Origin of the sequence: Polaromonas sp. LjRoot131 (genome assembly GCF_964252805.1) — a bacterium.
Classification (GTDB): domain Bacteria; phylum Pseudomonadota; class Gammaproteobacteria; order Burkholderiales; family Burkholderiaceae_C; genus Polaromonas.
The window spans coordinates 1,904,242-2,019,584 of sequence record NZ_CAXUPF020000001.1; the positions used below are offsets into that span (position 1 = coordinate 1,904,242).

The following is a 115,343-nucleotide window of genomic DNA, read 5'->3' on the forward strand; positions in this document are numbered from 1 at the left end:
AAGGGCGACACTGACGGCCTGTTCAAGCCCATCAAATCGCCGGCCCTCGAAGCCGCGATCCCCGCCAAGCTGCGCGCCAAGGAAACCGCCGAAGGCACGACCTGGTTCGGTTTCTCGACCCGCGCCCGCGTCGTGGTGTTCGACAAGCTCAAGGTCAAAAAAGCCGACGTGGACACCTACGAAAAGCTGGCCGACCCGAAGAACAAGGGCCTGCTGTGCACCCGCTCGGGCGCCCATCCCTACAACCTCTCGCTCTTCGGTGCGGTGACCGAGCACATCGGTGAAGCCAAGGCCGAGCAATGGCTCAAGGGCCTGGTGGCCAACATGGCGCGCGACCCCAAGGGCGGCGACAGCGACCAGATCAAGGCCGTGGCCAGCGGCGAATGCGGCATCGCGTTGACCAACACCTACTATCTGGCGCGCATCATGCGTTCCAATGCGCCGGATGACAAAGTGGTGGCCGATCGCGTCGGCGTGGTCTTCCCCAACCAGGACAGCTGGGGCACGCATGTGAACATCGCCGGCGCGGCCGTCGCCAAGAACGCCAAGAACACGGCCAACGCCGTCAAGTTCATGGAATACCTGGCCAGCCCGAGCGCGCAGGAATACTTCGCCAACGGCAACAACGAGTGGGCCGCGGTACCGGGCCTGGGCGTCAGCAACCCGGCGCTGAAGGCCATGAGCCCTTCGGGCAACGGCAGCTTCAAGTCCGAAACCATCCCGATCAGCGCCGTGGGCAACAACCAGCTCAAGGTACAGCAGATGCTGGACCGCGTCGGCTACAAGTAAGCCAGCGCCCTTCTTTTGCGAAAGCCCGCCGCCGAAAGGCGCCGGGCTTTTTTCATGCCCCACGTATGCGCCATAATTGACGTTTACGTTAACGTCATGTCGCCTCCACCTGGAATTGGAATCTGGCGCCGGCACTTACACGAACCCTTTTTTATCTCTCCCACTCTTCATCAAGGAACACTATGGATATCGCAGGCAAAGTATTTATCGTCACCGGCGGCGCATCGGGCCTGGGTGAAGGCACGGCGCGCATGCTGGTGGCCAACGGCGCCAAGGTCGTCATCGCCGACATGCAAGCCGACAAGGGCGAAGCCATCGCCAAGGAACTGGGCGCCGACAAGGCCGCCTTCGTCAAATGCGACGTGAGCCAGGAAGCCGACGGCCAGGCCGTGGTGGCCAAGGCGGTCGCCATGGGCAAGCTGATGGGCCTGGTGAACTGCGCCGGCATCGCACCCGCCGAAAAAACCGTGGGCAAAAACGGCGCGCACAGCCTGGCCGTGTTCAGCAAGACCATCACAGTCAACCTGGTCGGCAGCTTCAACATGATCCGCCTGGCGGCCGACGCGATGTGCAAGAACGAACCCGAAGCCACCGGCGAGCGCGGCGTGCTGATTTCCACCGCCTCCGTGGCGGCCTACGACGGCCAGATCGGCCAGGCCGCCTACAGCGCCTCCAAGGGCGGCATCGTCGGCATGACCCTGCCGATTGCCCGCGACCTGGCGCGCAACGGCATCCGCAACATGACGATTGCTCCCGGCATTTTCGGCACGCCCATGCTCTTCGGCATGCCGCAGGAAGTGCAGGACTCGCTGGCCGCCGGCGTCCCTTTCCCCTCCCGCCTGGGCACGCCGCAAGACTATGCGCGCCTGGCCAAACACATCATCGAAAACGACATGCTCAACGGCGAAGTGATTCGCCTGGACGGCGCGATCCGTCTCGCGCCGCGCTGAGTTTGTTCAGGCCGCGGACGGGTGCAGCGCGGCGAGCCGTTCAGTCAGCAGCGCCGACAGCCGGTCTATCACCTCGTTGACGCGGGCCGGCACATAACGCCGGCTCGGCACCACGGCGTAGAGCGGCGCGGGTTCGCCCAGGTGGCCCGCAAACAGGCGCACCAGCTTGCCGCCGGCCAGCGAGGCCATGAGGTCGATCTCGGACTGGTAGACGATGCCCCGCCCTTCCAGCGCCCACTGCAGCGCGATCGAAGCGTCGTTGCAAGCCAGCGGCCCGGCCACACGCACCTGGAAAGGCGCGCTGGCTTCCCCTTGCAGCTCGAACTGCCACTGGTCCTGCCGGCGCTCGCGCACGTGGCAAACCAGGCAGTCGTGCTGCGCGAGCTCACAGGGCTCAAGCGGCGTGCCGCGGCGCGCCAGGTAGTCGGGGCTGGCGCAGGCCACGCGCCGTGCCGGCGCCAGCAGGCGCGCCGAGTGCGTGGAATCCATCAGCGGGCCGTTGCGCAGGGCCACGTCTATGCCTTCGCGCACCAGGTCCACACGCGCATCGCTGATCTGCAGGTCGATCTCAATGCCGGGATGAAGGGTGGCGAATTCCGCCAGCCAGTAGGCGAGCATCTCGCGCGCCAGCATGGCCGTGGCGGTGATGCGTATGCTGCCCGTGAGGCCGAAGGTGCCGGCGCGCACCTTGGCCTGGCCTTCGGACACCAGCTCGAGGGCGCGGCGCGCATGGTCGACCATGACCGCGCCTTCGGCCGTGGGCCGCACGGCGCGCGTGGTGCGCTCGAAGAGCCGCACGCCCAATGAGGTTTCCAGCCGCTTGATCGCCGCGCTGACGGCCGCGGTGGACAGCCGGCAGCGCTTGCCCGCCCCCGTGAGGCTGCCGGTCTCCGCGGTGGCCAGCAGCACGCGCAGGGCATCGAGATTGTCAAATTCCATGGAAGACTGATTTCTCCGAAACGCCATTGTGGGGCGCGGGACCGCTCGATATATTTGCCAGCGGGCAGGAGATGTTCCCAGGCCCCGCGACAAGCAACAACTACGACATTCAAGGATATCCCATGAGACACGCCTTCCCGGCACTGGCGGCGACCGCGCTGCTGGCCGCCTGCGCCAGCAGCCCCTCCTCCTTCACCTACCAGGTCCCGGCCGACGAAGTCGCGCGCGGCGCCAAGTACATGCAGCCCGAAGGTTCTTCGGGCTTCACGCCCAAGCCGGGCTGGGCCACGAAAAAATTCGCCGTGGCCGCCGCCAACCCGCTGGCCACCGACGCCGGCTACCAGGTGCTCAAGGCTGGCGGCTCGGCCATAGATGCAGCGATCGCCGTGCAGATGGTGCTCACGCTGGTGGAGCCGCAGTCCAGCGGCATAGGCGGCGGCGCATTTTTGCTGCACGCCAGCGGCGGCAAGGTTGAGGCCTTTGACGGCCGCGAAACCGCTCCTGCGGCCGCTGATGAAAAACTCTTTATCGGTGCCGACGGCAAGCCCATGGCGTTTTACGACGGGGTGGTCGGCGGCCGCTCCGTCGGCACGCCCGGCACGGTGCGCATGCTCGAGATGGCGCACAAGCAGTACGGCCGGCTTCCCTGGGGCCAGCTGTTCGCGCCGGCCATCCAGCTGGCCGAAGGCGGCTTCAAGGTCAGCCCGCGCCTGAACACCCTGCTCAAGGGTGAAGTGCACCTGAAAAAAGACGCGACGGCCGCCGCCTACTTCTACAAGCCTGACGGCAGCCCTGTGGACGTAGGCACGACCTTGCGCAACCCGGCCCTGGCCGAGGTGCTGCGCCGGATCGCGGCCAACGGATCGAGCGCGCTGCTCGAAGGCCAGGTCGCGCAGGCCATCGTTGCCAAAGTGCAAGGCCACGCCACCAACCCCGGCAAGCTGGCCCTGGCCGACCTGGCCGGCTACCGGCCCAAAAAACGCGACCCGATCTGCAGCGACTACAGCGCCGCCGGCAAGGCCTACCGCCTGTGCGGCATGCCGCCGCCCAGTTCCGGCGCAATTGCCGTCGGGCAGATCCTCGGCATCCTGAACAACACGCCGGCCGCCACCCTGGGCCTGGTCAGCGGCAGCGGCGGCGTTCCCGGCACGGTCTCGCCCACGCCCTCGGCCGACTGGCTGCACCTGTACACCGAGGCCTCACGCCTGGCCTTCGCCGACCGCGGCCAGTACCTCGGCGACCCGGACTTCGTGCAGCCGCCCGGCGGCAACTGGATAAGCCTGCTGGCCCCGGCTTATCTGGCAGAGCGCGCCAAGCTGATACAGCCCACCGGCCCCAGCATGAAGACCGCCAAACCCGGCGTGCCGGGCGCCGTCAAGACGGCTTACGCGCCCATGCCCGACCAGCCCGAGTACGGCACCTCGCACATCAGCATCGTCGACGGCTACGGCAACGCGATCGCCATGACCACCACGATTGAAGACCAGTTCGGCTCGCGCCTGATGACCGACGGCGGCACCGGCAAGGCCGGCGGCTTTTTGCTCAACAACGAGCTCACCGACTTCAGCTTCGCGCCGGCGGATGCCGAAGGCAAGCCCGTGGCCAATCGGGTTCAGCCGGGCAAGCGCCCGCGCTCGTCCATGGCACCCACGCTGGTGTTCGACAAGAACTCGGGCCAGCTCGTCATGAGCGGCGGCAGCCCCGGCGGCGCGCTCATCATCCATTTCACGGCCAAGACGCTTTACGGCACGCTCAATTGGGGCCTGAACGCCCAGCAGGCCATCGACCTGCCCAATTTCGGTTCGCTCAACGGCCCCAGCATCCTGGAAGAAAAACGCTTCTCGCCGGCCACCGTCGAGGCGCTGCGCAGCCGCGGCGCCGAGGTGCGCGAGCAGACCATGACCAGCGGCCTGCAAGCCATCCAGAAAACGCCCGAGGGCTTCTTCGGCGGCGCCGACCCGCGGCGCGAAGGGCTGGTGCTGGGCGATTAATCCAGGCGCATCGGCTTGGCGGGCTGGTCCTGCCGGGCCGTGCCCAGGCGTTCGTACTCCGAGATCACCTGCGCGCCCAGCAGCAGCAAGGCGGCCGCAACTTCCAGGCTCAGCAGCACCACGATGGCGGTGGTCAGCGAGCCGTACACCAGGCCGACCTGCGACAGCGTGGCGAAGTACCACACCAGGAGGTGGCGCGTCAGCTCCCACAGCAGCGCGGCGGTCACGCCGCCCAGCAGCGCATGCCGCCATTGCAGCCGGCCCACCGGCATCACCATGTACAGCGAGGTCAGCAGCAGGATTTCGCCCGCCAGGCCCAGCAAATACAGCAGCACGCCTGAAAACCCGCTGAGCGACCATTCCAGCCCCAGGAAGTCCAGGCTTTTTTCACCGAGCGCCTGCAGGCCGCCCGACACCAGCGTCACCAGCAGCAGGCCCAGGCCCACAAACACGATGTAGCAGTACGGCAGGATGGCCGACACCAGCAGGTGGCGGCGGCGGATCGCCACGCGGTGCAGAAAGATCACCGACATCGCGTTCTCCAGCACCGTGAAGGCCAGCGAACTGAAAAACAGCATGGTGGCCAGCAGGACCCAGCCCAGCAGCTCCCGATGCGCCAGGAAGTTGGCCAGCTCGGCCGTGATGTAGCCGCCCTGGCCGGGCGCCAGCCAGCCGATGTAGCGCCCCAGCGCCCGCAGCAAGGCTTGCTGGTCCACCACATGCGACAGCGCGATCGCCACCAGGATCAGCAGCGGAACGACGGACAGCAGCGCGTAATAGGCCACCGCCCCCGCCAGCAGCAAGCCCTGGTTGGCGCGAAAACCCTTGAGCACCCGCAGCGCGAAGGCGCCGGGATGGCTGGCAACATAGGCAAGATTGGGGGAAAGCGTCATGGAAAGGCCCCGCTCCCGGGGCGGCTGGGAAAAGTCCATTGTGGGAGCTGCCGAGGGCGCCCGGCTGCCGCCGGATGCCGCCAATACGTGTCAGCCCAGCGCCCATCCCCCTCCAGGGCCATGGGACACCCGGCCTCCCCCGCCGGGACGCGTGTGCTAAATTGACCCCCCTCTCCCCCATGGCCATCCCACAAACATTCATCCAGGAACTGCTCGCGCGCGCCGACGTGGTGGACATCGTGGGCCGCTACGTGCAGCTCAAAAAGGGCGGCGCCAACTTCATGGGGCTGTGCCCTTTCCACGGCGAGAAGTCGCCCTCCTTCAGTGTCAGCCCCTCCAAGCAGTTCTACCACTGCTTCGGCTGCGGCAAGAACGGCAACGCCATCAGCTTTCTGATGGAGCACGGCGGCATGAACTTCGTCGAGGCCGTGAAAGACCTGGCGCAGCAGTACGGCCTGCAGGTCCCCGAAGACGACGTCTCGCCGCAGGACCGCGCACGGGCCGCGCAGATGCGCGAGCAGCAGGCCACCCTCACCAGCGTGCTCGAAAAGGCCGGCATCGCCTACATCAAGGCCCTGCGCAACTCCGAGCGCGCCATCGACTACTTCAAGGGCCGCGGCGTCTCGGGCGAAGTCGCCAAGACCTTCGGCCTGGGCTACGCGCCCGAAGGCTGGCGCAGCCTGGCCAGCGTGTTTCCCGACTACAACGACCCGCTGCTGGTCGAAAGCGGGCTGGTCATCACCGGCGAACCCGGTGAGGAAAACCAGGCCGGCGAGGCCAAGCGCTATGACCGCTTTCGCGACCGGGTCATGTTCCCCATCCGCAACGTCAAGGGCGAATGCATAGGCTTTGGCGGCCGCGTGCTCGGCGACGACAAGCCCAAATACCTCAATTCGCCCGAAACCCCGGTCTTCAGCAAGGGGCGCGAGCTTTACGGCCTGTTCGAGGCCCGCAGCGCCCTGCGCGAACACGGCTACGCGCTGGTCACCGAGGGCTATATGGACGTGGTGGCGCTGGCCCAGCTGGGTTTTGCCAACGCGGTGGCCACGCTAGGCACCGCCTGCACCGCCGACCACGTGCAAAAGCTGTTCCGCTTCACCGATTCGGTGGTCTTCAGCTTCGACGGCGACAGCGCCGGCCGCCGCGCCGCCCGCAAGGCGCTGGATGCAGCCCTGCCCTTTGCCACCGACGTGCGCACCGTCAAATTCCTCTTCCTGCCGGCCGAACACGACCCCGACAGCTACATCCGCGAGCACGGCAAGGAAGGCTTCGCCGCCTATGTCAGCAAGGCCGTGCCGCTAAGCCGCTTCCTGCTTGAAGCCGCCGCCGAGGGCTGCGACCTGGACACCGCCGAGGGCCGCGCCCACATGGCCAGCAATGCCCGGCCGCTGTGGAATCTCATGCCCGACGGCGCCCTCAAGCGCCAGTTGCTGGCCGAGATCGCCGACAAGGTGCTGATCGACAGCCGCGAGCTGCTGCAGCTGTGGCAGCCGGCGGCCACGGGCTACAAATCAGGCAACAAGGGCAGCGGCGGGCCGCGCGGATCCGGCAAGGGCCACAGGCAGGACGGCGCGCCAGCCCCCGTGCACCACGCGGACATGCCCGACCCCGGAGGCTACCCGCCCGATTACCCCGAAGAGCGCGACTACAGCGCCTCCGAGCCCTCCGGTTATTACCCGCCCCCGTCAGCCCCGGGGCGCAGTTTTGGTGAGCGCAGCGGCAGCACCCGGGCGCCGCGCCGCGTGGCCGGGCGCATCCTGCCGGCCAGCCGCGAAGACCGCGTGCTCAGGCTGCTGCTGACCGAAGCCCAGACCTGGGACCGGCTCAGCACCGAGGAGCACCATTTGCTGGTCGAACTGCCCGAGCCCCACGGCCCGCTGTTCGTCTGGCTGGAGAGCCAGCTCCACGAACACGGGCCCCAGCCCTGGGCGGCCCTGCGCGAAGGCCTGCGCGGCCATGCTTATGAAAGACATGCCACGACGCAGATCGCGCAAATCCCCGAAGGCATAGAAAGCGACTGGACCGAGGTCCGCAGCATCCTGGACCAGCTGCTGCGCCTGCGCCACCAGCAGGAAATGAGCGAACTGGCCGCCCGCGCCGCCACCGACCCGGCCGCCCGCCAGCGCTACATGGAGCTGGCCGCCAGCCTGAAAGCCGCGTCCGAACCAGCCCGCTGAGCCCGTCCGCACAGGGAAAATACCTGTTTTTGGGGTACGAAAAACCGCCCAAAAAACAGGCAGCAGGGTATAATCCGATTTTCGACGGCAAGCGCGACAGCAACACCTCCGGCCCGGCCACCCCGAAACTTCGGGGAACTCACAGATGAGACGGCCACTTCCCCCAGGGAATCCCGCAAGGACTGCACACCAAATGTTCGCCCAAACAGCTTGCCCGGAAAAATAAACCGCAACGTGCCTCTGGCGCGGCCCGGCCTTTTTTTCCGCTCTCCCGTTCCTGACCTTGAATCCTTGTCACCGTGCCTGTGCTCTGCACAGGCGCCAAGGCGCATTTTTGTTTACTGGTAGCTGATAGATATTTAAAACAATTTCCCGATAACTGGAGGTCCCATGCCTACTGCCAAGCCGACAAAGCCGAGCACGTCCAAGAAGCCGCAAGGCGCGCAGCCCAAAGCCGCCGCCAAGCCCAAAGCCAAGGCAGCGCCCAAAGCCGCTGCCCGGCCCGCAGGCAAGCCTCCAGCCAAGCCTGCCGCCAAAAACGGCAAGGTTGAAAAACCGGGAAAAACCGCCATCTCTGTCAAACCCAGCAAACCCAATGCCCTGGTGAGCAAAGCCCCCCTGAAAACCGCGAAATCCGCGATTTCCGATTTGCCCCTGAAGAAAGCTCCTGCCGTGCCGACCAAGTCCAGCCCTGAATCCAAGCCCCTCGCCGCCCCTGCTGACGTGCCCGTGAAAAAGAAACCCGGCCGCCCGCCCAAGAACCCGGCGGCCGACGGCAGCACGCCTGCCGCCACCACCGGTGCCAAGCGCGGCCGCAAGCCCAAGAACGCCACCGCCGCGCCCAAGGACGGCGAAGACCTCGACCTGTCCGACATTGAAGACGACCTGGTCGGCGAGCCCGTCGCGGAAACGACCGAGAAGGTCAAGCCGCTGCGCATGAAGATCAGCAAGGCGAAGGAACGCGCCCTGATGAAGGAATTCGGCCTGGACGAAACCGTCCTCTCCGAAGAAGACATGCTCAAGCGCCGCCTGCGCCTGAAGACCCTGATCAAGCTCGGCAAGACGCGCGGCTACCTCACGCACGGCGAAATCTCCGACCACCTGCCCGACAAGCTGGTCGATGCTGAAACCCTGGAAGTCGTGGTCAACATGCTCAACGACATGGGCGTGGCCGTGTACGAACAGGCGCCCGACGCCGAAACCCTGCTGCTGAACAACACCGGCCCCACGGTCGCGACCGAAGAGGAAGCCGAAGAAGAAGCCGAAGCGGCGCTGTCCACCGTCGACAGCGAATTCGGCCGCACCACCGACCCGGTCCGCATGTACATGCGTGAAATGGGCACGGTCGAGCTGCTCACGCGCGAAGGCGAAATCGAAATCGCCAAGCGCATCGAGGGCGGCCTCATGAAGATGATGGAAGCCATTTCGGAAAGCCCGGCCACCATCGCTGAAATCATGCGCCTGGGCGAAGAAATCCGCGAAGGCAAGATCGTCATCTCCACCGTGGTCGACGGCTTCTCCAACCCCAACGAGGCCGACGACTACGTGGCCGAAGAAGACTTCGACGAGTTCGACGAGGAAGACGACGACGACGGCAAGGGCGGCTCCAAGGCCCTGACCAAAAAGCTCGAGGAACTCAAGAAAGAAGCGCTCAGCCGCTTCGACAAGATCGCCACCCTGTTCGAGAAGGTCCACAAAACCTACGACAAGGAAGGCTACGGCACGCCCACCTACGTGAAGGCACAAAAAGCCCTGAGCGACGAGCTGATGACCGTGCGCTTCACCGCCAAGACCATTGAAAAGCTCTGCGACATGCTGCGCGGCCAGGTGCTGGACGTGCGCAAGAAGGAGCGCGAACTGCGCCGCATCATCGTCGAGAAGTGCGGCATGCCCCAGGAAATCTTCATCAAAGATTTCCCGCCCAACCTGCTGAACCTGAAATGGGTTGAAAAGCAGGTCGCGTCCGGCAAGCCCTGGTCGGTGGTGATGGCCCGCAACGTGCCGCCCATCCAGGAACTGCAGACCAAGCTGGGCGAACTGCAAGCCCGCGTGGTGGTGCCGCTGGCCCAGCTCAAGGACATCAACAAGCGCATGAACGAAGGCGAGTCCAACTCGCGCGACGCCAAGAAAGAGATGATCGAGGCCAATTTGCGCCTGGTGATCTCGATCGCCAAGAAGTACACCAACCGCGGACTGCAGTTCCTGGATCTGATCCAGGAAGGCAACATCGGCCTGATGAAGGCCGTCGACAAATTCGAATACCGCCGCGGCTACAAGTTCTCGACCTACGCCACCTGGTGGATCCGCCAGGCGATCACGCGCTCCATCGCCGACCAGGCGCGGACCATCCGCATCCCGGTGCACATGATCGAGACCATCAACAAGATGAACCGCCTGTCGCGCCAGCACTTGCAGGAATTCGGCTTCGAGCCGGACGCCAGCATCCTGGCCGCCAAGATGGAGATTCCGGAAGACAAGATCCGCAAGATCATGAAGATCGCCAAAGAGCCGATCTCCATGGAAACGCCGATCGGCGACGACGACGATTCGCACCTGGGCGACTTCATCGAGGACAGCGCCAACACTGCGCCGCTGGAAGCCGCGATGCAGGCCGGCCTGCGCGACGTGGTCAAGGACATCCTCGACAGCCTGACGCCGCGCGAAGCCAAGGTGCTGCGCATGCGCTTCGGCATCGAAATGTCCACCGACCACACGCTGGAAGAAGTCGGCAAGCAGTTCGACGTGACGCGCGAGCGCATCCGCCAGATCGAAGCCAAGGCACTGCGCAAGCTCAAGCACCCTTCGCGTTCGGACAAGCTGCGCAGCTTTATCGACACGCTGTAAGCGCGCTGTTCAACTCAAAAGCCCGGCCCCGCAAGGCGCCGGGCTTTTTTACGCCTGGAGGAAACTCAAGGAGCGGTCAGGCCCACCTTGCGCACAAAAGCATCCAACGGCACCAACCACATTTTTGCGCCGTAGGTCAGCAGCGAATGCCCGTCATGCCCCTGCACCGGCCCGGTCTGGATGAACTCCGTGTCGCTGCCACCGGCCTTGAAGGCCTCGTGCCACTGGCGCGGCGCTTCGGCTCCCCAGTACTGATCGTTCTCCGCATACAGCCACAGGTTGGGCACCTTGACCAGCTTGCCGAGCTCGCCATAGGTCTTGCGCAGGCTTCCAGGCTCGCAGCTTTTGGCCGGCGATGACTCGGGGTTGCCGCCCGAGCCGCCCGCGAAATTGACGGCGCCGACGACCCCCGGCAGGTTGAGCGCGGCCACCGACACCGTGGTCATGCCGCCCACCGACTGCCCTTCGAGCAGCAACCTGTCCTTGCGCACCCAGGGTTGCTGCAGCGCCCACTGGTGCAGCGCGACGACTGTCTGGCCGGCCCGGCTGGCCACGCGCGCGAAGTCGGGCTCGCCGCTGCAGACATTGCCGCTCCAGCGCGCGCCTGAATCTTCCCGGTCCAGGCCGCCGGTGTCGCCGTACCCCGGCCGCACCGGGGCAATCACCGCAACGCCCTTGTGAAGCCAGTAATTGGCATGCCCCACCAGCACCGGGTATTCGAGCCTGGCCCTGTCGACGCGCGACGGGGCCCGCCCATGGGAGAAGATCACCAGCGGAAACGGGCCTTCGCCCGGGGGCTTGTAGACATGGGTGACGACCTCAAACTGCTTGCCGTCGACCAGCAGGGGCAGCTTGACCACCTGCGGCGGTACACGCTGCTCGGACTGCTGAGCCCAGGCGGGCCCGCCGGTGACCTGCGCCAGCCACATCATCCCCAGCAAGCATCCCAGTTTCCACCCTTGCATGTCCCGCTCCTTGTGATTGACGGAGCATTCTGACATGCGCAAGCTTTTCAGGAGGTGCTGAAGCGGTACAGCGTGCGCCCCTGGCGGCCCTGCCCCGGTGCGTGGACGGCCGAGGGAAAGGCCGCGATGTTGGGCGCGTTCGGGTAGCCCTGCGGCTCAAAGCACAGGCTTTGCTGCTGCACATAGCGCCTGCCGCCCTTGCCCGGACCGCCGGCCAGCGCTTCCCCGGCCACCATGCCGGTGTAGAACTGCATCGTGGGTTCGGTGGACCAGACCTCCATCACGCGGCCGCCGGCCGGCGCGCGCACACGCGCGCACAGCGCCAGTTCACCGGCGGTGCTGCGGTCTATCGCGAAGCAGTCGTCGTAGCCCAGAACCCCGCCCGCCGCTTGCGGACTGTGCACGCGCGTATCCAGCACCGCCGGCTGGCGGAAATCAAACGGCGTGCCCTGCACCGGGAGCAGCTCGCCCGTGGCGATCAGCTCAGGCGTCATCCCGAAATAGCGGCTCGCGTTGATCATGACTTCATGCCCCAGCGCGCTGTTGCTTTTCGTGCTGTTCAGGCCTTCGAGGTTGAAGAAGGCATGTGTGGTGAAGTTGGCCACGGTGGGCGCATCCAGCGCCACCGCCTCGTAATCGAGCACCAGTTCATTCTCATCCGTCACGCTGTACGTCAGATTCAAGGCCAGTGTTCCGGGAAAACCTTCCTCGCCGTCAGCGAACACATAACGCATCTCCACGCTGGAAGGGTTGTGTTGCACCGCGTCGAAGACCTGGAAGCGCGAGCCGCGCAGGCCGCCATGCAGGCAGTGCGGGCCGTTGTTGGCGGCTAGCTGGTGCTCCTGGCCGCCCAGCTTGAAACGTGCGTTCTCTATGCGCCCGGCATAACGCCCGACAAAGGCACCCACGGAGGGCGAGCCGCCCACCACGCCTTCGATGCTGTCGTAACCCAGCACCACGTCGTCAAAACGGCCCTCGCGGTCTGGCACCAGCAGCTGTTCGATCTTGGCGCCGTAATTGGTCACGCACACCACCATACCGCTGCGGTTGCTCAGCGTGAACAGCCTGACGGGCTTGCCGTCGATCTCGCGCGCGAAGCGCGCGGCATCGAGCAACAGGGGAAAGTCCGCGCCGCTCACTTGGCAATGATGGTCAGCAGTTCTTCACGCGTGGTCGGGTCGGCCATGTACTTGCCGTACAGCGGCCCCATCCGCCTGACCATGGGCGAGGCATCCCTGACCTTGACGAACTGCGAACCCTGCTTTGTGGTGGTCTCCAGCGCCGCGGCGACACGCTTGTTCCACAACTCGCGCATCAGGATGGCGGATTTGGCGCCGGCCTCGGTGAACGCGGCCTTGTCTTCCTTGCTGAGCTTGTCCCAGAGTTTGGTCGATACCACCAGTGCCTCGGGAGAGATCACGTGGTTGGTCATGTAGACGTTTTTGGCCACCTTGTAGTGCCCCGTGGATTCATACGAAGGCAGGTTGTTCTCGGCGCAATCGACCTTTCCCTGCTCCAGCGCGCCCAGCACGTCCTTGAAGGGCAAGGCCACCGGTTTGGCTTCCATCAGCTTGACCATCTCGATGTAGATTTCGGACTGCTGCACCCGGATGTTCATGCCGGCCAGGTCACGAATGTTATTGACGGGTTTAACGCAGTAAAAAGAACGGCCGCCGCCGTCATACCAGCCCAGCACCACGAAGCCGGCGGCCTTCAGGTTGGCGGAAAAGCGTTCGCCCAGCTTGCCGTCCAGGTGGCGGAACATGTGGGCCGAATCGGTGAACAGGAAAGGCAGGTTCAGCACCTTGATGCCCGGCACGGCATCCGACAGAGGTCCGGAGCTGAACTCGGCGACGTCGATCTCGCCGCTCTTGAGCATCTGCACCGCCTTGGGCTGGTCGCCCAGCGAGCCGTTGTTGAAGAGCTCGATGTTGTAGCGGCCGCCGGTGCTCTTGCCGACCTGTTCCACAAAACTCTTCAGGGCTTCCGAGACCGGGTAGCCGTCGGGATGGATGTTCCAGGCCCGCAGCTTGGTCTGGGCCATCGCGGCGCTCGCGCACAGCGCGAAAGAGAGGCATAAAAGCCCCTTGGAAGAAATACGCATTTTTTTGTCTCCTGGATAAGGCTAAACGGCCGCCTCTGACGGGCCAGCTCGTATTTTTTTCAGTGTTTAAATCCCTGTACGGATGTTCACACAGATGACTCGCCGCCGCCGAAAGACGGGCGGCGATATCACCACTAATTCACGCAAACGCTCTTCAGTCGAGTTTGATGTTGGCTTCCGCCACAACCTTGGCCCAGCGGCTGCGCTCCTGGTTGAAGTAGCCGTCCTGCTGTGCCGGGGTCATGGTCACGACCTCGGCGCCCTGCCCCGCCAGCTTGGCGCGTATGTCGGGGCTGCGGATGATCTTGATCAGCTCGGCGTTGAGGCGGTTGATGACCGCCGCCGGCGTGCCGTTAGCCACCAGCAGGCCTTGCCAGGTGCCGGATTCGAAGTTGGTCAGGCCCTGCTCCGCCAGCGTCGGCACATTGCCGATCAGCGGCATGCGCGTGCTCTTGGAGACGCCCAGGATTTTGAGCTTGCCGCTTTGCACGTGCGGCAGGGTCGCCAGCATGCCGTTCATCAGGATCTGGGTTTGCCCGGCGATGGTGTCGCTGACGGCCTGCGAGCCGCCCTTGTAGGGGATGTACTGCCACTTGGCCTTGCTGGCCCGCTCGACCGCCACGCCGGCCAGGTGCGGCGCGCTGCCCATGGCCGTCACCGCGAAGTTCAGGTCTGACTTGTGCGACAGCGCCACGAGTTCCTTGAGGTTGCTGGCGGGCACCGAGGGATGGACCACCAGCAGGTGCGGTGAATACGCGAGCATGGTGACGCCGCGCAAATCCTTGGACGGGTCGAAGCTCAGCTTGGGATAGACCGAAGGGCTGATGGCCAGCGCGCCGGTGTCGCACAGCAGCAGCGTGTAGCCGTCGGGCGCGGACTTGGCCACGATGTCGGCGCCCAGGTTGCCGTTGGCGCCCGCCTTGTTGTCCACCACGACGGGTTGTTTGAGCGCCTCCGACAAAGGCTGCGCGATGGCGCGGGCAATGATGTCCGAAGAGCCGCCCGGTGGGTAAGGCACCACCAGGCGTATCGGTTTGGACGGCCATCCGGCCTGGGCGTTGGCGGCGCCGGCCCCGGCGCCCACACCCACGACCAGTGAAGCCGCAATAAGTTCTCGTCGATTGATAGCCATGCTTGTCTCCTGAATGTTCACAAAAGCGGTTACCCCTCCGCCGCGCCGGAAGCCTCTCTCGGGCTTCTCGTACGCACCTTTTCAACTGTGGCTCAAGAGCCGCTCACAAAACCCAGCGAAGCGGTCCTGGCTAGGCGCGTCGCCGCAGACAGTGCACCAGCACGGCAAGGCGGCGCAACAACGCCAGGAGGGTTTTGTGGGTGGTCTAAGCGACTTCGTGGTTGCCGAGCAATTCCAGCGCCCGCACCAGTGCGGAGTGGTCCAGGTCCTGCATGCCGTTGGCGGCGCAGGCCTGCATCAGTTGGGCGGCGCCCGCCGTTTGCGGCAGAGCCAGGCCCAGGGTGCGCGCACCGCTGAGCGCCAGGTTCAAGTCCTTCTGGTGCAGGCCGATACGGAAACCGGGTGCGAAGGTGCGCTTGATCATGCGCTCACCGTGCACTTCCAGGATGCGCGAGGAGGCAAAGCCGCCCATCAGCGCCTGGCGCACCTTGGCCGGGTCGGCGCCGGCCTTGCTGGCGAACAGCAGGGCTTCGCCGACGGCCGCGATGTTCAGCGCCACGATGATCTGGTTGGCCACCTTGCAGGTCTGGCCGTCGCCGTTGCCGCCCACCAGCGTGATGTTCTTGCCCATCAGCTCGAACAGCGGCTTGACGAGGTCGAAGGCCGCTTGCGGGCCGCCCACCATGATGGTGAGGCTGGCCGCCTTGGCGCCGACTTCGCCGCCCGACACCGGGGCGTCAAGGTAGTCGCAGCCCAGGGCATTGATCTTCTTGGCGAACTCTTTCGTGTCCATCGGCGAGATGGAGCTCATGTCGACGACGGTCTTGCCCTTGGTCAGCGCGCCGGCCACGCCGCCTTCGCCGAACAGCACCTTGGCCACGTCGGGGGTATCAGGCAGCATCAGGAAGATGATGTCCGCCTGCTTTACCACGTCGGTGATGGAATCGCAGGCCTTGCCCTTGCCCGTCAACAGTTCCGCGGGCACCTTGCCCAGCGTGGTCATGAAAACTTCGTGCCCCGCGGCGATCAGGTGTGCCGCCATCGGGTTGCCCATAATGCCGAGGCCGATAAATCCAAGCTTGCTCATTTCAAAATACTCCAGTCAAAAATTCAGTCGGAAACGATGGCGCCCTCAGGCGCGGTAACGGTCGTGCAGGGCCTGCGTCGCGGAGCGGAACACACCGAGGTCGCTGCCCACGGCCACAAAGGTGGCGCCCATCTCCATGTAGCGCCGCGCGTCGGCTTCCACCGGCGCCAGGATACCCGTGGGCTTGCCGCAGGCTTTGGCGTTCGCAAACACGGCGGCAATGGCTTTCTGCACATCGGGATGGCCCGAGTTGCCCAGGTGGCCCAGGCCGGCCGCCAGGTCGGAGGGGCCGACAAAAATGCAGTCCACGCCTTCGACCTCGGCAATCGCGCGCGAAGCCGCGACACCGGCGCTGCTTTCGATCTGCACCGCGACGCAGATCTGGTCGTTGATGCCCTTGAAATACTCGGGCACCGTGCCGTAGCGGTTGCTGCGCTGGGACACCGAAACGCCGCGTATACCCTGTGGCGGATAGCGCGTGGCGGCGACAGCCTGCCTCGCTTCATCGGCGCTCTCGATAAAAGGAACCAGGAAGTTGTAAAACCCCGCATCGAGCAAGCGTTTGATTTCCACTGAGTTGTTGCTGGTGGGCCGCACAAAGGGCGCGCTGGGGCTGTCCTTGAGCGCCATCAGTTGGGGGATGAAGGTGCCCACGTCGTTGGGCGAATGTTCGCCGTCAAGGAGGATCCAGTCGAAACCGGCCACACCCAGCACCTCGGTGGTGATGGCGTTGGCCAGCGACGACCAGCAGCCGATCAGCTTCTTGCCGGCCAGCAGGTCGCGTTTAAAGCTGTTGGGAAAGGACTGGTAGGGCGTGGTTTGTGTCATGGTGGTGTGCGGTTGTTTCTCAAAAATGGGGCCGGCTTATTCGGCCTTGATGTTGGCGGCCTTGATGACCTTGGCCCACTTGTCGACCTCGGCCTTCTGGTAGGCGAGCAGCTGCGCCGGCGTCATGTTCGACGGCTCCATGCCGAATACCTTGAGCTTCGCCTGAACCTCGGGCTGGGCCAGCACCTTCATCACTTCGGCATGCAGGCGGTCGACCACGGGCTGCGGCGTGTTCGCGGGGACAAACATGGCCTGCCAGGACACCATGTCGAAGCCCTTCTGGCCGCTCTCGGCGATGGTCGGCACCTCGGGAAAGCCAGGTACGCGCTGGCTGCCGGTGACGGCAATCGGGCGGAGCTTGCCGCTCTGGATGTGCGGGCCCACGATCAGGCTGGTGTCGAACATCATGTCGAGCTGGCCCCCTATCAGGTCCTGCACCGCGGGCGCCGAACCCTTGTACGGCGCATGCGTGAATTTGACGCCCGACTGGCTGGACAGCAGCTCCAGCGCCATGTGCGGCGAGGTGCCGATGCCCGGCGAGCCGGAACTCAGGCCGCCGTTCTTGGCGCGGGCGGCTTTGAGCACATCGTCCAGGGTGCGCAGCGGGCTGCTGGCGGGCACCACCAGCAGCAGCGGGCTCACGCCCAGCATGGCGACCGGGGCGAAGGATTTGACAGGGTCGTAGCCGATGTTGCTGGTGTAGAGGCTGATGTTGATCGAGTGTGAGCTGATGGTGCCGCCCAGCAGCGTGTAGCCGTCGGCCGGTGCGCGCGACGCGATGGCCGAACCCACGCTGCCACCGGCGCCGCCCTTGTTGTCGATGACAATGGGCGTGCCCAGCGCGGTGGACAGCGGCTGCGCGATCAGGCGGGCCAGCGTGTCGGTGTTGCCGCCGGGCGGGAACGGCACAACATAGGTGATGGCCTTGCCGGTGGGCCAGGCGCCTTGCGCAAATGCGGAGAGGGCCGACAGGCCGCCGGCGGCTGCGGCGATGGCAGTGTGAATCAGGGTACGGCGTTGCATGGTGATGTCTCCTTGTGTTTGAATGAAAAAATCAGGTCACGGGTGCGGGGTTGAACAGCACCAGCGCGTTGTGCAGCTTCCAGTGTTCGGCCCAGGTCTTCTTGCGGCCGCTGGCCACTTCGAGCATGAGGTGGAACATCTCCCAGCCCACGTCTTCAATGCTGGCTTCGCCGTCGGCAATGCGGCCGGCGTTGATGTCCATCAGGTCGTGCCAGCGGCGCGCCAGGTCGCTGCGGGTGGCGACCTTGATCACCGGGCATTCGGCCAGGCCGTAAGGTGTGCCGCGGCCGGTGGTGAACACGTGCAAATTCATGCCGGCGGCGAGCTGCAAGGTGCCGCAGATGAAGTCGCTGGCAGGCGTGGCGGTGTAGGTCAGTCCTTTGTGCTTGAGCTTTTCACCGGGCGCCAACACACCGCTGATGGGCGAACTGCCGGACTTGACGATGGAGCCCATGGCTTTTTCGACGATGTTGGACAGGCCGCCCTTCTTGTTGCCGGGCGTGGTGTTGGCGCTGCGGTCGACCAGTCCTTTTTGCAGGTAGGCGTCGTACCAAGCCATCTCGCGGATCATGGCCTGTGCCACTTCCGGCGTGGTCGCGCGCGAGGTGAGTTGGTCGATGCCGTCGCGGACCTCGGTGGTTTCGGAAAACATCACGCTGGCACCGGCGCGCACCAGCAGGTCGGTGCAAAAGCCGACCGCCGGGTTGGCGGTGACACCGGAGAAGGCATCGCTGCCGCCGCACTGCACACCGACCACCAGTTCGCTGGCGGGCACGGTCTCGCGGCGGCGCGCATCGAGCTTTTCCAGGTGCAGCACGGCCGCCTGCATGATGGAATCAATCATGGACATGAAGCCGACATGGTTCTCGGACTGCAGGCAGACCACATCGAGCGGCGCTTCGGCGTTGACACCGACGTCGGCCACGCTGCGTTCGTCGACGATCTGGATGGTGCCGGGCGGCATCAGGCGCTCGGGCTGGAGCTTCTCGCAGCCCAGGCTCACCACCATGACCTCGCCGCCGAAGTTGGGGTTCAGGCTGATGTTGCGCAGGGTACGGATCGGGATGATGGCGTCGGGCGCGTCGATGGCCACGCCGCAGCCGTAGGTATGCTCCAGCCCCACCACGTCGTCGACGTTGGGAAACTTCGGCAGCAACTCGTCCTTGATGCGCCTGACGGCGAAGTCCACCACGCCAGCCACACACTGCACCGTGGTGGTGATGGCCAGAATGTTGCGGGTGCCGACGGAACCGTCGGCATTGCGGTAACCCTCGAAGGTGTAGCCCTCCAGCGGGGCCTGTGCCGGCGGCTTGACGGTGGCGATCGGCAGGCCGTCGAGGCCGCGCGCGTCGGGCATGGCGAGCAGGCGCTCGTGCACCCAGCTGCCGGCGGGAATGTCTTTCAGCGCATAACCGATGGGCACGTTGTAGCGCAGCACCGCGGCGCCCTTGGGCAAATCGACCAGCGCCACCTTGTGGCCTTGCGGCACACGTTCGACCAGCGCCAGGCCGTCGGCAAACACCACGCCCGGCGCCAGGCCGCCGTCGTTGGCAACGATGGCGACGTTGTCCGCATCGTGCATGCGGATGTACAGTGGTGGACGGACGGCGGGTGCGTTCATCAGAAGTCCACGATCTCGACCCAGTTCGGGTTCTTGCCGGCAGGCTGGCTCTTGCCCGCGCCCGGCAGGCCGGTGGCAGGGTCGATGGCATGCAGCGACACGCCGTGAGAGTCCTGGCCGGTGGCGATCAGGAAGCGGCCGGTCGAGTCCACCGCGAAGCCGCGCGGTGTCTTCTCGGTCGGTGTCTGGCCGACCACCGCGATCCGGCCCGTAGCAGGGTCGACCTTGAAGGTGGTCAGCGTGCTCGACGTGCGCTCGGAGCCGTAAAGGAATTTCCCGTCCGGCGAAATCTGCAGATCGGCGGCCCAGACCTTGCCGGCAAAGCCCGGTGGCACGACGGTGCTGCGCTGCAGATGGCTCATCGCGCCCCTTCCGGCGTCATAGCTGAACACGTCCACGCCACCGTCCAGCTCGTTGAGCAGGTAAACGTATTTTTGCGGCTTGTCCCACACGAAGTGCCGCGGGCCGGTCTTGGCCGGGGCGACGTTGATGAGCGCAGGTTCGTTGGCCGAAAGCGCGCCGGTTGCCGGATCGAACTTCCAACTCGAGAGGTTGTCACCGCCCAGGCTGGTGGCGAAAACGTACTTGCCTGAAGCGTCGGCATGGATGGCATGCGCATTGGGCGCGGTCCTCACGATTTGCTGCACCGCACCCACGACGCCGTCGGTGCCTATGCTGTTCACGGTGATCTTGTTCCCGCCGTACGAGGCGCCGAACAGCCACTTGCCGGTCGCGTCGAGGTCGATGTTGGCCATGCTGTCGGCCAGAGTGGATTCGCCCAGCTTCTTCAAGCCGCCCGTGGCCCCGTCGATGGCAAAAGTCACGACACGAAACGGCTGCGAGCGCAGCGCCACGTAGAGGAATTTTTTGTCACGGCTCACCACCATGGGCATGGCCGTGCCGCCCACGGGTACGCTGGCCACCGGCTTGAGGGCACCCGCCGCGCGGTCCAGCTGCATCACAGAGATGTCCTGGCTGTCGGCGTTGGCAACGTACACCCAGGTGGCCGCGCCGGCGGCACTGGAGGCAGCGATCAGTCCCGCGCCGGCGAGCAGCAGAAACGAAGTGCGCAACGAGGCAGGAAGCATGGCAAGTCCTTGTTTCATGATTGAAGTCCTCTTAAGGATGGGCGTCATTCAGTAGCGGGGTTGCGTGCCGGTGAACACGGGGTCGTATTTGCGCATCTGTGCCAGATCGTCGCGGTTGCGGATGCCGCAGTTCAGGTAGTTGTCGTGCAGCCGGGCCAGGGCCGTGCGGTCCAGCGTCACGCCCAGGCCGGGTGTGGTCGGCACACGCAGGCTGCCGCCCTCGAAGCGCAGGCGGCCGCCCTCCACCACTTCTTCGTCCTGCCAGGGGTAGTGAGTGTCGCAGGCGTAAGTCAGCAGCGGCACGCTGGCGCACAGGTGGGTCATGGCCATCAGGCTGATGCCGAGATGCGAATTGCTGTGCATTGACAGGCCCAGGCCAAAGGTGCTGCACAGCCGGGACAGCTGCTGCGTGACGCGCAGGCCGCCCCAGTAGTGGTGGTCGCTCAGCACAATCTTGACCGGGCAACCCATCTCGGCGTTGCGGCGGAACTCAGCGAAATCGGTCACCACCATATTGGTGGCCAAGGGCACGTCACATTCACGTGCCACGGCCGCCATGCCCTCCAGGCCGGGCGCAGGGTCTTCGTAGTACTCGAGCACGCCGCGCAGCTTTTCCACGATCTTCAGGCTGGTCGCCACGCTCCAGTTGGCATTGGGGTCGATACGCAGCGGCAAGCCGGGAAAAGCTGCTGCAAGCGCAAGCAGGCCTGCAGCTTCCTGATCGGGCTCAAGCGCACCGGCCTTGAGTTTGATGCTTTTAAAGCCGTACTGATCGATCATCCGGCGAGCTTGGGCCACCAATTGGGGCGGTGTGAGCGCCTCGCCCCAGGGGTCGGGCGGATATCCGGAAGAAGCGGGTTTGTCGATGTGCTCTGCGTATTTGTAGAACAGGTAAGCCGAAAACGGCACGCGGTCACGCGCCGCGCCGCCCAGCAGGTCCACCACCGGCGCGCCGGCCAGTTGGCCCTGCAGGTCCAGCATGGCAACCTCGAAAGCGCTGATGACCTTGGCCACGGTTTTGGACACATGAGTTCCGGGAGCCAGTGACACCTGCTGGCCGAGAAACTCCGAGGCGGTCTGCTTCGGCGGCGTGACCTGCGCGGCCACGCGCGCCTCCATGCCGGCCAGCGACCAGGGCGACAGGCCCACAAGCGTAGGCGCAACCTTGGCCATCGCCTCGAGCATGGGCAGATCGCCGTAACTTTCGTTGATGCCAACCAGGCCCGTGCTGGTTTCCAGCTCGATGATGGACCGCAGCGCCCAGGGCTCGTGAATACCGGCCGCGTTCAGGAGCGGCGGGTCGCGAAAGGCAATGGGCGTGATGCGGACCGCGGTGATCTTCAATGCGGACATGACTTACTTGAGCAGCAGGTTGGGCAGCCACAACGACAGCGCCGGCACGTAGGTGACCAGGAAGAGCACAAGGAGCAGCGCGCCAAAGAAGGGGTACAGCGCCCGCACTACCTTTTCGATGGGAAGTTTTGCTACCGCCGCGCCGACAAACAGCACCCCGCCGACCGGCGGCGTGATCAGGCCCATGCCGAGGTTGACCATCATGATCATGCCAAAATGCACCGGGTCAACGCCGAGCTGTTTGACCACAGGCAGCAGGATGGGCGTCATGATCAGGATCAGCGGCGCCATGTCCATCAGCGTGCCCAGGATCAACAACAGCACGTTGATCATCAGCAGCACCACGTACTTGTTGCTGGAGAGGCTGGTGAACAAGCTGGTGATCTGCTGCGGGATCTGCATCAGCGTCATGATGTAGCCGAAGCTCGCGGCAAATGCGATCAGGATCATCACGATGGACAGGGTCTTGACCGTGCGATGCACCAGCTTGGGCAGCTCACGCCACTTGTAGTCGCGGTAGATGCACATGGTGACGAAGAAGGCCCAGATCACCGCAATGGCCGCCGACTCGGTGGCAGTAAAAATACCCGACAGGATGCCGCCCAGAATGATCACCATGGTCATCAGGCCCCACAGCGCGTCCACGCAAATCTTGAGTGCCTCGCGCATCGGAATGACGCGGCCCTTGGGAAAGTCGCGCTTCCTGGCGATGAACAGGCACATGATGGCCAGCGTAAGCCCAAGCAGCAGACCCGGCAGCACTCCTGCAAGAAACAGTGCCGCAATCGACACACCGCCGCCGGCGGCCAGCGAATAGATCACCGCGTTATGGCTGGGCGGAATCAGGATGGCCTGCACCGAGCCGCTGACCGTAACGGCCGTGGCGAAGTCGCGTGGGTAGCCCTTCTTCTCCATTTCGGGAATCAGCACCGAACCGATGGAAGCGGTATCGGCCATCGACGAGCCGGAAATCGCGCCGAAGAAGGTCGAGGCCAGGATATTGACCAGCGACAGTCCGCCACGCACAAAACCGACCAACACCTCGGCAAAAGCCACCAGCCGCCGGGACATGCCGCCCTCGGCCATGATGGCGCCGGCCAGCACAAAAAACGGAATGGCGAGCAAGGAGAACTTGTTGACGCCGCTGGAGATAGCGATCATCACCGCGTCGAGCGGAATGTCTATCCACCAGGCGCCTATCAGCGCAGAAAGGCCCAGGGCGTAAGCCACCGGCAGGCCGAGAACCATGAGCAGGAGAAAAGACCCCAGCAGAACAAACGCATCCATCAGAGTGCCTCGCCTTCAATTTTTTCGTGGTCGTAGGTGACCACTTCGCGGCCGCCCTGGTGGCCCAGCGCCATGCGTTCAAGCACGAAGATGAGCGTGATCACACCACCCAGAGGCAGTGGAAGATAGGTGGCGCCTACCGGCATCCACGGGATTTCGCCGATGTGCTGGCCCCAGGTCTCCATGCAGAGTTTGGCGCCGTAATAGGCCATGAATACGGAAACTGCGGCCATCAGGATGTCCATCATCCAGGCGACGACGCTGCGCATTTGTTCGGGCATGCGGTCTGTAACCATAGCCACGGAGATGTGGGCGTTGGCGCGGTAGCCGGCAGCGGCGCCGAAGAAGGTGAAGATCACCATCAACAAAATTGAAATGGGCTCAGGCCACTGCGAACCGGTGCCGAGCACGTAACGCGTGAAGATTCCCCAGGGAATGATCAGCGACATGGCAAAGATCGACATTCCCGAGATCCAGATGCACGCAAGGTACAGCCAGTCGTTGAAGCGAAGGGTGTGTTGTTTCATGTTATTTCCGCAATACGGGAGGATGGACCGGGCGTGCTGCGTCGGCAGCACGCCCAGCCCGGTAGCAACGCTTATTTGGTCGCGTCGATGCGCTTCATCAGGTCAGCAAACTTCACGCCGTACTTGGCGCGCACGGGCGCCGTAGCGTCAAAGAACAGCTTCTGGTCCACCGGTACAAACTCGACACCGGCGGCCTTCAGTTTGGCCGAGTATTCCTCGACGCTCTTGTCCCACAACACACGCTGTTCCAGCTGTGCCTCACGGCCCAGCTTCTTGACCAGGGCCTGGTCGGCCGGCGTCAGCTTGTCCCATGTCACCTTGGACATCACCAGCAGTTCCGGAATGATCAGGTGATTGGTTTGCGCGTAGTACTTGGCACCGGCGGTGTAATGGTTGGACGTGAACATGCTGGGCGGGTTGTTTTCCGCACCGTCGATCACGCCGGTCTGCAGTGCGCTGAACACTTCGCCGTAGGCCATGGAAATGCCATTGCCGCCCATGGCATTCATGGTGTCGACAAACAGCGGATTGCCCATCATGCGGACCTTCACACCCTTGAGGTCGGCGGGGGACTTGACCAGCTTCTTGGTGTACAGGCTGCGTGCGCCGCCGTCCATCCATCCGAGGGCAACCAGGCGCGCCGGGCTGGCAGTGACCTTGGCCAGCAGTTCGTCGCCGATCGGGCCGTCGATTACTTTGCGCATGTGCGGGATGTCGCGGAAAACGAAAGGCATGTTGAACACGTCAACTTCCGGCACGATGGGGCCGATCACGCCCAGCGAAATGCGGTTGATTTGCAAGGCGCCGAGCTGGGTCTGCTCGACGGTTTCCTTTTCCTGGCCCAGCACCGCGCCGGGGAACATCTGCATCTTGATGCGGCCGTTGGTCTGGGCCTCAAGCTTCTTGCCCATGTTCTCGACGGCGACAACCGTCGGATAACCCGCCGGGTGCGTGTCAGATGCCTTGAGCACGATGTTCTGCGCCGAGGCGGTGAACGATGCGGACAATGCAACAGCCGCAACAGCTGCGGCAATAAATTTTCTGCGGAAAGTCATGGTTGTCTCCTTCATTTTCAGGTTGGTGGTGAGAAATTTTTTAATACAGGCACGCGGTTTCGGGCAGTCCGCGCACGCCGGGGCGCAGCGCGAACACACCGCCGGCCAGCGGCTGGTCAGATAGATCGACACCTTCAGGGCGTATCGATGTCACGAACAGGGTGTCAAGCCCTGCGCCGCCGAAGGCGCACATGGCGGGCTTCTTCACGGGCACGGCCAGCGAGCGGTCCAGCTTGCCGGCGGGCGTGAAGCGGTGGACCAGCCCGGCGTCGTTGCCGCAGATCCAGTAGCAGCCGTCGGCGTCGACGGCCGCGCCGTCGGGCCGGCCGGGCAGCGGGTTCATGTCGATGAAGAGGCGGCGGTTCGACGGGATGCCGGTGTGGGTGTCGTAATCGAAGGCCCAGACCGACTGCACCGAAGGGTGCGAGTCCGACAGGTACATGGTGCGGCCGTCCGGGCTGAAGGCCATGCCGTTGGGCGTGATGAAACCTTCGAGCAGCACCTTGAGGCCGCTGCCCTGGTAGCTGTAGATGCTGCCGACGCGCGCGCCTGCCGCCATGTTCATCTGCATGGTGCCGGCCAGGAAACGCCCCTGCCGGTCGCAGCGGCCGTCGTTAAAGCGCATGCCGGCCTGGGCATGGGTCACGCCGGCGAGCCGGTCAAAGCCAAGTTCGCCGCCGGCCTTCGGGCTGATACGGAACACGCCGCTCTCGGCGCCGGCGATCCAGTCCTTCGCACCCAGGCGGCCTATGCAGGCCAGCATTTCAGGCGCCAGCCATTCGGTCAGCGCGGCATCGGCCACGCTCCAGCGGCACAGCCGGCGCGCGGGGATGTCGACCCAATACAGCGCCTGTTCGGCCGCGTCCCAGACGGGGCTTTCGCCCACGCCGTTGCGCGCATCCAGGACCAGTTCGGCTTGAGCTTCACTCATATATATAGATGCTCAGTCGCCGAAGGGGCCGGCCACGACAAAACCGCCGCCCTGGTACTGCGCGACAGGGTCTTTGAGGTCGGGCGCGGGGGTACGGGCATAGACCGCCTCGCGGAAGATGTCGGAGCTGTCTTTGGGCACGTAGCCGATGTGGCGCGCGCGGCTGTTGTCCCACCAGGTCACGGCGTTGTCGGACATGCCGAAGACGATGCTGTGGCCCAGCACCGGCGTCGTCAGGCAGGCGGTGATCAGGCGGTGCAGGTCGTCAAAACTGAGCCAGGTGGCCAGCATGCGGCGGTCCTTGGGCTCGGCAAACGAGGAGCCAATGCGCACGCAGGCGGTTTCAATGCCGTAGCGGTCGAAATAAAGGCGCGAGAGGTCTTCACCGAAGGCCTTGGAGAGGCCGTACAGGCCGTCGGGGCGCGGCGGGTGGTCGGCGTTGATGGTCTGGTCCTGGCGATAAAAGCCGGTGACGTGGTTGGAACTGGCGAAGACGATGCGCTTGACACCGTTCTTGCGCGCCGCTTCATACAAGTTATAGGCACCCAGGATGTTGGCCTGCAGGATGGGGCCGAAAGGCCCTTCCACCGAGACGCCGCCCAGGTGGACGATGGCGTCCACGCCCTGGACCATGGTGTGCACCGCGGCGGAGTCGGCCAGGTCGGCCAGAACGACTTCCTCGCCGGCCGCGGCGGCGCCAAAAGCCTGCACGTCGGACAGGCGGAGCACGGAGCAATTGGCCTTCAGGCGCTCGCGCAAGGCCTTGCCCAAACCGCCGGCCGCGCCGGTCAGCAACAGTTTTTCATGAACTTTGATGGTCATTTTTTACGTCTGGGCCCGGTGTCGCCATAAACGCCGACAAACACTGGACTTTTTTTTGGAGTTTGTTAAAGTCAACCTACAAATGCATCAGTCATAGGTTGTCTGATGACTTAGAATTCTCGGTTTCGCCCCCTAGCTTGTCAATGGTTTTTTAATGGACTCAAGGAAAACCCCTAGTCGCCCGGAAGCAGTCCTTACGCCTGCCTTTCACGAGGAGCTGCCGCGTCTGCGCCGGCCCCGCGGACTGGTGGGCGAGATCGTCGAAAGCCTGGCCACCAGCATCCGCGAAGGCCGCCTGCAGCCCGGCGAAAAACTGCCCACAGAGGCGGAAATCATGGCCCGCTTCGACGTCAGCCGCACTGTCGTGCGCGAGTCGCTGTCCAAGCTGCAGGCCTCGGGCCTGGTGGAAACCCGGCACGGCATCGGCACTTTTGTGCTACAGCCGCAAAGCGCCGGCAACTTCAAGATCACGGCCGAGGACTTCGCCACCGTGGCCGACGTGATCTCGGTGCTGGAGCTGCGCATCAGCCTGGAAACCGAGGCCGCGGGCCTGGCCGCCCAGAGGCGGACGCCGGAAAACCTCAAGGCCATGGAAAACGCCCTGCGCGCCTTCCACGACTCCATCAGCCTGGACTCGGACGCGGTGCCGCCGGACTTCCAGTTCCACATGGAAGTGGCCCGCTCCACCGGCAACCGCCACTTCGCCGACCTGATGACCTACCTGGGCACCATGATCATTCCGCGCACCCGCGTGAACACGGCGCACAGCGCGCCCGAGGGGCGCTTCAACTACCTGCAGCGCGTCAACAGCGAGCACGAAAGCATTTACAACGCCATCCGCAACCAGGACGCCGAGGCCGCGCGCGCCGCCATGCGCACCCACCTGTCCAACAGCCGCGAACGGCTGCGCCGGGGCAATAACGCGCACACCATGCAGCCGCCCGGAGAGCCCGCGCAAGCGCCGCTAGCCCATCCCCTGGGTACAAATCTGGTTGCATAAAGAATCGACGAGTTGTACGATAACTGATAAATCGACTTTATCAACCCTCTACAACACGCCCGGTATGCCAGCCTCCCAAGCCTCTTCTGTTTCCCCACCCGCCGCTTCGCAAACGCCCCGCATCACCCGCGTCCAGGTGATTCCCGTGGCCGGCCAGGACAGCATGCTGCTGAACCTGAGCGGCGCGCACGGCCCCTTCTTCACCCGCAACATCCTGATCCTGACCGACAGCTCGGGCCGCACGGGCGTGGGCGAGGTGCCGGGCGGCGAGAAGATCCGCAACACCCTGAAAGATGCGACGCCCCTCATCGAAGGCCAATCGATAGGCGCGTGGAACCAGATCCTCAACACCCTGCGCACCGCCTTCGCCGACCGCGACAGCGGCGGCCGCGGCAACCAGACCTTTGACCTGCGTGTGGCGATCCACGCCGTGACCGCCGTGGAAAGCGCCCTGCTCGACCTGCTGGGCCAGTTCCTGGGCGTGCCGGTGGCGGCCTTGCTGGGCGACGGCCAGCAGCGCGATTCGGTGGCCATGCTGGGTTACCTGTTTTACGTCGCGGACCGCAAGCAGACCGGCCTGCCCTATGCATCGGAGCCCGACGCGCAAGACGACTGGCTGCGCCTGCGCCATGAAGCCGCGATGGACGCCGACGGCATCGTGGCGCTGGCCGAAGCGGCCTACAAGCGCTACGGCTTCAAGGACTTCAAGCTCAAGGGCGGCGTGCTGCGCGGCGAGGAAGAGATGGAAGCCATCACCGCGCTGTCCGAGCGTTTCCCCGAGGCGCGCATCACGCTGGACCCGAACGGCGGCTGGCTGCTCAAGGACGCCATCCGCATCTGCCAGGGCCGCGGCGACGTGCTGGCTTACGCCGAAGACCCCTGCGGCGCCGAAGGCGTGTTCTCGGGTCGCGAGGTGATGGCGGAGTTCCGCCGCGCCACCGGCCTGCCGACCGCCACCAACATGATCGCCACCGACTGGCGCGAGCTGTCGCACACCATCCACCTGCAGTCGGTGGACATCCCGCTGGCCGACCCGCACTTCTGGACCATGCAGGGTTCGGTGCGCGTGGCGCAGATCTGCCAGACCTGGGGCCTGACCTGGGGTTCGCATTCGAACAACCACTTCGACATTTCCCTGGCCATGTTCACGCACGTGGCCGCCGCCGCGCCGGGCAAGGTCACGGCGATCGACACGCACTGGATCTGGCAGGACGGCCAGCGCCTGACCAAGGCGCCGCTGCAGATCGTCGGCGGTGAAGTCGCCGTGCCCAAGCAGCCCGGCCTGGGCGTGGAGCTGGACATGGACGAGGTGGAAAAAGCCCATCAGCTCTACCTCAAGCACGGCCTGGGCGCGCGCGACGACGCCGTGGCCATGCAATACCTGATCCCCGGCTGGACCTTCAACAACAAGATGCCCTGCATGGTCCGGTAAAGCCGGCAGCTCCCCGGGATTTAGAGGCTCCCGGAGGCTTTTTGCTTTTTGTCATGGGGCGCGTCGGCGGCCCAGCAGGCGACTAGGGGCGGTATACCCAGGCGCTTTTTCCACCCGCGATACCCGTTCACCACTACTACAAACATCTGGAGACAAGACATGAAACGCAGAACCCTTTGCAGCCTTGCGGGCGCAACGCTCCTGGCGCTGGCCGGCACGCTGGGCGCGGGCGGCGCCGCTGCCCAGACCAAACTCAAATGGGCGCACGTCTACGAGACGTCGGAGTCCTTTCACAAGCAGGCCGTCTGGGCCGCCGATGAAATCAAGAAGAAGACCAACGGCCGCTACATCGTCGAAGTCTTCCCGGCTTCATCGCTGGGCAAGGAAACCGAAATCAACCAGGGCCTGACCCTGGGCACCGTGGACATCATCTACACCGGCGCCGCCTTTGCCGGCCGCGCCTATCCGCCGCTGTCCATCGCCGCCGCGCCTTTTGTGTTCCGCGATTACAACCACTTCCAGGCCTTCCGCAACGGACCCATCTTCCAGGAACTGGCCCAGGGTTATGCGGGCAAGACCGGCGGCCAGCACATCGCGGGCTACACCTATTACGGCCTGCGCCACATGACCTCGAACAAGGCCATCTTCAAGCCCGAGGACATGAAGGGGCTCAAGCTGCGCGTGCCCGATGCGCCGCTGTTCGTGATGTTCCCCAAGGCAGTGGGCGCCAACCCGACGCCCATCGCGTTTGCCGAGGTCTACCTGGCGCTGCAGAACGGCACGGTCGACGCGCAGGAAAACCCGCTGCCCACCATCGAGGCCAAGAAGTTCTACGAAGTGCAGAAATACATCACGCTGACGGGCCACATCACCGAATCGCTGGTCACCGCCGTATCGGGCTCGGTCTGGTCCAAGCTCAGCGACGCCGACAAGAAAATCTTCGACCAGGTGCTGTGGGAAGCCTCCAGCCGCGCCAGCCAGGACATCGTCGATGCGGAAAACCGCCTGGTCGCCGAGTTCGAGAAAAAGGGCAAGACCGTCAACAAGGTCGACCGCGCGCCTTTCGCCGCAGCCGTGCTGCCCTCGCTGACCGCCGCCGATGCGCCCTGGCCCAAGAGCCTGTACGAGCGCATCCAGGCCATCAAGTAAGCGCAAGCGAACAAGCGAGAGGACGGCGCCAGCTGCCCTGCCCGCCCTTGCATCCGTCCTTATTTCCGTATCGCGTTCAGGAGACACCATGAAACGCCGTTCCCTCCTCCAGTCAGCGCTTGCCGTCGCCGCCCTGCCGCTGCTGTCACTTCAAGCACTGCCCGCCTGGGCACAAGGCGCCTGGCCTTCGGCCAGGCCCGTGACCATCGTCGTGCCCTTTCCCGCGGGCGGCTCCACCGACATGGTGGCGCGCGCACTGGCGCTGCAGCTGCAGACAAGGCTGGGCGGCAGCTTTGTGGTCGACAACCGCCCCGGCGCCACCGGCACCATAGGCACGGGCCAGGTCAAGCGCGCGCCCGCCGACGGCTACACCTTGCTGGTGTCCTCGCTGGGCGCGTTTGTCGTCACGCCGCACCTGCTCAAGGGCGTGCCCTATGACGCCACCAAAGACTTCGACTACATCAGCGTGCCGGTGCAAGCGCCCAACGTGCTGGTCGCCAACGTCGCGCGGCCCGAGCGCACGGTGGACGAGGTGCTGGCGCTGCTGCGCAAGACGCCGGGCAAGGTCTCGTTTGCCAGTTCAGGCAACGGCTCGTCCGACCACCTCTCGGCCGAGCTGTTCTGGCAGCAGTCGAAAACCGAAGGTGTGCACGTGCCCTACAAGGGCGGCGCGCCGGCGGTCAACGACCTGCTGGGCAACCAGGTCGATTTCTCGTTCCAGAACGTCAATGCCGTGCTGCCGCACATCCGCGCCGGCAAGCTGCGCGCCATCGCCGTCACCGGCGACAAACGCTCGCCCGTGCTGCCCGAGGTGCCGACGCTGGCCGAGGCCGGCGTGAAAGGCGCCGAGGTCTACTCGTGGCAAGGCATGGCCGCGCCCAAGGGATTGCCGCCCGCCACGAAGAAGGCACTCAGCGATGCGGTGATCGCCGCGATGCAAGATCCTGAGTTGAGGAAACGCATGCTCGACCAGGGCCTGGAGATCGTCGCCAGCACGCCGGAGGAATTCACGGCCTTCCAGCTGCGCGAGTGGACGCGCTGGAAAACCTTGATAGACACCCGCCGCATCACCGCCGATTGAGCGTGCGGTAGAACTCAACAAGTCCGCTCCAAATCCGTTAGCGGCCGCGCGCTTGCGGCCGGCACCCACCCTCTCGAACAAAACATGCCTCCACTTCAATCCCAGCGGCTGCGCATCGCCGTCATAGGCGCGGGCCTCGGGTCCGCACCCCATTTCAGCAGCCTGCAGGACCTGGCCGGCGAGGCCGAACTCGTGTACGTCTACGGCCGCAGCGCCGAGCGGCTGGCGGGTGTAAAGACGCCGGCCGGCGCAAAGAAGACCACGCGGCTGGAAGACATCCTCGAAGATGCGAGCATCCAGGCCGTGCTGGTGCTGACACCGCCCAACACGCACCTCGAGCTCGTGCAGCGCGCCGCGCGCGCGGGCAAACACGTGCTGGTTGAAAAGCCGCTGGAGACAGACCTGAACCGCGCCAACGCGCTGGTGGAGGCTTGTGAGCAGGCCGGCGTCACGCTGGCCGTCATGCTGCAGCACCGCCTGCGCGAAGCGGCGGTCGCCTTGCGCGCATTGATGGCGTCGGGTGAGCTGGGACAGCTGGTGAGCGCCACCGCCGCCGTACGCTGGTGGCGGCCGCAGAGTTATTACGACGAGCCCGGGCGCGGCACCCTGGCGCGGGACGGCGGCGGCGTGCTGATCACGCAGGCCATCCACACCCTGGACCTGCTGCTGAGCCTCATCGGCATGCCGGCGCGCGTGACGGGCGTCGCGAGTACCAGCGCGGTGCACCGCATGGAAGGCGAAGACACCGCGGCCGCGCTGCTGCACTATGACAGCGGGGCGGTAGCCGTGGTGCAGGCCACGACGGCCGCCTACCCGGGCTTTCCGGAGCGCATCGAACTCAACTTCACGCGCGGCACCGCGACGCTGGAAGGCGGCGAGATGCGGGCGGCTTTCCAGGACGGCCGAACCTTGAACGCCGGCGCGCGCCAGGCCTCAGGCGGCGGCGCGGACCCCATGGCCTTCGACCACGCGGCCCACAGGACGGTGCTGCAGGATTTCATACGCGCGCTGAAGAACGGCACGGCGCCTGCCGTCACGGGGCGCTCGGCACTGGGCGTGCAGCAGGTGATAGAAGCCGTCATGGCATCGTCACAGTCGGGCGGCACGGTGCCCCTGCATCCGCCGGCACTGCTTCCTGTGATGTAAGGGGATAGTCCCTCGTCCAGACGTGGCGGGCATGTTCAGCTATAAAACTCGTAGCAGCCAGGAAATTGCGTTATATTTGGTTCCCGCCGATAGAGCTTTTTGCTTAATAACCACCTGTGACCGGACTGTGACCGAGGAGACGAGCTGATGAGTGCCAAAGAAAATGCAGCGGTAGGTCAACTACTTGAACTGCTGGAAGCACGCTATGCATTGCGCGTGCTGTGGGCGCTGAAAGACGGCCATCCCCAGACCTTTCGCCTGCTACAAGACAGCGTCGGCAACATCACGCCCAACACCCTCAACACCCGCATCAAGGAATTGCGCGCTGCCGGCCTGATCGGCCATGGCAGCGACGGCTACATCGTCACCACGCTGGGCGCCGACCTGCTCAAGCGCCTGAACGACCTGCAGGCCTTCGCCGGCAAATGGGTGATCAGCCAGACGAAAAAACCCAAGCCCTGAGAAACGGATAGGCCGGTCACCGGTTCAAAAAAAAGCGACCGCCTCGGTCGCTTTTTTTATGGCCCGACCCGGCGCCCTAGTCCACCGCGGCGCCCGAACGCTTCACCGCATCACCCCACAGCGTCATGTTGCTCGCGATGTGCCTGGCGAGTTCTTCCGGCGTGCCGGGCGCGGCCTCGGCGCCGCGCGACTGCAGCTGCGCGCGCAACTCCGGATCGGCCAGCGCCTTGTGGATTGCTTCGTTAAGCCGGTTGACGATGGGGCGCGGTGTTCCGGCGGGCACAAAGATCGCATCCCACGCGCTGACGTCGAATCCGGCCAGGCCCGATTCGGCGATGGTGGGCAGGTCGGGCCAGCCCGCGACCCGCGTGGCTGTCGTCACCGCCAGCGGCTTGACGCGGCCGCCCTTGGCCTGAGGCGCGGCATTGGGCATCACCTCGATCATCATGTCGATCTGGCCGCCCATCAGGTCGGTCATGGCCTGCGCGCCGCCGCGGTAGGGAATGTGCACCACCGCCAGGCCCGCGCGCGATTTGTAGATCTCGCCGGCCAGGTGCGAGGTCGTGCCGTTGCCGGCCGAGCCGAAGGTGTACTTGCCCGGATTCGCCTTGAGCAGTTTGGTGAGTTCGGCCATGGAATTGACCTGCAGCGTGGGCCGCACCACCACCATGGCCGCGATGCGCGTGAGCTGGGTCACCGGCTCGAAGTCGCGCACGCTGAAACCCGGCGATTTGTAGATCGCATGGTTGATGGCATGCGTGCCGTTGGTGCCGTAGAGCACGGTGTAGCCGTCGGCCGGCGACTTGGCTGCGGCCGCGCTGCCCACATTGCCGCCTGCACCGCCCAGGTTTTCCACCACCATGGGCTGGCCCAGTTCTTTGGCCGCGCGCAGCATGACCAGGCGCGCCAGCGTGTCACCGCCGCCGCCGGCCGGAAAAGGCACGATCAGCTTGATGGGCTTGTTGGGATAGGCCGCCGCCGGCTGGCCGTGGGCGACAGGGGCGATCAGGGCCAGCCCCGCGGCGCAGGCCAGCAACAGGCGGCGCAGGGGGAAAGCCACTGAGGGCGGGTAATGGGAAAAAGGTAAATTCATCGTGTCTCCTGGGGAAATGCGCACCACCGTGAACGCTCGTCGAAGCTTCAGTTCCGGCCAGGCCGGTAGCGCCTAAAATTCTTAGTGATCTTATTTTATTGCACGCAATAGTCTCAACAATCCTCTAGTTAACCCTTATTAACCAGAATATTGCATGCAATAATCAGCCAACTTTACATCCACCGCATGTCCTCACAGATCGACTACACCACGAACGAATTGAGGCGAAGAATCCTCAGCGGCCAGGCGGCGCCCGGCGAGCGCATGGTGGAGCTGGAGCTTTCGGCCCAGCTGGCCGTGTCGCGCACGCCCATACGCATCGCGCTCGGCGAGCTCGAAAAAGAAGGCCTGCTGGAGCGCCTGCCGACGCGCGGCTTTCGCGTGCGCCAGTTCAGCGTGGACGAAATCGCCAATGCGGTCGACGTGCGCGGCGTGCTCGAAGGCATGGCGGCGCGGCAGGCGGCCGAGCGCGGCCTCGGCCCCGACACCCGGGCCGGACTGCAAGCCTGCATTGAGGAAGGCCGCTTGCTGCTGGAGAAAGCCGAGGCCGCCGGCCACGTGATCGACGCGGCCCGCTGGGTGCCCATGAACGCGCGTTTTCACGCCGCGCTGGTGGAAGCCGCCGGCAACAGCACGCTGGCATCGGCGCTGGCGCATGTCAGCAAGACCCCGATGGCCGGCGCCGGTGCGCTGAGCCTGAACGGCGCCTTGCCGCTGCTGGAGTTCGGCTACATCCAGCGCGCCCAGAGCGACCATGAAGACGTGCTGGCCGCGCTGCTGGCCGGTGAAGGCGCGCGCGCCGAAGCGCTGATGCGTGAGCACGCCCATCGAAGCCGCGACAACAAGCGCGAGCTGATGGCGCGCATGCAAAAGCTCGCCGCGGCCTGAGCTTTTTGATCAACGCGCCCAGCGCGCCGCCCAGGGCTCCAGCGGCACGCGGGCCGCATTGCACACATAGCTGATCGCGTGGTACCAGCCGGCCAGCATCAGCAACTCGATCAGTTGCGGCGCCGGCCAGAGCCCGGCCAGTTCCTGCCACAGCGCATCACTCACCGTGCTGCTGTCGTGCAGCTCATCGACCAGCCGCAGCAACAGGCCGTCGCGCTGCGCCAGGCCCTGCCCGTCCGAGGCCGGGTCGGCAATCGCGGCGTTGTCGGCGTCGCTGAAACCCGCGGCCCGGCCGAAGGCGGCAACGTGCACACCCCATTCATACTCCGCCCCGCAGCGCGCGCAGACGCGGTTGATCACCACCTCGCGGTCGCGCAGTGACAGGCTGGCGCTGGAGCCCAGCAGGTAACCGCCCCACGAGGGCATGCGCTCCAGCAGCTTGGGATTGACGGCCAGCACGCGAAAAAGCGCCAGCACATCCGGCGCAGCGGGCGGCGTGATCTTCTGGAGGAGCGCGTCCTGTTCGGGTGGGTAAGGCGGCTGCAGCGGCGCGATGCGGGGAAGAGGTGCCACGGTGTTGGTCATGGTCAAGGCTTTCTATGGGGTTGGGTTGAGGGGACGCCAATCGCTACGGATTTCGTAGCGATAGCCCACTATATCGCTACGCATTCCGTAGCAACCGTCGCCGACACGACAGGCGCAGCCCCTACAATCCGGGGCATGACGTCCACCCTCCCCCTTCCCGGCAAACCGGTTCGCGGCTCCGCCACGGGCCGGCCCGTGATGGCCTTGCTGGACCTGCTGGGCCGGCGCGGCACGCTGCGCCTGCTGTGGGAACTGCGCGATGGGCAGCCGCAAAGTTTCCGGCAATTGGCAGCAAATGCCGGAAACATGTCGCCTTCGGTCATGAACGACCGGCTCAAGGATTTGCGCGAGGCGCGGCTTGTGGAACTCGCAAGCGCCGGCTACGTCCTCACCGCCACCGGCAGCGGACTGCTGCACAAGCTCAAACCGCTCCACCAGTGGGCAGAAGAATGGGCCGCCCAGGACGCATAAGCCGATCCCGCCGCCGTACCCGCGCTGCCAAAAATTTCATAATCCAAATCGAAGCCCTTGTCTTGAAAAGGGCTTTGCCATCCCCAGTTGGGAACCTTACCAACACCAACCCTGTTGCTTCGCATGTCTGAAAACAAACAACCCGAACAAAATCAACCCCTTAGCGGCGAACCCAGCCCCGAGGAACTCGAAGCGGCGCAAGCCGCCAACGAGTTTGACGCGCTGACCGTGGCGCAGGCCGAAGTCGCCACGCTGCAGGCCAAGAACACCGAACTGGCCGACAGCTACCTGCGCGCCAAGGCCGAGACCGAAAACGCCCGTCGCCGCGCCGACGAAGACGTCGCCAAGGCCCGCAAGTTCGCGCTCGAAAGCTTCGCCGAAAGCCTGCTGCCGGTGGCCGACAGCCTGGAAGCCGGCCTGGCCATCAAGGACGCCTCGCCCGAGCAGATCCGTGAAGGCGCCGAAGCCACGCTCAAGCAGCTCAAGAGCGCGCTCGAGCGCAACAAGGTGGTGGCAATCGACCCCGCCGCCGGCACCAAATTCGACCCCGCCCAGCACCAGGCCATCAGCATGGTGCCGGCCGACCAGGAAGCCAACACCGTGGTCAGCGTGCTGCAAAAAGGCTACCTGATCGCCGAGCGCGTGCTGCGCCCCGCCCTGGTGACGGTGGCAGCCCCCAAATAACACAACAAACCGAACACAAAACCATGTTGAGGCCCTTGAAGCCCATCAACTTACCCACAAGTTATCAACATAGTCGTTCACAGCGGCCAGAGGCTTAAACCCCCGGCCACCCCACTTTCAATCTTTCACGAATCAAAAAAGCAGGAGTAAATCATCATGGGAAGAATCATCGGCATTGACCTGGGCACCACCAACAGCTGCGTGTCCATCATGGAGGGCAACACGCCCCGCGTCATCGAGAACTCGGAAGGCGTGCGCACCACCCCTTCCATCGTCGCCTACCAGGAAGACGGCGAAGTGCTGGTCGGCGCGTCCGCCAAGCGCCAGGCCGTGACCAACCCCAAGAACACGCTCTACGCCGTCAAGCGCCTGATCGGCCGCAAGTTCAGCGAAAAAGAAGTCCAGAAGGACATCGCGCTGATGCCCTACGCCATCGTGGCCGCCGACAACGGCGACGCCTGGGTTGAAGTGCGCGGCAAGAAAATCTCGGCCCAGCAAGTCAGCGCCGACATCCTGCGCAAGATGAAGAAGACCGCCGAAGACTATCTCGGCGAGCCCGTCACCGACGCCGTGATCACCGTGCCCGCGTACTTCAACGACGCGCAGCGCCAGGCCACCAAGGACGCCGGCCGCATCGCCGGCCTGGAAGTCAAGCGCATCATCAACGAGCCCACCGCGGCGGCCCTGGCCTTCGGCCTGGACAAGCAGGAAAAGGGCGACCGCAAGATCGCCGTGTATGACCTGGGCGGCGGCACCTTCGACATCTCCATCATCGAGATCGCCGATGTCGACGGCGAAAAGCAGTTTGAAGTGCTGTCCACCAACGGCGACACCTTCCTGGGCGGCGAAGACTTCGACCAGCGCGTCATCGACTACATCGTGGCCGAGTTCAAGAAAGACAGCGGCATCGACCTGTCCAAAGACGTGGTCGCCCTGCAGCGCCTGAAAGACTCCGCCGAGAAGGCCAAGATCGAACTGTCCAACAGCCCTCAGACCGAAGTCAACATTCCCTACATCGCGCACGACCCCGCGACCGGTCCCAAGCACCTGCTGGTCAAGCTGACCCGCGCCAAGCTCGAAAGCCTGGTCGACGAACTGATCGAGCGCACCATGGCCCCTTGCCGCGTCGCCATGAAGGACGCCGGCGTCAGCGCGGCCGACATCCATGACGTGATCCTGGTCGGCGGCCAGACCCGCATGCCCAAGGTGCAGGAAAAGGTCAAGGAGCTGTTCGGCAAGGAGCCGCGCAAGGACGTGAACCCCGACGAAGCCGTCGCCGTGGGCGCCGCCATCCAGGGCCAGGTCCTGTCCGGCGACCGCACCGACGTGCTGCTGCTCGACGTCACCCCGCTGTCCCTGGGTATCGAAACCATGGGCGGCGTGATGACCAAGATGATCAAGAAGAACACGACCATCCCGACCAAGTTCGCGCAAACCTTCTCGACCGCCGAAGACAACCAGCCGGCCGTGACCATCAAGGTGTTCCAGGGCGAACGCGAAATCGCCTCGGGCAACAAGGCGCTGGGCGAGTTCAACCTCGAGGGCATTCCGCCCGCATCGCGCGGCACGCCGCAGATCGAAGTGTCCTTCGACATCGACGCCAACGGCATCCTGCACGTGGGCGCCAAGGACAAGGGCACCGGCAAGGAAAACAAGATCACCATCAAGGCCAACTCCGGTTTGTCCGAAGCTGAAATCCAGCAGATGGTGAAAGACGCCGAGCTGAACGCCGAAGAAGACAAGAAGAAGGTCGAGTTCGTGACCGCCAAGAACAACGCCGAAGCCATGGTGCACAGCGTGAAGAAATCGCTGGGCGAGTACGGCGACAAGCTCGAAGCCGGCGAGAAGGAAAAGATCGAGACCGCCATCAAGGACATGGAAGAGGCGCTCAAGGGCGACGACAAGGCCGCCATCGACGCCAAGAACACGGCCCTGATGGAAGCCAGCCAGAAGCTCGGCGAAAAAATGTACGCCGACATGCAGGCTTCGCAGGCGGCAGCCGGCGGTGACGCGGGCGCCGCGGGTGCCGCGCAGGCCGAGGCCAAGCCGGCAGACGACAATGTCGTGGACGCTGAGGTCAAGGAAGTCAAGAAGGGCTAAGCGCCTGAAGGCAAGAAGCCCGCATTGGCGCGATAACTGCATGCAGAGGCAGTTGGCACAGGCGGACGCAGAAGGCGGAAACCAGGAGCAATCCCGGCTTTCCGCTTTTGTGTATCTGCCGGTGCCCGCGAATGCCCGGGATTGACCGCCTGCCCGCTGACTGACCCGACGATCCGATCAACGAAGACCTGAGCTCTCATGGCCACCAAAAAAGACTATTACGACACGCTGGGCGTACCCAAGAACGCCAGTGACGAGGACATCAAAAAAGCCTATCGCAAGCTCGCGATGAAGCACCACCCCGACCGCAACCAGGGGGACGCGTCCAAGGTTGCCGAGGAAAAATTCAAGGAGGCCAAAGAGGCCTACGAGATGCTCTCGGACGAGAACAAGCGCGCCGCCTACGACCAGTACGGCCACGCGGGCGTGGACCCCAACATGCGCGGCGGTCCCGGCGCGGAAGGTTTCGGCGGATTTGCCGAGGCCTTCGGTGACATCTTCGGCGACGTGTTCGGCGGCCAGCGCGGCGGCCAGCAGCGCGGCGGCCGCCAGGTCTACCGCGGTGGCGACCTCAGCTACGCCATGGAGATCACGCTCGAGGAAGCGGCCCACGGCAAGGAAGCGCAGATCCGCATCCCGAGCTGGGACGACTGCAACACCTGCCACGGCAGCGGCGCCAAGCCCGGCACCAAGGTGGTGACCTGCACCACCTGCCACGGCCACGGCGTGGTGCAGATGCGCCAGGGCTTTTTCAGCGTGCAGCAGACCTGCCCGCAGTGCAAGGGCACCGGCAAGCTGATCCCCGAACCCTGCGTGACCTGCCACGGCGTGGGCAAGACCAAGAACAACAAGACGCTGGAAGTGAAGATTCCCGCGGGCATCGACGACGGCATGCGCATACGCTCCACCGGCAACGGCGAGCCCGGCACCAACGGCGGCCCGCCCGGCGACCTCTACATCGAGATCCGCCTGAAGAAGCACGACATCTTCGAGCGCGACGGCGACGACCTGCACTGCGTCGTGCCCATCAGCTTCACCACGGCCGCGCTGGGCGGTGAAATTGAAGTGCCGACACTCGCCGGCAAGGCCGCCATCGACATCCCAGAAGGCACACAGGCCGCCAAGCAGTTCCGCCTGCGCGGCAAGGGCATCAAGGGCGTGCGCTCCAGCTACCCCGGCGACCTGTATTGCCACATCACGGTGGAAACGCCGGTCAAGCTCACCGAACACCAGCGCAAGCTGCTCAAGGAGCTTGACGAGTCGCTGAAAAAAGGCGGCGCCAAACATTCGCCGACTGAAGAAGGCTGGGCCGACAAGCTTAAGAGTTTCTTCAGCGCCTGATGGCCTGATCCTTCCAACCCCAAAATGCCGGACTTGTTCCGGCATTTTTTTTGCCGGATGAAGCAAGGCCCGGCGTTGTTTTGCCAACAACGCCGCACACACTGTCACAGGCCTGTCGTCATCGCATGCCTACGATCAGCCTTTTAACTCAGGGAAGCACCCATGACCGTATCGACCCGCAAGGCCTTCAACTTCAAGCAAGGCGCCTTGCTCGCCCTCGTCTGCAGCAGCGTGCTGCTGGCCGCCTGCTCCTCTTCGGGCACGCCATCACAAGCCGGCCTCTCCACGCTCGACGGCAAGGCGCCCCTGGTCATCGCCCACCGCGGCGCTTCCGGTTACATCCCCGAAGAAACGCTGGAAGCTTATGTGCGCGCCATTGAACTCGGCGCCGACGTGATCGAGATGGACCTGATCGTCTCCAAGGACGGCGTGTTGATGACGCGCCACGACCCCAACCTGGCCTTCAGCACCGACGTGGCCAAACACCCTGAATTCGCCTCGCGCAAAAAGACCATCCAGGTCGACGGCGAGACGCAGACCGGCTGGTTCAGCGACGACTTCACGCTGGCCGAAATCCGCACCCTGGGCGCCATCTCGACCGATGCCGAGCGCCCGCAGCAGTTCAACGGCCAGTACAAGGTGCCGACCTTCCAGGAAGTCGTGGACCTGGCCAAGGCCCAGTCCGCCAGGACCGGCCGCAGCATCGCGATCTACCCCGAGACCAAGAACCCGACCTACTTCCGCGAACGCGGCCTGCCGATGGAAGACAAGCTGATCGCCATCATCAACGCCGCCGGCTGGAACAGCAAGACCGCGCCCATCTACGTGCAGTCCTTCGAACCCGGCAGCCTCAAGTACATGAAGAGCAAGGGCCTGAACACGCGCCTGATCCAGCTCATCGACGGCGACGGCATAGACCCCAAGACCGGCCGCGTCACCTTTGCCGTGCCCAGCGACCGTCCCTATGACTGGACCAAGGCCGGCGACAAGCGTTTCTTCGACGCCATGGTCACGCCCGCGGGCCTGGCCGAGATCAAGACCTATGCCGACGGCATAGGCCCGTGGAAGCGCTACATCATCAGCACCAAGGGCACCCTGGGCACCGACGGCAAGCAGGTCGACATCAACCGCGACGGCAAGCTCAACGATGCGGACTCCAACTCGCAGCCCGCCACCAGCCTGGTGGCCGACGCGCACAAGGTCGGCCTCTTCGTGCACCCCTTCACCTTCCGCAACGAGTCGCGCCGCCTGGCCGCCGACTACCAGGGCGACCCCAAGGCCGAGTACCTGGCCTTCTACCGCGCCGGCGTGGACGGCGTGTTCACCGACTTCACCGACACCGCTGTCGCCGCGCGCACGCAGTACCTGAAAGAAGCCGGCCGCTAAAGCCCGTCGCGCTTTCAATCAGCGCCAGCCGCCTGAGCTCCTTTTCCGGGAGCCAGGCGGCTTTTTCTTTGGGACCGGCGCCACCCGGGGTTTTCTCAAAATGAAACATCTTGCGGGCCGCAGGCGAAGCGACTGGCTTATAGTGCCTTACGCAGCGCAACGCCCTTTCGCCCACCCCTAACGCAAGCACCCGCACCATGAAAACCAAAGCCGCCGTCGCCTGGAAATCAGGCCAGCCCCTGACCATTGAAACCGTGGACCTGCAAGGCCCGAAATTCGGCGAGGTGCTCGTCGAGATCAAGGCCACCGGCATCTGCCACACCGACTACTACACGCTCTCGGGCGCCGACCCGGAAGGCATCTTCCCGGCCATCCTGGGCCATGAAGGCGCGGGCATCGTGGTCGACGTCGGCCCCGGCGTGACCACGCTCAAGAAGGGCGACCACGTCATCCCGCTCTACACGCCTGAATGCCGGCAATGCAAGTTCTGCCTCTCGCGCAAGACCAATTTGTGCCAGCTGATACGCGGCACGCAGGGCAAGGGCCTGATGCCCGACGCCACCAGCCGCTTCAGCCTGGACGGCAAGCCCATCTTCCATTACATGGGCACCTCGACCTTCAGCAACTACACCGTCGCGCCTGAAATCTCGCTGGCGAAAATCCGTGAAGACGCGCCTTTCGACAAGGTCTGCTACATCGGCTGCGGCGTGACCACCGGCATAGGCGCGGTGCTCTTCACCGCCAAGGTGGAAGCCGGCGCCAACGTCGTGGTCTTCGGCCTGGGCGGCATCGGCCTCAACGTCATCCAGGGCGCGAAGATGGTGGGCGCCGACAAGATCATCGGCGTCGACATCAACCCCGCGCGCCAGGAAATGGCGCGCAAGTTCGGCATGACACATTTCATCAACCCCAAGGACACCGAGAACGTGGTCGACGCCATCGTGCAGCTGACCGACGGCGGTGCCGACTACAGCTTTGAATGCATAGGCAACACCAAGGTGATGCGCCAGGCGCTGGAATGCACGCACAAGGGCTGGGGCCGCAGCATCATCATCGGCGTGGCCGAAGCCGGCGCCGAAATCAGCACCCGGCCCTTCCAGCTGGTCACCGGCCGCAAATGGGAAGGCTCGGCCTTCGGCGGCGCGCGCGGCCGCACCGACGTGCCCAAAATCGTCGACTGGTACATGGAAGGCAAGATCAACATCGACGACCTGATCACGCACACCATGCCGCTGGAAGATATCAACAAGGGCTTCGATTTAATGAAAAGCGGCGAGTCGATTCGCGGCGTAGTGTTGTATTGAGCGGCATGGCGAGCACTCCTGAACTCCTCAGCGAACACGGCTGCTTCGGCGGCCTGCAGCGCTTTTACCAACACGATTCGCGCGAGATCGGCCTGCCCATGCGCTTCTCGGTCTACCTGCCGCCGCAGGCTGCGGCCGGCAACAAAGTCCCGGCCCTGGTGTATCTCGCGGGCCTGACCTGCAATGAAGAAACCTTCATGGTCAAAGCCGGCGCGCAGCGCCTGGCGGCCGAGCTGGGCCTGGCCCTGGTCGCGCCCGACACCAGCCCGCGCGGGGCAGGCATTGCCGGCGAGGCCGACAGCTGGGACTTCGGCGTAGGCGCCGGCTTCTATCTTGATGCCACGCAGACCCCGTGGGCGCCGCACTACCGCATGGAAAGCTATATCACTGCGGAGTTGCTGCCGCTGCTGGCGGACGCGCTGCCGATCGATACAGGGCGCATCGGCATCTTCGGGCACTCGATGGGCGGCCATGGGGCGCTGACACTCGCGCTCAGGCATCCGGATCTTTTCAGGTCGGTTTCGGCCTTTGCGCCCATTTGCGCGCCCAGCCAATGTCCCTGGGGACGCAAGGCGTTCACGGGCTACCTGGGAAGCGATGAGTCAGGATGGGTTGAACACGACGCCACCGCCTTGATGAGCCTCATGCCCGCGGCACCCTACCCCGGCGGCATACGCATAGACCAGGGCCTGGCCGACAAATTCCTCGCCGAGCAGCTGCACCCCGAGCTGTTCGAGGTCGCCTGCGCCAGGGCCGGCCAGCCGCTGGCGCTGCATCGCCATGCGGGTTATGACCACGGCTATTACTTCATCGCGAGCTTCATGGCCGAACACCTGACCCACCATGCACGGCAACTCGGTTTGCCCGTGAACGCCTGAAGCGGCCCTAAGCTCGCCATAAGGCACGGCCAATACAATTCAGCGCTATGCCGCTGCAACCCAAGCCCGAGGCCGCCAGCCTTTCCCCTCCTTCCGATCAACAGCTCGGCGGCATGCGCCCGCTGTGGCTGGTGGTGCTGGCCAGTATCTGGATCGCCACGGTGTGCAACGTCGCGCTGTGGCGCGAGCTGTCCCGTCTGCCCGATCTCAGCGGCGGCCAGGTCGCCGTCATCAGCGTTGCCCTGGTGCTGGTGATCACGCTGGCCACCACGGCCCTGCTGAGCCTGCTGGCCTGGCACTGGACGCTCAAGCCGGCCATCACGATCTTCCTGCTCTCGGCGGCCTTCGGCGCCTACTTCATGATGGCCTACGGCGTGGTCATCGACAAGACCATGATGGTCAACACCCTACAGACCGACGTGCGCGAAACCCGCGACCTGCTGAACTGGCGCCTGCTGGCCACGGTGCTGGTGCTGGCGGTGCTGCCGCTGGTCTTGCTGTGGCGGCAGAAAGTCAGGCGGGCCGGCGCCGCGCGGCAGCTGCTCGGCAATTTCGCCACGCTGGCCGGCACCTCCGTGCTGCTGGTGTTGGTAGTGTTCCTGTTCTTCCAGAGCATCGCCTCGGTCATGCGCAACTACACCCATGTGCGCTACCTGATCAACCCGTTGAACTCTTTTTACGCGCTGAGCGCCATCGCGGCCAAGCCCTTCCAGCGCGACGAATCCGTCGTGCTGCCGCTGGGCGAAGACGCGAAACTGGGCGCCAGCTACACCGCGCAGAACAAACCACCGCTGCTGCTGCTGGTGCTGGGCGAGACGGCGCGCAGCGGCAACTTCTCGCTCAACGGCTACGGCCGGCCCACCAACCCGCTGCTCGCCAAAGAAAACGTCGCCAGCCAGCGCAACGCCTGGTCCTGCGGCACCAGCACGGCGGCCTCGGTGCCCTGCATGTTCTCCAACTTCGGGCGCGAGGCCTACGACGCGCGGCCCGCCAACTACGAGGGCTTGCTCGACGTGCTGCAGCGCGCCGGCCTGGCCGTGCTCTGGATAGACAACCAGTCGGGCTGCAAGGGCGTGTGCGACCGCGTGCCCAACGTCAACACGGTGCAGCTCAAAGTGCCCGGCCTGTGCGACAGCGGTGAATGTTTTGACGAAGTGATGCTGCACGGCCTCGATGAGCGCATCGCCGCGCTGCCGGCCGAGCGGCGCGCCAAAGGCGTGGTGGTGGTGATGCACCAGATGGGCGGCCACGGCCCGGCCTATTTCAAACGCTCACCGCAAGCCTTCAAAAAGTTTTTGCCCGAGTGCACAGACAACGCGCTGCAAAGCTGCAGCCGTGAAGGCCTGCTCAATGCCTATGACAACAGCATCGTCTACACCGACCAGTTGCTGGCTTCCTCCATCCAGTGGCTCAAGGCGCAGGAAGCGCACAGCGCACCCGCCCTGCTCTACCTGGCCGACCACGGAGAATCACTGGGCGAGAACAACCTCTACCTGCACGGCATGCCCTACGGCATCGCACCCGACGTGCAGAAACGCGTGCCCTGGATCACCTGGCTGTCGCCCGGCTTCGAGCAGCGCGGCAAGCTGACGACAGCCTGCCTCAAGCAGCAACTCGATGCACCCGTGAGCCATGACAACTACTTTCACTCGGTGCTGGGCCTGATGAATGTGCAGACCGCCGTCTACAAGCCCGCGCTCGACATCTACGCCCATTGCGCCAAGCCCTGAGAGCCTCGCTCCAGCATCCGGATTTCCTGTAGGGCCTTTTTGGGGCGGCATGCACCAGCATGGCGAACGGATTTAATATTCAACCTGCATCTCAATAACAACTCTCTTATGCAAGGGCTGAATATGAATATCCGCAAGGCTCTGGCCTCCACGCTCCTTTTCACACTCGCTTTCAGCGCCGGCGCCGCCGACCTGCTGGACACCGTCAAGCAGCGCGGCACGCTCAAGGTGGCGCTCGAAGGCACCTACCCTCCGTTCAACTACAAGGAAGGCGGCCAGCTCGCCGGCTTTGAAGTGGAACTGGCCAATGCCCTGGCACAAAAGCTCGGCGTGAAGGCCGAGTTTTCGACCAGCGAGTGGAGCGCCATCCTGGCCGGCCTGCAGGCCGGCAAATACGACGTGGTGATCAACCAGGTCGGCATCACCGACAAACGCAAGGAGACCTTTGATTTCTCCGAGCCCTACACCATCTCGGCCCCGCAGCTGATCATCCGCAAGGATGAAAAGCGCGAGTTCAAGACATTGGCCGACCTCAAGGGCAAAAAGCTGGGCCTGGGCCAGGGCACCAACTACGCCGACATCGCCAAAAAAGTGGGCGGCATCGACGTCAAGACCTATCCCGGCGCGCAAGAGTACCTGCAGGACCTGGCCCTGGGCCGTATCGATGCGGCGCTCAATGACAGCCTGCTGATTCCCTACATCGTCAAGCAAACCAAGCTGCCGCTCAAACCCGGCGCGCCTGTCGGCGAGCTCGAAAAATCCGGCATCCCCTTTGTCAAGAACAACCCCAAGTTCAAGGCCGCCCTCGACAAGGCGCTGGCCGACCTGCAGGCCGACGGCAGCTTCGCGAAAATCTCCACCAAGTGGTTTGACCGCGACGTGAGCAAGCCGCCCGTGGCGAAGTAACATCGATCCAGCCGCGCGCCGCTTTCGGCAGGCGCCTGACACCCCGGCTCGCAGCCGGGGTTTTTATTTGTGGAGACCCTTATGGACCTGTCCGGCTTGACCTCCCTGCTGCGCGACGCCCTGCCGCTGATGCTCAAAGGTGCGGCGTGGACGCTGCTGCTCGCGGTGGCGTCTGTCTTCTTCGGCGCCATCATAGGCACTGTTGTGGCCGTCACGCGGCTGGCCAAGGTGCCCGGGCTGTCGCAGTTCGCGGCGCTGTACGTCAGCTGCATGCGCGGCACGCCGCTGCTGGTGCAGCTCTTTGTCATCTACTTCGGCCTGCCCAGCATAGGCATACAGTTCGACCCGATCAGCGCCGGCATCCTGGGCTTGAGCCTCAACGTCGGCGCCTACCTGTCGGAAACGATTCGCGGCGCCATCAACGGCGTGGAGCACGGCCAATGGAACGCGGCCCGCAGCCTGGGCCTCACGCAGGCGCAGACCCTGCGCTACGTGATCGGCCCGCAAGCCCTGAGGCTGGCCGTGCCCAGCCTGTCCAACAGCCTGATCAGCCTGATCAAGGACACCTCGCTGGTCTCGGTGATCGCCGTCGGCGAACTGATGCTGGCCACCAAGGAAGTGATCGCCACCACCTTCCAGCCCTTCCCGCTCTACCTGGCGGCCGCGGGGATTTACTGGGCCATGAGCGCGTCGTTTGAGACGCTGCAGAAGAAGCTTGAAGTGCGGCTCAATCGCAGCTATTTACGCTAGGGTGAAGCCGGCGGTCGCGCGTTTATTCCCTCTCCCCGGTTTGTCCCCTCTCCCCCTGGGAGAGGGTTAGGGTGAGGGCCAGCGGCTTCAAAATAAACCAACGAGTATCCAGCGCCGACGGCCCTCATCCCCGCCTTCTCCCAGAGGGAGAAGGAGCAAAACCAATTCAGTCGCCGCCGACCAACCCGTTCTGCATCGCCTGCTCCTGGTTCGCAAAAATCGCCATCGCGGTCAGCATGCGCCGAAAGCCCAGCTTGCGGTAAAACGGCTCCTTGCCGGCCACCGCATACAGGATGATCTTCTTGTGCCCCCTGGACAGGTCGACCAGCTTGGCCACAATGTCCTTGCCCAGGCCCACGCCCTGGTGATCCGGGTGCACCGCGATGTCGCAGATGTAAGAACAGTCCATGCCATCGGCCAGTGCCCGGCCGGCGCCAATCAACTGGCCGCCCTCATACACAAAACACTTGAACAGGCTGTTGGAGAAAACGACTTTGAGGTCGGCCGGTTTCTTCTCGCCCAGCGGCGCGATCCGGTACAAATTCGACAACGCGTCCCAATCCACATCGTCCGATGAATGTTTCCAGTCGAATGCCACGCTGAACTCCTTGTAGAACACGGCTTGCACTATACGTTCAGAACAGGTTTCCCTGCCCCGCGGCACCCGGCGGCCTGAAGCGGCTCAAATCGAGCTCGACGCGCTCGCGGTTAAAGCCCAGGCGATTGCAGGCCTTCTCAAAGCGCTGCTTGATCAGGTCGGACCACAGGCCGTAGCCTTTCATGCGCGAGGCGAAATCGCTGTCGTAGTCCTTGCCGCCGCGCATCTCCTGGATGCGCGCCATGATGCGCGCCGCGCGCTGCGGGTAGTGCAGCTCCAGCCACTCCTTGAAGATGGGTGCCACTTCCCAGGGCAGCCGAATCACGGTGTAAAACGCCGATCGCGCGCCGGCCTCCCAGGCGGCCTCCAGCACCTGCTCCATATCCTCGTTCACAAAGGGGATCTGCGGTGCCACGCTCACGCCCACAGGCACGCCGTGCTCGGCCATGGCCCGTATGGTGCGCAGGCGGCGGTGCGGCGCCGCGGCGCGCGGCTCCAGCTTGCGCGCGAGTTCACCGTCCAGCGTGGTGATGGTGACGTAAACCGCCGCCAATTTGTCAGCCGCCAGCGTGGCGATCAGGTCCAGGTCGCGCTCCACGCCGCTGGACTTGGTGATCAAGGAAAAGGGATGATGGGTGTCCCGCATCACCTCGATCACGCCACGCGTCAGCCGCAGTTCGCGTTCGGCGGGCTGGTAGCAATCGGTGGCGGAGCCTATATTGAGCAGCTGCGGCACATAGCTGCGCTTGGCCAGGTCGGCGCGCAACACCTCGGCGATGTTGCGCTTGGCGATGATCCTGGTTTCAAAGTCCAGGCCCGGCGAAAGATTGAGGTAGCTGTGTGTGGGCCGCGCATAGCAATAAACGCAGCCATGCTCGCAGCCCCGGTAGGGATTGATGCTGTAGTCAAAAAAGATGTCCGGCGAATCGTTGCGCACGATGGCGCTGCGCGCATCCTCCATCGTCACCGTGGTCTCCAGCCGCGGCGCCTCGCCGGCCGCGCTTTCTTCCAGCGTGCCCCAGCCATCGTCCCAGGCCGCACGCACGTCTTTCTCAAAGCGGTGCGGCATGCGCGTGGCGGTGCCGCGGCCCTTGATGGCATGGAGGGGGATGATGGCGTCGGACATGCTGTTCCATTGAAATTGGGCATCGAATATATACTGTATTTTTATACAGTATATTCAAGCAAAACCCTTTTTGCAAACCCCCTCAAGCGGAGCCCGCAATAATGGATTCAACGCCGAGACAAGGGGAGACATTCCATGGCACACATACTCGCAAAACTCACAGGCGCCCCGCTGGGCACCGTCAAGCAGGAGCTGGAGCACGATGCCGCCGGGCACGCCGAACAAGGCATGTACCTCGAACACCTGTGGCAGAACGCGGACAAGCCGGACGAGGTGCTGTTTCTTTTCCAGGTCAAGGATCTGGCCCATTGCAAGCAGCGCATGCGCGAGGTGCACGCGAAGGCTAGAGCCGAAAATCCCGATGTACCCCTGCCCGAGATGACTTTTCTCGACGGCTTCTAGACTGCCATCGCTTTAATCCTCAAACTCCATGCCCGATACCATCCAGCGCCCCGAAAACGTTTACGCCCGCTACCATGCCCACCTCTATTTCGGCCCCGACACCGTCGAGCAGGCGCGCGCGCTGGCCACGCGGGCCGGTGAGTTGTTCCATGTCGGCGTGGGCCGCGTGCATGAGCGCGAAGTCGGGCCGCACCCGCGCTGGAGCTGCCAGCTGTCGTTTGACAGCGCGGAGTTCGAACGCATCATTCCCTGGCTGGAGAGCGAGCGCAAAGGCCTGGATGTGTTTGTGCACGGCGTGACAGGCGACGACCTGGCGGACCACACCACACACGCCTCCTGGCTGGGGGAGCCGGCGGAGCTGAAGCTGGAGATGTTCAGGCGCTGATGAGTTTGCGCGCCGGCTGCGTCAGCGGCTGAACAAGCGTCGAAAGCGTCCCGGCACGAAAAGCGCGGGCGCGGATTCCACCCACCGATACAGCGCCTGCCCCGCGAGCAGCGACAGCGCAAAGGCCAGCAGCATACCCAGCGCATTCATAGCCGGCTGCGTAGGCCAGAAGTGGCTGACCACGGCATTGACCAGCAGGCAGACCGGGAAGTGGATCAGGAACACCGAGTACGAGATACGGCCCAAATGCTGGAGCGGGCGTTGCTGCAGCCCGCGCAGCAGCCAGTGGCCTTGCGCAAGGCCTGCCAGCCACACCAGGCCGAAGGCACTCGCCAAAGCCACCACAAGCCGGCCTCTGAAATCCAGCGCCAGGGCCAGCGCGCCCAGCACCGCCATGGCGGCGAGCCAGAATCCGCGTTGCGCACCTGCTGCGCGCGAGGCCCAGAAGGCCAGCATGCCCAGTGCATAGGCGCCGAAAAAATACAGGGCGCTGATGTCAAACAACGGGTCCCGGTTGAACACCCCCAAGGAGAGCAGCGCGATCAGCAGGACCGTCATGGCACCCGCCGATACCGCCATGCTGCCACGCATCGGCCGCGCGGCGGCAAACACCAGCACCGTCATCGCATAGAGCTGGAAGTCCATGGCCACATACCAGACACCGGCCGACAGCGCCTCCTGGCCCAGCACATCCTGCAGCAGCAGGCCATGCGCCAGCAGCTGGAACAGCGTGGGCGCCGCGGGCACCGAGGGATGGTCGAACCAGGGCCTGACCAGTGCGGCCACCAGCACGCTGACGGCGAGCGCGGCCAGATAGGGTTTGACGAGCCGCGCATAACGACGAAGCATCAAGGTGCCCGGCGCCTCGAACACAGCCGTGCCCTGCGGCGCCAGCGAAGCAGCGGCCAGGAAACCAGCCGCGACCAGGAAGAACTGCACCGCCATGCGGCCGTAGCCGTAAAGCCAGTCCATGAGGCCGGGGGCGGACGAATACACCACGTCCGACATGGGCCCGTAAAACGCCAGGTGGTGCCAGACGATCAGCACGCAGGCCAGGCCTTTGAGGGCGTCAAGGCCCTGGAGGCGCTGGGGCGTGCTCATGGCTTCTTGCGGGTGTGTGTCAGGCGCAGACGCGCTGGCGCGCGGCGATGTATTCGCGCTTGAGTTGTTCGACAAAGGCGGCGGCGCTTTGCACCTTGCTGACGGCGCCTATGCCCTGGCCGCAGCCCCAGATGTCTTTCCAGGCCTTGGACTTGCTGCCTTCGCCGCCGCCGAAGTTCATGGTCTTGACGTCGCCTTCGGGCAGGTTCTCCGGGTCCATGCCGGCCGCGCGTATCGAGGGCGCGAGGTAGTTGCCGTGCACGCCGGTAAAAAGGCTGCTGTAGACGATGTCGTCGGAGTTGCCGTCGACGATGGCTTGCTTGTAGGCGTCGGCAGCGCGGGCTTCGTCGGTGGCGATGAAGGCCGAGCCTATGTAGGCGAAGTCGGCGCCCATGGCCTGCGCGGCCAGCACCGCGCCGCCGTTGGAGATAGCGCCCGACAGCGCCAGCGGGCCGTCGAACCACTGGCGGATTTCCTGGATCAGCGCGAAGGGGCTTTTGACGCCCGCATGGCCACCCGCGCCGGCAGCCACGGCGACCAGACCGTCGGCGCCTTTTTCAATCGCCTTGCGCGCGAACTTGTTGTTGATGATGTCGTGCAGTACCACGCCACCGTAGCTGTGCGCCGCGGCGTTGATGTCTTCGCGCGCGCCCAGGCTGGTGATGTAGATGGGCACCTTGTACTTCACGCACATTTCCATGTCGTGCTCCAGCCTGTCGTTGGACTTGTGCACGATCTGGTTGATGGCGAAAGGCGCGGCCGGCTTGTCGGGGTTGGCCTTGTTGTGGGCGGCCAGCGCCTCGGTGATCTCGGCCAGCCACTCGTCGAGCTGTGACGCGGGCCGGGCATTGAGCGCGGGCATGGCACCGACCACGCCGGCCTTGCACTGCGCGATGACCAGCTTGGGGTTGCTGATGATGAAGAGCGGCGAGCCGATGATGGGCAGGGGCAGCTGGTTCAATGCGCCGGGCAGTCTGGACATGGTGGCTCCGAAGTTCAGGGATCAGGAAAACACGCTGCCCGCGCGGGGGCAGCTAAAGATGAAAGGCCGTGCCGCCTTAAAAGGCTTCCAGCGCCAGCGCGGTCACGCTGTCGGCGCCTTCGACGATGCTGTCGCGCAGGCCGGGGGCTTTGGTCAGCAGGTGGTCGGCGTAGAAACGTGCGGTGGTGATCTTGGCCTGCATGAAGGCCGTGTCCACGCCTTGCGCCATCTGCTCCTGCGCGACCAGCAGCGAACGCGCCATCTGCCAGCCCGCGACCACATTGCCCGCGAGCATGAGGTAGGGCACGCTACCGGCGAAGACCGCGTTGGGGCTGGCCTTGGTGTTGCCGGCGACAAAGTCAACCACGTCAATGAAAGCTTCACGCGCGGCCTTGAGGCGTTTGGCCACGGCCAGCGCATCGGCACTGCCCTGCTTCAGGAGTTCTTTTTCGGTGACTGCTATCTGGCCGGCAATCGCCTTGGCCGTCTGGCCGCCGTCGCGCGAGGTCTTGCGGCCAATCAGGTCGTTGGCCTGGATGGCGGTCGTGCCTTCGTAAATCGTCAGGATCTTGGCGTCGCGGTAGTACTGGGCCGCGCCGGTTTCCTCGATAAAGCCCATACCGCCGTGCACCTGCACGCCCAGTGAGGTGACCTCCAGGCTCATCTCGGTGCTGTAACCCTTGACCAGCGGCACCATGAATTCGTAGAAGGCCTGGTTCTGCTTGCGCACCTCGGCATCGGGATGGTGGTGCGTTGCATCGTAGGCCGCGGCGGCCACGGAAGCCATGGCGCGGCAGCCTTCGGTGTAGGCGCGCATGGTCATCAGCATGCGCTTGACGTCGGGGTGGTGGATGATGGGCGCGCTGGCCTTGATGGAACCGTCGACGGGGCGGCTCTGCACGCGGTCTTTCGAAAAAGCCACGGCCTTCTGGTAGGCGCGCTCGGCAATCGCGATGCCCTGCATGCCGACGGCGTAGCGCGCCGAGTTCATCATGATGAACATGTACTCGAGGCCGCGGTTTTCTTCGCCAACGATATAGCCGACGGCGCCGCCGTTATCGCCGTACTGCAGCACGGCGGTGGGCGAGGCCTTGATGCCCATCTTGTGCTCGATGCTCACGCAGTGCACGTCGTTGCGCGCGCCCAGGGCGCCATCTTTGCCGACCATGAACTTGGGCACGACAAACAGGCTGATGCCCTTGACGCCTTCGGGCGCGCCTGTGACACGCGCCAGCACCAGGTGCACGATGTTCTCGGCCATGTCGTGCTCACCATAGGTGATGAAAATCTTGGTGCCGAAAATCTTGTACGTGCCGTCGGGCTGCGGCTCGGCACGGCTGCGCACCATGGCGAGGTCTGAGCCGGCCTGCGGCTCGGTCAGGTTCATGGTGCCTGTCCATTGGCCGCTCACGAGTTTTTCGAGGTAGACCGCCTTGAGCTCGTCGGAGCCGGCCGTCAGCAGCGCCTCGATGGCACCATCGCTGAGCAGCGGGCACAGCGCAAAACTCATGTTGGCGGAGTTGAGCATTTCGCCGCAGGCCGCGCCTATGGTCTTGGGCAAGCCCTGGCCGCCGAAATCAGCCGGGTGCTGCAAGCCCTGCCAGCCGCCTTCGACGTATTGTTTGAACGCGTCCTTGAAGCCGGGCGTGGTGGTGACTTCGCCATTCTTCCAGCTTGAAGGATTGATGTCGCCCTCGCGGTTCAGCGGGGCCAGCACGCCTTCGTTGAACTTGGCGCATTCTTCCAGCACCGCCTGCGCGGTGTCCAGGCCTGCTTCCTCGAAGCCCGGTATCTGCGCGATTTGTTCGATGTTGGCCAGGTGCTGGATATCAAACAGCATGTCCTTGAGAGGGGCTTTGTACGTCATGTTTTTGTCTCCGGATTTCTCTTGCTCCTTCCCCCGCTGGGGGAAGGTTGGGATGGGGGCTTGCGGCCGTGGCAAAGTGCTCGCTCAACCGCCGCCGGCCCCCACCCCCGCCCTCCCCCAGTGGGGGAGGGAGTTAACTCACTAACAGGTCACAAAGCTGCGACCAGCTCAGGCACAGCGGTGAACAGGTCGGCTTCCAGGCCGTAATCGGCCACGCTGAAGATAGGCGCTTCAGGATCCTTGTTGATCGCGACGATGACCTTGCTGTCCTTCATGCCGGCCAGGTGCTGGATCGCGCCGCTGATGCCGGCCGCGATGTAAAGCTGGGGCGCGACGATCTTGCCGGTCTGGCCCACTTGCCAGTCGTTGGGGGCGTAGCCCGCATCGACGGCGGCGCGCGAGGCGCCCAGGGCCGCGCCCAGCTTGTCGGCCAGCGGCGTCAGCACTTCGTTGAACTTCTCGCTGGAGCCCATCGCACGGCCGCCGGAGACGATGATCTTGGCGGCGGTCAATTCAGGGCGGTCGCTCTTGGCGATCTCGGAACCCAGGAAGCTCGACTTGCCGCTGTCGGCCACGCCGGCCGGCGTTTCGATGGCGGCGGAACCACCGCTGGCGGCCGCGGCGTCAAAGCCGGTGGTGCGCACGGTGATGACTTTGGTCGCGTCCAGGCTTTGCACGATGGCAATCGCGTTGCCGGCGTAAATCGGGCGCTCAAAGGTGTCGGCAGCGTCGACCTTGGTGATGTCGGAGATCTGGCCGACGTCCAGCGTCGCGGCCACGCGCGGGGCGATGTTCTTGCCCGAAGCGGTGGCGGGAAACAGGATGTGCGAATAGGCGGAGGCGATGGCGACGACTTGCGCGGCCATGTTCTCGGCCAGGCCGTGGGCGAAGTGCTCGCCTTCGACGTGGATGACCTTGGCCACGCCGGCAATCGCGGCGGCGGCCTTGGCGGCGGCTTCGGCGCCCTTGCCTGCCACCAGCACGTGCACGTCGCCGCCGCACTGGGCGGCAGCCGTCACGGTGTTGAGGGTGGCGGGCTTGATGGAGTTGTTGTCGTGTTCAGCGATTACGAGTGCGGTCATTTCAATCAACTCCTTAGATAACTTTGGCTTCGTTCTTGAGCTTGTCCACCAGGGCGGCCACATCGGCCACCTTGATGCCGGCGCTGCGCTTGGGCGGCTCGCTGACCTTCAGGGTCTTGATGCGCGGCTTGACGTCGACACCCAACTCTTCGGGCTTGATGTTGTCGAGTTGCTTCTTCTTGGCCTTCATGATGTTGGGCAGGGTGACGTAGCGCGGCTCGTTGAGGCGCAGGTCGGTGGTGATGATGGCCGGCAGCGTCAGCGAGAGGGTTTCCAGGCCGCCGTCGACTTCGCGCGTGACCTTGGCGGTGCCGCCTTCGACCTCGACCTTGGAGGCAAACGTCGCCTGGGGCCAGCCCAGCAGTGCGGCCAGCATCTGGCCGGTCTGGTTGCAGTCGTCGTCGATGGCCTGTTTGCCGAGGATGACGAGTTGGGGTTGTTCTTTTTCGACCAGGGCCTTGAGCAGCTTGGCCACGGCCAGCGGCTGCAGTTCTTCAGCGGTTTCCACCAGGATGGCGCGGTCGGCGCCGATCGCCATGGCGGTGCGCAGGGTTTCCTGGCACTGCAGCACGCCGCAGCTGACGGCGATGACCTCGGTGACCACGCCCTTTTCCTTCAGGCGGGTGGCCTCTTCGACGGCAATCTCGTCAAACGGGTTCATGCTCATCTTGACGTTGGCGATGTCGACACCAGTGCCATCGGATTTGACGCGGACTTTGACGTTGTAGTCCACAACGCGTTTGACGGGAACCAAGACCTTCATGAGAGGACTCCAGAGTTGTTGATGAGACGTATTGATTGACGTTGACGTAAACGTAAGCTTTGCATTCTATGCTGCGGCATGCCGGGTGCGGGCTGCGGGGCCGGCGGCCGGAAGGTAACCAGCGCTGCCGGGCAGAAAAAGAACGATCGTTCTATTTTTCATTATAGAGGGCGGAACAAGGGGAATTAGAGCATCCTGCCCAACCGTTGTCCTAAAGGTGTCTTTCAGGCGTCAATTGGCCCGGGAGTCGGCGCCCTTCACGGGGGCGAGCCGGCTTTTTAGGCAGGCTTGGCGGCGTCCCCGTCCACCGTGACGCGGGTGTGCACCACGCGCTGCGGGTAGGGAATCTCGATGTTGTGCGCCCGCAGGGACTCCAGGATGGCCAGGTTGATGCGGGAGCGCAGGTTTTGCTGGCCGTTTTCCGGGTCCGCCATCCAGTAGTTGAGCGTGAATTCCAGCCCGTCGGCGCCGAAGTTGGTCAGGTTGACGCCGGGGGCCGGATCGCGCAGCACGCGGTCTTGCCTGAGCGCAGCCTCGTTGAGCAGGCGCATCACGAGCTCCACGTCGCTGTCATAACCCACCGAGACCACGGTGGACTGCAGCACCTGCGGGTCGCTCAGCGACAGGTTTTCAACGCGGGTGCTGATGAACATCTCGTTCGGCACGATGGACTCGCGCCCCGAGGGCGCGCGCACCACGGTGTAGCGGGCGTTGATGTCGGTGATGCGGCCCTCGAAGGTGTCGACCCGCACGTTGTCGCCTATGCGCACGCTGCGCTCGGCCAGCATGACAAAGCCGCTGACGTAGTTGGCGGCCAGTTTCTGCAGGCCGAAACCCACGCCCACGCCTATCGCACCGCCGAGCACCGAGAGCGCCGTGAGGTCTATGCCGACCGAAGACAGCGCCAGCAGCAGGCCCACGAACATCAGCACGGCGCGCACCGCGTTGCTGACGGCCTTGCGCAGGGACAGTTCATTGCCGGTGGCCTTGCGCAGCAGGCGCGACTCGATGGCCGACGAGATCCACAGCGTGATCAGCAGCACCACGCCGGCCGTCACCGCGCCTTCGAGCATGGTGCGCACCGACAGGTTGCTGTTGCCTATCTTCCATTTGATGTCGTCGAGCTCGTCCAGCACCACGGGCAGCAGGCCGCTGACCCACAGCACCATGGCGATCCAGGCCAGCCAGGAGATGGTGCGCTCCAGCGCCCGCACCAGCGGCGCATCCTTGAAGGCCACCTGCAGCACCTTGACGCCCAGGCGTATCGCGGCGAGCGAGACCAGCACGGGAATCGCCACCTTGAAGAGCGCCACCGGAAACATGCGCTCCAGCAAGGCTTTGGCCGCGTAGGCCAGGAACAGCAGCAACAGGGGGAAAAGCACACCGTCGATCACGCGCCGCCCGAACAGGATGGAACTGTCGTCGACCGCCATGCGCGCGCGGCCCGCCACGCGCACCACCAGCCAGGCCAGCAGCGCGCAGCCGACCAGCACGGCCAGCTCCGTCAGCGTCGTGGGCTGGGCCAGTGCGGCGAACCAGGCGTCCAGGTTGTCGATACGGGCGGGGGGACGGGTCGTCAGGGCGCCGGCGCTGGCCATTGGGGTTTCCTTTTCTCGATGAAGGCCTGTACGCCCTCCTGTGCAACGGCATGGGCCATGTTGCGGGCCATGGACTGGCCCGCGAGCTGGTAGGCGGCCTCGATGCCGGTTTCACGTTGTTGGTAAAAAAGCGCCTTGCCCATGGCCAGCGCCTCGCGCGGTTTGGACAATAGCGACTGCAGTAATTTTTCGACTTCGTCGTCCAGCGCTTGGAGCGGCACGACGCGATTCACCAGCCCGCGCACACGCGCCTCGTCAGCCGTGATGAAGCCGCCCGTCAGCAGCATCTCCATGGCCTGCTTGGCCGGGATGTTGCGCACCAGCGGCACGCTGGGCGTGGCGCAAAACAGGCCAACGTCGATGCCGTTGACGCCGAAGCTGGCGCCGTCGGCCGCCACGGCCAGGTCGCACTGCGCCACCAGCTGGCAGCCGGCCGCGGTGGCCAGGCCCTGCACCCGCGCGATCACCGGCACCGGCAGCTTCTGGATGCTCAGCATCATGCGCGTGCACTGCGCGAAAAGCTTCTGGTAATAGGCCAGTTCGGGCTGCGCGCGCATGTCCTTGAGGTTGTGGCCGGCGCAAAAGGCCTTGCCCTCGGCCGCGACGACCACCGCGCGCGCCGCGCCGTCGGCCGCGATCGCGTCCAGCGCGGCCTGCAAGGCGGCCAGCACGTCCTCGCTGAGGGTGTTGAAGCTGGCGGCGCGGTTCAGCACCAGGCGGTGCACGCCGCGCGCGTCCTGGGTATGCAGCACGGGTGCCGAAGAATCAGCGGGTACGGCGCTCATGGACACCTCCTACAGGTCAGCCAGCACGCGGATATGGGCTTCCACGCTGCGCGCCAGCGCGTTCAGGTTGTAGCCGCCTTCCAGCGACGAGACAATCCGGCCCTGCGAATGGCGCTTCGCGACGTCCTTGATGCGCTGGGTGATCCAGGCGTAGTCCTGCTCGACCAGGCCCATCTGGCCCAGGTCGTCGTCGCGGTGAGCGTCGAAGCCGGCGCTGATGAAAATCATCTCGGGCTTGAATTCCTCCAGGCGCGGTATCCACATCATCTCGATCAGCTCGCGCACGTCCATGCCCTTGGTGTAGGCCGGCACCGGCAGGTTGAGCATATTGCCGGCGTGGCTTTCGGTGCCGCTGTAGGGGTAGAGCGGGTGCTGGAAGAAGCTCACCATCAGCACCCGCTCGTCGCCGGCAAGGATGTCTTCAGTGCCGTTGCCGTGGTGCACGTCGAAGTCGACGATGGCCACGCGTTTGAGGCCGTGACGCTCCAGTGCGTAGCGCGCGGCGATGGCGACGTTGTTGAAAAAGCAGAAGCCCATGGCCTTGTTGTGGCAGGCATGGTGGCCCGGCGGGCGCACGGCGCAGAAGGCGTTTTCGAGTTCGCCGGACAGCACCGCATCGGTGGCGGCCAGCGCGGCCCCGGCGGCGCGCAGGGCGGCGTTCCAGGTGTGCACGTTGAGGGCGGTGTCGGGGTCGATCTGGGCATAGGCCGGCCCGCCCGCCTTGATGTCGTCGGCCAGGTGGTCGCTCAGCCCGCGCAGCGCGGCGACCATCATGCGGTCGTGCGCGAGTTCGATGTCGCCCAGGGCCGCCTGCGGCGCCTCGCGGGCGTCCAGCGCGTCCTTGACGCCGGTGGCCAGCAGCCAGTCGTCGATGGCGTCAAGCCGTTCGGGGCATTCCGGGTGCCCGGCCCCCATTTCATGCTTGCGGCAGTCGGGATGGCTGAAATAACCGGTCGCGTTCATCGGGAAACCATCGGGGAATGTTTTACGAAAATTTACGGTATGGTTGAAGGCATGAATGTCACAGAAAAACTTCAAGCGCTCCTGAATCAGCTTAACACGGTCATCGTCGGCAAGCCGGCCCAGGTGCAGGATTGCGTGGCCTGCCTGCTGGCCGGCGGCCACCTGCTGATCGAGGACGTCCCCGGCGTCGGCAAGACCACGCTGGCCCATGCGCTGTCGCGCTCTTTCGGCCTGCAGTTTTCGCGCGTGCAGTTCACCGCCGACCTGATGCCCAGCGACCTGTCGGGCGTGTCGATCTACGAGCGCCAGAAGGAAAGTTTTGTGTTCCACCCCGGGCCGGTGTTCGCCCAGGTGCTGCTGGCCGACGAGATCAACCGCGCCAGCCCCAAGACCCAGAGCGCCCTGCTCGAGGCCATGGAGGAAAAACAGGTCACCGTCGAAGGCGAAACCCGCCCCCTGCCCCTGCCCTTTTTTGTGATCGCCACACAGAACCCGCACGACCAGCTCGGCACCTACGCCCTGCCCGAGTCGCAGCTGGACCGCTTCCACATGCGGATTTCGCTGGGCTACCCCGACCGCGCCGCTGAGCGCGAGCTGCTGCGCGGCGCCGACCGGCGCGAGATGGTCGAACAGCTGCCGGCCCTGCTGGCGCCGCACGACCTGCTGGAGCTGCAGCAAATGGTCGCCAATGTCCACGCCTCGGAGCCGCTGCTCAACTACCTGCAGGACCTGGTGGCGGCCACGCGTTCGGGCCGCTGGTTTTTGCAGGGCCTGAGCCCGCGCGCCGGCATCGCCATCATGCGCGCCGCCAGGGCCCAGGCCTTTTTGAGCAAACGCGACTACGTGGCGCCCGACGACATCGCCGCGGTGCTGCCCCAGACCGCGGCGCACCGGCTGATTCCCGTCAGCGACGCCGGGCGCGGCTCGGTGGAACAGGTCCGCGCCATGCTGGAAGCCGTGCCCTTGCCATGAGCACGTCGTCCGTTCGCCCTGAGCTTGCCGAAGGCCTGCCGGCGCGCGAAACGTCGCCAGGCACGACGGCACGGAGGGCCTGGCCGAGTCCCTTCGCCTTCGTCCATCGCCGCTTCCACGCCTGGTGGCAAAGCAGGCTGCCTTTTACCGACAGCCTGACGCTGACCCAGCGCAACGTTTACATCCTTCCCACCCGGCCGGGCTGGATGATGGGCGTCACCCTGCTGGTGCTGCTGGTGGCCTCCATCAATTACCAGCTGAGCCTGGGCTACCTGCTGACCTTTTTGCTGGCCGGCAGCGCGCTCGTCGGCATGCATGTCTGCCACGGCACGCTGCGCGGCCTGTCCATGAACCTGGCCGCGCCGCACGCCCAGTACGTGGGCGCCGCCGCCGCTTTCGAGGTCAAGCTGACCAACACCCGGCGCACGGTGCGCCACGGCATAGGCCTGAGCGTGCTCAACCCACTGGACGTCGACGCCGAAAAAGGCCGCGAGCGGCACTGGGCCTGGACCGACGTGCCGGCGCAGGGCAGCAGCGTGGTGCAGGTGGCCTTCACGCCGCCCAAGCGCGGCCTGCACAGGCTGCCCACGCTGACCGCCGAAACCCGCTTTCCGCTGGGCACCTTCCGCGTCTGGACTATCTGGCGGCCCGCCGCGCAAGTGCTGGTCTACCCCGCACCCGAAACCCACCCGCCGCCCCTGCCCCCCGGCGAACCCCGCTCCGGCGGCGCCGCAGCCGCCCTGCGCGCACAGAACAGCGGCGAATTCGACGGCGTGCGCGGCTACCGGCGCGGCGACCCGATGAAACTGGTGGTCTGGAAAAAGGCCGCGAAAGACGACGGCCAAGGCACCGGGCTGGTGGTGCGCGACACGCAGCAGGCGCAGCGGCACGAACTCTGGCTGGATTTTGCACAGGCCGGTTCCGCCGGCGTCGAACAAAAGCTTTCCAGGTTGTGCGCCTGGGTGCTGCTGGCGGACAAGCTGTCGCTGGACTATGGATTGAGGTTGCCTTCTTTGGAGATCAAACCTGCCAGTGGGGAGGCACATAGGCGCTTGTGCCTGGAGGCGCTGGCGGTATGTTGAAGGGTTCTGTTTCTGTTCGGTGGGAGCGCCCTCTGCTGAGAGTTGTTGGCCGGGATCGCCCGGCATGCGACTCACTTTCTTTTGCTTCGCCAAAAGAAAGTAAGCAAAGAAAAGGCGACCCTGGTTGCTGCGTCCCTCCGCTTCGCTGCGGGCAACCTGCGGTGCTCGGTCCAGACGGGGTCTCGCTAAACTCGCTTCGCTCAAACAACGCGATCCCTGATCCGTCTGGACCTCCGCTCCTCGGCGCATCCACAAGGGGTGGGGACGAGGAATACCAAATCCAAATAATGAAAACCACAAGGACTCGCCAAGGCGAGTCCTTGTTTGTCTTGGTTTTCTTTGTATTTTGTCCCCGTTCCCGCTTGCCCCGTCCTGGCTGGGCCGAGGAGCGCAGACGTAGGCGGATCAGGGATCGCGCTTGTCTGAGCGAAGCGAGTTTGCGCGAGACCCCGCCGGAGTCGAGCACCGCAGGTTGCCCGAAGCGAAGCGTAGGGACCCAGACTGCGGGTCGCCTTTTCTTTGGTGACTTTCTTTTGGCGAAGCAAAAGAAAGTTACTTGCTGCCGGGCAACCCCCGGCCAGCAGAACTCAGCAAAGAACCCAACACCAAGAACAAACACACCCACCAGAGGCGGCCAGCAGGAGAACCCATGCTGAACCGCCTCCAATCCCTCCCGCGCGACGCCCGCGACACCCTATTCCTGCTGGCAGTCATAGCCTGGATCCTCCTACCGCAGGTCAACGAACTCCCCCTCTGGTGCAGCGCCCTGGCCGGCACGGTGCTGCTCTGGCGCGGCTGGCTGGCCGTGAAGACGCAGCCGCTGCCGACCAGGTTCTGGCTGGTGCTGCTGACGGCCGTCACCCTGGCCGCGACCTGGCTCACGCACCGCACGCTGCTGGGCCGCGACGCGGGCGTGACGCTGCTGGTGGTGCTGCTGACGCTTAAAACCCTGGAGCTGCGCGCGCGGCGCGATGCCTTTGTGATTTTTTTCCTCGGCTTCTTCTGCATGCTGAGCAACTTCTTTTATTCCCAGTCCCTGCTGACGGCCTTCAACATGCTGCTGGGCCTGCTGGGCCTGCTGACCATGCTGGTCAACGCGCACATGCCGGTCGGCAGGCCGCCGCTGTCGCAGGCCGCCAAAACCGCCGGCTGGATGGCCCTGCTGGGCACGCCCATCATGCTGGTGCTGTTCCTGCTGTTCCCGCGGCTGGCGCCCTTGTGGGGCATACCCGGCGATACCATGGCAGCGCGCAGCGGCCTGAGCGCCAGCATGCAGGTGGGCACCATCGCCAGCCTGGCGCTGGACGAAAGTGTGGCCATGCGCATCAAGTTCGACGGCCCGCCGCCGCGCAAGCAGGACATGTACTTTCGCGGCCCCGTGCTGTCCAATTTCGACGGGCGCGAATGGCGGCCCTCGCGCCTGAACACCTCCGCGCGCTTCGGCGTGACCGTCGACCTGGCCGTCGCCGGCGCGCCGGTCAATTACGAAGTCACGCTGGAGCCCACCAACCGCCCCTGGCTGTTCGTGATAGAGGCTGCGGCGCAAGTGCCGGCGCTGCCCTCCGGTTTCCAGGCCACCATGCAGACCGACCTGCAATGGCTGGCCAACCGCCCCATCACCGACCTGCTGCGCTACAAGGCCCAGAGTTATCCGGACTTCCAGCACGGCCCGCTGCAGGCCGCGCCCGGCCTGCAGGAATTCATCGACCTGCCGTCCGGCTTCAACCCGCGCACACGGGCCCTCGCCGGCGAGATACGCAACGACCCGCGCCTGGCGCGTGCCGGCACCGCCAAGCTGGTGGAGGCCGCCATGGAGCGCCTGCGCACCGGCGGCTACAGCTACACGCTGGAGCCCGGCGTTTACGGCGAGCACAGCGCGGACGAGTTCTGGTTCGACCGCAAACAGGGTTTTTGCGAACACATCGCCTCGGCCTTTGTCATCCTGATGCGCGCCATGGACGTCCCGGCGCGCATCGTCACCGGCTACCAGGGCGGTGAACTCAATAACGTGGACGGTTTCTGGGTCGTGCGCCAGAGCAGCGCCCATGCCTGGGCCGAGGTCTGGGAGTCCGGCCGCGGCTGGGTGCGCGTGGACCCGACCTCGGTGGTCGCCCCGGGGCGCATCGGCGAGTTCGAGCGGCTGGCGGCGCCGCAAGGCGCGGTCGCGCGCGCCTTGGGCACCTTCAGCCCGACGCTCATGGCCCAGTTGCGCATCTTTTGGGAGGCGACCAACAACAGCTGGAACCAGTGGGTGCTCAACTACACCCAGGGCCGGCAGCTCAACCTGCTGAAAAACCTCGGCTTTGAGTCGCCGAGCTGGGAAGACCTGAGTTACATCCTGATCGCCATCCTGGTGCTGGCCGCGCTGACCGGCGCCGGCTGGACCTTGTGGGAACGCGCCCAGCACGACCCCTGGGTGCGCCTGCTCGCCCGCGCGCGCAAGCGGCTGGACAAGGCCGGCATTCCCAGCACGCCGGCCAGCTCACCGCGCCAGCTCGCCCAGGAGGTGCTGGCCCGCTACGGCCAGCAGCCCGGCAGCACCGCGCAGGCCCTGGCCGACTGGCTGCTGCGCCTGGAGCAGCAGCGCTACGCCGCCGCGCCGGCGGCTGCGGGCAAAGCACCGCCGCAACTTCAGGCACTCCGGGAAGAATTCCGGCGCCTGGCATGGCCTGCTTAAAATCGGGCTTGCTTTATCCCCCTCACCTGATCGCCTGCGCCATGCTCCTTCACCGCTCCGGATTTGCCCTTCTTCTGACGGCAGCCCTGGCCTGCTCCGCCTGGGCCGGGGACAGCAGCAAGCCCGCCCGGAAAAAAGTCTCGGCCAACGCCGCGCAAACCCAGGGCCCGCTGTATTCGACGCGGCCCGAGGCCATGCAGTTCGCCGACGACATGGCCGCGCGCCGCGACCTGGACCCCGACTGGGTGCGCGACGCGATCGGCCAGTCGCGCTACAACGCCACCGTCGTGCGGCTCATGCAGCCGCCCACCAAGGCTTTTGTCAAAAACTGGCGCGTCTACCGCAGCCGCTTCATAGACCCGGTCCGCATCGAAGCCGGCCGGCGCTTCTGGCTGGAGAACCAGCAGACCCTGGAGCGCGCCGAAAAAGAGTACGGTGTGCCCGTCGAGATCATCGTCGGCATCATCGGCGTGGAAACCATTTACGGCCGCGACACCGGCAGCTTCCGCGTGATGGACGCCCTCACCACGCTGGCCTTCGACTTCCCGGCCAGCCACCCGCGCGCCAGGGAGCGCAGCGAATTCTTCAAGGGCGAGATCGAACAGTTTTTGACCCTGCAAAGCCGGCGCGAAGCCAGCCCCTTTGACGCGCGCGGCAGCTTTGCCGGCGCCATGGGCATGCCGCAGTTCATGCCCTCGAGCTGGGTCAAGTACGCCGTCGATTTCGACGGCGATGGCAACGTCGACCTGTGGAACAGCCCCGCCGACGTGATCGGCTCCGTCGCGAGCTACTTCAAGGCCTTCAACTGGCAGCCCGGCATGCCCACGCACTACCCGGTCAGCTTCGACAAAAGCCGCCTGGAAATGGACGCGCTGATGGCGCCCGACATCCTGCCGACCTTCAGCGTCGAGAGCTTCACCGCCAAAGGCGCGGTGCTCGAAGGCCCGGCCCTGCAACACACCGGCCCGCTCGCGCTGATCGAACTGCTCAACGGCCAGGACGCGCCGCAGTACGTGGCCGGCACCGAAAACTTCTACGCCATCACGCGCTACAACTGGAGCAGCTACTACGCGATGGCGGTGATTGAACTGGGGCGGGAAGTGGCGGCGCGGGTCAGGTAGCCTCGCAAAGAACGGCTTGATTCAATGCAGCGGCACCGAGTAGGAACACGGCGGCGAGGTCTTGGAGGTTGTCTGCATTACGCCAGAGGGACGGGAAGCGCTCAAATCTGCAAAAGGCGTGCACTAAAAATTTAAGAGATGCAGCTCTCACTCAAAAACCACCCGCTAATCGCAGCCTTAGTCGGAATCGCTATCCTGATCATTTACGGACAGGCCTACAGGACAGAGGGTCATGCTCGGGCCGCTTCCGTTCTCAGAGCGCCACCTTACTCCTATACCACTCTAATCATCTATCGTTATCGATGGTCGGGGAGTCGCACGGACATACGGTACATCGGTTATTCAGCGAGCGGTATGACCGCGCTGGAAGCACGATTTGACGAACAGTCTGGTGTGTTGAAAGTCGACTGACCTGATCTCCCACGATGCGCAATGCTGTCCCGAACAAACTCTGGGGGATATTCTCAGATTCCGAGCGTAGTCCCGACCCATTATTTTTTGGTGGTGATGAGTTATCTAGGCGGTGTGGTGCCTGGCGGCGGGTCAAACCCTAGCAACATTTCAGGGATGGCGCTGAGCCAGCACCCCTCGTACTTGCCCAAGTGACTGCGTCACCATCGAAGCCGGGTCGCCGCCGGCTATCCAGCGATCGAGAGCATTCAAAAGATCACGCTCGTCGTAGCCTCGCATGGGCAAGGTCACTGCAAGCGGCACCCAGGGATACCAGCGCTGGACAACGACCGGGAACTCCGACCTGTCTCTGTCCATGCTGCCATTGACACCCAAAAGAAACTGTTTGCCGTCGGCATCTTTCAGCATGAGCCACATGGTGCCGCCATTCGCGAGCCAACCAGCATCCTCCAGGGCAATCGGTGGCCTGAGGTCGGGGATGGTTTTGCCGCTGAAATAAATCGTGATGAGGACCGAGAACAGCAGGGTCGATGAAATGGACACGGCCTTGGCAATGGCCAAGATCAAAGACTTTAGACGCGTGTGTGGATCAGGCACGAGGGTTTTAGCGTTCTACAGGAGCCGACGGATGGATCAGGACGATTCCTGCGACGGCCAGCGATAAGCCAGCACCGCCGCCAGCGGATAGAAATGCTCACGCACCTCATCCAGCTGGTTGCCACCCCACAAATACACATACTCCGCATCGGCGCGAAGGAAAAAACCGACATGGCCTTTCCAGCCACCCGGGTCCTCACGCGACAGCACGGCGATGCAACCGGGCACGGGTGCCTCCAGCGGTTCGCCCCACTCCAGCCATGACCGCGCGAGCGCTGAGCCGGTGCCGGGAATGCCGGCCTGGTCCAAAGCCCAGTTCACGAATGAAGAACACCACGAGGCCTTGTCGTCATAACCGCGGATATTGGTCAGCGCGTGGTATTCGGTGACCCGGGGATTGCTCTGGCCCACGGGAAATGTGCGAACGCCGGCTTCGGCGAGGGCAATGGGCATCCAGGAAAGCTCAGGCCGCATCCGCAAGCCGTGACGGGGAGAGTTCAAGCGCCAGGTACTTGGTACCGGGAACGGGATTGAAGGTGACGGGCGCCGCGGGTTGAAAACCCAGGGACTCGTAGATGCGCTGGGCGGCGGCGAACTCAGGCAGGACATCGAGGCATATGCGGGAGTAGCCCGCGGCCCGTGCTTCATCGAGGATGCGTTCTATAAGCCGCCGGCCAAGGTTTTCGCCTCTCGCCTCCGGGCGCACGTAGACGCGCTTCATTTCACAGGTGCTTTCGTCAACGCGGCGAAGCGCGGCACACCCGACCACCGCCGGCCCTTTCCACGCGAGAAGCAGGCAGCCGTCAGGTGCGGCGTACTTTCCGGGCAAGGCAGCGAATTCCGCCTCGTAATTCTGGAAGGCCAGGCTCACGCTGGGGCTGGCGACGTACTCACTAAGGATGGCGATAACGTGCTCAAGGTCGTCGGGAAAGTTTGCGGGCTTGATTTCGGACATGGCGGAAGCGTACTTCATGTGGCAAAAATATGCAGGACGGGAGAGCGATCACCCGCAGCACTTCCGCCTCCATCCACTCACACCGGCTGGATCGTGATCTCCACCGTCATGGACTCATCCCCGCCGCCCTGGCGCACGCCCTTGATGGGCGGGCAGGCGTTGTAGTCGGTGCCCATGGCCAGGCGCACGTGGCGCTGGTCGATCAGGCAGCTGTGGGTCACGTCTATGCTGACCCAGCGGCGCGTGGCGACGTCCAGGCAGACGTCGCACCAGGCATGGCTGGCCAGGTCGGGTTCGTTGGCGGCGTAGAAGTAGCCGCTGACATAACGCGCCGGGTAACCCAGGCTGCGGCAGATGGCGACCATCACGTGGGCCTGGTCCTGGCAGACGCCCGCCCCGGACTTGAAGGCTTCGAGCGCGGTGGTGGTCACGCTGGTGCTGTTCTTGCGGTAGCTCACCGCGTCGGCCACGCCTTGGCTCAGGGCCAGCAAAGCCGGCAGGCCGGCCGTGCCGTCCAGGCTTTGCGGGATAAAACGCCGGCCGAATTCAGCCAGTTCAAAGTGCGGCTCGGCCAGGTGGGTGGCGCGTAAAAAGAAATAAGGGTGCGGCAGGGTTTCCGCATCGTTGAACTCGGCCACGCCCAGGGTTTCGACATCGCCGGCCGCATTGACCAGGCTCCAGCGCACGTTGTCGGCGTCCTTGCCGACAAAGGTGTAGGAGCTGATGGTGTTGCCGAAGGCGTCGCGCTGGGTGAACAGCTTTTCGGGTGCGCCCAGGCTCCAGTAGTCCACCGTCTGCGCCGGGCCGGACTGCGGCGTGAGCCACAGGGTTTGCAGCGCGTAGCGCAGCGGCTCGGTATACCGGTAGTCAGTGATGTGCCGGACGTGCAGTTTCATACTCGAGCAAATACTGAATCGGACGCACCGCGGCCGCACTGCAGCGTCGCCGAGAGAGAGGTTTTCGCCAGCAGGGGCCGCGGAACCGGCTTTGCCGGGCCGCAGGCGCAGCGCCCACTAGGGGCTGGAGCCCGCGGCTCCAAGCCTGCCTGCGCAGGCTTGGACGGGCGACAGGGGCGAAGCGTCTCGCGAGCCGCGGCCTGCAAGGCCTCGAGAGCTACGCGCAGCGAGCGAACGTGGGGGCTCAATGCGTCGCCGGCACAAGAAATTCGCGGCTGATGTGCGCGCCTATCTCGTTGACACGGTCCAGGAACTGGGTCAGGAAGGCGTGCAGGCCGGTGGCGAGGATTTCGTCGATACGGGCGTACTGCAGGTCGGCGCGCAGCTTGCCGGCGCGGCGCTGGGTTTCGCTGGCCGTGTCGCTGGTCACCATGGCGAGGTTGCTCATGAGTTCGTTGAGGCAGGCCAGCAGCGAGCGCGGCATGTCGGGCCGCAAAATCAGCAGTTCGGCCACGCGCTCGGGCTTGATGACGTCGCGGTAGACCTTGCGGTAGACCTCGAAGCCGGAAACGCTGCGCAAAATCGCGCTCCAGTGGTAGAAGTCGTACTCCTGGTCCTTCTCGCCGTCGGTGCCGAGAAAATCGTTCTGCACCGCGTGGAATTTCACGTCGACCAGGCGGGCGGTGTTGTCGGCGCGTTCCAGGAAGGTGCCCAGGCGCAGGAAGTGAAAGGCCTCGTCCTGCAGCATGGTGCCGGCCGTGACGCCGCGCGACAGATGCGAGCGGAACTTCACCCATTCAAAGAACTGGCCGGGATCGCGCTCGAAATCGCCGTTGCGCAGCATGCGGATGACTTCAAGGTAGGTCTGGTTCTGGGTTTCCCAGACTTCGGTGGTCAGCGTGCCGCGCACGGCGCGGGCGTTTTCACGGGCGTTCTGCAGGCAGGAGACGATGCTCGAGGAGTTCTGCTCGTCGCGCACCATGAAGTCCATAACCTCGCGCGGGTTGATGCTGTCGCCGTACTTGGCGGCATAGGAAGGCTTGAGCTCGCTGATGCTCAGCAGGCTTTGCCAGCCGCCCTGCACCACGGCCGCCGATTGCGGCAGCAGCGAGGTCTGGTAATTGACGTCGAGCATGCGCGCGGTATTTTCGGCGCGTTCGGTGTAGCGCGACATCCAGAAAAGGTGGTCAGCAGTACGAGACAACATGATTATTTCCCTCCTTGGGTCTGCGACTGCGATTGGGACTGGAACGCCACCGGCGATGACGGCCCCTCCAGGATCCAGGTGTCCTTGGTGCCGCCGCCCTGCGACGAATTGACCACCAGCGAGCCGTCTTTCAGCGCCACGCGCGTGAGGCCGCCAGGCACCATCTGCACTTCCTTGCCGCTCAGCACAAAGGGCCGCAGGTCGATGTGGCGCGGCGCGATGCCGCTTTCGACATAGGTCGGGCAGGTCGAAAGGCTTAGCGTGGGCTGGGCGATGTAGCCCGAGGGATTGGCCAGCAAGGCGGCGCGGAATTCCTCGATCTCGGCCTTGGTGGCGGCCGGGCCGACCAGCATGCCGTAGCCGCCTGCCCCGTGCACTTCCTTGACGACCAGGTCCTTGAGGTTGGCCAGGGTGTACTGCAAATCCTCGTTGTTGCGGCACATATAGGTGGGCACGTTCTTGAGGATGGGTTTTTCGCCGAGGTAGAACTCGATCATCTTGGGCACATAAGGGTAGATGGACTTGTCGTCGGCCACACCTGTGCCTATGGCGTTGCACAGCGAGACATTGCCGCTGCGGTAGACGTTGAGCAGGCCCGCGCAGCCCAGCGTGGAATTCGGGCGGAAGGCCAGCGGGTCCAGGAAGTCGTCGTCGACGCGGCGGTAGATCACGTCGACGCGTTTCGGGCCGCGCGTGGTGCGCATGTAGACGAAGTTGTCCTTGACGAAAAGGTCCTGGCCCTCGACCAGCTCCACGCCCATCTGCTGCGCGAGGAAGGCATGCTCGAAGTAGGCCGAGTTGTACATGCCGGGCGTGAGCACCACCACCGTGGGTTCGGCCGTGGCCGGCGGCGCCATGCCGCGCAGGGTTTCGAGCAGCAGGTCGGGGTAATGGGCGACGGGCGCGACACGGTTCTGGCTGAAAAGCTCGGGAAACAGCCGCATCATCATCTTGCGGTCTTCCAGCATGTAGCTCACGCCGCTGGGCACGCGCAGGTTGTCTTCGAGCACGTAGTACTCGCCCTCACCCTGGGCGTTGGGCGCGCGCACGATGTCGATGCCGCTGATGTGCGAATAGATGTTGCCGGGAACGTCGACGCCCATCATTTCGGGGCGGAACTGCGCGTTCTGGAAGATCTGCTCGGAAGGAACGACGCCGGCCTTGATGATTTCCTGGCCGTGGTAGACGTCGTGGATGAAGCGGTTGAGCGCCGTGACGCGCTGGACCAGGCCTTTTTCCATGCTGGACCACTCGTGGGCGGGAATGATGCGCGGGATCAGGTCGAAGGGAATCAGGCGTTCGGTGCCGGCGCCGTCCTCGTCCTTGGCGCCGTAGACGGCAAAAGTGATGCCGACGCGGCGGAAAATCATCTCGGCTTCGGCGCGGCGCGCCTCCATCACGTCGGCCGGCTGTTTGGCCAGCCAGCGCTGATAGCCCTGGTAGTGTTCACGGACGCTGGTTTCCGTGGCATTCATTTCATCAAACATCGGTCGGCTCATTGGCTTGATCTCCAGCAAGTATTTGCTCAGGGCATTGTTTTGACGTAGCTTAGCAAGTTATGCGCCAAGGCGGCGCGCGCCCACTTTATTTTTAACGTACAGGCACATGATGCCAGTAGCGTTTGCCCTCTTCCCGCTGGCAGCGCAGGGCGTCAGGATGCCGGCTGTCCCATAGCGCCGCGCCGCAGGGTGCGGATTTCACGAGCCGTATGCCGCGTGCCTCGTAACGCGCCGCCACAGCCTCGGCCGGGTGGCCGAAGCGGTTGCGGTAGCCGGCCTGCGCCATGGCCCATTGCGGCTGCACGGCGTCGAGGAAGGCGGTGGTCGATGAGGTCTTGCTGCCGTGGTGGGGCACCAGCAGGAAGTCGGCCTTGAGGCTGGCCGGCGCACTGGCGACGAGCGCGGCTTCCTGCGGCGCCTCAATGTCGCCCACCAGCAAGGCTGTTCGGGTGCCGTTGGAGATGCGCAGCACGCAGCTCATGGCATTGGGTTTGCTGGCCGCGCCATAAGCCTCGGCAGCCGGGTGCAATATCTCGAACCGCACGCCATCCCATTCCCATTGTTGGCCGGCCACGCAGCGCTCAGCCTTGCGCAGGGCCTGCAAGGGGTGCGTGTCTTCAATCGAACTGAGCAGCCGGGCCGCGGGCTGCATCGCCAGCACGGCAGCCGCCCCGCCGATGTGGTCGATGTCGCGGTGGCTGATCATGAGGATGTCCAGCCGCTCGCCGAGCGCGCGCAGCAGCGGCACCAGCACACGGTGACCGGCATCGCTTTCGCGCGAAAAGCGTGGGCCGGCGTCATAGAGCAGGCTGTGGGCCGCGGTGCGCACCAGCACCGCATTGCCCTGGCCGACGTCGGCCGCCAGCAGCTCGAACTGCCCAGGCGCGACCCGCAGCGGCTGCCAGAGCAGCACGGGCAACAGCAGCGGAATGCCCAGCCCTCGCCAATGCCAGGGCAGGCGCGTGGCCAGCAAACCGCCGCCCGCCACACCCGCGGCGGCGCACCACAAGGGCGCCGCAGCCACGCTGATGGAGGCCATAGGCCAGCCGGCGAGCCATTGCAGGAATAGCGCCAGCACACTGACGCAGCCCGCCGTCGCAGCCCAGGCTGGCGCCCACAGCACGCCCAGCAGGGCCAACGGCGTGACCAGCAGGGTCACGGCCGGAATGGCCACCGCATTGGCCAGCAGGCCGACCAGCGAGACCTGGTTGAACAGCAGCAGCGACAAAGGCGTGAGCGCCAGCGTCACCACCCATTGCTCGCGCAGGGCGCGGGCCAGGCCGGCCAGCCAGCGCGGGCCGAACCGCCGCCATCCCGTCTGCGGCGCGCCCGAAGGGCCCGTCCTTTCGTCCCGCGCATGGCCGGCGCCCGCATCCGTCGCAAACAGCACGCCGACGGCCACAAAAGAGAGCCAGAAGCCGGCCTGCATCAGCGCCCAGGGGTCCAGGGCCACCACCACGGCCATGGCCAGCAGCCAGGTCTGCGCCCACGGCCATTGCCGGCCGCCCTGGCGCAGCAGGATCACCGTGGCCAGCATCCAGATGGTTCGCTGCGCGGGCACGCCCCAGCCTGAAAACAGCGCATAAAGCACCGCCAGCATGAGCCCGCCCAGCGCACCGGCGCCGGCGGCCGGCAGCGCCAGGCACAGGCTGGGTGTGAGGCGCGCGGAACGCCGCCAGAGGCCACCAACCAGCAGCGAGGCGGCCCAGGCAAACATCGTGATGTGCAGGCCGGAAATGCTCATCAGGTGTGCGACACCGGTGGCGCGAAAGACGTCCCAGTCGGCGCGCTCAATGGCGTTCTGGTCGCCGACCACCAGCGCGGCGATGATGCCGGCCCACTGGCGGTTCTCCACGCGTTCAAAAATCCGCTCGCGCACGGCCTGCCGGGCCTGCTCCATGGGGTGCCGCCAGCTGCTGGAAAGTTTTTCGGGTGGCGCGTCCTGCGTGCCGGCACGCACATAGCCGGTGGCCTGTATGCCCTGCTCCCACAGCCACAGCTCGTAGTCGAAGCCATGCTACCGGCAAGATAAATAGCATGGACAGACACCCTACATATTGCACTGTATGGACATAACCAACCCTCTGAAATGAGACATCAGACCGGTTTTGGCTGATTGACTCATCAAAGGCAACGTTTTTCTACAGAGAGTTCGGTTGCTGGTTCGAAATCAACTCACTCGGTTGTGCATAGCAAGTCAAAACGCCATGGCAAGAAAACAGCTTAGAAATTGAGCGACGTTTCTCGCTTTTAGTTGAATTGAACTGGTACTTTATTGTTGCTTATAAAGTATCTAATACACCATTTCATATGCCGATAATTCCTGAAATAGAAACAATGTAAGATTTAGGTGAAGAGTTTGCTGGGTGAATAGCTGGTCAATACCTTACTAGTCAAACCTTGGGAAATTCGATCAACTGTATTTTTCAATGAGCCACATGCAGCGTCAGCTACCGCATGCGAATTTCCACATATCGATCCTTTCAGGTCTTCTACCAAGTGATCAGTGAATGAACCGAACCGGTAACAGTACTTGGAAGAACGTTTAAATATGGCTAGCAATGGCAACACTTGAGCACATCCTGCATACCTCGCACCGATGTGAAGTTATTAATGGCGAAGTGGCCTATATATCGAGCCACAACGCCCAGAACATCGAGAAACTTCCTCAGATCTTTTGGGAGAACCATTTCCCTTGGCAAGAGGCAAACCTATGGGCGCATGATCGCGCAACAAGCGGAGATGTGACTATTGAAACTGTGCAGGTCAACATGCGCGGCCTCGCACACTACGCCGCGTTTCTGGAGTCCAGAGAATTACAGTGGTTCGAATTTCCATCAACTAAGGCAGATCGCTGCTTGGTTCGATATCGAGGTTTCCTGAAGAAAGAGCGAGATCGGGGTGGCCTTGCCCCCTCAACTGTGAGCTCAAGGATGCGCTATGTCATTGCTTTCTATCGATGGGTGCAGGCCGAAGGGCTGTTCAACCCTGGGTGCCGGCTTTGGAGAGACATTCCTGTTTACATTAAATTCTTTGATGCTGTTGGGTTTGAAAGAACCTTGCTTCGAACTACGACCGACCTGTCAATACCCAACCGGACGCGTCCTGGCGAACGATTAGAAGATGGTCTGCTGCCAGTATCAGCGGTGGACCGCGACGAAATTCTTGATTTTGCAAGGGCTCACGCGAACGAAGAGCTTTTTCTTTTTCTTTCCGCTGGCTTTTTCACCGGTATGAGATTAGGAACCCTGTGTGATTTAAGAATCCAAACACTTGAACACGCCGTTCCAGACCCTGCTACGCCCGGAATGCTTCACCTCGCAGTCGGACCAGGCGCCTCACCGCCAGTAAGTACAAAATTTGGAGTAACAGGTCAGGTATGGATAACCCAAGAGCTCCTGAATGAGTTGAGGGAATACGCTTACAGCCCGCGTCGACTGAAAAGGGAAGCGAAGGCCTCAGGAGAGCATAGCAATCTGTTGTTCCTGACTCGTTATGGCAACCCTTACAGCCGTCGCAATTCCGACAGATCCAGCGCCTTGAATGTAACGTTGAGCGAATTTAGGAAGAAAGGCGCAGCACGTGGATTGCATGTTCTGCGTAACTTCCATTTTCATCAATCACGTTGCACTTTCGGCACAGAGTTGGCAAGTATTGCGATCCGGGTGGGAAACGACATCAGCGCGATCGCATTCGTGCGGGACGCCCTTCTTCACAAGGACGAAGCAACAACTTTTAAATACTTAAAGTTTGTCAAAAATACTCCTGTGAAGGAAGCGATGGCCAATGCATTCACTGCCGCGTTTCTAGGGGTCATGAGTCAGAAAAAAAAGCCGCCTGATGTCTAAGCCCATACTGCCTGACCTAACTTTTCCAACGGTCGAATACGGCAAGCTTCAAACGCCATTGAATCTGCGCCCATTGTTATATTTCGGAGGAGCGAGCATCCACGCCGACCAAGTCAACGATTTGCTCGACCGAGGGCAACTGGGCTCCCCTATCGTAGAGCGACTGGAACTGGTCAAGAAGCTGCACGACGAAATCAATGGAGATTTGGTAGGGGGTGGTGCCGCTAGTACGGTGAGAACCAGGATCACCGCTCTTCGTCTATTTTTTACTTGGGCAGAAAAGAACAAGCAAAAACTTAATCTAGATACTGTTGAAGACAGTTTCAAACTCTGGACAGACCATCTTTTGGAGCGACGACGAGTGATTGGAGACGTCCTCCAAAGATCAATTAAATCCGTCGCTAGTTCTGTCGGTCGTTTGCTAGACAAAGTATTTCAACGACGCATCAAGCTACTGAGTGAAACACGTCTTCGCGGACCTCGGTTCGAAAAAGTTGCATGTACACCCCAGATCGACAAGCAAAATCTGACGGACACCTTCAGGTTTGGATACTTCTTGTTGGACGTATGCGATGGTCTGGCTGTTGAATCGATATGGGCTCCGCTCCCCGTGAAAATCGCCTTGCGTACTGGCAAGGTATTGGAGCTGTGGTCGGGCCTGGTCGCCATCGAGAAGTTAGTACGTGGGAGGGATCGTCACACAATAAGTAGAACGTTAAACGCTCGTGATGCATGGAGTGCTGATTTTTCATTCCGCACACGTTCTCCAATTGTGAATCTTCGAATTGAAGCGGAACTGCTGGTGTTCATTTCTCAGACTGGTATGAACCTCGCGCAAGCGCACAGCGCCAGGAATGGTCAATTTCATTACACAAGCCATCTCGATGGATATCAAGTGCGACGTTACAAAGAGCGACGCCATGGTGAAGTGGTGTTTGATATTCACAGCGAATATAGAACAATTTTTGAACGCTATCTTGCATGGCGCAACACCATGTTTCCGGATGACTTAGACGGGCAGCTATTCCCCCTGTTAAGAACGAAAGGGAGAAGCGAAAGTACGCCACCAAAATTTTATGGACTAAAGGTCGTTTGTAAGAAACTTAACGTCCCCTTTTTCAGACCAAGGGCACTACGCAACACGCGGGTCAATTGGCTATTGCGTCAATCCCAAGATCCCGCACTGACTGCTGAGATGGCACAACACACCAGCGAAACGCTGTTGCAGACATACCAAAAGCCCAACCTGCAGATCGCGATGATTGAGATCGCGCGATTTCACAACCGCACGGATCCCTCAATATCCCCACCGGGGCCAGGGTGGTGCGTCTCACCCACCCCATTACCGTTAGAGAACAGCCCAAAAAATGCGACACAACCCGATTGCGTGAGTGCCGCAGGATGCCTATTTTGCAATCATCAGCGCGATATCGATAGTGAAGATCACGTCTGGTCATTAGCGAGCTTTCGTCATCTCAAGGTAGTGGAACTGGCTAACCATCGTCCACCAGACGTGATTGAAGAGTCTCAAAGCCAACCGGCCGCAGCAGCTGTAGATCGACTAACTAGCAAGCTGAAATTTTTTGAAACATCAAGTGAAATAAGAGGGCTGTGGGTACGTGAAGCACTAGCCCGTGTCACTGAAGAAGACTACCACCCAAACTGGGATGGATTCATTCAACTGCAGGATATGAGAACGTGAAGATTAATCTCGCAAACTTTGGGCTAGCTATTGAATCACCTCTGGCAGTTCCAGGTGCATTAAATTTTCGACCATTAAGTTGGCCGCCAAAGCCTGATTGGCCAGTAATGATTGACAAAGATGGAAACATCGTCAGTCGATATGGAGATTCCATCTGGAGGCTCGATCCTTGGGCAAAAAAAGCAGAATGTATAAATTTTTCCGATGGTCGAGTCAGGAAGGGCTCTGAAACTATTGATATTCCGAATGCCGACTTGCTGCGACAAATTGTGGCGTGGTGGATTTGGGGGCCCAAGGGGGTGCGAACCACGGGAGCACTGACTGCAAAATTTACCCAACTCAGACCATTGTTTTCACTCTGTTCAAAAAACGGCATTCTGGCTTCCGATTTGATTCGCTTTCCCGCGGTGGCAGAGCAAATTGCGGGAGAGCTGGGGCCGTCGTATGGAAGCAGTGCATTAACACTGCTGCATGAACTCTATGAGCAAAGAGAATTTCTTGGTTTTACTCTTTTGGACCGGGGTGCGCTGACTTACCTGGAAGCAAAGATTCCGGGTCACGAACACAAACAAACCGCATATATCCCACCACGGATTTGGATGTACCAAGTAAACCGTTTACGCGAATGCCTGGATGATTTTCATGCGCATCGTAATCAGATAGAAAGTTGTTTCAAATTTTGCGTTGCTGCTTACTTAGAAAACTATGGCTCACTTGAAGCAGCTAGTGGCGGTGTAGATCGCACAAATAGGATACCTTTTTCGAAACCAAAAGGCTATGCCCATCAACTAGGTTACAAGTTCCATGGCCCCTTCATGCTTACAGCGAAACGGTTTGGCATCGATAAGTTGCTTTTGCGTTGGTTAGGGTCCGTCGAAAGAACCGAGCAAGAATTTAGGGTGAGCAGTCTGACCAGCTACTTTTCCTTGGTGAGCGGAGCAGGATTGGCATATTTGATGAACTTCTCCTTGATGCGAGTCTCGGAAGGCATGAGTCTTAGAGCAAACTGCCTTGACGTTGAAAACGACCCACGCTTTGGAGACATCTACATACTATCTGGTGTTACGACCAAGACGACGCAAGACGATGACGCCAGATGGCCAACCTCACCGTCAGCAAAGGTTGCTATTGACGCCATGGCGTTCATCGCACGCCTGCAACTGATCTGCGCTACCTCACATTCTGAAGCGAAGTTGACAGCAAGAGACAAGAAAGATCCGTACCTGATCAATCGATGCGCCGCGCCTTGGACTCCAACGTCGCCGAACTATTCTGGCTTCCAACCTTCTAAGCAAGCATATTGTGACCTGAGCATTCGCTTTCCGAAACTCTTCGACTTAGACACACTGCGCATCACGGAAGCGGACCTGCAGGTCGCACGTCTCATTACGCCAACGCTAGATGCAAAAATGTATGCTGTAGGTGAGGTATGGCCTCTCGCCTGGCACCAATTACGGCGGACTGGCGCAGTCAACATGCAGGCATCAGGCCTCATCTCAGATGCCTCCTTGCAGTATCTTCTCAAACACGCGACAAGAGCAATGAGTTTGTATTACGGTCAAGGGTACTCCCGTTTGCGACTGAATGATGCAGCGCGAACGATCTATGTGCAAGCCATGTACGAAGTTTTGGGGAAAGAGTTGGCTCGACTTTTAACGGATCGCTTTGTGAGTCCCCATGGGGAAAAACGTAAGGTGGAAATCGTACGACTCATTAAGCCAAGCGAGGTCAAAGAACTCACCAAGTTGGCAAAAAAGGGCCATATTGGATGCAGGGAAGTTCTGTTGGGGTACTGCATGAAAAAGGAGCCGTGCCCATATGGCGGTATCGACTCGGTGGCGCACTGCGGAGGGGGTGATTCCAAAGCACCTTGTGCTGAAGTTTTGTATGACAAAGCCAAAGCACCAAAGGTCAAAGCGCTAGATCGCATCTTGGATGAGAGGTTGGCAAATGCGCCGCACGGTAGTCCGCTGCAGGAGTCGTTGCTAGCTCAGAAAAAATCTGTGAAGAACTATCAACATGTCATCCAAACCAACTAAGGGAGCGGGAAAGCAATCAGCCGAGGTGGCGTTTAGAAACGCTTACGAGCGTTTAAAAACGGGAAGGCCAATAGTTCTACCAAAGAATACGCCAGTTAGCCAGAACAACGTCGCCAAGGAAGCTGGTGTTGATCCCACCGCTTTGAAAAAATCACGCTTTCCAAGTTTAATCTCCGAGATACAACACTATGTCGCCGAGCATGGAGCCGACACACCGGTATCGGCGCGTCAGGTGATGCTGAAACAGCGCAGGCACCGACGCGGTTTAAAAGCTCAAATCTTCGATTCCTCTGTTCAACGAGATCATCTTGCAAGTCTATTGAACAAAGCTAATGGAAAAATTGTTGAACTCACCAATCGTGTATTGGAGCTCGAGGCCAAGTTACCCCCATCCAACGTCACGGACTTGGCTGGCAGAAAAATGAAACGACTGTAGCGGCCTCGCCCGCAAATTTGATACATAAGTTGATTGTCAGTTGACATTAGGCTAAGCGATAAATTTTCACCTAGGAGCCGCAATGTCAAATTCGTCCCAGCCTTCAGTTCATTCGACGCAAACGAGTTAATAAGGGAAATTGAATGCTTCGCATCAGCAGTGAAGACGCAACCAAAGGAATTGTGCGACTTGCCCCATGGGGGACCGAGGAAGAATCCGTTCCCTGCTTAGTATGGGTTGATCCAGACCCTGATGGTCTAACCGGGAGATTTTGCAAAGTACAAGACGAGTCGGGGAATCTTATTAGCGCGGCAACTGTAAGAGGGTTGCGTGCTTTGGCGAAGAGATTTAATCTGAAACTCAGTGAAGAGTTTTATGTTCCTTAATCACCAAGGTATATCGTGTTGCGCTATGCAGCCAAGGCTTCCGCTCAGCTAACCTTTTGCCGCTTTAAGTTTCACACTCCGGGAGGTCAGCCAAAGACCTGCGCCCACTTGGCGGCTCCTGTTGGACAACTTCCACTGATTCGGTGCCGTCCTCAAGTTGCACTACTTCTACTTCGACAGGCTTTTCAGTCAGGTAAGCCATAACGCGATGCCCCCTTTTGATGAGCCCAACCACATCTTCGGGTTCAATGGAGTGAGCTTCGTATAGGTGGTAATCCGGTGGCTCAGGCGCATCGAGGCACTGGATCGTAACCTCGATCAACTTTCCGCCTTGGTACAGGCTTTGGCCTATGACGTATTCAGACATACTTTCACTTTCTTGATCTATATCTACAAGAGCAACGGCATGCTGCCTGCTTTAGGAGCGACAACCTTTGGAGCGGCCACTAAGCGGTCGGCGGGGTACTGTCGCATGAAGTCCATGCTTTGGCTCGGCTCGGCCTGTAGCCAGTCATCGTAGGCTCCAACCGGCAGGATCACCACCATGCGCTTTTCATCTTCGGCTCGGTGAAAGTTCTTCATCAGCGCGTGATCATCGGCGTTGACCGTCAACATAGTGAAGCTGTACAAGTCGCCCGTCGGAGATTTCCAGACCGACCACAAGCCCGCAATCCCCATGGGTTCACCCTCTGCCCTGGCAATGCGGGTTGAGACCGGCTTGCCGCCGCGGTGGTCCGGCTCATAGATTGCATCAGCAGGGATGATGCAATGTTTGCCCGAGCGCCAGGCGTCCCGAAAGCTCGGCTTTTCGGTCACCGTCTCACTGCGGGCGTTGTAGGTGTTTCTGGCCAGCTTTTCATCCTTGGCCCAGTGGGGTAGCAGCCCGAATACCCCGGCAATCGCCTCGCGTTCGGGCACAGCTTCGTCACCGCTACCTGCCTCTTTCGGCCTGCGGATGAAAACACCTTTGTAACCAGGCCACATATCGAGCTTCCCCTGCTCTTGGGGCGGCTCAACATTAAAGGCCGTGCGGTATTTTTCCGCGTTTCGCAGAGCTTCAAAGTTGCTGCACATGGTCAAACTTTAACCTTCGCCATATACTGGATGCATGTACAGTATTATGCCGCAAGATGCCGTCTGCTTCACGCAGGGCCCCAGCCTACTCGTGGCCTGGGTAGAAGGCACGGTTCCGGCTGGATTTCCGTCGCCGGCGGCAGACTTTGCGGTCAAACGCCACGATCTGAACGAGCTATTGATCACCCATCCCGCCGCAACATTCATGTGGAAGGCACGCGGGTTGTCCATGATCGAACTAGGTATCGCAGATGGTGACATTCTGGTGGTCAACAGGGCACTAAATCCGAGGCACGGCGACATTGTGGTGGCGGAAATCGATGGCGATTTCACTGTGAAACAGTTCTACCGCCGCAATGGGATGGTCCAGCTACGGGCTGCCAATGCCACCTTCCCCCCAATTCTTTTCCGAGACGGCCAAACCATGACCATATGCGGAGTGGTTTCCGCCACCATCAAGCGTTTCAAGTGATGCCATGTTTGCACTTGTCGATGGCAACAACTTCTATGTGAGCTGTGAGCGAGCTTTTCGTCCCGACTTGAAGAATCGGCCAGTTGTAGTGCTGAGCAATAACGATGGGTGTGCCATAGCGCGGAGCAATGAAGCAAAGGCTCTTGGGATCCGTATGGGGGCGCCGTGGTTTGAATGCCGGCAGCTCGCAGAAGAGCATGGCGTAGTGGCGCTCTCGGCCAACTTTGTGCTCTACGGAGATATGAGCGACCGCATGATGTCTGTGGCGGGTGGGTTAGGCCCAGGCCAGGAGATATACAGCATTGACGAATCGTTTATTGACATGGCTGGGGTCAAAGGCGATCTGACGGCGCGGGCGCGGCGGGTACGGGAGCGCGTTTTGCAATGGACCGGCATCCCCACAGGCATAGGCATTGCGCCCACCAAAACCCTTGCCAAACTGGCAAACCACATCGCTAAGAGCGCTGACCGCAAGGCTGGCAGCTACCCCGCAGAGCTTGCCCGTGTCTGCAATCTGGCCAGCTTGCCGGCCGCGGACCTTGATGCCGTGCTTCAGGCTACAGAAGTTTCAGAGGTGTGGGGCGTCGGGCGCCGCATCGCGGCTCAGTTGAATGAGGCTGGTGTTCATAGCGTGCTGGACTTGGTGCAAATAGACCCCGCTACCGCGCGCAGGCGCTGGAGTGTGGTGTTGGAGCGGACTGTGCGGGAACTGCAAGGCCAGCGGTGCATCACTCTAGAAGACCAACCGGCACCCAAGAAAGAGATTGCATTCACCCGAAGCTTTGGCGGAGCGGTAACGGAGTTAGCGGACCTAATCGCCGCAGTGACACGCTTCGCTAGCGGTGCAGCGGTGAAGCTGCGCGCCCAAGGCAGTAAGGCCGGCCAGCTCCAGGTATTCGCCCACACCAGCGCTTTCCGGCCAGGACCAAAGTACAGCCGAAGCCTCATCCTGCCGTTGCGGCGACCAACAGATGACACCGTGGCGTTAGTCAATGCGGCGGTGCGCGGCATTGAAGCCATCTACCGCCCGGGTTTTAATTTTTCCAAAGCGGGAGTGATGCTGCTTGATCTGCAGGACGGCAATCTGGAACAAGGGGAGCTGGAGCTGCAACCTGAGGCTCCGACACGCGGTCATCTGATGGATGCGCTGGACAAGTTAAACAACCGCTATGGTCGAGGGACTGTGGTGGTGGCTAGCGCAGGTATGAAGGGACCGCAGCGGGATTTCGAGATGAAACAGAACCTGCTGACGCCGCAATACACAACCTGCTGGGACGACCTCCCAGTTGCAAAGGCCTAACGTTAGGCACAGCCGAAAGATATTCAATGCCTGACGGCCCAGACGATTACTCGAGGAAAACCGCATGGAGGCGACGTGACCTCAAAAAAACGCGAACCTAGAGTGAAATTTTCCTTTTCCCGATCTTTTTGGCCAACCGTCTCAAACCGAGCCAATTCAATACGGCCTTGACTCTGCGCCAACGTGTGGCACGCGCAGACAGCGCATTCATCACCCCAACTAAGTCCTCAGGCCGAACCGCCTGAATTATGCTTGCCGCAGATTTTTTGACCGAGTTATTTTTTACCTCGTCAATGCCAGGCACTTTCGAAAAGTCACCAGCCCATTGCTGAAGCAGGTCGCGCGAGATTTCAGCCTCTGCATGTTGAAAAATTATCGAATTTGCTACACGCTTTTGCTCTTCAGTGCAGCTTGACTCCCTGACAGCTCGCCTGTGCCAAGCTAGCATGTCAGCCGCCTGCAGAGGCAAAACCTCTTCGTCGTCCCGGAATATTGGCGGCCCACCTAAAACAGCCCTAACCCATGGAGCGGCCATTTGCTTCATTGGCTCGTACCATATGGCTGCATTAGACCCCACGTTTCCCTGCACATCGAAGACAAAATCAACTGGGCCCTTTAAGCCCAAGTAGTCAACCAACCTTCCCGATTGAATTAGGAAAAGATGGAAGCAGTAGCCATAGGGATGCTGCAGGTCAAGCGGAGCATGCGGCTGCAACACTTCTTTGAAGTCTTTAGTACTGATTGAGCACTCGACAGAAATCGGTTTGTATTTCTGAATTACCTGAGCCAAGCGTTCGATTTTTGCCGCCCGCGCTGCAGGAGACCATCGATGAAATGACTGGCTCATGTGCAACGACTTCAATGGAGGCGCCTCATTTAAGGCCGCGGCCCAGTCGCTGCTAAACAACTTCCAAGTTTCTACGCGATGGATATAACCGGCCAGAAATAGCCTCTTGTCTTCGCCAACGCTCCCCGAGTCATCTACAAATGCCTGAAGCACGCACTGCCCTTAGTGGCGCGCTTCGCGAATGGATATCCGCACAAGATTTGGTCAAATAGCTGGTGCCTTTGCCTAAGCGCGATGGCACTCATAGTAATGGATAACTAACGACAATGTTCGATTATCGATAGCTAGCGCTTTGTCCGATGGACACCCAGAAGGCAGATCCTCCCTTGGCCTACCCCACGCGCCATCCCTGGGCCTCATCTAATTAGAGGAGGCATTTGAAACCCGGTTAATTGGCGCGGGCATTGCCGCCGGCGTGGAAGCGGCAGCCGAGGGCGGGTCCACCGCAGACCTGACGGTGCGGCTACTTGCCTGCCTTTATGTGCCTGTTGTATCGTGGCGTGTCAGCGGTATTTAACAACACGCTATCCGAGACAGGTGAGAATCCGGTATGCCCAAAAACTTACCAACCGCCGCCCAAGCTTGGGAAGAACTCACCTTCTTCTCGATCGACACTAATCTGATTCAGGCTGCAGGCTATAACTTTGCGCAAGGCGCACTACATCAGCTGCCGAATCAACTGCCCAAGTCGATCGGACTGCAGCTGCCGGAGATAGTGGTCAGCGAGATCGTGAAGCATCGGATGGATCCGGTACTTAAGGCACACAAGCAGCTACAAGGTGCTGCTGATGAACTGCATCGGCAGACAACAATTGACGTCTCACAAGTCCGTAACTCTGTTGACAAGCTCAACGCCATTGAGGTAGCCACTCAGCAGTTCACCCAACAGGTTCACGACTATGCGGCCCTGTGTCGAGGCGCCGTTTTGCCCACGGTGGGTGCTGACGCAGTAAGAAGCCTGTTTGCGGACTACTTCGCCCAGAGGCCGCCATTCGGCCTAAGCGAGAAAAAGAAGTCAGAGTTTCCGGATGCTATGTGCCTATGGCAGCTAGAGCAGTACGCTAACGATAACGACACCATTGGGATCATCGCATCGGACGACAAAGGGTGGAAGCAATATGCGGACGAGTCGGCAACACTGTACTGCGCTGGTTCGATTGACGAGTTGGCGGCGCTCTTCGTTGCGACCAACGAACACGCCGAATCCATCAAGGCGAAGATTGCAGCCGCGGTGCAAGACGGCGGGTCGCCGTTGGATACCGAACTCGCGAACGCGCTTAGGCAACACATTGCTAACGCGGAGTGGGACGCTTCGGAGGCCTACACAGGCTCCTCGCACAGGCTCGAGGCGGATGTCTACGAGGCAAATCTTGTCGAATACAACATCGACGGCGAGATAAGTGTCTGGTCTGCGAAGGGTGAACCTACCACGTGGATCGCCGAACTAACGGTACGCGTCAAGGCGAACATATCCGTGTCCGTTGAGTTCTTTGCCTGGGACTCCATCGACAGAGAGGAGCTGAGTCTTGGATCACAAGAGTTCCCCACAGAGACAGTGGTCGATGTTGAGGTCTTTCTGACCTGCACAGACGTGCACCTGGAAACCGAGCCGAACGACTGGGACACCGAAATCGAGATCGCTGACGGCAGCTACTCCCTAGAAGGATTTGAGGCCGAGCTGGACTACGGCCCACCGGACGACGAGTAATTCAATAGAGCTCCCGCTACCTTAAGGAGGAATAACCCATGAAGAAAATCTTGATGCTTTATCTGTTCGCACTGTTTTCAACTGCTACACAGGCACAGATGATGTTTGGTAATGTAGATTGTGGACGTTGGGTGAAGAACCAAAACGCGATTAACAAAACATGGGTCGCCGGCTTCGTAAGTGGTCTCTCTCTCCAATATGCTGCTGCAAATCCGAATGCCCGCGACCCACTAGGTGAAATAACGTCCTTCGATCAGATAAATGTTTGGCTGGACAACTGGTGTCGGGATAACCCGCTAAAAGACGCAAGCGTAGGGCTCTACTTCTTGTTTGAACAGTTGAAGAAGAAGTAGCCAATCAGTATGTTTGGAGGCATGTGGACAGTCACTCTCGATCAGCTATCTGCGCGATATCAATTTGCGCAGGGACGCTACGAAGCTCGATGCACGTCAGCGCGCAAGAACGATCTTCTTAAAACGATCTTCTCCTAGAAACTCAAACTTTCTTTGAAAGAGCGCGGCCAACTTGGCATCGGCGGTCGCAAAAAAGATCTGCTTGCGTGTCCCTACTGCCAGATCGCGCAGGTAGTCGAGAAACGAAAGAGCATTCAGATCATCTATGTGGGCTACTGGATCATCGATCAACATCACTGGTGGTGCACGCTCGGCGCTGCGATTCAGCGCCAGGAAAATCGACAAGGCGAGTGCCGCTCGTTGCCCTGTGCTCACCTGATTGACGCCACGGTCATGATTCCCTTCGCGAGTTGACAGCAAGGCTTCTCCGTGAAAATCTCCCAGGACATACTCGGCCGGCGAGTGAATCCTCGCAAAGATGTCGCTGACATTCCCGCGAATGGATTCGAGCGCCTCCTTTGTTGCCTTTTCCAGCGAGTGTTCTTGGATGACGCGCGACAGAACGTCATTGGCCTTTGAGAAATTCTCCCGGCGCGCGGACAGGTCTCGCAATTGCTCCGTTGCTTCGTGCAGTTCCTCGGTCTTCTTGCCCAGATCGGTTCGCGCTGTCACCTCACTGCGTTCAGCGTGCTGCGCACGGTCAAAGGCCTCGATGGCTTGCTCGATCGCAAGCTGAAGCGTCTCGAACGGCTGATCGACCTCAAGACTGATCAGTTCTTCCGCCTCCCGAATGAAATCCAGCGACGCCTTGACCGAACTCGATGCGCGGTCCACTGTTGTGACCACTTGAGCCGGAGCCACTCCTTGAGCGGCCGCGATCCCCGCGTCCGCAGCAGCTTGGGCCGCCCGGCTTGCCAGTTCTGTCAAGCGTTCGCGCAATTCCGAACTCGCGCTCTGATCTTTCTCCAAATCCGCCCGCCACGCTTCAAGATGGCGGTTCACGACGTCCAGCTCGGCCACGTTCTCTTCGGAGCCGATAATGGCTGCGGCCGCGTTGCGAACGTCCTCGTATCCAACCCAGTCCGTGCCGAATCGACTCAGCGAATCGGTCGCCGATTCAAGCCGCTCAAGTTCAGCGGTCAGGGAGGCAAGTTCGGTATTTTTGGCAAACATCTGCTCCCTTAGTTCGCCGGCAATCGCCAAATCGGATGCGCCGCTCGAAGTGGCATAACGCTCGAGGGATTTGAGAGATGCAAGTGCATCACGCTCGCGCTCGGCGCGCTGCCTAGATGCCTGAACGGCCTGACGCAAACCATCTGTCAAGGAGGGATCCTCGGCTGCGACAAGCGTACTGATCTTGCGCAGTAGCTCGTCGTCGCTATGAAATGTTCCGCACACAGGGCAATGTGTTGAGTCACCCGTCCGGTCGATGACGGACTGGGCGACCTCGCGAAGATCGACTCGGAGAGCCGCGAGCGATTGACCGATTCGCTCACGTTGCTGAAGGCTTTCGATGCCAGTGCGTTCTTGTTGCTCGGCGAGCTCCAAGTTTGTTGCTACGGCCTCTTTCGCATCGCGGATTGGGCGTGATGCGTACTCCGTTGGTAGATCCACGACAGCATCCGGGGATTGACCTCCAAGTGCAGCACGCGTCGCCGCGACTGCCGCCTTCACACTCTGAAGTGATGCCGCCAGCGAGGGAACGCCTGCCTCACAGTAGGATGCCCAAAGCTGGATAGCTTGAAGTGATGCCTGGCGTTCCTTTGCGAGCACATCACTGGCGACTAGTTCATCACCCGCTATCCTGTACTCCTCGGCTACAAGGCGTATCGCTGACAGTGTTCGTGCGAGCACCGCGGACCGATCATGCAAGGCCTTCACCGTTGTCGGGATGGACGGAGAAACAGAGAGTGCTTGGCGAATGCCGCGGGAGAGGGATTCCAGATGAGTGCGGTCGGATTGATTCATAGGAGCGCCGTCGTCGGCAAGCGACCATTTGGCCCCGAGGTCGCGCAGACCCGATCTAAACGTTTTAGCAAGAGCCGTCGACTCCGTCGGCGTTCCTTGGAGGCGCTTAACCTCATTGCCCAACAACTCCGTCTGCTTGAACAGGATCGGAACCCGTTCATCAGCACCAAGGCTCTTGGCCAAAGACTCATCGAGAAGTTTCGTGAGGTAGGTCCACAGTGTTGACACCTCCGGACCTACCAGCAGCAGACTCAAATCTTCCTTAATCTTTTCGGCGTTCGTCTCACTAGAGAGGCGAAAAGCCGCATCGGTGTCAAGAAAATTAAAACGTGTAAATGCGTGCGTGATCGCGCTGGACTGCTGATTGGAACGGCCATACCAAGCAAGGTTACGTGCTTTGATAGTCGCGGCAGCAGTAGTGCTCTTAACTTGTACAAGAGTGCCGGTCGGTGTGAGGATGTCGCCTTCAATATCGCGAAAGACGGCTTCGGGATCTCTGCGAACACGTCCACAGTAAAGTGCCTCGACGGATTCAAGAAGAGAAGTTTTGCCGGAGCCGTTCTGACCAAAGATGAGATTGACGTCACCAAAAGAGAACACCCGGCCACTGATTGAGGGACGAAACTCTCCGACGCGGAAAGTTCTGAGTAGGCCTGTGCCAAGAGGGTCATCCAATGCCGGTGTCACTTTTGCGGCTGTATTGGTTTCGGCGACGAATGCCTCTCCGCTACCAATCAGTTCTAGCATGCGCGTGCGCGGGCGCTGCTCCAGCACCACGCCGAGCGATGCGGCCTGCAAAAGTTCGGCCCATCGGCTGCTCGCGTCGTCGCTGACGTCCGCTGCCGTTGCGCGCGTCGACACATCGTCTAGACGGCCCAGCAGATCCTCTTCCGAGAGAACAAACTTTCGAGCGAAATGCCGGTCTCCCTCGATTCGCGCCTTCGCCTTGAGGAACTCCGCGTTTTGGCGGGAGTTCGGTCCAGCCCAGAAATACAGATAGCTGTTCCACCGTTGGTCACCGTCGGCCTTGAAGAAATCGGTGCCGAGCAGACGTTCCTGGAAATTGGATAGTTCGCGCCATCGTTCAACCACGTGATCCGACAAATCGACATATGCCGTGGCGTAGGCTTTGCCACCGTAGTGGCGCTCACCCCGTAGGATGCCATTGCCAAGATCCTTGACGTCCGCAAGTCTCTCGCTGATCGCACGACGCACTGTTTCTGCTGCATCAGCCATGAATATCTCCCGTATCTTCTAAAGGTGGAACAGCCATGAAATCGGTCTTGTCTTCCATGGCGTCGTCGAAACGAGTAAGCGCTGCGATGGGGGCGAATCTGGGCTGGCCGAATTCGCGGTAGATGATGCACAGCCGTGTCTGGTGTGGTCCGCCGGCTTGGCGGAGCAGTTCATACAACATGTCCGCTTTGTTCTCCAGGTCACGCGCCGGTGGCGACTCTCCCAGATAGACGACTAGCGTCGGCAGGTTGTCGACGGTGAGAACATTGAAGTGGGGATTGGCCCTTGTCCATCTCACGGTTGAGCCTGCATCGACGCCAACGACCTGCGGTGGCCAATAGTCGCCGTTCAACAGCTCATGGTGAATCTGTCCGACGGGCGTGAGCCTTTCGTGCCTGAATCCGTTTGCCGCAACGTCTTGGACCACAGTAATCCGCCGTACTACTTCATCTTCGGCGATCTGGCACGAATCAATCTGCTGAATTGAGTGCCAAGCCTCACGCCCGGAAATGGCGCCCGCGCTCAAGGCAAGTACCCGTTCGATGGCAAGCGGATCAGCCTCGGCCAGTACATGCGCTAATGCAACCTGGGCTGGCACATTGCCGGCGACGAAGGCATTAAAGCCGGTCTCGGGTGCGGCTGCTTCTGGTGTCCAAGTCGTGGTGGCTGTATTCCATTCATAGCGCTGAACTGTGCCGGGGCCATTGCGGTTGGCCATGACCGCGTTTCCCAACGTGAGCAGTTTGGGAACCAGAAGTTGAAATACGGCCTCGTCATAGTGAAAGAGAAGCGCGTGACGACGTTCCTTCATGTAGGCGTAATACAAGCCTTGGTTGTGATTTGGAATGACAACCGCATCGTCGGATGAGCACTCTTCTGCAGGGCAGTACCAGGTAGACCCTGCGATGTTGTTCCACGCTTCAATCGGAGTTCCAGGATCGCCGTGCTGAATGATCGAGTGTGCCCAGTTGAGACAGACAATATGGCAGTTCGTTGCTCTTGCGTCGATTCCAAAAGTCGTCGCGCGGTAGCGCCGGTAAGCGGTGTTCCTGGGACTGGGATTGAGTTGGATATGAATGAGCGTCGAACGATCATTGAAATCGCTTAGCCATTGGTCAGTCAGCGCGAAGGCGTCGGAACAAATGATGACTGCTGCCGTTAGGTGCCCGGTGTTGCCCCTGAATCGATATATCAGTGATCCCCGTCGCAGCAGACCTTCCTCGAAGAAGATGTTGTCGCGAGATGGAAATGTCTTGAACTGAACTAGCGCAACCAACTGCACCGATTGGTCTTGTCGGATTGCCTGAAACAGTAAGACGACCGGGTCAAGGAGCGCTCGATCGAGCGCAAGACCAGCCCATGGTTCATGCAGTACCAGGCACTGGCCGGCGACTTCTTGTTTAAACTGTTCAAGGCCAGCTTCCGTGATGCTTTCGCTGCCGAGGACCCATAGCGCATCGGTGGCCGGAGTCAATCCGCCTTCAATAGCGCCCTTCAGCGCCCTCCAGGGCAGAAAATATTCCGGCGTGACCGCAAGATGCGCTCCGCTTGCGCGAGCAAGTTCTAGGAAATTTCGACCCTTCGCTGAAGCCACATCGGATTCAAAAGGGCCGATTCGTTGGTTGCTCGCGAAGATCGGGCCACTAGGTTGCATCAATAACGTGGTGTATCGCCTTTCGGTTGGGCGCAGCATTTCCAAGTCGGGCGGCAACAGGCCGTGATCCCGCAATACGTCGGCAACGTCTCGGGTCGGCATCTAGCGCTGCGTCTCGATATAAAAGACATGCTCACTTGTGAGCGTCTGACATGCGGTCATCGCTTCTTCCGATCAGCACGGGGAGGTGCACGATTGATGTCAAAAGGAAGGGCTTTGTCCGTCGCGACGCGGACCAACGGCATCCGAATGGCACCCGAAACGGACAAGCCTATCTCGGCCAAGACGGTGGCGGCTTCCTCCTTGATGTGCCTGTCAATGCGGGCACGAACAACATCGGCATTGGCCATCGGCATGCACTTGGAATTGTGGAACTACAGTGTGGCTCAATTGAGCTTGCGAGTCACTTACTTTTTGTCACCGAGGGCATGGCCAGTTGATTTGTTCATAAGCTGTCGCTGCTCTCGCACGCGTCCATAGCTGGACTTGCCTAAGGTTTTATCACTCCCAATTTCCCTCTGCTTTTAAAACAAGCAGGGTAGTACCACCATAGGCCAAATTTTGGTGGAACTCAGCAGCCAGGGGCGGTTTCGGGACCATCTCCTCCAATTGGAGGGGGCGCCGAGCAAGTCCACAAGTCACTATGTGGGTCGAGGGCTGGGGCGCCATAAGACGCCAGGGATCTAACGAGATAAACACACCCATACATTAGACAAAAGGCCGGCTACAGTGCACAGATGATCAAGCGATCCGTATAACTGCAAACCTACAACTCCGAAAGACAACTTGGCTGGACGCAAGCAACATTACCTGCCGCAGCATCTGCTCCGAGGCTTTGAGGCATCGAGAACTGGCAAGAAGTCTCAAGTGGTTGTTAACAAGAAGGGGACGACAGCGTACAAGACTTCAACCGAAGGTGTCGCTGCCCAGCGCGACTTTTATTCGCAACCTGGCGACGGAGTCACTGACACGCTGGACGACATCATCACCGACTTTGAAAGTACCATTTTTAACCCGTTTCTCGATCGAGTCAGAACCGCGCCACCCAATGAGCCAGTGGATAGTGAGGACGCGGCCAGCGCCGTCGTTCATCTAACCATAAGGGCCGCGCACCTTCGTGGATCGTTTGCCCATCTCGCACGGAAGATGGTCACTCGATTCGATGAAATACTGAAGAATCCAGAACACGTCCGAGAGTTATTTGGCGTTGACTCTACGAGCCCAAAATCTCTTTTGGCAGAAGAAATTCAAAGGACATTCGATGAACTGCCGAGCGCAGCTTTAACTGCAAAGGAGCGGGGAATACTCGAAAAGATGGCGCACTTCAGGGCACGCGAAAAACTCGGCGCGCAGATGCCCAAGTCTGCCACTGTCATGCGCGAGTACCTCTCAATGTTGGAGGAGGCGGTTCCCAATATGGTTGTGCAAGGCCACACAAAGGCTTTGGAGCAGTCCTTAGTTCCCACCGCGCGACTCGATTCGTTGAAAAAACTGCATTGGAAAGTCTTCGCAGTTGAGTCGCCAGATCATTTTGTGCTGCCTGATTGCGTTGCCGTTGCATGTGCGCCTTCCGGCCAGCTTCAGCCTGTTGCCATGAGCCCAAATGAGGAAATTTCTTGGATCGCGATGCCCGTTAGTGCGACTCAGGTGTTGGTCGGATACGGGGGGCAAGAACCGCCAATATTATCGAACCTGAACGAGCATTTCGCCAAGTGTTCTATAGAATTCTTTGTCAGTTCGATCCTCAGGCCCGATATTGAAACGCTCACTACGCACATCGGCGAAGCACTCGAACTCGCGACCCGTGACCTTATGGAGGAAAGCTTTGCCGCGGTGCGTCCTGTAATTGAGAAGCCGGTCGTTGAGATAAGCGCCTCCGACATACGAAATGTCCCGGTAGTCGTCCGATCAGGCGCCAACGCGATGAGAGACATCAGTGATTCGATCCGGCAGATATTTACCCTGCAGTGCGGTGCACGTGAAGCGGATCGTCTGGAATCGATCGTCGTTACAAACGATGTCCCTGGAGAGGTCGCACGTCTTTTCGGCCGGGATCTGTGGCCTTATGAAGCGGCGGTGACTATGCCCGGAACAGTGGAACTCATCCCTGGCACGACGCCCCTTACGCTGCGCCTGCTCTTGCCGGAATCGACTGGGCACCTATTGTTGGCCGAAGACGAGAGCCTGAGGCAATCAGCTACCTTGGTAGTCAGGCGCCTATTAGGGCGAGTGAGTTACCTTGATCACTGGTTTAGTTATCTCGCTCCTCTGGCGGACGGGCGTGTGTTTACAGCGAGACAGCACATTGCCTTGAACTTAATGCGGCGGTTTACCTCGCTTTACTATGGCTCCGTCGAGGTTGCGCTGGTGGCCACCGAGAATGACTTGCACAACGGCGAGCCTCTTTCTGGTCATGCTGTAACCACCGCCCTGGCTGCACTCGAAACCGCTCGCCATCAATTCCAATCGCACAAGAATGTAGATGCGCTGGTGGTGGACCTTATCCCAGCGATTGACATGCTGCTGGGGACACTTGCTGGATATTGCGGACAGCACCCACATGACTCTGAAAATCGTCCGATATTGCAAACTTCTCTCACCTGCGAACCCCTCGTTCACGCTGGGCTTTGGGATTGGGCGCTTCTCTTCAGGCGGGACTTGAATCGACACCACCAATCATTAACCCGTAAATCATCATCTGTAGACCAAATGCTCGCTCTGTCGGAGCATATGGAGCGGGTGCTTTGGCAGATTGGGATATTCCTCTCGGACATCGAGGAAGGCAAGATGTGGGTCGATGTCTGCGACGACGAGCGGCTGAAGATGGTCAAACAGGCTCTGAACTCTTAGTGACAGGGATACTCGCAACTACATCTGCCGAGCTTTATTGGTGCCAGGAGGACGAAAATGACTTTAATCGACAATCGTTTTTGGTTGAATAGCCTGACGCACTCTGCGTCGTTGGGAACGAAGCTCTATGAGTTTTATTAAGCTTTTCGTCAATCTATTGAGCCCTTCAAAGGCGGCTCCCGCGGAAGTTATCGCACCCTTAGAAAGCGTTGACCTAACCCGCTGGGCGCCACCCAGGCGGCCGCCTGAGCGCAAGGGGAAGCGCAAAACTCCCGAAGAGCTAGAAGCCGAGCGCTCAAGTCTGGCGGCACATATGCACGATCTTGCAGAGAAGCGAATTTCAAGGGACTTTTCTCGAGCGCAGGCTGCCGGCATCACACACTATCGTTGGCGATCCTGCGGGCTGAATGGCGGTGCTTGTGCCGCGTGCCTAAGTAGAGAAGGCAAGAAGTTCCGACTGGATAGTCGACCCGATCACGGTCATCCGGGAGAAGGAACGTGCGGCGAACGAGGCTTTTGCCGTTGCTACCCCGAGATGATCATTCCTGGGTTCAAATAGGCTGGTTTGAGTCTCAGTTGCAGGGAAGAACGATTCTCTATAGTGCAAATCGGCAACTAAACCGTAAGGTTTTTCTGCCTTGCGATCGCAAGTCGTGCCGAGAGCATGGCAATGTAAAAAGCGGGAGTAAAAATTGAAGCCAGTCCGTTTGCATCTTCATCGCACTTTTCTAAAAAGCAAAGCAGAGAGTACATCGGACAACATTGAAGAGTTCGGCGAAGACTTTTCGTCCTACTTTTCACGAGAAGTAACCAACTGGAACGACTTGATGGCCAAGCCACTTGTTGTTGTCTTAGGTGAGGCCGGCTCAGGAAAAACTTGGGAGTTTGAGGATCAGGCGAAACGCTTGGCCCTTGAAGGTAAACATGCCTTTTTCATACCTCTCACCAAGGTCACGTCCGTGGCTTCTTTTCTGAAAGCATTGTCAAGTCGACAGAGAGCATACAGAGAGTGGGTCCATTCAAATGAAACGGCGCATTTCTTTTTGGATGCCGTAGACGAGTCACGACTCAACGGCACCACGGTGCTGGAAAACGCACTTCAAGTCATCATGGATCAGCTACGCCCTCGCGCGGCGCGAATAACAATACTTCTGTCATCACGAATCTCTGATTGGCAAATAGCAGTTGTCAGAGATCTGGTCGACACTCAGGTTCGCTCTGTTATGAAAGCAGCCAAGTCACGTAAAGAAATAACTTTGACCAACGCAAGAAGCATTGCAACTTCTGCTGTTAATCAGGACGTGCAGTTGGAGGTTTTCCGACTGGCTCCGTTGTCGAATCAAGAGGCAAAGAGATTGGCTCAAGAACACGGAGCAAACCCCGTGGACGACTTTTGGCGCGATGTAGAAGATGGGGACTACCAATACATGGCGGGGCGACCAAGAGACGTTGAATGGCTGGCAAAGAGATGGACCAGGCTGAGAAAACTTGGTGAATACACCGAGCTCATTGAGGATGCGGTTACTCAACGACTTGCAGAGCGCAACGAAGGCTACATTGATGCTGGCGCATTACTTTCCCACGAGATGCTTCGTATAGGTGCGGAGCGTATTGCGGCCGCAATAGTCTTTTGCAAGAAACACTACGTTTGCTTTCCAGGTGAAGATCCAGGTGATTCTGATGTCGAGGTTGTAGCCACCCTACCCGAGTGGGATGTCAAGGAACAGAGAAGGCTGCTTGGAGTTGCGATTTTTGATGAGGCGACGTATGGCAGAGTTAAGTTCAACCACCGTTCGGTCCGAGAGTATCTTGCTGCCCACTGGGTGAATCGCCGGATAAAGGAAGGTTTGCCAATCTCCGATGCGGTAAACCTCTTTGGGGGAAACCCCTTTGGAGAGTCCGTTCTTTTGAACTCCACACGCGCCACCCTGTGCTGGTTGGCAGCAATAAATGTAGAGGTTAGAGAGTTTGTGATTGCGAATTTTCCAGAGATGCTGATGTTTGAGGGTGACCCATTTGCATGGACAGACGCCGAAATTTCAGATGCGCTGCAAGGATATGTGAGGCGACTCGAGGGCGGATTTCGTCCGGATTGGTGGAATGATTTAAGTGAACTTCGCCGAGTTGCACGCCGTATTCCCTCGTCACTTCTTAGCAATCTACTGCGAGCCCACCCCGACTCATATCGAGTTACACCCAAACTTCTAAATCTGGTTTATCACGGCCGTAAAGCGAACTGTTCCAACGATGTATTCGCGATTTATCAACTCAAGGGGAGTCAGTCGCGGTCACGACTTTACGCATTGCACGTTCTTTCCGCGATAGCGACGGCACCGCAACGGCATGCCATTAAGTCGGATTTACTCTCTTTGCGACTTAAAGGGAATGAATATGTTGCCGCAGCTCTGGAAGTCATAGGCATTGCGAATCTGAGTCGCGTGGAGCTGACCAGTCTTTTCCAAACTGCTGAAGAAGAATCAAACTACGGCGGCGGTCCAATGGCACGTGCGGTAGACAGTGTGTTGAAGGTGTGCACTCTTATGGAGGCCGTGCGAGTTCTGAAATCGCTCCTAGCGTCCCTCCCCGTATCAAGAGGGCGGCGACTTCTAACAAGCGATGTGGCAAAAAAGGATGGTTGGAAAATTCATGTCCTGCCAGAATGTTTTGCACGTGTGGTAGAGCAACTCGACGTAAAAGGCGAGAACGCGCCTCAAGTGCTGTTTGATGCTGCTCTTTATATTGAAGAGATTCGACATATCTCACATGCAACTGAGGAGGCGATGAGTCGCATTGCTCGCGCAACGGAAGTTCGACCCGTCTACCGCAGGACTCTCATTGAAACGATCGCTCGAAATGGCTCGGTATCAACGCTCCGTAGTCGACTATTTTATAGATCAAGTGCTCAAATAAGGATTACCTCAGCAGACATCAAGGATGCCGTTAGGTTGGCATCTACCGCAAATGATGTCGTAACACGTGATATTTGGTTTCAGATTGCGAGCGAGCTAGCATTCGACGAAAGGCCAAAGCAGCGGAAAGCGATATTGGATGAGTTGCTGAGAATCGACGGCGCGGAAAAGCAAGGAAGAAAAACGCATATAAGTGAAGAACAACGGCGCATCCGCAGGAGCACAGAACAAAAAACGAAATGGGAGTTTGAGCGCCTCGCTCGCGAGAAGGCCGGGGCTCAGCAAGTGGCCAGCGATCAGCGCCGACTGATTGCAGATATCTCCAGCCTGCGCGACGGAACAAACTTCAATGCCTTGCAGTTTCTAGTAGAGAAATCCGCCAATCACTCTTCTCGTGTGTCATACACAAACGTCAATCCAGAGTCTATAAAAGGAGAATTCGGCAAGAAGGTTGTAGAGGCATTCAGCCAAGGGCTTCAAAAATTCTGGAGGCTCAATGACACCCCGAATGTTCTGGAGTACGAATCTAATTCAGTCCCCTGGATCGGGTTGATAGGATTGGCGAGCCTTAATCACGCTTTCGCGTGCGGGCTCAGTATTCCTGCCCTATCTGACGATGACTTGGAGAAAGCGTGCCGCTTTTGTGTTTGGGAGTTGGATGAGCCACCCGAGTGGTTCGCAGAAGCTTCACGCAACCGGCCGTCCATCGTTATTCGTGCTTTGCGTCCTTGGGTGGAACATGAACTGCAAATGCGACAAGACAATACTCAGATGCCGAGAACTCTTGAACTCGTATATCAGAGTCCGCCCGAGACAAAGATACCTTTTCTGCGCGATGCTTTGAGTTTGGCAGCGCAAGACGACATTACAAACCATAGGCAGTCGAAGAGAATTTTTGATGCGGCATTAGCTCTAAATCTATTGGATGATCAGGCTGTGGGTGCGTGGGTGCAGAAAATGCTACGCGCACCTCGTGAGGTCATTGCTGTTGGAGCGAAGGTGACTTGGCTCAATGTCTGGATGGAGCATGACGTAAGCTCTGCTTGGCGGTGGATAAAATCCCATTTGAAGAGCTCCAGAATTCGAAAAGAAGAAGTGGCGTTGTGCGTCGCAAATGCCCTATCCTCTCGTTCAAACGAGAGCAAGCTGGCCATCAATAGTCTCAAGTCCATGCAAGCGTTGATGGAGATATACAAGTTTCTTTCGCCTTACGCAACGTTACCGCTTGAACAATCCCAAAGAGCCGGACACATACGACGCCCCGTTGAACAAGCAAGGAATGCCATACCAGCTCTGATTGCAAGGTTGCCTGGACCTCTGGCCAACAGCGCGCTTGTTGAGTTGGAGTCAATTGCGTTGAATGATGATGAGGAGCATTGGCTGCATTCTTCAGTTGTTTCACAGGCCGTTAGGGAAATTGAAAATCTACCCAACCACAGTCCGGCACAGCTGCAAACGCTAGGAGATGCATACTGTCGTGATCCACTTACTGGGGCTGAGCTGTTGCAACAAGTTATGGCAAGAATCAGTCACATCGCGGCGAACATTGAAAATGGCCCGTTTAGTGACAGATGCTTGTTCAAACCTGGAACTTCAGAAGAAGACCTGCAGTTATGGCTTGCAGCAAGATTGAACGACACCCCAAATAGGAAGTTTTCCTCTCGGTTTGTTGTTCATCGAGAGCCCGTTGTCGATGCAAAGAAAAGAACAGATATCGAGGTCAGCGCCAAGGGATTCAAAGTCTGCATAGAGATCAAGCCGTTGAACCGTCAGCGCTATAGTGCAGAACAATTGAGAACGACTTTAAAAAGTCAGCTCATCGAACGCTACCTTAAAGGTGGGCAAAACAGTCGTGATGGCATTTTGGTGCTTTTTTTGTTAGAAAACCGCGGCTGGTCGCTTCCGAAAATGCGTAAGCGAGCGAATTTTGCAGAATTGATTGGATTCCTCTCTTCAGAGGCGCTAAACCTTTGTGGACGCCACCAGGAGATCGACTCTTTGAAAGTAATTGGAATTGATTGCCGTGTTCCCGGAATGAGCAAACCCAAGGCATTCAGAGAAGTCGCTATCTCCTAACGGCCAAGATTGGTAATGCAGAAGCAGCAACGGTATTGCGCCTTGTAAGTGCCGCCTTAAAGGCTTTTTTAAACTCTCCGACGGCCGGAGGTCATCCGCGTTGAATCGCTCTGCTAGAGTTGCCCAACACTTATGGGGAGAGATTCTTTGTTCGGTCTAGAAAAAATATTCAACAAGCCACCCACTAGAAACAAGTTCGCCGACCTGGCAAGTGAACGGCTCAGGCAAGACCTCCCTCATCTAAGTTTCACCTACGACGAAGGGCAGTTCTGCCTCCGCGGTGACAACGGCCAGACGCTGTACCTCACCAATTTCTACGAAGACTTCTTGAAGAGCGACAAAGCAGCCCGCGCCGACCTGATGTCTCGATTGAGCAAGGTTGCTGAGGTACCCGCGATACCGAGTGATTTTGCCGAGGCGCGCGACAAGCTGCTGCCTGTCTTGCGGTATATGCCGGGCCTGGAACTAACCGTACTGGACGCGATGGACTGTGCGCTTGCGGAAGCGGATACCTGGAACATGCGCCCATTCGGCTCCATTTTGGGGATTGGCGTCGCCTTCGATACAGAAACCGTGGTTCAACAGGTGGGAGCTACGGCCTTCTCCGATTGGGGCGTGTCTGCCGATGAGGCACTTGCTATCGCCACAGACAATCTCCGGCACAAGGCGCCGCCATCTTTCACGCAGGCCATTCCGGGAACTTATGTCTCCCAATATGGCGATCTTTACGATGCCGCACGCATACTGCTTCCAGAACTCGCGTGGCAGCTGGAGCTGAACGGCAATCCAGTGGCAATGGTCCCCACCAGGGAATGTCTGTTGATCACGGGCGATAAGGACGAAACTGGTCTGGCTTTGTTGATGGCGCTGGCCAAGGACCGGATGGAAGCGACCTCCCGTCATCTTTCTCCGGAAATGTTCCGCCTGGAAGGTTCGGAATGGACTTCCTGGCAGCCTGAAGGCTCGAACCTCAATGAACTCCGCACCATGCGCCTATCGCACCGCTCCGGTGACTACGATGCTCAGAAAGAGGCACTCTGTCGGTTGTTTGAGAAAAAAGGCAATGACGCATTCGTCGCGAGCTTCCAGGCCGTGAAAAGCGCAAGCGGCGAGGTACTGACCTATTCAACCTTGAGTCTCCGTCTGCCAACTGTCTTGCCTCAGTCCGAACTGGTTGCACTTGTCGATCCAGGAGCGATTGGCGACGGTCCAGACCACCAGCCGTTTGTTGTCAAGTGGGAAACATTGGCGGAAGAGCTTGGTGCAGATCTGGTGAAGCTCCCCTATGTCTTGCCGCGCTATAGCGTTCTATTTGATCCCACAACTGACCAGCTCGACAGGTTGCGGTTAAAGGCTGTGAGCTTTTCCTAACGGCGCTACGGTATGAACATTTGAAAGCAGTAGGCAATGGACGATGACAAAGGAGCCAACGTGCTCAAGCCGCAGCAGCGATGGCAAACAAGGACGCTAATCAGGGCGCATCATTTGTTAGCGATGGGCGCCTTCATGGCGATAGTCACTTTATCTTGGGCGGATCAAATCCTAAAAGCGCTTCCGCTCAGGATCGTCCCTGACGAGGTGAAAGACCCCTCTGTGTTAATTCGGGTCGCAGTGTGGTTTGTGACCCGTTCACCTGGCATACAAATAGGGTTTTTTGTTGCTTCGTTCGCTTGGTATCTCTATGCAAATCTTCAGCTCTCACGCTTGAGCACCGAACAGAAACTACCCCTCGGTGTAGTCTAGCGACGTTGAACTCCGTCGAATTTGAAGTGAGCCCTGGTACGCAGTGGACGCTGCTCACAGCCAAATTTCACGAATAGTATTCACGGCTATGGCCATATCGCGCATGTGCTGCCAGAACTCGACGCGATTGACGCCGGTCTCGTGATGTAACTGCTCAATCACGTCAGCAATCAGAGAAATGGGTGCCTCCTCCAAAAATGTGCGCACATAAGGTCGTAAGTTCTTTGGGTAAGTTGTAGTGAGGAGCGCCGCCCGCAGGTCCTCGGCATCGAGTACTTCTTTAAAGCTCGTGCTCGCCGAGCGTGCGGCAATCTCCAGCGCGGGCGTTCCTCCCTCCCGCTGACGCCTTGTCGACCGTGGATTTGAAACGTGGACACTTAGCCCTATCACCGAAAGCAGGCGTACTGCATGGGCCCAATCGAGTTCGCCAATGGATCCATTTTCCAGTTGCTCCACGATAGGGGGCGACAAGCCACACAGGTCGGCAACGCGCTCCTGGGTTAAGCCCATGTCGGAACGACGGGTACGCGCCGCCAATCCGATTGCAGCAAATTCATACATGGCTTTGCTCGCAAGCATTACCTTTGATATTCCCTACCATCGCACGCGCGAAATCTCTTCGTCCACCACATCGAGGAATACGTCCGACCTCTCCTCGGGCGTTAGCGTGTCGTATTCGGGCGGCATACCGCCCAGCAGCATTTCGATGGGAGTCAACCCGGCGTATATCTTCTGCGGGCTCCGCAGGAAACTCCAGAGCAGCGTCGAGTTGACATCGGCTTCGAGATATTTCTGAATGGTTTGCCGCAGCAGGGAATTGTCCAGGCGTTCATTGAGCTGAAACGCGGGATAACGCCGGTCATCGACCCGGGCTGGCGACGAAAGGAAAATGAATTCGCCGGCGACCGCGCGTTCATAAACCGCCTCCGGCGAACACTTCAAATGATCTGCCATCTCCTGAGCTGTCAGCACGCCGTACAGGTGCGCAAAGCGGCCACGATCCTCGTTGCCAATAGTTGGTGGGCGAGGTTCGAGATCTGGCACAGTCATGACATGTCCTTTCGCTCGCACAGCAGCTGGCGCAACCGGCTTTCGTCCGCGTCGACAAACCCTGTCGCTGCATTGATGACCATCAGGTTCCTGTTGAAAGGGCGAAACAAGAACGCCTTGTCGTCCAGTGCGAGCCAGTGCTGGCTGTAAGGCCGGTTGGCACGAAGCCAGGCCATGCACTCCCATTCCCGCGGGTACAGCTCCAGGCCATCCGGAAACTGTCGAGGGTCCAGATCCTTGGAGTCAGGCGTGACTCCGACGATGCGCTCGGATATGTCGTAAGAAAAATAATGCTTCAGGGTGTCGCCTGCAGAGTCCAATGGAAAGCGAAGGCGCCAGGTTGTTGTCAACACGATGTCGACTTCCGGGAAATCACGCAGGATTTTCTGGAGCCGATCGCGGTTACAAAACCTGCTCTCCCTATCGCAAACGTCTGGATGGAGGACGCCATCGAAGTCAAGAAACAGGGTCATATATTCCTTACTGGTGTCCATCGGTTGTCTCGTGATCCGCGTCAGGTGCTGGCGGAACACGTCTTCATCGGACGGCATGAATCCGAGGCCTTTATTGATCGGCATAAGGTTGACGCTGCCGGGTGAGAACCACCAGGCGCGGTCATCTAAAGCCATCCATGGAGTCCAGGCTGGCCGATTCGATTTAAGCCATTTCAGGCATTCGGCCTCGCGCGGGTAGGGCAGCGGAGCCAGACCTCGCGATTCACGTCGGCCTAAAAATGGCGTGATTCCGATGACTCGTGAGGCGATGTCTGGGGAAAAATGCCGGCGCATGTTCGATACAGCAACCGCTTCACCTTCATTGAACCAATCGAGGCGCCAGTCTGAGGAAATGACGATTTCGACGGAAGGGAAGTCCCGCAGGATTGCTTCCACGAGGGGGAGCTGCGACAGCTTTTTTTTAGCCTGAAGTGGCTCCGGATGCAGCACCCCGTCGAAGTCGAGAAAGAGAATCGGGCTCATGGCGGCGCGTTCTTGAAAACGTCGAGGTACTTTTGCCGGAAGTCCCGCTGCGCATCCAGCTCGCCGGGAACGATCACCGTAGCGTTTCCGGCCGCGTTAATGGCAGTGACGCCTCGCAGGCCGACACCAAAACTCTTGAAGCCCTGCTGGCCCCATCGATCGGAGCTGTCCAAGTTGTCGTGGTGGTGCCCGTGTACTGCCACTTTGACACCCATGCTCTGTGCCAGGGTGTCCAGGATTTCAAAACCGTTGTTGTGATAGCCCGGAGCTTCGTGGGTGACGAGAATGTCTGCCTGCATCAAGGACAAACGATCCAGCTCGTCCGGATAAATACTTGACCAGTGTTGGCGCGGCACGCCGCCTTGCCACCCGTCCTGCTGGGGCGTGGCCTGGACATGCTCTTGGCGATTGCGAAATTTTGGCGGCGTAGGCAGGCTGGGATACCAGACGCTTTCCCGGAATACGCCGCCCAGGCCGGCGATCCGGAGCCCATTGGGCAAGGCCACCACCCGGCCGTCCAAGTTTCTGTCTGCCAGCTGGCTGCCCCAGAGGTGGTTCCAGTTGCGCTCGCTATCGGTATCGTGATTGCCGTGGATGTACCAAAGCTTGTCGACAATCGATGCCAGCTCCTCGTGCAGCGGACGCACCGGCTCCATGTCCCCCAGCACTATGACCGCTGATGCACGCAGCTCATCCGCGGCTCGCAGAATGTCGTCGAACTTCCCGTGCGGGTCGCCGCAGAACAAAACGATATCACCAGGGGTTTTCACAGCACTTTGAGCTCGCAAAACCTGGGATGGCTCTGAACTACTGCTTCGGAAGCATGGCGCCAATACGCCAGCTCACCATTCCTTTATAGGCATCAGGCTTTCCCTCGTACGCTTGGTCGACCGCAGTCTGAAGGGCCTTCACCCACTTTTGGAGGTGGGCAATGAATTGGCTCTTGGCGGGATCGGCGGCAATCTCCGCTTTGCTCCAACCACCCGTGAAGCCTTCGGAGTCCGGGAAGATGTCAAACGTCACGTCGAGCTTCTTCGAGTGCATGCTGTCCCGAAGAACGCCAACACGAACGGCCTGTTTCTGAAGAGGTGCTGCATTTTGCGGTTGCGTGATATCGGGCGTCGCTCCGGACTGATATTTGTTGACGGAGACAAATGCGCAATTGGTGCCGCGGGTGAACGTCGGCTGTTCAGCACTCAGCACGACGCCGTAGATGTCCTGCGCGCCGGCACCCCCACCGCACGGGGTGGGATTCGTCCAGGATGTGTGCTTCTTGTTTTCGGCGTGGGAAACCCGCACGCTTTGAACTTCACGCACTACGCCTTGCTCAATGCGCACAAAGTTGGTTCGACTGACAACATACTCACCCGTGCTCGGGTTGTCCCTATTCAGTAAGCCTTTGGACGGCGTCGCAGACAGGAGCGTCCAGCCCTCGCCAGGCAGCCAGATGGGGTAGCCGCCGGCCGTCAGGGTTGCGGTTTGCGGCATGCCAGTTACCGCATCGGCTGACGCACGATGCTCGGCGCTGCTGGAAACGTACAGCTCCTGGGCTGTGACGGACAAAGAAGCTGCGGCCAGTAGGGCAACGACAAACCGGCTTTTGAAGGATTTTTTCATGCGGATGTTTGCAGGGGGAATAGGGAAACGCAAAGCTATTGCTGCAAAGGAAAGGTGTGGTGGAGGACTTTTTTGCGCAACCGCTTGACTGGTGTGGCTAGCATCGAGTCGGCATACGTCACACCCTCTGCCGTCTCGTAAATATCGGCCAACTGACCAAGCTCCGACGGCTCTTCAGCCCTCCAGATCGCCCGCAAAGGTTCCATCTTCCATTGACTGGTGCCGTTGAAGTGTCCGGGGGTGACGATGAATACCGAGTCAAGCTGCAGCTGACTCGTCACTTCCATCTGAGCCAACCCCTCCACGTCCGCAATGTTGGAAACCAATATCGTTCGGCTGACTCGGAAGGAGTCATCGTCAATGGAATCTGGTTGACTGATCGACACAAGGAACCAGGGTCGTTGAAGGGCAAGCTCCGCGGCCCGCCAATGAGTCAGTCCATCCCCAAAAGGGTTCAATGGCGCTTTGTGCTGCTTGTGAGTAACGAACATGTTGAATTCATGGGTTTTGGCCATATAGACAGCCGGCTTATCGGGAAGGTCTAGCACGCCAGATACCCAAATGCATTCAGTCCAGCCAGTTGCAGAGCCTCCTCAAGGCGGTCCGGCCTGCAATTTTCAATCGCAATATAGATCTAATTTGTTGCCTTACAACAAATTAGATCATTCTACATACGACGTCGATTGTCAACACTTTCATCCGTATTAAAGGATGTGATGTGCAACGTAAGAAAAGGGAATTTCCTGAAGACCTTCGACGGAGATTGGGTGCTGCTATTGCGGAGCGGCGCAAGCTAGGCAAGCTGACTCAGGACGAACTTGCGGGCTTGGTTGAGGTCGACGCAGAAACCGTCTCTCGGTTTGAACGTGGCATTTCCATGCCTTCACTTGAACGCCTATGGGTTATTGCGGAGGCACTTGATGTGGGTATGAGCGACCTGCTGGTAGCAACAAGCACGCTGCCGAACGATCAAGCTCGCAGGCTTACGGCAATCATGGACGGCTTAGCCATCGCGGATCAACGATTGCTGATGGATTTCGCCCAACTTCTCCAAAAGCGACAGGTGGGCGATTTACCCTCCAGTCGCCGAAAACAAGAATGACTCTGAACGTCGTTCTAACGTTAACAGTTTGAACCATCCAGATAGATTGAAGAACCAGGCAAACATGGCCGCCGCCCACAGCACGCCCACCACATTGGCGGTTGCCACATTGCGCAGGCGGAACATGGCCAGTGGCACCAGCGGCGTCTTCACTTTGGACTCGATGACCAGGAAGATGGCCATCAGAACGGCGGCCACGCCCAGCAGGCCCAGCGTCTGGCCCGACAGCCAGCCCGCTTCATTGCCGTTGACGATGCCGTACACCGCCAGCATCAGCGAGGTAGTAACGGTGATGGCGCCCCACACGTCCAGCTTCGCATCACCGGCCTGGCCCTTGCCGCCGGGCAGCAGCATGACGCACAGCGCAAACACCGCGGCGCCTATCGGCAGGTTGACCAGAAAGATCCAGTGCCAGCTGTATGTTGACCTCAACCATCCCAAGAACGCTGATGCGCTTCTTAATGAAGTTTTAAAGGAGGTCCATGTCCTGATGACTCAGAAAAAGAGTTGAAGGAATGCCTCATGCAGCTAGGCAAGCCGAACGCCTATGGACAAAATATTGACTATTTGTCCTAAAAACTTGTGTTCTCCATGGACATGGCTGAAATTCCTGAAACGCTAGGATCCACGGGGCGTTTTAGCCATGTCCATACCCTGACAACAAACCGGTAAGCGGTGGGTTGCTGTTGCCGTGCGGCGCCTTGAGCCGCACCGTCATGCGCCAGCGTTCGCCGGCACGCAGGGCCTGCGGCTGGCGCTGCAGGGCCAGCGCCGCTTCGAAGGGGTCGGCATCCTGGGCCAGGGGGCGGGGCTCGCGCCCGGCAAAGCCCGAATACCAGCCCAGCAGAATCTGCGGCGGCAAACGAATATCGCGGCCGTCCAGGCGGGCGGATTCGATGCCGAGGCGAAAGCGCAGGCCGTCTTCGCCGGGCTGCGGCATGGCCAGCACGCTGCCCGTGACCTCGATGTCGCGGCCTTCCAGGGCCGGATCCAGGGCAGTGGACTGGAAAATACAGGCCCGCCAGCCGGCCGAGCCCCAACCCAGCAGCACCGCCAGGGCAAACGCGAGCATCGCCCTGCCCCATGGGGGTTTTATCGCGCTCCTGCCGAAACGCCACAAAAGCCCGGCCGCCGCGACAACCAGCAGGCAACACAAGGCATAGCCTGGCTGCGGCCACAGCGCGGGCTGCTGCAATTGCAGGGCCACGCCTGCGATGAAACCGGCCAGAACAGGCCCCGGGCTCACAGCGTATCGCCGTGGCACCGTGAATACAGCAGGCTCCAAAGCCGCCTCCCCTTCTTTTTTTTGCTTTTTTAGGAAGCTGTTTAACGGGAGGCCCAGGCAAAGCGCCGACAGCAAGCCATGCAAACTCCGCATATGGCGCAGCTCTTGCTTTCAGAAATGCCGTCAAATCCGGGTAAGCTGTCTACGCGTCCCAATGTCCAGGCTGCATGATGTGGTGGCCTGTGATGGATTTATTTTTCCGGCGGTGTGTAGCGCCCTGTTATTTTTTAAAGCGAGGTTGCCTTGTCCATCCACGTTGCCCTGAGCCACATCACGCATTACAAGTACGACCGGCTGGTGAAACTCGGCCCCCAGGTGGTCCGCCTGCGGCCCGCGCCGCACAGCCGCACACAGGTGCTGTCCTATTCCCTCAGGGTTGAGCCCGCCGGGCATTTCATCAACTGGCAACAGGACCCGTTTGCCAACTACCAGGCCCGCCTGGTGTTTCCCGAGCCGACGCGCGAGTTCAAGGTCACGGTGGACCTGGTCGTCGAGATGGCGGTGTTCAACCCCTTCGACTTCTTCCTGGAACCCGCTGCCGAAGAATTTCCCTTTACCTACAACGCGCTGCAGGCCCGCGAACTGGCGCCCTACCTGGCCACCCAGCCGGCGACGCCGCTGCTCAAGCGCTACCTCGACAAAATCGACCGCACGCCCAAACGCACCATCGACTTCCTGGTGGGCCTGAACCAGGGCCTGCAGTCGGACATCAAATACTCCATCCGCATGGAGCCCGGCGTGCAGACGCCCGAAGAGACCCTGCGCCTGGCCTGCGGCTCCTGCCGTGACACCGGCTGGCTGCTGGTGCAGCTGCTGCGCCACATGGGCCTGGCCGCGCGTTTTGTCTCGGGCTACCTGATACAGCTCAAGGCCGACGTCAAATCGATCGACGGCCCCAGCGGCGCCGAAGCCGACTTCACCGACCTGCACGCCTGGTGCGAGGTCTTTCTGCCCGGCGCCGGCTGGGTGGGCCTGGACCCGACATCCGGCCTGATGGCGGGCGAAGGCCACATCCCGCTGGCCTGCACGCCCGAGCCCTCCAGCGCCGCGCCTGTTGAAGGCGGCGTCGACAAGTCCGAGGTCGAGTTCGAGCACCACATGGCGGTGCAGCGCATTTACGAATCGCCGCGCGTGACCAAGCCCTATACCGAGGAGCAATGGCAGGAGGTGCTGGCGCTGGGCGAAAAGGTCGACCAGGACCTGGTGGCCGGTGACGTGCGCCTGACCATGGGCGGCGAGCCGACCTTTGTGGCCACCACCGACCGCGACGCAGCCGAGTGGAACATCGACGCGCTGGGCCCGACCAAGCGCGGCTACGCGACCGAACTCGTGCAAAAGCTGCGAGCCGAATACGGCGAAGGCGGTTTCCTGCATTTCGGCCAGGGCAAGTGGTACCCGGGCGAGCAGTTGCCGCGCTGGGCACTGAGCATCTTCTGGCGCAAGGACGGCCAGCCGATCTGGCAGAACCCGGCGCTGTTCGCCGACGAACGCCAGCCCTGCAACTACACCAGCGCCGACGCGCAGCGTTTTGTGCAGACGCTGGCGGGCAAGCTGGGCCTGGCCACCACCTACATCACGCCGGGCTATGAGGACACCTGGTACTACCTCTGGCGCGAGCGCCGGCTGCCGGTCAACGTCGACCCCTTTGATTCGAAGCTGGACGACGCCATGGAGCGCGAGCGCCTGCGCCGCGTCTTCATGCAGGGCCTGGATTCCGTCGTGGGCTATGTGCTGCCGCTGCAGACCAAGGAGCAGCTCAAGCAGCGAAACGCCGGCGCCTCGCCCTCTCTGGCCGGCCCGAAATGGACCACAGGCCCCTGGTTCTTCCGCGAAGAACGCATGTATTTGATGCCGGGCGACTCGCCCATGGGCTACCGCCTGCCGCTGGATTCCGTGCCCTGGGTGTCCAAGACCGACTACCCCTACATGATCGAGGCCGACCCCTTCGCGCCGCGGCAGGAGCTGCCGGCCGCTTCGGCGCTGGCCGCGCGCTACAACGGCAGCTTCAGCGCGGCCCGCGGCGCCACGCCGGTGGCGCCCTCGGCAGGTGGCAGCGCCAGTTCACTCGCGCAGTACATGGCGCGCTACATGGCCGGCAACACCGCGCTGTCGCAAGCCAGCCGCATCCTGCAGTTCCGCCCGCTGGGCACGAACGGCGCCCCAGGCGCGGACGGCAAACCGGCCGGTGCCGCGCCCGAGGCAGCCGCGCCCCAGGACGACCGCGCGCCCAAGCCTTTTGAATCGGCCGCCTGGCTGACGCGCACCGCGCTGTGCGTCGAAGTGCGCGACCCTTCGCGCGCCAACGGCCCCAAGGACAAACCCAAGGCCGACCCCGACAGCAAGGCCAACAAATCGGGCCGCGGTGAAGTGGGCGCGATCTACGTCTTCATGCCGCCCATGGAGCGGCTGGAAGACTACCTGGACCTGCTGGCCGCCGTGGAAGCCACGGCGCAGTCGCTGGGCGTGAGCATCGTGCTCGAAGGCTACCCGCCGCCGCGCGACCCGCGCCTGAAAATGCTGCAGGTCACGCCTGATCCGGGCGTCATCGAGGTCAACATCCACCCGGCCTACAACTGGGGCGAACTGGTGGAACACACCGAGTTCCTCTACAAGATCGCGCACGAGACGCGCCTGTCGGCCGAGAAGTTCATGACCGACGGCCGGCACACCGGCACCGGCGGCGGCAACCACTTCGTGCTGGGCGGCGCCACGCCGGCCGACAGCCCCTTCCTGCGCAAGCCCGAGGTGCTGGGCAGCCTGATCGCCTACTGGCATAACCACCCCTCGCTGAGCTATCTGTTCTCGGGCATGTTCATAGGCCCGACCAGCCAGGCGCCGCGTGTGGACGAGGCCCGCAACGACCAGCTCTACGAACTCGAAATCGCCTTGCGCGAAATCGAAAACAACCGCAAGAAGTACGGCGCCGACATGCCGCCCTGGCTGGTGGACCGCACCTTACGCAACATCCTGGTCGACGTGACCGGCAACACCCACCGCAGCGAGTTCTGCATCGATAAGATGTACTCGCCCGATTCGACCACCGGGCGCCTGGGCCTGCTGGAGCTGCGTGCCTTCGAGATGCCGCCGCATGCGCGCATGAGCATCGCCCAGCAACTGCTGCTGCGCGCGCTGGTGGCGCGCTTCTGGAACAAGCCCTACCACGGCCGCGTCACGCGCTGGGGCACCGAGCTGCACGACCGCTTCCTGCTGCCCGGCTTTATCCGCATGGATTTTGAAGACGTGCTGACCGAGTTGCGCGAAGCCGGCTACCCCTTCGACATGGCCTGGTTCGAGCCGCATTTCGAGTTCCGCTTCCCGCTGATCGGCCAGGTCAAAACCAACAGCATTGAGTTGACCTTGCGCAGCGCGCTGGAACCCTGGCACGTGATGGGTGAGGAAGGCTCGGCCGGCGGCACCGTGCGCTACGTCGATTCCTCGCTGGAGCGCATCGAGGTGCACGTCACCGGCCTCAACGACAACCGCTATGTGGTCACCGTCAACGGCCGCGCGCTGCCGCTGCAAAGCACGGGCCGCGTCGGCGAATACGTGGCCGGCGTGCGTTACAAGGCCTGGAACCCGCCTTCGGCCCTGCACCCTTCCATCGGCGTGCATGCGCCGCTGACCTTCGACATCGTCGACACCTGGATGGAACGCTCGCTGGGCGGCTGCCAGTACCACGTGGCCCACCCGGGCGGGCGCAGCTACGACACGCTGCCGGTCAATTCGTACGAGGCCGAAAGCCGCCGCCTCACGCGCTTTTTCCGCATGGGCCACACGCCGGGCAAGATGCGCGTGGCGCCGGCACAGGCCAGCCGGGAGTTCCCATTCACGCTGGACCTGCGCTGAAGACTCATAAGACAGGCCCATCAGCCTGTCTTATGGCTGCAACAATTGCATGCGCAAGCGGCATAAATAGCCTTTTTGGCCGGAAACCAGCCCTTCATTGAGGCTTTGCGCCTCAGGGCCGCAGGCATACTTGCAGCACGTGGAAAATAACACCCAGTCCCTTTTTGCCGCCCAGGCGCTCGAATCCCCCTGCGCCCTGGCCGCCGCGCTGGCGCCGCATGCGGCAGCCGGCCATTTCGACGAATTGCGGGGTCGTGTCTCCGAAGGCCCCGCGCCCGTGGAAGCGGCCGCGCCCGCCCAGCCCGCCTTGCGCGCGGCCGGCAGCGCCCCTGAAGCCGCCCCCACCCAGCCTGAGGCCCCCGCTGCAGCCACTGACGACAGCCTGTCGCCCGACTGGACGCGCTTTTTCAACTTCCTGGGCGCCGACGGTTTTTACGACCTGAACCACCGCACCGCCAACCTGCGCCGCCAGATCCGCGACAACGGCGTGACCTACAACGTCTACGCCAATGCCAACGGCCCGCAGCGGCCCTGGGCGCTGGACCTCTTCCCCATGATGGTGTCGGCCGCCGACTGGGCGCAGATCGAGGCCGGCATCCAGCAGCGCGCCCGCCTGCTGGACCGTGTCATGGCCGACATCTACGGCCCGCAGGAACTGCTTTCCAAAGGCCTCTTGCCCAGCGCGCTGGTGCACGCCCACCCCGGCTACCTGCGCGGCATGCAAGGTGTGCAGCCGGCCGGCGGCACCTATCTGCACATCGCCGCCTTCGACATCGCGCATGGCCCCGACGGCCGCTGGTCGGTGGTTTCGCAGCGCACGCAAGCGCCTTCCGGCCTGGGCTACCTGCTGGAAAACCGCCTGACCATCTCGCTGCTGTTCCCCGAAGCCTTCCGCGAGATGCAGGTGGAACGCCTGGGCGCCTCCTACAAGGCGCTGGTCGACGGCCTCAAGGCCATGAGCCCGGGCGACGGCAACGAGGAAAGCCGCGTGGTGCTGCTGACCCCGGGGCCTTACAACGAAACCTACTTCGAGCACGCCTATCTCGCGCGCTTCCTGGGCCTGACGCTGGTCGAGGGCAGCGACCTGCTGGTGCGCGACGACAGGCTTTACCTGAAAACCCTGCGCGGCCTGGAGCCGGTGCACGGCCTGCTCAAGCGCCTGGACGACGAATTCCTGGATCCGCTGGAGCTGCGCTCGGACTCCACGCTGGGTGTGCCCGGCCTGCTGCAGGTGATACGCGCGGGCAATGTGCTGGTGGTCAACACGCCGGGCTCGGCTTTTCTCGAATCGAGCGCGCTGCTGGGCTTCCTGCCAGCGCTGTCGGAACACCTGCTCGGCGAAACCCTGGCCCTGCCCTCGCTGGCCACCTGGTGGTGCGGCGAGCAGGCCGTCATGCAGGACGTGCTGGGCCAGCTCAAGAACTGCGTGATCAAGCCGACCTACCCCGGCTCGGGCATGGAGTCCGTCATAGGCCATACGCTGTCGCGCCGCGCGCTGGACGAATGGGCCGGCCGCATCGTGCGCCGCGGCGAGGACTACACGGTGCAGGCCTACCTGCCGCTGCCGCAGACCCCCACCTGGCAGGGTGAACGGATTTCCCCGCGCTCGGCGATGCTGCGCGTGTTCGCGGTGGCCGACGGCAAGGGCTCCTGGCAGGTGCTGCCGGGCGGGCTGGCAAGGCTGGCCGGCAAGAACGAAAACATGTCCTCCATGCAGCACGGCGGCAGCAGCGCCGACGTGTGGGTGCTGGGTGATACCTCCGCCAACAGGGCCCACGCCGAACACAGTGCAGCCCCGCGCGCCGAGCAACCCGCGCCGGCCTGGGCCGCGGCGCCGCTGCGCCACCGCCCGCCGGTCACCAGCCGCGCGGCCGAAAACCTTTTCTGGCTGGGCCGCTACACCGAGCGCGCCGAAAACTCCACGCGCCTGGCGCAGATCACCTTGCAATGCCTGGGCGGCGAAGACCAGACCTCGCAGCCGCTGCTGGCCTGGCTGACCAGCATGGCGGTCGGCAATGCGCTGGTGCTGGACAGCGTGCCGCCGGCCACGCAGGCCCGCCGGGTGTTTGAACGCGCGCTGATCGCCAACCTGGCCGACACCGAACAGGCCGCCAGCGTGGGCTACAACCTGCGCGCGCTCAAGAGTGCGGCTTCGGCCGTGCGTGAGCGCCTGTCGCAGGAGCAGTGGCACATGATCGTGCGCACCGAGGCCGATTTTTTCCAGCGCTGCTCGGTGTTCAGCAGCGCGGGCCAGACGCAGACACAAAGCCAGGGCGGGCAAAGCCAAAGTCAATCCATCCAGTCCAGCCCGTCCAGTCAACCTCTGCTCGAATACTCCTCGGTCGAGGCGCTGCGCGCGCTCGAATCGGCCAGCGGCTTCCTCTCGGCCATGACGGGCGCGCAGACCGACCGCATGACGCGCGACGACGGCTGGCGCCTGCTCAGCGTGGGCCGGCTCATCGAGCGGCTCAACACCCTGGCGGGCGCGCTGGTGCGCGGTTTTGAAACCGGGTCGGTATTCGAGGAAGGCGGCTTCAACGCCATGGTGGCGCTGTTCGACAGCACCATCACCTTCCACGCGCAATACCAGCAGCGCCGCGACATCCCGGCCCTGCTCGACCTGCTGGTGCTGGACCGCGACAACCCCCGCTCACTGGGCTGGGTGGTGCAGACCCTGCGCGGCCGCCTGGCCAAGCTGGCCGGCAGTGCGCCGGGCGACATGCCCGAGCTCGCGATGGAGCTGCCCGATCCCGGCAGCTGGGCCCTGGCCGACCTGTGCGCAGGCATGCAAACCGAAGGCGAAGGCCAGTGCCATGACGGCCGCCTGGTCGAGCTGCTGCGGCAATGCTGCGATGCCGCGCTGGACCTGTCGGACACCTTGAGCCGCCGCTACTTCAGCCACGCGGCCTCCGGCAGCCAGAGCCTGGGCGCCTGAGTTCAGGCCAAGCGGAGTTCTTCCATGCTGCTGCACGTCGTCCACGAAACCCGCTACCGCTATGCGCCGGCGGTGGAAAACGCCCACCACGTGGTGCACCTCAAACCCGCCAGCCGCAACGGCCAGAGCCTGCTCAGTTATGCGCTGCACGTGGACCCGGCGCCCGTGCAGTTGCGCGAAACCGTGGACGTCTACGGCAACACGCGCAGCTATTTTTCGCTGCAGGCCGCGCATGAAAGCCTGACCGTGGTGGCGGACAGCATTGTGTCCACCTCGGCCCTCAACCCGCTGCAGTCCGAAGCGGCGCTGGCGACCGGCCAGTCCGCATCGCCGCCCTGGGAGCAGGTACGCGAGCAGTTCCGCTACCGCGCCGGCGCGGCCTACGACAGCGCTTCCGAGTTCCTGTTTGCCTCGCCTTACGTGCCGCGCGACGAGGCTTTTGTCGAGTTCGCGCGACCCAGCTTCCTGCCCGGCCGGCCCTTGCCTGAGGCGGCGCGCGACCTGATGGAGCGCATCCACCACACCATGACCTATGAGAGCGAAAGCACCGAGGTCAACACGCCGGCGCTCGAGGCACTCAAACAAGGCAAAGGCGTGTGCCAGGACTTCGCCCACATCATGGTGGCCTGCTGCCGCGCCATGGGTTTGCCGGCGCGTTACGTGAGCGGCTACCTGCTGACCAGCCCGCCGCCCGGCCAGCCGCGCCTGGTCGGCAGCGACGCCTCGCATGCCTGGGCCTCGGTCTACTGCCCGGGCCTGGGCACCTGGCTGGATTTCGACCCCACCAACAACCGCGCGCCCGGCGAAGACTATGTCACGCTGGCCACCGGCCGCGATTTCCTCGACGTCTCGCCCATGCGCGGCGTGATACGCGGCGGGGCGCAGCACATCCTGGACGTGGCCGTCACGGTGGAGCCACTGCCGGAGACCGACGTCCAGTCCCTTACGACGGGGAACTGAGCGCGGCGTCACCCAGCAGAGAACCCTCAGGCAGGCTGCCCACCAGCCGGCGCCTGCATAAGCCCACAAACTCCTGCGCAGCACCTGATTGCGCCTGCAGCGGCTTGAAGGCCAGCAAGGCGCGAAACGACACATCGGCCGCCAGCGGCACGCTGCGCAGGCCCAGCGCCAGGTATTCACGTGCCACCAGCGGATTCGTCACGGCCAGCCCGGCGCCGGCCAGCACCAGCGCGCATTGCGTTGCGCTGTAAGGGGTTTCAATCACAAAACGCGCCTGCACGCCGGCCTGTGCCAGTGCCGCCTCCAGGCGCCGCTGGGCCGGGTCGGAGGCCGACAGGCCCACCAGCGGCACCTCCTGCAGGTCCTGCGGATGCAGCAGCTGCTTGCGCGCCAGCGGATGGGCGGCCGGCATGATGCAGACGGCGGGCGCCTGGTAGAACAGCGAAGACACCAGGCCGCTGGTGTCGGCCTCGTCACCGAGGAAAGCCAGGTCCACCGCGCCCTGGAACAAGGCCTCGCGCAGCACTTTCGAGCTGTCGACCAGCAGCAGGCAGCGCGTGCGCGGATAACTGCGCTGGAATTCGGCCAAAGCCCAGGGCATCACACTGGCGGCCATGGCGTGCAGCGAACCTATGCGCAGCACCGTGTCTTCGTGCGACTGCAGCGCCACGATTTTTCGCTGCACGGCTTCCAGGCCTTCGTAGACGCGCTCGACCTCTTCCATCAGCGCGTGGGCTTCGGGCGTGGGCGTGAGCTTGCCCTTGGGCCGGTCAAACAGCTTGAGGCCGGCGCGCGCCTCGAGCTGCTGCAACAACTGCGTGACCGCCGGCTGGCTCACGTGCAGGGCCGCGGCCGCGCGGTTGGCCGTACCCAGGCGCATGACCATGCGGAAGACTTCGATCTGGCGTGCGCTGGCTTCGGCCATGGCGTCTCCCTATAAGTTTCACTTATTCTAAATCGCCATCAAGTGCTGCACGGGAATGCAAGCCCTTCATACCATTGAGCGCATGAATTCCCTTGTTTCCGAACCCAGCGCGGCCCCTCCTCTCGTGGTCCGCAACCCGTACCTGTCCGGGCTGCGCTGCATCCATTGCGCCCGGGACTACCCCTTGCAGGACCTGCCGGCCGGCTGCCCGCACTGCGCGGCGGCTGGCACGCCCGCGAGCCTGGAGGCGGTCTATACCGAACTGCCCAAAACCCTTAAAACTGCCAGTACGGGTTATAAGTGGGGTGCCTGGCTGCCTTACACCCAGGGCGTTTCCCTGGGCGAAGGCGGCACGCCCTGCCTGGACCTGCCGCGCCTGGCGCGCAGCTTCGGCCTGAAGCAGCTTTCGGCCAAGCATGAAGGCATGAACCCCACGGGCTCGCACAAGGACCGCATGTCCGCCCAGGCCGTCAGCCGGGCGCTGGACGTGGGCGCACAGACCGTGGTGCTGGCCTCCAGCGGCAACGCGGCGGTGTCGGCCGCGGCTTATTGCGCAGCCGCCGGCCTGCCCTGCGAAGTCGCCACCTACCAGGACATGCCGGAACCCTATGCGCGCGCGCTGCACCGGTTGGGCGCCAAACGCCTGACGTTCGAGCGCGGTTTCGGACGCTGGGAACATTTGCGCCGCCGCGTCGAGCAGGACGGCGCCTTCGCGCTGACCAACTACAGCGTGCCCGCCGTCGGCAGCCCGGCTTTCGGCGTCGAGGGCTACCGCGCGGTGGCGCTCGAATGCGTGGCCGATGGCTGCGTCCCCGACCACGTGCTGGTGCCCACGGCGCGTGGCGATTTGCTCTGGGGGCTTTACAGCGGATTTCGCGACCTGCTGCAGGCCGGGCTGGTCGCGCGCATGCCGCGCCTCTGGGCGGTCGAGCCTTTCCCGCGCCTGGCCCGCGTGCTGGGCGGCGAGCCGGCCCAGTCCGAATTCGCCGGCAGCACCGCGCAGTTTTCCATCGCCGGCAGCACCGTCACCTTGCAGCAGGCGCTGGCCGTGCGGCGCTCGGGCGGCGGCGCGGTGGTGGTGGACGATGCCGGCGCCGTGGAAGGCAGTGCCCGGCTGGGCGCGCAAGGCCTGTGGGTGGAGCTGTGCGCGGGCGCCTGCCTGGGCGCGCTGGCGCAGCTGCGCGCGCGCGGCGAAATCGCGCCTTCCGAACACGCCCTGCTGCTGCTGACCGCCAAGGGCGACCGCGACACCTTGGACACCTTGCCTTGACCTCCCCTGTTCCCCCAGTTCCCCTGACTCCCTGAACCGACCGCAAAGGATTTCCCCATGAAGACCCGACTGTTCACCACCCTGCTCCTGGCCGGCGCCGCCTTGGTCAGCGCAAGCACCCACGCCGCCTACCCCGACAAGCCCCTGCGCCTCATCGTGCCCTGGGCGCCCGGAGGCAGCACGGACGCGATCGCGCGCGCCATCGCGCAGCGCATGGGCGAGACCATGGGCCAGAGCGTGGTGGTGGACAACCGCTCCGGCGCCTCGGGCCGCATAGGCACCGAGGCCGCGGCCAAGGCCGCGCCCGACGGCTACACCTTCGCCATCGTCGAGTTGCCGCATGCGATCGCACCGGCCGTGTTCAACAAGATGCCCTATGACCTGCTGCGCGACTTCACGCCGGTTTCCATGGTCGGCACCTCGCCGCTGATGCTGTTCGCCGGTGCGCAGTACAAGAACGGCGACATCAAGGGTTTCCTCAAAAACCAGCGCAACAGCAAGGTGCCGCTGGCCCTGGCCCACAGCGGCAACGGCTCCATCAGCCACCTGTCGAGCGAGCTGTTCGGCACCGCCACCGGCATCAAGGTCAATGCGATTCCCTACCGCGGCTCGGCGCCCGCGCTCACCGATGTCGCGGCCGGCCAGGTGGACGCCCATTTCGCCACGCTGGCCAGCGCCAGCTCGCTGCTGGGCGCGAACAGGATTTCAGCTTTGCTGGTGACCGGCAACACGCGCCTGGCCGGGCTACCCGACGTTCCCACCGCGCGCGAAGCCGGCATGGAAGGCATGCAGTTCAACCAGTGGTGGGCCCTGGTGGCGCCGGCCACCACGCCCATCGAGATCGTCGAGCGGCTGCGCAGCGAAGCCGTCGCGGCGCTGGCCCACCCCTCCACGCGCGAGCGGCTCACCACGCT

General features: G+C 61.9%; 95 protein-coding genes and 2 pseudogenes (2 of these 97 only partly in view). 46 read left to right on the forward strand and 51 right to left on the reverse strand.

The genetic code is table 11. The annotated features are described in order from the left end of the window. Nucleotides 1–789, forward strand: partial view of an extracellular solute-binding protein gene (locus ACSQ27_RS09015; protein ID WP_436155105.1) — the 3' portion only. 255 nt of this gene lie to the left of the window's left edge; 789 of the gene's 1,044 nt are visible here — the last part of the coding sequence; its start codon lies off the left edge, out of view; its stop codon occupies nt 787–789. 182 nt (nt 790–971) lie between these two features. After that, the gene (locus ACSQ27_RS09020) at nt 972–1,739 is read left to right on the forward strand and encodes a 3-hydroxyacyl-CoA dehydrogenase (RefSeq protein WP_436155106.1); all 768 of its coding nucleotides are present in this window, start codon (nt 972–974) and stop codon (nt 1,737–1,739) included. A gap of 6 nt (nt 1,740–1,745) precedes the next feature. Here the strand turns inward: ACSQ27_RS09020 and ACSQ27_RS09025 are convergent, their stop codons facing one another. Further along, entirely contained in the window at nt 1,746–2,678 is a 933-nt protein-coding gene (locus ACSQ27_RS09025; RefSeq protein WP_436155107.1) for a LysR family transcriptional regulator, read from the reverse strand. Between the two features lie 122 nt (nt 2,679–2,800). Between ACSQ27_RS09025 and ACSQ27_RS09030 the strand changes: the two genes are divergently transcribed. Beyond that, on the forward strand, nt 2,801–4,669 hold the full coding sequence (locus ACSQ27_RS09030) for a gamma-glutamyltransferase family protein (protein ID WP_436155108.1): 1,869 nt from the start codon (nt 2,801–2,803) through the stop codon (nt 4,667–4,669). On the opposite strand, the gene ACSQ27_RS09035 is transcribed toward ACSQ27_RS09030, so the two are convergent. Further along, nucleotides 4,666–5,562, reverse strand: coding sequence for a YihY/virulence factor BrkB family protein (locus ACSQ27_RS09035; protein WP_436155109.1), 897 nt, complete (start codon nt 5,560–5,562; stop codon nt 4,666–4,668). The two genes, ACSQ27_RS09030 and ACSQ27_RS09035, sit on opposite strands and share 4 nt — an antisense overlap. Nucleotides 5,563–5,741: 179 nt before the next feature. Here ACSQ27_RS09035 and dnaG point away from each other — a divergent pair, with 179 nt between their 5' ends. After that, the gene (gene dnaG / locus ACSQ27_RS09040; protein ID WP_436155110.1) at nt 5,742–7,739 is read left to right on the forward strand and encodes a DNA primase; all 1,998 of its coding nucleotides are present in this window, start codon (nt 5,742–5,744) and stop codon (nt 7,737–7,739) included. Between the two features lie 390 nt (nt 7,740–8,129). Continuing rightward, the gene (gene rpoD / locus ACSQ27_RS09045) at nt 8,130–10,583 is read left to right on the forward strand and encodes an RNA polymerase sigma factor RpoD (RefSeq protein ID WP_436155111.1); all 2,454 of its coding nucleotides are present in this window, start codon (nt 8,130–8,132) and stop codon (nt 10,581–10,583) included. 65 nt (nt 10,584–10,648) lie between these two features. Here the strand turns inward: rpoD and ACSQ27_RS09050 are convergent, their stop codons facing one another. From ACSQ27_RS09050 to ACSQ27_RS09120, 15 genes are all read right to left on the reverse strand, one after another. Continuing rightward, entirely contained in the window at nt 10,649–11,548 is a 900-nt protein-coding gene (locus tag ACSQ27_RS09050) for a dienelactone hydrolase family protein (protein ID WP_436155112.1), read from the reverse strand. A 47-nt stretch (nt 11,549–11,595) separates the two neighbouring features. Next, complete coding sequence (locus tag ACSQ27_RS09055) at nt 11,596–12,687, reverse strand: aldose epimerase family protein (protein ID WP_436155113.1); 1,092 nt, start codon at nt 12,685–12,687, stop codon at nt 11,596–11,598. Then, the gene (locus ACSQ27_RS09060) at nt 12,684–13,652 is read right to left on the reverse strand and encodes a TRAP transporter substrate-binding protein (RefSeq protein ID WP_436155114.1); all 969 of its coding nucleotides are present in this window, start codon (nt 13,650–13,652) and stop codon (nt 12,684–12,686) included. Before ACSQ27_RS09060 ends, ACSQ27_RS09055 begins: the two co-directional genes overlap by 4 nt. Nucleotides 13,653–13,806: 154 nt before the next feature. Further along, the gene (locus tag ACSQ27_RS09065) at nt 13,807–14,784 is read right to left on the reverse strand and encodes a Bug family tripartite tricarboxylate transporter substrate binding protein (RefSeq protein ID WP_436155115.1); all 978 of its coding nucleotides are present in this window, start codon (nt 14,782–14,784) and stop codon (nt 13,807–13,809) included. A gap of 205 nt (nt 14,785–14,989) precedes the next feature. After that, a complete protein-coding gene (gene glxR, locus ACSQ27_RS09070) occupies nt 14,990–15,871 on the reverse strand; it encodes a 2-hydroxy-3-oxopropionate reductase (protein ID WP_436155116.1) in 882 nt (293 codons plus the stop codon). Nucleotides 15,872–15,916: 45 nt separating this feature from the next. Continuing rightward, a complete protein-coding gene (gene garL, locus ACSQ27_RS09075; protein WP_436155117.1) occupies nt 15,917–16,699 on the reverse strand; it encodes a 2-dehydro-3-deoxyglucarate aldolase in 783 nt (260 codons plus the stop codon). A gap of 36 nt (nt 16,700–16,735) precedes the next feature. Continuing rightward, nucleotides 16,736–17,722 (reverse strand): Bug family tripartite tricarboxylate transporter substrate binding protein, encoded by a 987-nt coding sequence (locus ACSQ27_RS09080; RefSeq protein WP_436155118.1) that lies wholly within the window; start codon nt 17,720–17,722, stop codon nt 16,736–16,738. Between the two features lie 31 nt (nt 17,723–17,753). Beyond that, complete coding sequence (gene garD / locus ACSQ27_RS09085; protein WP_436155119.1) at nt 17,754–19,343, reverse strand: galactarate dehydratase; 1,590 nt, start codon at nt 19,341–19,343, stop codon at nt 17,754–17,756. After that, a complete protein-coding gene (locus tag ACSQ27_RS09090) occupies nt 19,343–20,449 on the reverse strand; it encodes a lactonase family protein (protein ID WP_436155120.1) in 1,107 nt (368 codons plus the stop codon). The genes garD and ACSQ27_RS09090 overlap by 1 nt, the downstream gene beginning before the upstream one ends. 30 nt (nt 20,450–20,479) lie before the next feature. Beyond that, nucleotides 20,480–21,784, reverse strand: coding sequence for a glucarate dehydratase family protein (locus ACSQ27_RS09095; RefSeq protein WP_436155121.1), 1,305 nt, complete (start codon nt 21,782–21,784; stop codon nt 20,480–20,482). A gap of 3 nt (nt 21,785–21,787) precedes the next feature. After that, entirely contained in the window at nt 21,788–23,071 is a 1,284-nt protein-coding gene (locus tag ACSQ27_RS09100; RefSeq protein WP_436155122.1) for a TRAP transporter large permease, read from the reverse strand. Further along, a complete protein-coding gene (locus ACSQ27_RS09105) occupies nt 23,071–23,598 on the reverse strand; it encodes a TRAP transporter small permease (protein WP_436155123.1) in 528 nt (175 codons plus the stop codon). The genes ACSQ27_RS09100 and ACSQ27_RS09105 overlap by 1 nt, the downstream gene beginning before the upstream one ends. Nucleotides 23,599–23,669: 71 nt before the next feature. After that, the gene (locus ACSQ27_RS09110) at nt 23,670–24,653 is read right to left on the reverse strand and encodes a TRAP transporter substrate-binding protein (RefSeq protein ID WP_436155124.1); all 984 of its coding nucleotides are present in this window, start codon (nt 24,651–24,653) and stop codon (nt 23,670–23,672) included. Between the two features lie 40 nt (nt 24,654–24,693). Further along, nucleotides 24,694–25,584, reverse strand: coding sequence for an SMP-30/gluconolactonase/LRE family protein (locus ACSQ27_RS09115; RefSeq protein WP_436155125.1), 891 nt, complete (start codon nt 25,582–25,584; stop codon nt 24,694–24,696). Nucleotides 25,585–25,596: 12 nt separating this feature from the next. Then, entirely contained in the window at nt 25,597–26,406 is an 810-nt protein-coding gene (locus ACSQ27_RS09120) for an NAD-dependent epimerase/dehydratase family protein (RefSeq protein ID WP_436155126.1), read from the reverse strand. Nucleotides 26,407–26,560: 154 nt separating this feature from the next. Between ACSQ27_RS09120 and ACSQ27_RS09125 the strand changes: the two genes are divergently transcribed. The 6 genes from ACSQ27_RS09125 (at nt 26,561) to ACSQ27_RS09150 (ending at nt 32,676) form a co-directional block, all read left to right on the forward strand. Further along, a complete protein-coding gene (locus ACSQ27_RS09125; RefSeq protein WP_436155127.1) occupies nt 26,561–27,406 on the forward strand; it encodes a FadR/GntR family transcriptional regulator in 846 nt (281 codons plus the stop codon). A gap of 64 nt (nt 27,407–27,470) precedes the next feature. Further along, a complete protein-coding gene (gene gudD, locus ACSQ27_RS09130; RefSeq protein WP_436155128.1) occupies nt 27,471–28,838 on the forward strand; it encodes a glucarate dehydratase in 1,368 nt (455 codons plus the stop codon). Between the two features lie 159 nt (nt 28,839–28,997). Next, nucleotides 28,998–29,987 (forward strand): sialic acid TRAP transporter substrate-binding protein SiaP, encoded by a 990-nt coding sequence (locus ACSQ27_RS09135; protein ID WP_436155129.1) that lies wholly within the window; start codon nt 28,998–29,000, stop codon nt 29,985–29,987. An 88-nt stretch (nt 29,988–30,075) separates the two neighbouring features. After that, nucleotides 30,076–31,068: a Bug family tripartite tricarboxylate transporter substrate binding protein gene (locus tag ACSQ27_RS09140; RefSeq protein WP_436155130.1), complete on the forward strand. Its 993-nt coding sequence runs from the start codon at nt 30,076–30,078 to the stop codon at nt 31,066–31,068. 84 nt (nt 31,069–31,152) lie between these two features. Next, nucleotides 31,153–32,214, forward strand: a complete 1,062-nt coding sequence (locus ACSQ27_RS09145) for a Gfo/Idh/MocA family protein (protein WP_436155131.1) — start codon at nt 31,153–31,155, stop codon at nt 32,212–32,214. Nucleotides 32,215–32,361: 147 nt separating this feature from the next. Then, nucleotides 32,362–32,676: a winged helix-turn-helix transcriptional regulator gene (locus ACSQ27_RS09150; protein WP_436155132.1), complete on the forward strand. Its 315-nt coding sequence runs from the start codon at nt 32,362–32,364 to the stop codon at nt 32,674–32,676. Nucleotides 32,677–32,752: 76 nt separating this feature from the next. Here ACSQ27_RS09150 and ACSQ27_RS09155 read toward each other — a convergent pair whose 3' ends face one another. Continuing rightward, the gene (locus ACSQ27_RS09155; RefSeq protein ID WP_436155133.1) at nt 32,753–33,769 is read right to left on the reverse strand and encodes a Bug family tripartite tricarboxylate transporter substrate binding protein; all 1,017 of its coding nucleotides are present in this window, start codon (nt 33,767–33,769) and stop codon (nt 32,753–32,755) included. A gap of 186 nt (nt 33,770–33,955) precedes the next feature. On the opposite strand from ACSQ27_RS09155, the gene ACSQ27_RS09160 reads away from it, so the two are divergent. Next, complete coding sequence (locus tag ACSQ27_RS09160; protein WP_436155134.1) at nt 33,956–34,657, forward strand: GntR family transcriptional regulator; 702 nt, start codon at nt 33,956–33,958, stop codon at nt 34,655–34,657. A 9-nt stretch (nt 34,658–34,666) separates the two neighbouring features. Here ACSQ27_RS09160 and ACSQ27_RS09165 read toward each other — a convergent pair whose 3' ends face one another. After that, a complete protein-coding gene (locus tag ACSQ27_RS09165; protein WP_436155135.1) occupies nt 34,667–35,242 on the reverse strand; it encodes a carboxymuconolactone decarboxylase family protein in 576 nt (191 codons plus the stop codon). 135 nt (nt 35,243–35,377) lie between these two features. Here ACSQ27_RS09165 and ACSQ27_RS09170 point away from each other — a divergent pair, with 135 nt between their 5' ends. From ACSQ27_RS09170 to ACSQ27_RS09215, 10 genes are all read left to right on the forward strand, one after another. Next, the gene (locus ACSQ27_RS09170) at nt 35,378–35,713 is read left to right on the forward strand and encodes a winged helix-turn-helix transcriptional regulator (protein ID WP_436155136.1); all 336 of its coding nucleotides are present in this window, start codon (nt 35,378–35,380) and stop codon (nt 35,711–35,713) included. 123 nt (nt 35,714–35,836) lie between these two features. Next, nucleotides 35,837–36,397: a nucleotide exchange factor GrpE gene (grpE, locus tag ACSQ27_RS09175; protein WP_436155137.1), complete on the forward strand. Its 561-nt coding sequence runs from the start codon at nt 35,837–35,839 to the stop codon at nt 36,395–36,397. Between the two features lie 156 nt (nt 36,398–36,553). Beyond that, nucleotides 36,554–38,497 (forward strand): molecular chaperone DnaK, encoded by a 1,944-nt coding sequence (dnaK, locus tag ACSQ27_RS09180; RefSeq protein WP_436155138.1) that lies wholly within the window; start codon nt 36,554–36,556, stop codon nt 38,495–38,497. 198 nt (nt 38,498–38,695) lie between these two features. Beyond that, on the forward strand, nt 38,696–39,838 hold the full coding sequence (gene dnaJ / locus ACSQ27_RS09185) for a molecular chaperone DnaJ (RefSeq protein WP_436155139.1): 1,143 nt from the start codon (nt 38,696–38,698) through the stop codon (nt 39,836–39,838). Between the two features lie 162 nt (nt 39,839–40,000). After that, nucleotides 40,001–41,224: a glycerophosphodiester phosphodiesterase gene (locus tag ACSQ27_RS09190; RefSeq protein WP_436155140.1), complete on the forward strand. Its 1,224-nt coding sequence runs from the start codon at nt 40,001–40,003 to the stop codon at nt 41,222–41,224. 197 nt (nt 41,225–41,421) lie between these two features. After that, nucleotides 41,422–42,528 carry an S-(hydroxymethyl)glutathione dehydrogenase/class III alcohol dehydrogenase gene (locus ACSQ27_RS09195; protein WP_007868626.1) on the forward strand — a complete coding sequence of 369 codons (1,107 nt, stop codon included), beginning with the start codon at nt 41,422–41,424 and terminating at the stop codon, nt 42,526–42,528. A 5-nt stretch (nt 42,529–42,533) separates the two neighbouring features. Then, complete coding sequence (fghA, locus tag ACSQ27_RS09200) at nt 42,534–43,406, forward strand: S-formylglutathione hydrolase (protein ID WP_436155141.1); 873 nt, start codon at nt 42,534–42,536, stop codon at nt 43,404–43,406. A 47-nt stretch (nt 43,407–43,453) separates the two neighbouring features. Next, nucleotides 43,454–45,136 carry a phosphoethanolamine transferase gene (locus ACSQ27_RS09205; RefSeq protein ID WP_436155142.1) on the forward strand — a complete coding sequence of 561 codons (1,683 nt, stop codon included), beginning with the start codon at nt 43,454–43,456 and terminating at the stop codon, nt 45,134–45,136. Nucleotides 45,137–45,259: 123 nt separating this feature from the next. Next, on the forward strand, nt 45,260–46,042 hold the full coding sequence (locus tag ACSQ27_RS09210; RefSeq protein ID WP_436155143.1) for a transporter substrate-binding domain-containing protein: 783 nt from the start codon (nt 45,260–45,262) through the stop codon (nt 46,040–46,042). An 81-nt stretch (nt 46,043–46,123) separates the two neighbouring features. Further along, nucleotides 46,124–46,792: an amino acid ABC transporter permease gene (locus ACSQ27_RS09215; protein WP_436155144.1), complete on the forward strand. Its 669-nt coding sequence runs from the start codon at nt 46,124–46,126 to the stop codon at nt 46,790–46,792. 166 nt (nt 46,793–46,958) lie between these two features. Here the strand turns inward: ACSQ27_RS09215 and ACSQ27_RS09220 are convergent, their stop codons facing one another. Together ACSQ27_RS09220 and ACSQ27_RS09225 are read right to left on the reverse strand one after the other, a co-directional pair. Beyond that, on the reverse strand, nt 46,959–47,390 hold the full coding sequence (locus ACSQ27_RS09220; RefSeq protein WP_436155145.1) for a GNAT family N-acetyltransferase: 432 nt from the start codon (nt 47,388–47,390) through the stop codon (nt 46,959–46,961). 37 nt (nt 47,391–47,427) lie between these two features. After that, on the reverse strand, nt 47,428–48,516 hold the full coding sequence (locus tag ACSQ27_RS09225; protein ID WP_436155146.1) for a PA0069 family radical SAM protein: 1,089 nt from the start codon (nt 48,514–48,516) through the stop codon (nt 47,428–47,430). 135 nt (nt 48,517–48,651) lie between these two features. Between ACSQ27_RS09225 and ACSQ27_RS09230 the strand changes: the two genes are divergently transcribed. Continuing rightward, nucleotides 48,652–48,918, forward strand: a complete 267-nt coding sequence (locus tag ACSQ27_RS09230) for a hypothetical protein (protein WP_436155147.1) — start codon at nt 48,652–48,654, stop codon at nt 48,916–48,918. Between the two features lie 28 nt (nt 48,919–48,946). Beyond that, nucleotides 48,947–49,303 carry a DOPA 4,5-dioxygenase family protein gene (locus ACSQ27_RS09235; RefSeq protein WP_436155148.1) on the forward strand — a complete coding sequence of 119 codons (357 nt, stop codon included), beginning with the start codon at nt 48,947–48,949 and terminating at the stop codon, nt 49,301–49,303. Nucleotides 49,304–49,324: 21 nt separating this feature from the next. Here ACSQ27_RS09235 and ACSQ27_RS09240 read toward each other — a convergent pair whose 3' ends face one another. The 8 genes from ACSQ27_RS09240 to ACSQ27_RS09275 all read right to left on the reverse strand — a co-directional run bounded on the left by ACSQ27_RS09240 (nt 49,325) and on the right by ACSQ27_RS09275 (nt 58,444). Further along, nucleotides 49,325–50,404, reverse strand: coding sequence for an acyltransferase family protein (locus ACSQ27_RS09240; RefSeq protein ID WP_436155149.1), 1,080 nt, complete (start codon nt 50,402–50,404; stop codon nt 49,325–49,327). Between the two features lie 19 nt (nt 50,405–50,423). Beyond that, nucleotides 50,424–51,386 (reverse strand): NAD(P)H-dependent flavin oxidoreductase, encoded by a 963-nt coding sequence (locus tag ACSQ27_RS09245; protein WP_436155150.1) that lies wholly within the window; start codon nt 51,384–51,386, stop codon nt 50,424–50,426. A gap of 76 nt (nt 51,387–51,462) precedes the next feature. Beyond that, nucleotides 51,463–53,253: an acyl-CoA dehydrogenase gene (locus ACSQ27_RS09250; protein WP_436155151.1), complete on the reverse strand. Its 1,791-nt coding sequence runs from the start codon at nt 53,251–53,253 to the stop codon at nt 51,463–51,465. Between the two features lie 149 nt (nt 53,254–53,402). Further along, nucleotides 53,403–54,335 carry an electron transfer flavoprotein subunit alpha/FixB family protein gene (locus ACSQ27_RS09255; protein ID WP_436155152.1) on the reverse strand — a complete coding sequence of 311 codons (933 nt, stop codon included), beginning with the start codon at nt 54,333–54,335 and terminating at the stop codon, nt 53,403–53,405. Between the two features lie 13 nt (nt 54,336–54,348). After that, nucleotides 54,349–55,098 carry an electron transfer flavoprotein subunit beta/FixA family protein gene (locus ACSQ27_RS09260; RefSeq protein WP_436155153.1) on the reverse strand — a complete coding sequence of 250 codons (750 nt, stop codon included), beginning with the start codon at nt 55,096–55,098 and terminating at the stop codon, nt 54,349–54,351. 278 nt (nt 55,099–55,376) lie between these two features. Next, on the reverse strand, nt 55,377–56,696 hold the full coding sequence (locus tag ACSQ27_RS09265) for a mechanosensitive ion channel family protein (protein ID WP_436155154.1): 1,320 nt from the start codon (nt 56,694–56,696) through the stop codon (nt 55,377–55,379). Next, on the reverse strand, nt 56,675–57,481 hold the full coding sequence (locus ACSQ27_RS09270) for an enoyl-CoA hydratase (RefSeq protein WP_436155155.1): 807 nt from the start codon (nt 57,479–57,481) through the stop codon (nt 56,675–56,677). The genes ACSQ27_RS09265 and ACSQ27_RS09270 overlap by 22 nt, the downstream gene beginning before the upstream one ends. A gap of 9 nt (nt 57,482–57,490) precedes the next feature. Continuing rightward, nucleotides 57,491–58,444 carry a histone deacetylase family protein gene (locus ACSQ27_RS09275; protein WP_436155156.1) on the reverse strand — a complete coding sequence of 318 codons (954 nt, stop codon included), beginning with the start codon at nt 58,442–58,444 and terminating at the stop codon, nt 57,491–57,493. Nucleotides 58,445–58,495: 51 nt separating this feature from the next. On the opposite strand from ACSQ27_RS09275, the gene ACSQ27_RS09280 reads away from it, so the two are divergent. The 4 genes from ACSQ27_RS09280 to mltB all read left to right on the forward strand — a co-directional run bounded on the left by ACSQ27_RS09280 (nt 58,496) and on the right by mltB (nt 64,296). After that, entirely contained in the window at nt 58,496–59,416 is a 921-nt protein-coding gene (locus ACSQ27_RS09280) for an AAA family ATPase (protein WP_436155157.1), read from the forward strand. Further along, nucleotides 59,413–60,498: a DUF58 domain-containing protein gene (locus ACSQ27_RS09285; protein ID WP_436155158.1), complete on the forward strand. Its 1,086-nt coding sequence runs from the start codon at nt 59,413–59,415 to the stop codon at nt 60,496–60,498. The genes ACSQ27_RS09280 and ACSQ27_RS09285 overlap by 4 nt, the downstream gene beginning before the upstream one ends. Before the next feature lie 649 nt (nt 60,499–61,147). Further along, on the forward strand, nt 61,148–63,175 hold the full coding sequence (locus ACSQ27_RS09290; RefSeq protein WP_436155159.1) for a transglutaminaseTgpA domain-containing protein: 2,028 nt from the start codon (nt 61,148–61,150) through the stop codon (nt 63,173–63,175). A gap of 41 nt (nt 63,176–63,216) precedes the next feature. Further along, nucleotides 63,217–64,296: a lytic murein transglycosylase B gene (gene mltB, locus ACSQ27_RS09295; RefSeq protein ID WP_436155425.1), complete on the forward strand. Its 1,080-nt coding sequence runs from the start codon at nt 63,217–63,219 to the stop codon at nt 64,294–64,296. A 561-nt stretch (nt 64,297–64,857) separates the two neighbouring features. On the opposite strand, the gene ACSQ27_RS09300 is transcribed toward mltB, so the two are convergent. The 7 genes and pseudogenes from ACSQ27_RS09300 to ACSQ27_RS09330 all read right to left on the reverse strand — a co-directional run. Continuing rightward, the gene (locus ACSQ27_RS09300) at nt 64,858–65,268 is read right to left on the reverse strand and encodes a hypothetical protein (protein ID WP_436155160.1); all 411 of its coding nucleotides are present in this window, start codon (nt 65,266–65,268) and stop codon (nt 64,858–64,860) included. A 72-nt stretch (nt 65,269–65,340) separates the two neighbouring features. Continuing rightward, a complete protein-coding gene (locus ACSQ27_RS09305; RefSeq protein WP_436155161.1) occupies nt 65,341–65,757 on the reverse strand; it encodes a TIGR02594 family protein in 417 nt (138 codons plus the stop codon). Nucleotides 65,758–65,767: 10 nt separating this feature from the next. After that, nucleotides 65,768–66,259: a GNAT family N-acetyltransferase gene (locus ACSQ27_RS09310; protein ID WP_436155426.1), complete on the reverse strand. Its 492-nt coding sequence runs from the start codon at nt 66,257–66,259 to the stop codon at nt 65,768–65,770. 77 nt (nt 66,260–66,336) lie between these two features. Continuing rightward, the gene (locus ACSQ27_RS09315) at nt 66,337–67,155 is read right to left on the reverse strand and encodes a transglutaminase family protein (protein WP_436155162.1); all 819 of its coding nucleotides are present in this window, start codon (nt 67,153–67,155) and stop codon (nt 66,337–66,339) included. A gap of 244 nt (nt 67,156–67,399) precedes the next feature. Beyond that, complete coding sequence (locus ACSQ27_RS09320; RefSeq protein WP_436155163.1) at nt 67,400–68,362, reverse strand: alpha-E domain-containing protein; 963 nt, start codon at nt 68,360–68,362, stop codon at nt 67,400–67,402. 2 nt (nt 68,363–68,364) lie between these two features. After that, the gene (locus ACSQ27_RS09325) at nt 68,365–69,861 is read right to left on the reverse strand and encodes a circularly permuted type 2 ATP-grasp protein (RefSeq protein WP_436155164.1); all 1,497 of its coding nucleotides are present in this window, start codon (nt 69,859–69,861) and stop codon (nt 68,365–68,367) included. A 91-nt stretch (nt 69,862–69,952) separates the two neighbouring features. Further along, nucleotides 69,953–71,878 (reverse strand): annotated as a pseudogene (locus tag ACSQ27_RS09330) (DNA internalization-related competence protein ComEC/Rec2); the annotation flags it as partial. Between the two features lie 544 nt (nt 71,879–72,422). On the opposite strand from ACSQ27_RS09330, the gene ACSQ27_RS09335 reads away from it, so the two are divergent. Genes ACSQ27_RS09335 through ACSQ27_RS09350 form a run of 4 tightly spaced genes read left to right on the forward strand, consistent with a single transcriptional unit; the run spans nt 72,423 to nt 77,886 of the window. Continuing rightward, entirely contained in the window at nt 72,423–73,709 is a 1,287-nt protein-coding gene (locus tag ACSQ27_RS09335) for a site-specific integrase (RefSeq protein WP_436155165.1), read from the forward strand. Continuing rightward, nucleotides 73,702–75,411 (forward strand): site-specific integrase, encoded by a 1,710-nt coding sequence (locus ACSQ27_RS09340; protein ID WP_436155166.1) that lies wholly within the window; start codon nt 73,702–73,704, stop codon nt 75,409–75,411. The genes ACSQ27_RS09335 and ACSQ27_RS09340 overlap by 8 nt, the downstream gene beginning before the upstream one ends. Continuing rightward, nucleotides 75,408–77,450, forward strand: a complete 2,043-nt coding sequence (locus tag ACSQ27_RS09345) for a hypothetical protein (protein ID WP_436155167.1) — start codon at nt 75,408–75,410, stop codon at nt 77,448–77,450. The genes ACSQ27_RS09340 and ACSQ27_RS09345 overlap by 4 nt, the downstream gene beginning before the upstream one ends. After that, nucleotides 77,431–77,886 carry a hypothetical protein gene (locus ACSQ27_RS09350; protein WP_436155168.1) on the forward strand — a complete coding sequence of 152 codons (456 nt, stop codon included), beginning with the start codon at nt 77,431–77,433 and terminating at the stop codon, nt 77,884–77,886. Before ACSQ27_RS09345 ends, ACSQ27_RS09350 begins: the two co-directional genes overlap by 20 nt. A gap of 450 nt (nt 77,887–78,336) precedes the next feature. Here ACSQ27_RS09350 and ACSQ27_RS09355 read toward each other — a convergent pair whose 3' ends face one another. Beyond that, on the reverse strand, nt 78,337–78,639 hold the full coding sequence (locus tag ACSQ27_RS09355) for a hypothetical protein (RefSeq protein ID WP_436155169.1): 303 nt from the start codon (nt 78,637–78,639) through the stop codon (nt 78,337–78,339). Nucleotides 78,640–78,662: 23 nt separating this feature from the next. Beyond that, complete coding sequence (locus tag ACSQ27_RS09360) at nt 78,663–79,346, reverse strand: SOS response-associated peptidase (protein ID WP_436155170.1); 684 nt, start codon at nt 79,344–79,346, stop codon at nt 78,663–78,665. Between the two features lie 34 nt (nt 79,347–79,380). Between ACSQ27_RS09360 and ACSQ27_RS09365 the strand changes: the two genes are divergently transcribed. Together ACSQ27_RS09365 and ACSQ27_RS09370 are read left to right on the forward strand one after the other, a co-directional pair. Next, entirely contained in the window at nt 79,381–79,818 is a 438-nt protein-coding gene (locus ACSQ27_RS09365; protein ID WP_436155171.1) for a LexA family protein, read from the forward strand. 4 nt (nt 79,819–79,822) lie between these two features. Continuing rightward, complete coding sequence (locus ACSQ27_RS09370) at nt 79,823–81,118, forward strand: Y-family DNA polymerase (protein ID WP_436155172.1); 1,296 nt, start codon at nt 79,823–79,825, stop codon at nt 81,116–81,118. A gap of 97 nt (nt 81,119–81,215) precedes the next feature. Here ACSQ27_RS09370 and ACSQ27_RS09375 read toward each other — a convergent pair whose 3' ends face one another. Further along, nucleotides 81,216–82,118 carry a DUF3800 domain-containing protein gene (locus ACSQ27_RS09375; RefSeq protein ID WP_436155173.1) on the reverse strand — a complete coding sequence of 301 codons (903 nt, stop codon included), beginning with the start codon at nt 82,116–82,118 and terminating at the stop codon, nt 81,216–81,218. Between the two features lie 397 nt (nt 82,119–82,515). Between ACSQ27_RS09375 and ACSQ27_RS09380 the strand changes: the two genes are divergently transcribed. Next, nucleotides 82,516–83,673, forward strand: a complete 1,158-nt coding sequence (locus ACSQ27_RS09380) for a PIN domain-containing protein (protein ID WP_436155174.1) — start codon at nt 82,516–82,518, stop codon at nt 83,671–83,673. A 38-nt stretch (nt 83,674–83,711) separates the two neighbouring features. Beyond that, a complete protein-coding gene (locus ACSQ27_RS09385; protein ID WP_436155175.1) occupies nt 83,712–84,026 on the forward strand; it encodes a hypothetical protein in 315 nt (104 codons plus the stop codon). Nucleotides 84,027–84,122: 96 nt separating this feature from the next. On the opposite strand, the gene ACSQ27_RS09390 is transcribed toward ACSQ27_RS09385, so the two are convergent. The 3 genes from ACSQ27_RS09390 to ACSQ27_RS09400 are packed head-to-tail and all read right to left on the reverse strand — an operon-like array spanning nt 84,123 to nt 89,240. Next, nucleotides 84,123–87,230 carry an AAA family ATPase gene (locus ACSQ27_RS09390; RefSeq protein WP_436155176.1) on the reverse strand — a complete coding sequence of 1,036 codons (3,108 nt, stop codon included), beginning with the start codon at nt 87,228–87,230 and terminating at the stop codon, nt 84,123–84,125. Then, nucleotides 87,223–88,986, reverse strand: a complete 1,764-nt coding sequence (locus tag ACSQ27_RS09395) for a hypothetical protein (protein ID WP_436155177.1) — start codon at nt 88,984–88,986, stop codon at nt 87,223–87,225. The genes ACSQ27_RS09390 and ACSQ27_RS09395 overlap by 8 nt, the downstream gene beginning before the upstream one ends. Before the next feature lie 56 nt (nt 88,987–89,042). Further along, complete coding sequence (locus ACSQ27_RS09400) at nt 89,043–89,240, reverse strand: type II toxin-antitoxin system RelB/DinJ family antitoxin (RefSeq protein WP_436155178.1); 198 nt, start codon at nt 89,238–89,240, stop codon at nt 89,043–89,045. 430 nt (nt 89,241–89,670) lie between these two features. On the opposite strand from ACSQ27_RS09400, the gene ACSQ27_RS09405 reads away from it, so the two are divergent. From ACSQ27_RS09405 to ACSQ27_RS09420, 4 genes are all read left to right on the forward strand, one after another. Beyond that, the gene (locus ACSQ27_RS09405; protein WP_436155179.1) at nt 89,671–91,734 is read left to right on the forward strand and encodes a DUF4238 domain-containing protein; all 2,064 of its coding nucleotides are present in this window, start codon (nt 89,671–89,673) and stop codon (nt 91,732–91,734) included. 692 nt (nt 91,735–92,426) lie between these two features. After that, nucleotides 92,427–96,719 (forward strand): hypothetical protein, encoded by a 4,293-nt coding sequence (locus ACSQ27_RS09410; RefSeq protein ID WP_436155180.1) that lies wholly within the window; start codon nt 92,427–92,429, stop codon nt 96,717–96,719. Nucleotides 96,720–96,866: 147 nt separating this feature from the next. Next, complete coding sequence (locus ACSQ27_RS09415) at nt 96,867–98,090, forward strand: hypothetical protein (protein WP_436155181.1); 1,224 nt, start codon at nt 96,867–96,869, stop codon at nt 98,088–98,090. Between the two features lie 36 nt (nt 98,091–98,126). After that, complete coding sequence (locus tag ACSQ27_RS09420) at nt 98,127–98,462, forward strand: hypothetical protein (protein ID WP_436155182.1); 336 nt, start codon at nt 98,127–98,129, stop codon at nt 98,460–98,462. A gap of 54 nt (nt 98,463–98,516) precedes the next feature. Here ACSQ27_RS09420 and ACSQ27_RS09425 read toward each other — a convergent pair whose 3' ends face one another. From ACSQ27_RS09425 to ACSQ27_RS09450, 6 genes are read right to left on the reverse strand one after another with little or no spacing between them, the layout of a single operon-like run. Then, on the reverse strand, nt 98,517–99,041 hold the full coding sequence (locus ACSQ27_RS09425) for a helix-turn-helix domain-containing protein (RefSeq protein WP_436155183.1): 525 nt from the start codon (nt 99,039–99,041) through the stop codon (nt 98,517–98,519). A gap of 15 nt (nt 99,042–99,056) precedes the next feature. Beyond that, nucleotides 99,057–99,512 carry a hypothetical protein gene (locus tag ACSQ27_RS09430; protein WP_436155184.1) on the reverse strand — a complete coding sequence of 152 codons (456 nt, stop codon included), beginning with the start codon at nt 99,510–99,512 and terminating at the stop codon, nt 99,057–99,059. Then, a complete protein-coding gene (locus ACSQ27_RS09435) occupies nt 99,509–100,489 on the reverse strand; it encodes an HAD domain-containing protein (protein WP_436155185.1) in 981 nt (326 codons plus the stop codon). Before ACSQ27_RS09435 ends, ACSQ27_RS09430 begins: the two co-directional genes overlap by 4 nt. After that, on the reverse strand, nt 100,486–101,259 hold the full coding sequence (locus tag ACSQ27_RS09440) for a metallophosphoesterase family protein (RefSeq protein ID WP_436155186.1): 774 nt from the start codon (nt 101,257–101,259) through the stop codon (nt 100,486–100,488). The genes ACSQ27_RS09435 and ACSQ27_RS09440 overlap by 4 nt, the downstream gene beginning before the upstream one ends. 37 nt (nt 101,260–101,296) lie before the next feature. Continuing rightward, nucleotides 101,297–102,106: a hypothetical protein gene (locus ACSQ27_RS09445; protein WP_436155187.1), complete on the reverse strand. Its 810-nt coding sequence runs from the start codon at nt 102,104–102,106 to the stop codon at nt 101,297–101,299. A gap of 35 nt (nt 102,107–102,141) precedes the next feature. Then, nucleotides 102,142–102,621: a hypothetical protein gene (locus ACSQ27_RS09450; RefSeq protein WP_436155188.1), complete on the reverse strand. Its 480-nt coding sequence runs from the start codon at nt 102,619–102,621 to the stop codon at nt 102,142–102,144. A 203-nt stretch (nt 102,622–102,824) separates the two neighbouring features. Between ACSQ27_RS09450 and ACSQ27_RS09455 the strand changes: the two genes are divergently transcribed. After that, on the forward strand, nt 102,825–103,208 hold the full coding sequence (locus ACSQ27_RS09455; protein ID WP_436155189.1) for a helix-turn-helix domain-containing protein: 384 nt from the start codon (nt 102,825–102,827) through the stop codon (nt 103,206–103,208). A gap of 48 nt (nt 103,209–103,256) precedes the next feature. Here the strand turns inward: ACSQ27_RS09455 and ACSQ27_RS09460 are convergent. Continuing rightward, a pseudogene (locus ACSQ27_RS09460) lies at nt 103,257–103,631 on the reverse strand (MFS transporter); the annotation flags it as partial. Nucleotides 103,632–103,845: 214 nt separating this feature from the next. Further along, nucleotides 103,846–104,586: a ComEC/Rec2 family competence protein gene (locus ACSQ27_RS09465; RefSeq protein ID WP_436155190.1), complete on the reverse strand. Its 741-nt coding sequence runs from the start codon at nt 104,584–104,586 to the stop codon at nt 103,846–103,848. A 150-nt stretch (nt 104,587–104,736) separates the two neighbouring features. Here ACSQ27_RS09465 and ACSQ27_RS09470 point away from each other — a divergent pair, with 150 nt between their 5' ends. From ACSQ27_RS09470 to ACSQ27_RS09480, 3 genes are all read left to right on the forward strand, one after another. Continuing rightward, nucleotides 104,737–108,339 carry a DUF2126 domain-containing protein gene (locus ACSQ27_RS09470; protein WP_436155191.1) on the forward strand — a complete coding sequence of 1,201 codons (3,603 nt, stop codon included), beginning with the start codon at nt 104,737–104,739 and terminating at the stop codon, nt 108,337–108,339. 139 nt (nt 108,340–108,478) lie between these two features. After that, nucleotides 108,479–111,274 carry a circularly permuted type 2 ATP-grasp protein gene (locus tag ACSQ27_RS09475; protein ID WP_436155192.1) on the forward strand — a complete coding sequence of 932 codons (2,796 nt, stop codon included), beginning with the start codon at nt 108,479–108,481 and terminating at the stop codon, nt 111,272–111,274. Nucleotides 111,275–111,298: 24 nt separating this feature from the next. Beyond that, nucleotides 111,299–112,234, forward strand: a complete 936-nt coding sequence (locus ACSQ27_RS09480; RefSeq protein WP_436155193.1) for a transglutaminase family protein — start codon at nt 111,299–111,301, stop codon at nt 112,232–112,234. Here the strand turns inward: ACSQ27_RS09480 and ACSQ27_RS09485 are convergent. After that, the gene (locus ACSQ27_RS09485) at nt 112,218–113,159 is read right to left on the reverse strand and encodes a LysR substrate-binding domain-containing protein (RefSeq protein ID WP_436155194.1); all 942 of its coding nucleotides are present in this window, start codon (nt 113,157–113,159) and stop codon (nt 112,218–112,220) included. The genes ACSQ27_RS09480 and ACSQ27_RS09485 overlap by 17 nt on opposite strands. Before the next feature lie 82 nt (nt 113,160–113,241). Between ACSQ27_RS09485 and ACSQ27_RS09490 the strand changes: the two genes are divergently transcribed. Together ACSQ27_RS09490 and ACSQ27_RS09495 are read left to right on the forward strand one after the other, a co-directional pair. Continuing rightward, the gene (locus ACSQ27_RS09490; RefSeq protein WP_436155195.1) at nt 113,242–114,429 is read left to right on the forward strand and encodes a pyridoxal-phosphate dependent enzyme; all 1,188 of its coding nucleotides are present in this window, start codon (nt 113,242–113,244) and stop codon (nt 114,427–114,429) included. Nucleotides 114,430–114,486: 57 nt separating this feature from the next. After that, nucleotides 114,487–115,343, forward strand: partial view of a tripartite tricarboxylate transporter substrate binding protein gene (locus tag ACSQ27_RS09495; RefSeq protein ID WP_436155196.1) — the 5' portion only. It continues 109 nt past the right edge of the window; 857 of the gene's 966 nt are visible here — the first part of the coding sequence; the start codon lies at nt 114,487–114,489; the stop codon falls past the right edge of the window.

What these genes read in the sequence shown, in the direction of transcription:
- ACSQ27_RS09020 (WP_436155106.1), top strand. Translation starts at nt 972, where the DNA reads ATGGATATCGCAGGCAAAGTATTTATCGTCACCGGCGGCGCATCGGGC.
- ACSQ27_RS09025 (WP_436155107.1), bottom strand. Translation starts at nt 2,678, where the DNA reads ATGGAATTTGACAATCTCGATGCCCTGCGCGTGCTGCTGGCCACCGCG.
- ACSQ27_RS09030 (WP_436155108.1), top strand. Translation starts at nt 2,801, where the DNA reads ATGAGACACGCCTTCCCGGCACTGGCGGCGACCGCGCTGCTGGCCGCC.
- ACSQ27_RS09035 (WP_436155109.1), bottom strand. Translation starts at nt 5,562, where the DNA reads ATGACGCTTTCCCCCAATCTTGCCTATGTTGCCAGCCATCCCGGCGCC.
- dnaG (WP_436155110.1), top strand. Translation starts at nt 5,742, where the DNA reads ATGGCCATCCCACAAACATTCATCCAGGAACTGCTCGCGCGCGCCGAC.
- rpoD (WP_436155111.1), top strand. Translation starts at nt 8,130, where the DNA reads ATGCCTACTGCCAAGCCGACAAAGCCGAGCACGTCCAAGAAGCCGCAA.
- ACSQ27_RS09050 (WP_436155112.1), bottom strand. Translation starts at nt 11,548, where the DNA reads ATGCAAGGGTGGAAACTGGGATGCTTGCTGGGGATGATGTGGCTGGCG.
- ACSQ27_RS09060 (WP_436155114.1), bottom strand. Translation starts at nt 13,652, where the DNA reads ATGCGTATTTCTTCCAAGGGGCTTTTATGCCTCTCTTTCGCGCTGTGC.
- ACSQ27_RS09065 (WP_436155115.1), bottom strand. Translation starts at nt 14,784, where the DNA reads ATGGCTATCAATCGACGAGAACTTATTGCGGCTTCACTGGTCGTGGGT.
- glxR (WP_436155116.1), bottom strand. Translation starts at nt 15,871, where the DNA reads ATGAGCAAGCTTGGATTTATCGGCCTCGGCATTATGGGCAACCCGATG.
- garL (WP_436155117.1), bottom strand. Translation starts at nt 16,699, where the DNA reads ATGACACAAACCACGCCCTACCAGTCCTTTCCCAACAGCTTTAAACGC.
- ACSQ27_RS09080 (WP_436155118.1), bottom strand. Translation starts at nt 17,722, where the DNA reads ATGCAACGCCGTACCCTGATTCACACTGCCATCGCCGCAGCCGCCGGC.
- garD (WP_436155119.1), bottom strand. Translation starts at nt 19,343, where the DNA reads ATGAACGCACCCGCCGTCCGTCCACCACTGTACATCCGCATGCACGAT.
- ACSQ27_RS09090 (WP_436155120.1), bottom strand. Translation starts at nt 20,449, where the DNA reads ATGAAACAAGGACTTGCCATGCTTCCTGCCTCGTTGCGCACTTCGTTT.
- ACSQ27_RS09095 (WP_436155121.1), bottom strand. Translation starts at nt 21,784, where the DNA reads ATGTCCGCATTGAAGATCACCGCGGTCCGCATCACGCCCATTGCCTTT.
- ACSQ27_RS09100 (WP_436155122.1), bottom strand. Translation starts at nt 23,071, where the DNA reads ATGGATGCGTTTGTTCTGCTGGGGTCTTTTCTCCTGCTCATGGTTCTC.
- ACSQ27_RS09105 (WP_436155123.1), bottom strand. Translation starts at nt 23,598, where the DNA reads ATGAAACAACACACCCTTCGCTTCAACGACTGGCTGTACCTTGCGTGC.
- ACSQ27_RS09110 (WP_436155124.1), bottom strand. Translation starts at nt 24,653, where the DNA reads ATGACTTTCCGCAGAAAATTTATTGCCGCAGCTGTTGCGGCTGTTGCA.
- ACSQ27_RS09115 (WP_436155125.1), bottom strand. Translation starts at nt 25,584, where the DNA reads ATGAGTGAAGCTCAAGCCGAACTGGTCCTGGATGCGCGCAACGGCGTG.
- ACSQ27_RS09120 (WP_436155126.1), bottom strand. Translation starts at nt 26,406, where the DNA reads ATGACCATCAAAGTTCATGAAAAACTGTTGCTGACCGGCGCGGCCGGC.
- ACSQ27_RS09125 (WP_436155127.1), top strand. Translation starts at nt 26,561, where the DNA reads ATGGACTCAAGGAAAACCCCTAGTCGCCCGGAAGCAGTCCTTACGCCT.
- gudD (WP_436155128.1), top strand. Translation starts at nt 27,471, where the DNA reads ATGCCAGCCTCCCAAGCCTCTTCTGTTTCCCCACCCGCCGCTTCGCAA.
- ACSQ27_RS09135 (WP_436155129.1), top strand. Translation starts at nt 28,998, where the DNA reads ATGAAACGCAGAACCCTTTGCAGCCTTGCGGGCGCAACGCTCCTGGCG.
- ACSQ27_RS09140 (WP_436155130.1), top strand. Translation starts at nt 30,076, where the DNA reads ATGAAACGCCGTTCCCTCCTCCAGTCAGCGCTTGCCGTCGCCGCCCTG.
- ACSQ27_RS09145 (WP_436155131.1), top strand. Translation starts at nt 31,153, where the DNA reads ATGCCTCCACTTCAATCCCAGCGGCTGCGCATCGCCGTCATAGGCGCG.
- ACSQ27_RS09150 (WP_436155132.1), top strand. Translation starts at nt 32,362, where the DNA reads ATGAGTGCCAAAGAAAATGCAGCGGTAGGTCAACTACTTGAACTGCTG.
- ACSQ27_RS09155 (WP_436155133.1), bottom strand. Translation starts at nt 33,769, where the DNA reads ATGAATTTACCTTTTTCCCATTACCCGCCCTCAGTGGCTTTCCCCCTG.
- ACSQ27_RS09160 (WP_436155134.1), top strand. Translation starts at nt 33,956, where the DNA reads ATGTCCTCACAGATCGACTACACCACGAACGAATTGAGGCGAAGAATC.
- ACSQ27_RS09165 (WP_436155135.1), bottom strand. Translation starts at nt 35,242, where the DNA reads ATGACCAACACCGTGGCACCTCTTCCCCGCATCGCGCCGCTGCAGCCG.
- ACSQ27_RS09170 (WP_436155136.1), top strand. Translation starts at nt 35,378, where the DNA reads ATGACGTCCACCCTCCCCCTTCCCGGCAAACCGGTTCGCGGCTCCGCC.
- grpE (WP_436155137.1), top strand. Translation starts at nt 35,837, where the DNA reads ATGTCTGAAAACAAACAACCCGAACAAAATCAACCCCTTAGCGGCGAA.
- dnaK (WP_436155138.1), top strand. Translation starts at nt 36,554, where the DNA reads ATGGGAAGAATCATCGGCATTGACCTGGGCACCACCAACAGCTGCGTG.
- dnaJ (WP_436155139.1), top strand. Translation starts at nt 38,696, where the DNA reads ATGGCCACCAAAAAAGACTATTACGACACGCTGGGCGTACCCAAGAAC.
- ACSQ27_RS09190 (WP_436155140.1), top strand. Translation starts at nt 40,001, where the DNA reads ATGACCGTATCGACCCGCAAGGCCTTCAACTTCAAGCAAGGCGCCTTG.
- ACSQ27_RS09195 (WP_007868626.1), top strand. Translation starts at nt 41,422, where the DNA reads ATGAAAACCAAAGCCGCCGTCGCCTGGAAATCAGGCCAGCCCCTGACC.
- fghA (WP_436155141.1), top strand. Translation starts at nt 42,534, where the DNA reads ATGGCGAGCACTCCTGAACTCCTCAGCGAACACGGCTGCTTCGGCGGC.
- ACSQ27_RS09205 (WP_436155142.1), top strand. Translation starts at nt 43,454, where the DNA reads ATGCCGCTGCAACCCAAGCCCGAGGCCGCCAGCCTTTCCCCTCCTTCC.
- ACSQ27_RS09210 (WP_436155143.1), top strand. Translation starts at nt 45,260, where the DNA reads ATGAATATCCGCAAGGCTCTGGCCTCCACGCTCCTTTTCACACTCGCT.
- ACSQ27_RS09215 (WP_436155144.1), top strand. Translation starts at nt 46,124, where the DNA reads ATGGACCTGTCCGGCTTGACCTCCCTGCTGCGCGACGCCCTGCCGCTG.
- ACSQ27_RS09225 (WP_436155146.1), bottom strand. Translation starts at nt 48,516, where the DNA reads ATGTCCGACGCCATCATCCCCCTCCATGCCATCAAGGGCCGCGGCACC.
- ACSQ27_RS09230 (WP_436155147.1), top strand. Translation starts at nt 48,652, where the DNA reads ATGGCACACATACTCGCAAAACTCACAGGCGCCCCGCTGGGCACCGTC.
- ACSQ27_RS09235 (WP_436155148.1), top strand. Translation starts at nt 48,947, where the DNA reads ATGCCCGATACCATCCAGCGCCCCGAAAACGTTTACGCCCGCTACCAT.
- ACSQ27_RS09240 (WP_436155149.1), bottom strand. Translation starts at nt 50,404, where the DNA reads ATGAGCACGCCCCAGCGCCTCCAGGGCCTTGACGCCCTCAAAGGCCTG.
- ACSQ27_RS09245 (WP_436155150.1), bottom strand. Translation starts at nt 51,386, where the DNA reads ATGTCCAGACTGCCCGGCGCATTGAACCAGCTGCCCCTGCCCATCATC.
- ACSQ27_RS09250 (WP_436155151.1), bottom strand. Translation starts at nt 53,253, where the DNA reads ATGACGTACAAAGCCCCTCTCAAGGACATGCTGTTTGATATCCAGCAC.
- ACSQ27_RS09255 (WP_436155152.1), bottom strand. Translation starts at nt 54,335, where the DNA reads ATGACCGCACTCGTAATCGCTGAACACGACAACAACTCCATCAAGCCC.
- ACSQ27_RS09260 (WP_436155153.1), bottom strand. Translation starts at nt 55,098, where the DNA reads ATGAAGGTCTTGGTTCCCGTCAAACGCGTTGTGGACTACAACGTCAAA.
- ACSQ27_RS09265 (WP_436155154.1), bottom strand. Translation starts at nt 56,696, where the DNA reads ATGGCCAGCGCCGGCGCCCTGACGACCCGTCCCCCCGCCCGTATCGAC.
- ACSQ27_RS09270 (WP_436155155.1), bottom strand. Translation starts at nt 57,481, where the DNA reads ATGAGCGCCGTACCCGCTGATTCTTCGGCACCCGTGCTGCATACCCAG.
- ACSQ27_RS09275 (WP_436155156.1), bottom strand. Translation starts at nt 58,444, where the DNA reads ATGAACGCGACCGGTTATTTCAGCCATCCCGACTGCCGCAAGCATGAA.
- ACSQ27_RS09280 (WP_436155157.1), top strand. Translation starts at nt 58,496, where the DNA reads ATGAATGTCACAGAAAAACTTCAAGCGCTCCTGAATCAGCTTAACACG.
- ACSQ27_RS09285 (WP_436155158.1), top strand. Translation starts at nt 59,413, where the DNA reads ATGAGCACGTCGTCCGTTCGCCCTGAGCTTGCCGAAGGCCTGCCGGCG.
- ACSQ27_RS09290 (WP_436155159.1), top strand. Translation starts at nt 61,148, where the DNA reads ATGCTGAACCGCCTCCAATCCCTCCCGCGCGACGCCCGCGACACCCTA.
- mltB (WP_436155425.1), top strand. Translation starts at nt 63,217, where the DNA reads ATGCTCCTTCACCGCTCCGGATTTGCCCTTCTTCTGACGGCAGCCCTG.
- ACSQ27_RS09305 (WP_436155161.1), bottom strand. Translation starts at nt 65,757, where the DNA reads ATGCCCATTGCCCTCGCCGAAGCCGGCGTTCGCACATTTCCCGTGGGC.
- ACSQ27_RS09310 (WP_436155426.1), bottom strand. Translation starts at nt 66,259, where the DNA reads ATGTCCGAAATCAAGCCCGCAAACTTTCCCGACGACCTTGAGCACGTT.
- ACSQ27_RS09315 (WP_436155162.1), bottom strand. Translation starts at nt 67,155, where the DNA reads ATGAAACTGCACGTCCGGCACATCACTGACTACCGGTATACCGAGCCG.
- ACSQ27_RS09320 (WP_436155163.1), bottom strand. Translation starts at nt 68,362, where the DNA reads ATGTTGTCTCGTACTGCTGACCACCTTTTCTGGATGTCGCGCTACACC.
- ACSQ27_RS09325 (WP_436155164.1), bottom strand. Translation starts at nt 69,861, where the DNA reads ATGAGCCGACCGATGTTTGATGAAATGAATGCCACGGAAACCAGCGTC.
- ACSQ27_RS09335 (WP_436155165.1), top strand. Translation starts at nt 72,423, where the DNA reads ATGGCAACACTTGAGCACATCCTGCATACCTCGCACCGATGTGAAGTT.
- ACSQ27_RS09340 (WP_436155166.1), top strand. Translation starts at nt 73,702, where the DNA reads ATGTCTAAGCCCATACTGCCTGACCTAACTTTTCCAACGGTCGAATAC.
- ACSQ27_RS09350 (WP_436155168.1), top strand. Translation starts at nt 77,431, where the DNA reads ATGTCATCCAAACCAACTAAGGGAGCGGGAAAGCAATCAGCCGAGGTG.
- ACSQ27_RS09355 (WP_436155169.1), bottom strand. Translation starts at nt 78,639, where the DNA reads ATGTCTGAATACGTCATAGGCCAAAGCCTGTACCAAGGCGGAAAGTTG.
- ACSQ27_RS09360 (WP_436155170.1), bottom strand. Translation starts at nt 79,346, where the DNA reads ATGTGCAGCAACTTTGAAGCTCTGCGAAACGCGGAAAAATACCGCACG.
- ACSQ27_RS09365 (WP_436155171.1), top strand. Translation starts at nt 79,381, where the DNA reads ATGTACAGTATTATGCCGCAAGATGCCGTCTGCTTCACGCAGGGCCCC.
- ACSQ27_RS09370 (WP_436155172.1), top strand. Translation starts at nt 79,823, where the DNA reads ATGTTTGCACTTGTCGATGGCAACAACTTCTATGTGAGCTGTGAGCGA.
- ACSQ27_RS09380 (WP_436155174.1), top strand. Translation starts at nt 82,516, where the DNA reads ATGCCCAAAAACTTACCAACCGCCGCCCAAGCTTGGGAAGAACTCACC.
- ACSQ27_RS09385 (WP_436155175.1), top strand. Translation starts at nt 83,712, where the DNA reads ATGAAGAAAATCTTGATGCTTTATCTGTTCGCACTGTTTTCAACTGCT.
- ACSQ27_RS09390 (WP_436155176.1), bottom strand. Translation starts at nt 87,230, where the DNA reads ATGGCTGATGCAGCAGAAACAGTGCGTCGTGCGATCAGCGAGAGACTT.
- ACSQ27_RS09395 (WP_436155177.1), bottom strand. Translation starts at nt 88,986, where the DNA reads ATGCCGACCCGAGACGTTGCCGACGTATTGCGGGATCACGGCCTGTTG.
- ACSQ27_RS09400 (WP_436155178.1), bottom strand. Translation starts at nt 89,240, where the DNA reads ATGCCGATGGCCAATGCCGATGTTGTTCGTGCCCGCATTGACAGGCAC.
- ACSQ27_RS09420 (WP_436155182.1), top strand. Translation starts at nt 98,127, where the DNA reads ATGGACGATGACAAAGGAGCCAACGTGCTCAAGCCGCAGCAGCGATGG.
- ACSQ27_RS09425 (WP_436155183.1), bottom strand. Translation starts at nt 99,041, where the DNA reads ATGCTTGCGAGCAAAGCCATGTATGAATTTGCTGCAATCGGATTGGCG.
- ACSQ27_RS09430 (WP_436155184.1), bottom strand. Translation starts at nt 99,512, where the DNA reads ATGACTGTGCCAGATCTCGAACCTCGCCCACCAACTATTGGCAACGAG.
- ACSQ27_RS09435 (WP_436155185.1), bottom strand. Translation starts at nt 100,489, where the DNA reads ATGAGCCCGATTCTCTTTCTCGACTTCGACGGGGTGCTGCATCCGGAG.
- ACSQ27_RS09445 (WP_436155187.1), bottom strand. Translation starts at nt 102,106, where the DNA reads ATGAAAAAATCCTTCAAAAGCCGGTTTGTCGTTGCCCTACTGGCCGCA.
- ACSQ27_RS09450 (WP_436155188.1), bottom strand. Translation starts at nt 102,621, where the DNA reads ATGGCCAAAACCCATGAATTCAACATGTTCGTTACTCACAAGCAGCAC.
- ACSQ27_RS09465 (WP_436155190.1), bottom strand. Translation starts at nt 104,586, where the DNA reads ATGCGGAGTTTGCATGGCTTGCTGTCGGCGCTTTGCCTGGGCCTCCCG.
- ACSQ27_RS09480 (WP_436155193.1), top strand. Translation starts at nt 111,299, where the DNA reads ATGCTGCTGCACGTCGTCCACGAAACCCGCTACCGCTATGCGCCGGCG.
- ACSQ27_RS09485 (WP_436155194.1), bottom strand. Translation starts at nt 113,159, where the DNA reads ATGGCCGAAGCCAGCGCACGCCAGATCGAAGTCTTCCGCATGGTCATG.
- ACSQ27_RS09490 (WP_436155195.1), top strand. Translation starts at nt 113,242, where the DNA reads ATGAATTCCCTTGTTTCCGAACCCAGCGCGGCCCCTCCTCTCGTGGTC.